The sequence below is a fragment of the Ruegeria sp. CH11 genome (assembly GCF_056537105.1).
Window position 1 is genome coordinate 109,713 of sequence record NZ_JBQFQX010000002.1, and the last position, 113,570, is coordinate 223,282.

The 113,570-nt window shown below is 57.0% G+C and carries 112 protein-coding genes, 3 tRNA genes and 3 pseudogenes (2 of these 118 cut by a window edge); 56 read left to right on the forward strand and 62 right to left on the reverse strand.

Annotated features, from left to right (window positions below; all coding sequences use genetic code 11):
* From ACR0LX_RS04435 to ACR0LX_RS04445, 3 genes are all read right to left on the reverse strand, one after another.
* Positions 1-669: the start of an MATE family efflux transporter gene (locus tag ACR0LX_RS04435; RefSeq protein WP_480782722.1), read on the reverse strand. Its footprint begins 684 nt before the window's first position; 669 of the gene's 1,353 nt are visible here — the first part of the coding sequence; it begins with the start codon at positions 667-669; the stop codon falls past the left edge of the window.
* Between the two features lie 142 nt (positions 670-811).
* Entirely contained in the window at positions 812-1,741 is a 930-nt protein-coding gene (gene ppk2, locus ACR0LX_RS04440) for a polyphosphate kinase 2 (protein ID WP_480782723.1), read from the reverse strand.
* A gap of 179 nt (positions 1,742-1,920) precedes the next feature.
* Complete coding sequence (locus ACR0LX_RS04445; protein WP_480782724.1) at positions 1,921-2,529, reverse strand: carboxymuconolactone decarboxylase family protein; 609 nt, start codon at positions 2,527-2,529, stop codon at positions 1,921-1,923.
* Between the two features lie 150 nt (positions 2,530-2,679).
* On the opposite strand from ACR0LX_RS04445, the gene ACR0LX_RS04450 reads away from it, so the two are divergent.
* Positions 2,680-3,234, forward strand: a complete 555-nt coding sequence (locus tag ACR0LX_RS04450; RefSeq protein WP_480782725.1) for an NYN domain-containing protein — start codon at positions 2,680-2,682, stop codon at positions 3,232-3,234.
* 96 nt (positions 3,235-3,330) lie between these two features.
* Positions 3,331-5,289 (forward strand): DNA topoisomerase IV subunit B, encoded by a 1,959-nt coding sequence (gene parE / locus ACR0LX_RS04455; RefSeq protein ID WP_480782726.1) that lies wholly within the window; start codon positions 3,331-3,333, stop codon positions 5,287-5,289.
* A gap of 1,121 nt (positions 5,290-6,410) precedes the next feature.
* Here parE and ACR0LX_RS04460 read toward each other — a convergent pair.
* Positions 6,411-7,181: an alpha/beta hydrolase gene (locus ACR0LX_RS04460; protein ID WP_480782727.1), complete on the reverse strand. Its 771-nt coding sequence runs from the start codon at positions 7,179-7,181 to the stop codon at positions 6,411-6,413.
* 163 nt (positions 7,182-7,344) lie between these two features.
* Between ACR0LX_RS04460 and ACR0LX_RS04465 the strand changes: the two are divergent.
* A pseudogene (locus ACR0LX_RS04465) lies at positions 7,345-8,100 on the forward strand (hypothetical protein); the annotation flags it as partial.
* A 7-nt stretch (positions 8,101-8,107) separates the two neighbouring features.
* On the opposite strand, the gene ACR0LX_RS04470 reads toward ACR0LX_RS04465, so the two are convergent.
* The gene (locus tag ACR0LX_RS04470) at positions 8,108-8,782 is read right to left on the reverse strand and encodes a TIGR04283 family arsenosugar biosynthesis glycosyltransferase (protein WP_480782728.1); all 675 of its coding nucleotides are present in this window, start codon (positions 8,780-8,782) and stop codon (positions 8,108-8,110) included.
* 73 nt (positions 8,783-8,855) lie between these two features.
* On the opposite strand from ACR0LX_RS04470, the gene ygfZ reads away from it, so the two are divergent.
* The gene (gene ygfZ, locus ACR0LX_RS04475) at positions 8,856-9,593 is read left to right on the forward strand and encodes a CAF17-like 4Fe-4S cluster assembly/insertion protein YgfZ (protein WP_480782729.1); all 738 of its coding nucleotides are present in this window, start codon (positions 8,856-8,858) and stop codon (positions 9,591-9,593) included.
* 97 nt (positions 9,594-9,690) lie between these two features.
* Positions 9,691-10,635 carry an ABC transporter transmembrane domain-containing protein gene (locus ACR0LX_RS04480; RefSeq protein ID WP_480570758.1) on the forward strand — a complete coding sequence of 315 codons (945 nt, stop codon included), beginning with the start codon at positions 9,691-9,693 and terminating at the stop codon, positions 10,633-10,635.
* Between the two features lie 44 nt (positions 10,636-10,679).
* Here the strand turns inward: ACR0LX_RS04480 and efp are convergent, their stop codons facing one another.
* Positions 10,680-11,243 carry an elongation factor P gene (efp, locus tag ACR0LX_RS04485; RefSeq protein ID WP_170391801.1) on the reverse strand — a complete coding sequence of 188 codons (564 nt, stop codon included), beginning with the start codon at positions 11,241-11,243 and terminating at the stop codon, positions 10,680-10,682.
* Positions 11,244-11,461: 218 nt separating this feature from the next.
* Here efp and ACR0LX_RS04490 point away from each other — a divergent pair, with 218 nt between their 5' ends.
* Complete coding sequence (locus ACR0LX_RS04490) at positions 11,462-11,782, forward strand: DUF6280 family protein (RefSeq protein ID WP_170715318.1); 321 nt, start codon at positions 11,462-11,464, stop codon at positions 11,780-11,782.
* A gap of 71 nt (positions 11,783-11,853) precedes the next feature.
* Here ACR0LX_RS04490 and ACR0LX_RS04495 read toward each other — a convergent pair whose 3' ends face one another.
* On the reverse strand, positions 11,854-12,423 hold the full coding sequence (locus tag ACR0LX_RS04495; protein ID WP_480782730.1) for a cobalamin biosynthesis protein CobQ: 570 nt from the start codon (positions 12,421-12,423) through the stop codon (positions 11,854-11,856).
* Positions 12,424-12,483: 60 nt separating this feature from the next.
* On the opposite strand from ACR0LX_RS04495, the gene ACR0LX_RS04500 reads away from it, so the two are divergent.
* Positions 12,484-13,941, forward strand: a complete 1,458-nt coding sequence (locus ACR0LX_RS04500) for a cobyric acid synthase (RefSeq protein ID WP_480782731.1) — start codon at positions 12,484-12,486, stop codon at positions 13,939-13,941.
* Between the two features lie 3 nt (positions 13,942-13,944).
* Here the strand turns inward: ACR0LX_RS04500 and ACR0LX_RS04505 are convergent, their stop codons facing one another.
* The 3 genes from ACR0LX_RS04505 to ACR0LX_RS04515 form a co-directional block, all read right to left on the reverse strand.
* On the reverse strand, positions 13,945-14,700 hold the full coding sequence (locus ACR0LX_RS04505; protein ID WP_480782732.1) for a hypothetical protein: 756 nt from the start codon (positions 14,698-14,700) through the stop codon (positions 13,945-13,947).
* 75 nt (positions 14,701-14,775) lie between these two features.
* Complete coding sequence (locus ACR0LX_RS04510; protein ID WP_480782733.1) at positions 14,776-16,194, reverse strand: TolC family outer membrane protein; 1,419 nt, start codon at positions 16,192-16,194, stop codon at positions 14,776-14,778.
* 95 nt (positions 16,195-16,289) lie between these two features.
* Positions 16,290-16,943, reverse strand: coding sequence for a protein-L-isoaspartate O-methyltransferase family protein (locus ACR0LX_RS04515; RefSeq protein ID WP_480570773.1), 654 nt, complete (start codon positions 16,941-16,943; stop codon positions 16,290-16,292).
* A 221-nt stretch (positions 16,944-17,164) separates the two neighbouring features.
* On the opposite strand from ACR0LX_RS04515, the gene ACR0LX_RS04520 reads away from it, so the two are divergent.
* Positions 17,165-17,238: transfer RNA gene (locus ACR0LX_RS04520), tRNA-Cys, on the forward strand.
* Positions 17,239-17,306: 68 nt separating this feature from the next.
* On the opposite strand, the gene ACR0LX_RS04525 is transcribed toward ACR0LX_RS04520, so the two are convergent.
* Genes ACR0LX_RS04525 through ACR0LX_RS04535 form a run of 3 tightly spaced genes read right to left on the reverse strand, consistent with a single transcriptional unit; the run spans position 17,307 to position 18,745 of the window.
* Positions 17,307-18,338 (reverse strand): tyrosine-type recombinase/integrase, encoded by a 1,032-nt coding sequence (locus tag ACR0LX_RS04525; RefSeq protein WP_170610073.1) that lies wholly within the window; start codon positions 18,336-18,338, stop codon positions 17,307-17,309.
* Positions 18,335-18,526, reverse strand: a complete 192-nt coding sequence (locus tag ACR0LX_RS04530) for a hypothetical protein (RefSeq protein ID WP_024096637.1) — start codon at positions 18,524-18,526, stop codon at positions 18,335-18,337. Before ACR0LX_RS04530 ends, ACR0LX_RS04525 begins: the two co-directional genes overlap by 4 nt.
* Before the next feature lie 24 nt (positions 18,527-18,550).
* On the reverse strand, positions 18,551-18,745 hold the full coding sequence (locus ACR0LX_RS04535; protein WP_170610071.1) for an Arc family DNA-binding protein: 195 nt from the start codon (positions 18,743-18,745) through the stop codon (positions 18,551-18,553).
* Positions 18,746-18,829: 84 nt separating this feature from the next.
* On the opposite strand from ACR0LX_RS04535, the gene ACR0LX_RS04540 reads away from it, so the two are divergent.
* Positions 18,830-19,144, forward strand: coding sequence for an Arc family DNA-binding protein (locus tag ACR0LX_RS04540; RefSeq protein ID WP_170610069.1), 315 nt, complete (start codon positions 18,830-18,832; stop codon positions 19,142-19,144).
* A gap of 2 nt (positions 19,145-19,146) precedes the next feature.
* On the opposite strand, the gene ACR0LX_RS04545 is transcribed toward ACR0LX_RS04540, so the two are convergent.
* Complete coding sequence (locus tag ACR0LX_RS04545; RefSeq protein WP_170610067.1) at positions 19,147-19,788, reverse strand: hypothetical protein; 642 nt, start codon at positions 19,786-19,788, stop codon at positions 19,147-19,149.
* A 158-nt stretch (positions 19,789-19,946) separates the two neighbouring features.
* Here ACR0LX_RS04545 and ACR0LX_RS04550 point away from each other — a divergent pair, with 158 nt between their 5' ends.
* Together ACR0LX_RS04550 and ACR0LX_RS04555 are read left to right on the forward strand one after the other, a co-directional pair.
* Entirely contained in the window at positions 19,947-20,159 is a 213-nt protein-coding gene (locus ACR0LX_RS04550; protein WP_170610065.1) for a helix-turn-helix domain-containing protein, read from the forward strand.
* Between the two features lie 2 nt (positions 20,160-20,161).
* A complete protein-coding gene (locus tag ACR0LX_RS04555) occupies positions 20,162-20,362 on the forward strand; it encodes a hypothetical protein (RefSeq protein ID WP_170610063.1) in 201 nt (66 codons plus the stop codon).
* A 355-nt stretch (positions 20,363-20,717) separates the two neighbouring features.
* Here ACR0LX_RS04555 and ACR0LX_RS04560 read toward each other — a convergent pair whose 3' ends face one another.
* The 9 genes and pseudogenes from ACR0LX_RS04560 to ACR0LX_RS04600 all read right to left on the reverse strand — a co-directional run bounded on the left by ACR0LX_RS04560 (position 20,718) and on the right by ACR0LX_RS04600 (position 30,394).
* Positions 20,718-21,926, reverse strand: coding sequence for an IS91 family transposase (locus ACR0LX_RS04560; protein ID WP_170610061.1), 1,209 nt, complete (start codon positions 21,924-21,926; stop codon positions 20,718-20,720).
* A 16-nt stretch (positions 21,927-21,942) separates the two neighbouring features.
* Positions 21,943-22,122 (reverse strand): annotated as a pseudogene (locus tag ACR0LX_RS04565) (PfkB family carbohydrate kinase); the annotation flags it as partial.
* Between the two features lie 11 nt (positions 22,123-22,133).
* Positions 22,134-23,012: an SMP-30/gluconolactonase/LRE family protein gene (locus ACR0LX_RS04570; protein WP_170610060.1), complete on the reverse strand. Its 879-nt coding sequence runs from the start codon at positions 23,010-23,012 to the stop codon at positions 22,134-22,136.
* An 11-nt stretch (positions 23,013-23,023) separates the two neighbouring features.
* A complete protein-coding gene (gene kce, locus ACR0LX_RS04575) occupies positions 23,024-23,947 on the reverse strand; it encodes a 3,5-dioxohexanoate:acetyl-CoA acetone transferase (RefSeq protein ID WP_170610058.1) in 924 nt (307 codons plus the stop codon).
* Entirely contained in the window at positions 23,940-24,902 is a 963-nt protein-coding gene (locus ACR0LX_RS04580; RefSeq protein ID WP_170610056.1) for a 3-hydroxyacyl-CoA dehydrogenase, read from the reverse strand. Before ACR0LX_RS04580 ends, kce begins: the two co-directional genes overlap by 8 nt.
* A complete protein-coding gene (locus tag ACR0LX_RS04585) occupies positions 24,902-25,672 on the reverse strand; it encodes an SDR family oxidoreductase (protein WP_480782734.1) in 771 nt (256 codons plus the stop codon). The genes ACR0LX_RS04580 and ACR0LX_RS04585 overlap by 1 nt, the downstream gene beginning before the upstream one ends.
* Before the next feature lie 2 nt (positions 25,673-25,674).
* Positions 25,675-27,717, reverse strand: a complete 2,043-nt coding sequence (locus ACR0LX_RS04590) for an ABC transporter permease (RefSeq protein WP_170610052.1) — start codon at positions 27,715-27,717, stop codon at positions 25,675-25,677.
* Positions 27,714-29,270: a sugar ABC transporter ATP-binding protein gene (locus ACR0LX_RS04595; protein WP_170610051.1), complete on the reverse strand. Its 1,557-nt coding sequence runs from the start codon at positions 29,268-29,270 to the stop codon at positions 27,714-27,716. Before ACR0LX_RS04595 ends, ACR0LX_RS04590 begins: the two co-directional genes overlap by 4 nt.
* A 107-nt stretch (positions 29,271-29,377) precedes the next feature.
* Positions 29,378-30,394 carry a sugar ABC transporter substrate-binding protein gene (locus ACR0LX_RS04600; protein ID WP_480782735.1) on the reverse strand — a complete coding sequence of 339 codons (1,017 nt, stop codon included), beginning with the start codon at positions 30,392-30,394 and terminating at the stop codon, positions 29,378-29,380.
* Positions 30,395-30,599: 205 nt separating this feature from the next.
* On the opposite strand from ACR0LX_RS04600, the gene ACR0LX_RS04605 reads away from it, so the two are divergent.
* The 16 genes from ACR0LX_RS04605 to ACR0LX_RS04680 all read left to right on the forward strand — a co-directional run bounded on the left by ACR0LX_RS04605 (position 30,600) and on the right by ACR0LX_RS04680 (position 45,950).
* Positions 30,600-31,298: a GntR family transcriptional regulator gene (locus ACR0LX_RS04605; RefSeq protein WP_170610049.1), complete on the forward strand. Its 699-nt coding sequence runs from the start codon at positions 30,600-30,602 to the stop codon at positions 31,296-31,298.
* 1,007 nt (positions 31,299-32,305) lie between these two features.
* A complete protein-coding gene (locus tag ACR0LX_RS04610) occupies positions 32,306-32,632 on the forward strand; it encodes a hypothetical protein (RefSeq protein WP_170610047.1) in 327 nt (108 codons plus the stop codon).
* A gap of 64 nt (positions 32,633-32,696) precedes the next feature.
* Positions 32,697-33,275 (forward strand): lytic transglycosylase domain-containing protein, encoded by a 579-nt coding sequence (locus ACR0LX_RS04615; RefSeq protein ID WP_170610916.1) that lies wholly within the window; start codon positions 32,697-32,699, stop codon positions 33,273-33,275.
* A complete protein-coding gene (locus tag ACR0LX_RS04620; protein WP_170610045.1) occupies positions 33,275-33,565 on the forward strand; it encodes a TrbC/VirB2 family protein in 291 nt (96 codons plus the stop codon). Before ACR0LX_RS04615 ends, ACR0LX_RS04620 begins: the two co-directional genes overlap by 1 nt.
* 7 nt (positions 33,566-33,572) lie before the next feature.
* A complete protein-coding gene (locus ACR0LX_RS04625; RefSeq protein WP_170610043.1) occupies positions 33,573-33,851 on the forward strand; it encodes a VirB3 family type IV secretion system protein in 279 nt (92 codons plus the stop codon).
* Positions 33,841-36,207 carry a VirB4 family type IV secretion/conjugal transfer ATPase gene (locus tag ACR0LX_RS04630; RefSeq protein ID WP_170610041.1) on the forward strand — a complete coding sequence of 789 codons (2,367 nt, stop codon included), beginning with the start codon at positions 33,841-33,843 and terminating at the stop codon, positions 36,205-36,207. Before ACR0LX_RS04625 ends, ACR0LX_RS04630 begins: the two co-directional genes overlap by 11 nt.
* Before the next feature lie 143 nt (positions 36,208-36,350).
* On the forward strand, positions 36,351-37,499 hold the full coding sequence (locus ACR0LX_RS04635) for a lytic transglycosylase domain-containing protein (RefSeq protein ID WP_170610039.1): 1,149 nt from the start codon (positions 36,351-36,353) through the stop codon (positions 37,497-37,499).
* Complete coding sequence (locus ACR0LX_RS04640) at positions 37,496-38,275, forward strand: type IV secretion system protein (protein ID WP_170610038.1); 780 nt, start codon at positions 37,496-37,498, stop codon at positions 38,273-38,275. Before ACR0LX_RS04635 ends, ACR0LX_RS04640 begins: the two co-directional genes overlap by 4 nt.
* Positions 38,276-38,279: 4 nt before the next feature.
* Complete coding sequence (locus ACR0LX_RS04645) at positions 38,280-38,930, forward strand: VirB8 family type IV secretion system protein (RefSeq protein WP_480782736.1); 651 nt, start codon at positions 38,280-38,282, stop codon at positions 38,928-38,930.
* A gap of 3 nt (positions 38,931-38,933) precedes the next feature.
* Complete coding sequence (locus ACR0LX_RS04650; protein WP_170610034.1) at positions 38,934-39,629, forward strand: TrbG/VirB9 family P-type conjugative transfer protein; 696 nt, start codon at positions 38,934-38,936, stop codon at positions 39,627-39,629.
* Positions 39,622-40,935: a TrbI/VirB10 family protein gene (locus ACR0LX_RS04655; protein WP_170610032.1), complete on the forward strand. Its 1,314-nt coding sequence runs from the start codon at positions 39,622-39,624 to the stop codon at positions 40,933-40,935. Before ACR0LX_RS04650 ends, ACR0LX_RS04655 begins: the two co-directional genes overlap by 8 nt.
* 2 nt (positions 40,936-40,937) lie before the next feature.
* Complete coding sequence (locus tag ACR0LX_RS04660; protein WP_170610030.1) at positions 40,938-41,933, forward strand: ATPase, T2SS/T4P/T4SS family; 996 nt, start codon at positions 40,938-40,940, stop codon at positions 41,931-41,933.
* On the forward strand, positions 41,926-42,102 hold the full coding sequence (locus tag ACR0LX_RS04665) for a DUF4177 domain-containing protein (RefSeq protein ID WP_170610028.1): 177 nt from the start codon (positions 41,926-41,928) through the stop codon (positions 42,100-42,102). Before ACR0LX_RS04660 ends, ACR0LX_RS04665 begins: the two co-directional genes overlap by 8 nt.
* A 20-nt stretch (positions 42,103-42,122) precedes the next feature.
* Positions 42,123-43,121: a TrbL/VirB6 family protein gene (locus tag ACR0LX_RS04670; protein ID WP_170610027.1), complete on the forward strand. Its 999-nt coding sequence runs from the start codon at positions 42,123-42,125 to the stop codon at positions 43,119-43,121.
* 1 nt (position 43,122) lies between these two features.
* Positions 43,123-43,491 carry a hypothetical protein gene (locus ACR0LX_RS04675; protein ID WP_170610025.1) on the forward strand — a complete coding sequence of 123 codons (369 nt, stop codon included), beginning with the start codon at positions 43,123-43,125 and terminating at the stop codon, positions 43,489-43,491.
* On the forward strand, positions 43,488-45,950 hold the full coding sequence (locus tag ACR0LX_RS04680; protein WP_170610023.1) for an AAA family ATPase: 2,463 nt from the start codon (positions 43,488-43,490) through the stop codon (positions 45,948-45,950). The genes ACR0LX_RS04675 and ACR0LX_RS04680 overlap by 4 nt, the downstream gene beginning before the upstream one ends.
* A 78-nt stretch (positions 45,951-46,028) precedes the next feature.
* On the opposite strand, the gene ACR0LX_RS04685 is transcribed toward ACR0LX_RS04680, so the two are convergent.
* The 7 genes from ACR0LX_RS04685 to ACR0LX_RS04715 form a co-directional block, all read right to left on the reverse strand.
* Positions 46,029-47,921, reverse strand: coding sequence for a type IV secretory system conjugative DNA transfer family protein (locus tag ACR0LX_RS04685; protein WP_480782902.1), 1,893 nt, complete (start codon positions 47,919-47,921; stop codon positions 46,029-46,031).
* Positions 47,914-49,722, reverse strand: a complete 1,809-nt coding sequence (locus ACR0LX_RS04690; RefSeq protein ID WP_170610021.1) for a relaxase/mobilization nuclease domain-containing protein — start codon at positions 49,720-49,722, stop codon at positions 47,914-47,916. The genes ACR0LX_RS04685 and ACR0LX_RS04690 overlap by 8 nt, the downstream gene beginning before the upstream one ends.
* Complete coding sequence (locus ACR0LX_RS04695) at positions 49,709-50,299, reverse strand: hypothetical protein (RefSeq protein ID WP_170610019.1); 591 nt, start codon at positions 50,297-50,299, stop codon at positions 49,709-49,711. The genes ACR0LX_RS04690 and ACR0LX_RS04695 overlap by 14 nt, the downstream gene beginning before the upstream one ends.
* Positions 50,300-50,473: 174 nt before the next feature.
* Positions 50,474-50,755, reverse strand: a complete 282-nt coding sequence (locus tag ACR0LX_RS04700) for a hypothetical protein (protein ID WP_170610017.1) — start codon at positions 50,753-50,755, stop codon at positions 50,474-50,476.
* Positions 50,742-50,966 (reverse strand): hypothetical protein, encoded by a 225-nt coding sequence (locus ACR0LX_RS04705; protein ID WP_170610016.1) that lies wholly within the window; start codon positions 50,964-50,966, stop codon positions 50,742-50,744. Before ACR0LX_RS04705 ends, ACR0LX_RS04700 begins: the two co-directional genes overlap by 14 nt.
* Entirely contained in the window at positions 50,963-51,166 is a 204-nt protein-coding gene (locus ACR0LX_RS04710) for a hypothetical protein (RefSeq protein ID WP_170610014.1), read from the reverse strand. Before ACR0LX_RS04710 ends, ACR0LX_RS04705 begins: the two co-directional genes overlap by 4 nt.
* On the reverse strand, positions 51,163-52,041 hold the full coding sequence (locus ACR0LX_RS04715; protein ID WP_170610012.1) for a zincin-like metallopeptidase domain-containing protein: 879 nt from the start codon (positions 52,039-52,041) through the stop codon (positions 51,163-51,165). Before ACR0LX_RS04715 ends, ACR0LX_RS04710 begins: the two co-directional genes overlap by 4 nt.
* Positions 52,042-52,519: 478 nt before the next feature.
* Here ACR0LX_RS04715 and ACR0LX_RS04720 point away from each other — a divergent pair, with 478 nt between their 5' ends.
* A complete protein-coding gene (locus ACR0LX_RS04720; protein ID WP_170610010.1) occupies positions 52,520-53,437 on the forward strand; it encodes a GIY-YIG nuclease family protein in 918 nt (305 codons plus the stop codon).
* Positions 53,438-53,455: 18 nt separating this feature from the next.
* Here ACR0LX_RS04720 and ACR0LX_RS04725 read toward each other — a convergent pair whose 3' ends face one another.
* The 7 genes from ACR0LX_RS04725 to ACR0LX_RS04755 form a co-directional block, all read right to left on the reverse strand.
* Positions 53,456-54,562 carry a type I restriction endonuclease subunit R, EcoR124 family gene (locus ACR0LX_RS04725; RefSeq protein ID WP_480782737.1) on the reverse strand — a complete coding sequence of 369 codons (1,107 nt, stop codon included), beginning with the start codon at positions 54,560-54,562 and terminating at the stop codon, positions 53,456-53,458.
* A gap of 59 nt (positions 54,563-54,621) precedes the next feature.
* Positions 54,622-55,626, reverse strand: coding sequence for an alcohol dehydrogenase catalytic domain-containing protein (locus ACR0LX_RS04730; protein WP_170610009.1), 1,005 nt, complete (start codon positions 55,624-55,626; stop codon positions 54,622-54,624).
* Positions 55,623-57,452: a PfkB family carbohydrate kinase gene (locus tag ACR0LX_RS04735; protein WP_170610007.1), complete on the reverse strand. Its 1,830-nt coding sequence runs from the start codon at positions 57,450-57,452 to the stop codon at positions 55,623-55,625. Before ACR0LX_RS04735 ends, ACR0LX_RS04730 begins: the two co-directional genes overlap by 4 nt.
* A gap of 22 nt (positions 57,453-57,474) precedes the next feature.
* The gene (locus tag ACR0LX_RS04740; protein WP_170610005.1) at positions 57,475-57,657 is read right to left on the reverse strand and encodes a hypothetical protein; all 183 of its coding nucleotides are present in this window, start codon (positions 57,655-57,657) and stop codon (positions 57,475-57,477) included.
* Positions 57,658-58,043: 386 nt separating this feature from the next.
* Entirely contained in the window at positions 58,044-59,627 is a 1,584-nt protein-coding gene (locus ACR0LX_RS04745; RefSeq protein WP_170610003.1) for a TRAP transporter large permease subunit, read from the reverse strand.
* A 32-nt stretch (positions 59,628-59,659) separates the two neighbouring features.
* Positions 59,660-60,331 carry a TRAP transporter small permease subunit gene (locus ACR0LX_RS04750; RefSeq protein WP_480782738.1) on the reverse strand — a complete coding sequence of 224 codons (672 nt, stop codon included), beginning with the start codon at positions 60,329-60,331 and terminating at the stop codon, positions 59,660-59,662.
* A gap of 110 nt (positions 60,332-60,441) precedes the next feature.
* The gene (locus ACR0LX_RS04755) at positions 60,442-61,461 is read right to left on the reverse strand and encodes a TRAP transporter substrate-binding protein (protein WP_170609999.1); all 1,020 of its coding nucleotides are present in this window, start codon (positions 61,459-61,461) and stop codon (positions 60,442-60,444) included.
* Positions 61,462-61,802: 341 nt separating this feature from the next.
* Between ACR0LX_RS04755 and ACR0LX_RS04760 the strand changes: the two genes are divergently transcribed.
* A complete protein-coding gene (locus tag ACR0LX_RS04760) occupies positions 61,803-62,480 on the forward strand; it encodes a GntR family transcriptional regulator (RefSeq protein ID WP_170609997.1) in 678 nt (225 codons plus the stop codon).
* Between the two features lie 373 nt (positions 62,481-62,853).
* Here the strand turns inward: ACR0LX_RS04760 and ACR0LX_RS04765 are convergent.
* The 4 genes and pseudogenes from ACR0LX_RS04765 to ACR0LX_RS04780 all read right to left on the reverse strand — a co-directional run.
* Positions 62,854-63,840: pseudogene (locus ACR0LX_RS04765) on the reverse strand (IS3 family transposase); the annotation flags it as partial.
* Positions 63,841-64,256: 416 nt separating this feature from the next.
* Positions 64,257-65,549: a type II toxin-antitoxin system HipA family toxin gene (locus ACR0LX_RS04770; protein WP_170609995.1), complete on the reverse strand. Its 1,293-nt coding sequence runs from the start codon at positions 65,547-65,549 to the stop codon at positions 64,257-64,259.
* On the reverse strand, positions 65,549-65,794 hold the full coding sequence (locus ACR0LX_RS04775) for a helix-turn-helix domain-containing protein (protein ID WP_170609993.1): 246 nt from the start codon (positions 65,792-65,794) through the stop codon (positions 65,549-65,551). Before ACR0LX_RS04775 ends, ACR0LX_RS04770 begins: the two co-directional genes overlap by 1 nt.
* A 97-nt stretch (positions 65,795-65,891) precedes the next feature.
* A complete protein-coding gene (locus ACR0LX_RS04780; protein WP_170609991.1) occupies positions 65,892-66,755 on the reverse strand; it encodes a hypothetical protein in 864 nt (287 codons plus the stop codon).
* A gap of 553 nt (positions 66,756-67,308) precedes the next feature.
* Here ACR0LX_RS04780 and ACR0LX_RS04785 point away from each other — a divergent pair.
* Positions 67,309-67,803, forward strand: a complete 495-nt coding sequence (locus ACR0LX_RS04785) for a hypothetical protein (protein WP_480782739.1) — start codon at positions 67,309-67,311, stop codon at positions 67,801-67,803.
* A gap of 182 nt (positions 67,804-67,985) precedes the next feature.
* Here the strand turns inward: ACR0LX_RS04785 and ACR0LX_RS04790 are convergent, their stop codons facing one another.
* The gene (locus ACR0LX_RS04790; protein WP_480570776.1) at positions 67,986-68,684 is read right to left on the reverse strand and encodes a Crp/Fnr family transcriptional regulator; all 699 of its coding nucleotides are present in this window, start codon (positions 68,682-68,684) and stop codon (positions 67,986-67,988) included.
* 181 nt (positions 68,685-68,865) lie between these two features.
* Here ACR0LX_RS04790 and hemA point away from each other — a divergent pair, with 181 nt between their 5' ends.
* Positions 68,866-70,089, forward strand: a complete 1,224-nt coding sequence (gene hemA / locus ACR0LX_RS04795; RefSeq protein ID WP_480782740.1) for a 5-aminolevulinate synthase — start codon at positions 68,866-68,868, stop codon at positions 70,087-70,089.
* Positions 70,090-70,250: 161 nt separating this feature from the next.
* Here hemA and ACR0LX_RS04800 read toward each other — a convergent pair whose 3' ends face one another.
* From ACR0LX_RS04800 to ACR0LX_RS04820, 5 genes are all read right to left on the reverse strand, one after another.
* Positions 70,251-72,173, reverse strand: coding sequence for a nitric oxide reductase activation protein NorD (locus tag ACR0LX_RS04800; protein WP_480782741.1), 1,923 nt, complete (start codon positions 72,171-72,173; stop codon positions 70,251-70,253).
* Between the two features lie 9 nt (positions 72,174-72,182).
* Positions 72,183-72,998, reverse strand: a complete 816-nt coding sequence (locus ACR0LX_RS04805) for an AAA family ATPase (protein WP_480782742.1) — start codon at positions 72,996-72,998, stop codon at positions 72,183-72,185.
* Positions 72,998-74,365: a cbb3-type cytochrome c oxidase subunit I gene (locus ACR0LX_RS04810; protein WP_480782743.1), complete on the reverse strand. Its 1,368-nt coding sequence runs from the start codon at positions 74,363-74,365 to the stop codon at positions 72,998-73,000. Before ACR0LX_RS04810 ends, ACR0LX_RS04805 begins: the two co-directional genes overlap by 1 nt.
* A 16-nt stretch (positions 74,366-74,381) precedes the next feature.
* Positions 74,382-74,831, reverse strand: coding sequence for a c-type cytochrome (locus tag ACR0LX_RS04815; RefSeq protein ID WP_480782744.1), 450 nt, complete (start codon positions 74,829-74,831; stop codon positions 74,382-74,384).
* Between the two features lie 98 nt (positions 74,832-74,929).
* Positions 74,930-76,111 (reverse strand): NnrS family protein, encoded by a 1,182-nt coding sequence (locus tag ACR0LX_RS04820; RefSeq protein ID WP_480782745.1) that lies wholly within the window; start codon positions 76,109-76,111, stop codon positions 74,930-74,932.
* Between the two features lie 236 nt (positions 76,112-76,347).
* On the opposite strand from ACR0LX_RS04820, the gene ACR0LX_RS04825 reads away from it, so the two are divergent.
* From ACR0LX_RS04825 to ACR0LX_RS04925, 21 genes are all read left to right on the forward strand, one after another.
* A complete protein-coding gene (locus tag ACR0LX_RS04825; RefSeq protein ID WP_480782746.1) occupies positions 76,348-78,024 on the forward strand; it encodes a cytochrome D1 domain-containing protein in 1,677 nt (558 codons plus the stop codon).
* Positions 78,025-78,147: 123 nt separating this feature from the next.
* The gene (locus ACR0LX_RS04830) at positions 78,148-79,929 is read left to right on the forward strand and encodes a NapC/NirT family cytochrome c (protein ID WP_480782747.1); all 1,782 of its coding nucleotides are present in this window, start codon (positions 78,148-78,150) and stop codon (positions 79,927-79,929) included.
* Positions 79,930-79,983: 54 nt separating this feature from the next.
* Positions 79,984-80,388: a cupredoxin domain-containing protein gene (locus ACR0LX_RS04835; protein WP_480782748.1), complete on the forward strand. Its 405-nt coding sequence runs from the start codon at positions 79,984-79,986 to the stop codon at positions 80,386-80,388.
* A gap of 188 nt (positions 80,389-80,576) precedes the next feature.
* Entirely contained in the window at positions 80,577-81,338 is a 762-nt protein-coding gene (cobA, locus tag ACR0LX_RS04840) for a uroporphyrinogen-III C-methyltransferase (RefSeq protein ID WP_480782749.1), read from the forward strand.
* Positions 81,331-81,705, forward strand: a complete 375-nt coding sequence (locus ACR0LX_RS04845; RefSeq protein ID WP_480782750.1) for a c-type cytochrome — start codon at positions 81,331-81,333, stop codon at positions 81,703-81,705. The genes cobA and ACR0LX_RS04845 overlap by 8 nt, the downstream gene beginning before the upstream one ends.
* Positions 81,702-82,847 carry a cytochrome D1 domain-containing protein gene (locus tag ACR0LX_RS04850; protein WP_480782751.1) on the forward strand — a complete coding sequence of 382 codons (1,146 nt, stop codon included), beginning with the start codon at positions 81,702-81,704 and terminating at the stop codon, positions 82,845-82,847. The genes ACR0LX_RS04845 and ACR0LX_RS04850 overlap by 4 nt, the downstream gene beginning before the upstream one ends.
* A 3-nt stretch (positions 82,848-82,850) precedes the next feature.
* Positions 82,851-83,840, forward strand: a complete 990-nt coding sequence (gene ahbB / locus ACR0LX_RS04855) for a siroheme decarboxylase subunit beta (RefSeq protein ID WP_480782752.1) — start codon at positions 82,851-82,853, stop codon at positions 83,838-83,840.
* Complete coding sequence (locus tag ACR0LX_RS04860) at positions 83,837-84,286, forward strand: Lrp/AsnC family transcriptional regulator (protein WP_480570816.1); 450 nt, start codon at positions 83,837-83,839, stop codon at positions 84,284-84,286. Before ahbB (ACR0LX_RS04855) ends, ACR0LX_RS04860 begins: the two co-directional genes overlap by 4 nt.
* A complete protein-coding gene (ahbB, locus tag ACR0LX_RS04865) occupies positions 84,283-84,765 on the forward strand; it encodes a siroheme decarboxylase subunit beta (RefSeq protein WP_480782753.1) in 483 nt (160 codons plus the stop codon). Before ACR0LX_RS04860 ends, ahbB (ACR0LX_RS04865) begins: the two co-directional genes overlap by 4 nt.
* Positions 84,766-84,768: 3 nt before the next feature.
* Positions 84,769-85,983: a heme d1 biosynthesis radical SAM protein NirJ gene (gene nirJ / locus ACR0LX_RS04870; RefSeq protein ID WP_480782754.1), complete on the forward strand. Its 1,215-nt coding sequence runs from the start codon at positions 84,769-84,771 to the stop codon at positions 85,981-85,983.
* Positions 85,984-86,059: 76 nt separating this feature from the next.
* Entirely contained in the window at positions 86,060-87,583 is a 1,524-nt protein-coding gene (locus tag ACR0LX_RS04875) for a cytochrome D1 domain-containing protein (RefSeq protein ID WP_480782903.1), read from the forward strand.
* Positions 87,540-87,803, forward strand: a complete 264-nt coding sequence (locus ACR0LX_RS04880; protein WP_480782755.1) for a hypothetical protein — start codon at positions 87,540-87,542, stop codon at positions 87,801-87,803. Before ACR0LX_RS04875 ends, ACR0LX_RS04880 begins: the two co-directional genes overlap by 44 nt.
* A gap of 104 nt (positions 87,804-87,907) precedes the next feature.
* Positions 87,908-88,372 carry a hypothetical protein gene (locus tag ACR0LX_RS04885; protein ID WP_480782756.1) on the forward strand — a complete coding sequence of 155 codons (465 nt, stop codon included), beginning with the start codon at positions 87,908-87,910 and terminating at the stop codon, positions 88,370-88,372.
* A gap of 44 nt (positions 88,373-88,416) precedes the next feature.
* Positions 88,417-90,540, forward strand: coding sequence for a 4Fe-4S binding protein (locus ACR0LX_RS04890; protein ID WP_480782904.1), 2,124 nt, complete (start codon positions 88,417-88,419; stop codon positions 90,538-90,540).
* A 15-nt stretch (positions 90,541-90,555) separates the two neighbouring features.
* Positions 90,556-92,463 carry a TAT-dependent nitrous-oxide reductase gene (nosZ, locus tag ACR0LX_RS04895; RefSeq protein WP_480782757.1) on the forward strand — a complete coding sequence of 636 codons (1,908 nt, stop codon included), beginning with the start codon at positions 90,556-90,558 and terminating at the stop codon, positions 92,461-92,463.
* A gap of 2 nt (positions 92,464-92,465) precedes the next feature.
* The gene (locus ACR0LX_RS04900) at positions 92,466-93,722 is read left to right on the forward strand and encodes a nitrous oxide reductase family maturation protein NosD (RefSeq protein ID WP_480782758.1); all 1,257 of its coding nucleotides are present in this window, start codon (positions 92,466-92,468) and stop codon (positions 93,720-93,722) included.
* Positions 93,712-94,605: an ABC transporter ATP-binding protein gene (locus ACR0LX_RS04905; protein WP_480782759.1), complete on the forward strand. Its 894-nt coding sequence runs from the start codon at positions 93,712-93,714 to the stop codon at positions 94,603-94,605. The genes ACR0LX_RS04900 and ACR0LX_RS04905 overlap by 11 nt, the downstream gene beginning before the upstream one ends.
* Complete coding sequence (locus ACR0LX_RS04910) at positions 94,602-95,423, forward strand: ABC transporter permease (protein WP_480782760.1); 822 nt, start codon at positions 94,602-94,604, stop codon at positions 95,421-95,423. The genes ACR0LX_RS04905 and ACR0LX_RS04910 overlap by 4 nt, the downstream gene beginning before the upstream one ends.
* A complete protein-coding gene (locus ACR0LX_RS04915) occupies positions 95,420-95,935 on the forward strand; it encodes a nitrous oxide reductase accessory protein NosL (protein ID WP_480782761.1) in 516 nt (171 codons plus the stop codon). Before ACR0LX_RS04910 ends, ACR0LX_RS04915 begins: the two co-directional genes overlap by 4 nt.
* A complete protein-coding gene (locus ACR0LX_RS04920) occupies positions 95,932-96,834 on the forward strand; it encodes an FAD:protein FMN transferase (RefSeq protein WP_480782762.1) in 903 nt (300 codons plus the stop codon). The genes ACR0LX_RS04915 and ACR0LX_RS04920 overlap by 4 nt, the downstream gene beginning before the upstream one ends.
* A gap of 585 nt (positions 96,835-97,419) precedes the next feature.
* Positions 97,420-98,202: an HNH endonuclease signature motif containing protein gene (locus ACR0LX_RS04925; protein WP_480782763.1), complete on the forward strand. Its 783-nt coding sequence runs from the start codon at positions 97,420-97,422 to the stop codon at positions 98,200-98,202.
* Between the two features lie 181 nt (positions 98,203-98,383).
* Here ACR0LX_RS04925 and ACR0LX_RS04930 read toward each other — a convergent pair whose 3' ends face one another.
* The 9 genes from ACR0LX_RS04930 to ACR0LX_RS04970 all read right to left on the reverse strand — a co-directional run bounded on the left by ACR0LX_RS04930 (position 98,384) and on the right by ACR0LX_RS04970 (position 107,941).
* Positions 98,384-101,935: a PIN domain-containing protein gene (locus tag ACR0LX_RS04930; RefSeq protein ID WP_480782764.1), complete on the reverse strand. Its 3,552-nt coding sequence runs from the start codon at positions 101,933-101,935 to the stop codon at positions 98,384-98,386.
* On the reverse strand, positions 101,935-102,117 hold the full coding sequence (locus ACR0LX_RS04935; RefSeq protein ID WP_480782765.1) for a hypothetical protein: 183 nt from the start codon (positions 102,115-102,117) through the stop codon (positions 101,935-101,937). The genes ACR0LX_RS04930 and ACR0LX_RS04935 overlap by 1 nt, the downstream gene beginning before the upstream one ends.
* Positions 102,118-102,699: 582 nt before the next feature.
* Positions 102,700-102,785, reverse strand: a tRNA-Ser gene (locus ACR0LX_RS04940).
* A 296-nt stretch (positions 102,786-103,081) separates the two neighbouring features.
* Positions 103,082-104,227, reverse strand: coding sequence for a tyrosine-type recombinase/integrase (locus ACR0LX_RS04945; RefSeq protein ID WP_039525297.1), 1,146 nt, complete (start codon positions 104,225-104,227; stop codon positions 103,082-103,084).
* Positions 104,228-104,517: 290 nt separating this feature from the next.
* Positions 104,518-105,672: a DGQHR domain-containing protein gene (locus tag ACR0LX_RS04950; protein WP_170403749.1), complete on the reverse strand. Its 1,155-nt coding sequence runs from the start codon at positions 105,670-105,672 to the stop codon at positions 104,518-104,520.
* Positions 105,672-106,262 carry a hypothetical protein gene (locus tag ACR0LX_RS04955; protein ID WP_170403752.1) on the reverse strand — a complete coding sequence of 197 codons (591 nt, stop codon included), beginning with the start codon at positions 106,260-106,262 and terminating at the stop codon, positions 105,672-105,674. The genes ACR0LX_RS04950 and ACR0LX_RS04955 overlap by 1 nt, the downstream gene beginning before the upstream one ends.
* Positions 106,263-106,297: 35 nt before the next feature.
* The gene (locus ACR0LX_RS04960) at positions 106,298-107,128 is read right to left on the reverse strand and encodes a DNA adenine methylase (protein ID WP_170403754.1); all 831 of its coding nucleotides are present in this window, start codon (positions 107,126-107,128) and stop codon (positions 106,298-106,300) included.
* 206 nt (positions 107,129-107,334) lie between these two features.
* Positions 107,335-107,411 (reverse strand) — tRNA-His (locus ACR0LX_RS04965).
* 47 nt (positions 107,412-107,458) lie between these two features.
* Entirely contained in the window at positions 107,459-107,941 is a 483-nt protein-coding gene (locus ACR0LX_RS04970) for an N-acetyltransferase family protein (RefSeq protein WP_480782766.1), read from the reverse strand.
* Between the two features lie 78 nt (positions 107,942-108,019).
* Between ACR0LX_RS04970 and ACR0LX_RS04975 the strand changes: the two genes are divergently transcribed.
* Positions 108,020-108,208, forward strand: coding sequence for a DUF6324 family protein (locus ACR0LX_RS04975; RefSeq protein WP_480570853.1), 189 nt, complete (start codon positions 108,020-108,022; stop codon positions 108,206-108,208).
* Between the two features lie 4 nt (positions 108,209-108,212).
* Here ACR0LX_RS04975 and ACR0LX_RS04980 read toward each other — a convergent pair whose 3' ends face one another.
* Positions 108,213-108,644, reverse strand: coding sequence for an MmcB family DNA repair protein (locus ACR0LX_RS04980; protein ID WP_480782767.1), 432 nt, complete (start codon positions 108,642-108,644; stop codon positions 108,213-108,215).
* Between the two features lie 113 nt (positions 108,645-108,757).
* Between ACR0LX_RS04980 and ACR0LX_RS04985 the strand changes: the two genes are divergently transcribed.
* Together ACR0LX_RS04985 and ACR0LX_RS04990 are read left to right on the forward strand one after the other, a co-directional pair.
* Positions 108,758-109,078, forward strand: coding sequence for an ArsR/SmtB family transcription factor (locus ACR0LX_RS04985; protein ID WP_480782768.1), 321 nt, complete (start codon positions 108,758-108,760; stop codon positions 109,076-109,078).
* A complete protein-coding gene (locus tag ACR0LX_RS04990; RefSeq protein WP_480782769.1) occupies positions 109,075-109,500 on the forward strand; it encodes an SRPBCC family protein in 426 nt (141 codons plus the stop codon). Before ACR0LX_RS04985 ends, ACR0LX_RS04990 begins: the two co-directional genes overlap by 4 nt.
* Before the next feature lie 227 nt (positions 109,501-109,727).
* On the opposite strand, the gene ACR0LX_RS04995 is transcribed toward ACR0LX_RS04990, so the two are convergent.
* The 5 genes from ACR0LX_RS04995 to ACR0LX_RS05015 all read right to left on the reverse strand — a co-directional run bounded on the left by ACR0LX_RS04995 (position 109,728) and on the right by ACR0LX_RS05015 (position 112,946).
* The gene (locus ACR0LX_RS04995) at positions 109,728-110,033 is read right to left on the reverse strand and encodes a hypothetical protein (protein ID WP_480782770.1); all 306 of its coding nucleotides are present in this window, start codon (positions 110,031-110,033) and stop codon (positions 109,728-109,730) included.
* A gap of 59 nt (positions 110,034-110,092) precedes the next feature.
* Entirely contained in the window at positions 110,093-110,575 is a 483-nt protein-coding gene (gene nusB / locus ACR0LX_RS05000; protein WP_480782771.1) for a transcription antitermination factor NusB, read from the reverse strand.
* Entirely contained in the window at positions 110,572-111,123 is a 552-nt protein-coding gene (locus tag ACR0LX_RS05005) for a 6,7-dimethyl-8-ribityllumazine synthase (protein WP_480782772.1), read from the reverse strand. Before ACR0LX_RS05005 ends, nusB begins: the two co-directional genes overlap by 4 nt.
* A gap of 2 nt (positions 111,124-111,125) precedes the next feature.
* Positions 111,126-112,247, reverse strand: coding sequence for a 3,4-dihydroxy-2-butanone-4-phosphate synthase (gene ribB / locus ACR0LX_RS05010; RefSeq protein ID WP_480570874.1), 1,122 nt, complete (start codon positions 112,245-112,247; stop codon positions 111,126-111,128).
* Between the two features lie 111 nt (positions 112,248-112,358).
* On the reverse strand, positions 112,359-112,946 hold the full coding sequence (locus ACR0LX_RS05015; RefSeq protein ID WP_480570877.1) for a riboflavin synthase: 588 nt from the start codon (positions 112,944-112,946) through the stop codon (positions 112,359-112,361).
* Positions 112,947-113,084: 138 nt separating this feature from the next.
* On the opposite strand from ACR0LX_RS05015, the gene ACR0LX_RS05020 reads away from it, so the two are divergent.
* Positions 113,085-113,570, forward strand: partial view of a capsule biosynthesis protein gene (locus ACR0LX_RS05020; RefSeq protein WP_480570880.1) — the beginning only. It continues 813 nt past the right edge of the window; 486 of the gene's 1,299 nt are visible here — the first part of the coding sequence; its start codon is at positions 113,085-113,087; the stop codon falls past the right edge of the window.

The window sequence follows — 113,570 nt, forward strand, 5'->3', positions numbered from 1 at the left end:
AAAGCGTTGAAACAAGCTGTGTTCGGGCAGCGCGCGTATCGCGTAGAACACGACGCAGATCAGCGAAACGAACTGCGTCGCCAGCGACGCTATGGCCGCGCCCATGACGCCCAGTTCCGGCGCGCCCCAGTTGCCGAAGATGAAGGCATAATTCGTCACGGCATTCACCAGCGCCGCCGCGACCGTGATCCACAGAACGATCTGCGTCCGCTCAAGTGCTGCGAGATAGGACTTCAGAACCATGACAAGCAACGCAGGAAAAAGCCCCCACCCTGCCACGCGCAGATACTGCGAGGCCGTTTGTGCGACGTCCGGCTCTTGCTGCAGCGCGATCAGAATAGGATGGGACCACCACAGCAACGGCATCATCACCGATGCGTAGATCAGCGACAGCCACAATCCCATACGGGTTGATCTGCGGATGCTGGTTTCGTTCTCTTCAGCGGCGGCAGTAGCGACCATCGGCATAACGGCCAAACCGAAACCCGCGCCAAACAGAAACAGCACAAAATAGTAGCTGGTGGCCAACGTCACAGCCGCCAACGCTTCGACACCGTACCAGCCCAGCATGACCGTATCGGTCAGGCCGATCGCGAACTGCGCCAGATGCCCACCGACCAACGGCAGGCCCAGCACGGCAATGGCGCGAAAATGGGCGGGATATGTCATCGTCTTGATCATCGCCCCAGCCTTATTCTCGGCAAGGGCGCGGGACAAGAGCGGATCAAGTGAATTTCAAAATGAGACTCACTTTTTTGTTGGCTGGCCGACGAGTTGGCCAGCAGCACGCGTTGCGTTGCGTGCTTTCATACTAATCCGAGCGCGCCTCGGGATGCAGAGCAGTTCCTAGAATGTGGTCCGATCGATGAATGACATGGTGCGCCTGACCTACGATCAGAGGATCGGGTTCACCAACGATTGCTTCGTCCTTGCCGGGATAATCGAGCGTCGACAGAAAATGGCGCATACAATTCAGGCGCGCGCGCTTTTTGTCATTCGATTTCACGATCGTCCAAGGTGCGTCTGCGGTGTCGGTATAAAAGAACATCGCTTCTTTCGCTTCGGTATAGTCCTCCCACTTGTCAAGACTGGCCTTGTCGATGGGTGAGAGCTTCCACTGCTTCAGCGGATCGGTTTCGCGGCTTGTGAACCTGCGCTGCTGCTCAGGCTGGGTGACGGAAAACCAATATTTGTAAAGCTGTATACCGGACCGCACGAGCATACGTTCAAGCTCGGGCGTCTGGCGCATGAATTCCAGATACTCATTCGGTGTACAGAACCCCATAACACGCTCGACACCCGCGCGGTTGTACCAAGACCGGTCGTAGAACACCATTTCCCCGACCGTTGGCAACTCTTGCACATAGCGCTGATAGTACCATTGCCCCTTTTCTTCCCAGGTAGGCTTGTTCAGTGCGACAACGCGTGCCTGGCGGGGGTTCAGATGCTCCATAAATCGCTTGATCGTGCCGCCTTTACCTGCCGCGTCGCGCCCTTCAAACAGCAACACGAACCGCTGGCCAGTCTCTTGCGCCCACAGCTGAACTTTCAGCAATTCCGCCTGCAGCTTGGCCTTCTGCGCCTCATAGTCCTTGCGCGCCAGCTTGCGATCATAGGGATATTTGCCACTCTCAAACGCCTGCCGGATTTTCTCGGGACTGGGCGATGGCACCTCGGCCGAGACCGGCGCTGCGGAATTGATCCGGGATGGGGTTTCTGTGGTGTTGGGCGCTGCATCCATGCGTTCATTCTCCTCGGGGTTGCCTTTGCGCCGAACTTTAACAGCCCCCTCGAATGCCCACCTTGATTGGTGTCAAATTGACTTATCTTTACACCCCCAAAATACCCCCAAAAACCCCATCCTTCATCTTTTCAAAAATACTCCGGGGTGCGCGAGGGGCTGGCCCCTCGCTTACTCCCTCACCGATGTCCCCAATCATCAGGATTATCCGAATTGTTGGGCGAAAGTCCCAACACATCCCCTTCGGTTGAACACCCCAATCCCAAAACGGTGCGGTTGGCATAGGAGAAATAGGCGCAAACCTGATTGATCTCCAAAACCTCGCCATCATCCCAACCTGCATCTCGCAGAGCAACGATATCCGCCTCTGTCAATTCCGCCGGAGCTTCGGTCAAAACTTGCGCATACCGCATCGCGGCAATCTGCGCGTTGTCCAGAGGCGCGTCTTCAAGGCGTCTGGCCTCGATCGCTGCGCGGATCGCGTCCCCTCGTTCTGCGTCGTTCAGCAAGCGCTGCAAGCCACTGAAATGATGTTCGACGCAATAGCCACAGCGGTTCAGCGAGCTGACCCAAACCCCAAGAACTTCGAGAAACCATTTCGGAATTTTGTTCGCCGAGTGGTGCAGCACAGCCTTGTACATCGCCATGTGCCCTTCCATCGAATGGGGCCGAAGGCTGTGCGCCATCATGATGTTGTCAACGTTGTTTCCGGGGCCTGTCACCCGCTCATAGAGTTTTTTCAGCTTCCCCGTCGCATGTTCGAATGGAATCGTAGCTATCCAGCTCATCTGCGCCTCTCCTATTGATCCGATGTTGCACGCTTTCGATTTCCGACTTTGCAAACCGAACCCAAACCGTTAGCCCTGTCCTGGCTTTAGCGATAATTTGTCAGATACCTGCGATACATCAACACTCAATTTTCGAAGCGGCCCGACCCTGTGCGCCTATTGTTTTTCGTCTTCATCTTCTCCGCGTGCGGCACGCTTGCTGCCATACTGAATCTGTTATCAGCTGATTGGCTGTTGCTGTCGGTGCCCTGTGCGCTGGCAAGTGCCCTGATCCTATTCCAAACATGGCTGCGCAATGTCAGGCAGCCAAAGAACTGGGCGATCATCGACGGATCGAACGTGATGCACTGGAACGGCGGCACCCCGAATATCGACACGGTTGCCGAAGTCATATCGACCTTGACCCAAGCTGGGCTTACGCCCGGCGTGGTGTTCGACGCCAACGCAGGGTACAAACTCTCGGGGCACTACATGAAGGACAGCGCTTTGGCTTCCCACCTCGGACTGCCAATAAGCCGGGTTCTGGTGGCACCCAATGCCACTCCGGCAGACCCGTTGGTATTGCAGGCCGCAAAGGACCTTGGCGCTGCCATCGTCACCAATGACCGGTTCCGCGATTGGGCTGAAGACTATTCTGATGTGCTGGCTACCAAGAAACCGATAGGCGGCGGGTATCGTAAAGGCGAGCTTTGGTTGTCGCTCTGACGCGGCTGACAAAAGCACACAACACCTCGCGCCCCTCTTCCCCCGGACCACATCACCTGCCATAATGGGGGAAACTCAAAAACAAGAGCAGCACCCATGCCCGACGATCTGTTGACGCCAGAAGCGACCAATACCTATGACGCCTCGTCCATCGAGGTGCTTGAAGGACTGGAGCCTGTCCGCAAACGCCCCGGCATGTATATCGGCGGCACGGATGAGCGCGCACTGCACCATATGGTGGCCGAAATCCTCGACAACTCGATGGACGAGGCCGTGGCAGGCCACGCCAACCGGATCGAGGTTGAGCTGCATGCCGACTACGCCCTGACCGTGCGCGACAACGGACGTGGCATCCCGATCGACCCACACCCGAAATTCCCCGACAAATCCGCGCTTGAGGTGATCCTGTGTACCCTGCACGCGGGCGGCAAATTCTCGGGCAAGGCCTACCAGACCTCGGGTGGTCTTCATGGCGTCGGCGCCTCGGTTGTCAACGCTCTGTCGGATTCGATGGTCGTGCAGGTCGCGCGCGACAAGCAGCTGTTCGAACAACGGTTTTCGCGCGGTGTCCCGCTTGGTCCTGTCGAAAAGGTCGGCGCGGCCCCCAACCGGCGCGGCACGACGGTGACATTCCACGCCGATGCGGACATCTTCGGCCATCACAAATTCAAACCCGCGCGGCTGTTCAAATCCATCCGCTCCAAGGCCTACCTGTTTTCGGGCGTGGAAATCCGCTGGAAATCCGCCATCGACGACGGCGAAACCCCGACCGAAGCCAGCTTCCACTTCCCCGGTGGCCTGTCCGATTACCTGAAGGAGACAATGAACGGCTCGTCCACCTATGCCGAGCAGCCCTTTGCTGGCACAGTGGATTTTCAGGAAAAGTTCAACACCCCCGGCAAGGTCGAATGGGCCATCAACTGGACGCCTTCACGCGACGGGTTCATCCAGTCCTACTGTAACACCGTCCCCACCCCCGAAGGCGGCACCCACGTGGCGGGCTTTTGGGCCGCGATCCTCAAAGGGATCAAGGCGTATGGCGAGCTGATCAACAACAAGAAAGCCGCGCAGATCACCCGCGATGACCTGATCACCGGCGGCTGCGCGCTGGTCTCATGCTTCATCCGAGAGCCGGAATTCGTCGGCCAGACCAAAGACCGACTCGCCACGGTCGAGGCGCAGCGGCTGGTTGAAAACTCGGTCCGCGACCATTTCGACAACTGGCTCGCCGCGGATACAAAATCCGCCGGGGCGATCCTCGACTTCCTCATTCTGAGGGCCGAAGAACGCCTGCGCCGACGGGCCGAGAAGGAAACACAACGCAAGTCCGCCACTAAGAAACTTCGTCTTCCCGGCAAGCTGGTGGACTGTAGTAGTTCAACACGGGACGGCACAGAATTATTCATTGTCGAGGGCGACTCGGCGGGCGGCTCGGCCAAGATGGGCCGCGACCGCAAAACCCAGGCCCTGCTGCCCCTGCGTGGCAAAATCCTGAACGTTCTGGGCGCGGCCAGTTCGAAATTGGGTACGAACGCCGAGATCAACGACCTGACCCAAGCGCTGGGTGTGGGCCTTGGCACCAAGTTCAACGTCGATGACCTGCGCTATGACAAGATCATCATCATGACCGACGCGGATGTGGACGGGGCGCATATCGCCTCGCTGCTGATGACGTTCTTCTTTACACAGATGCGGCCGATGATCGACGCAGGCCACCTGTATCTGGCCTGCCCGCCTTTGTATCGCCTGACCCAAGGCGCCAAACGCGTCTATTGCTTGGACGAGGCCGAGCGTGACGAATGGCTGGAAAAAGGTCTGGGCGGCAAAGGCAAAATCGACGTGTCCCGCTTCAAAGGTCTGGGCGAAATGGACGCCAAGGACCTGAAAGAAACCACGATGGACCCGGCATCCCGCAAACTGATCCGCGTCACGATTGACGAGGACGAACCCGGCGAGACCGGCGATCTGGTCGAGCGCCTGATGGGCAAAAAACCCGAACTGCGGTTCCAGTACATTCAGGAAAACGCGCGGTTTGTGGAGGAGTTGGATGTTTGAGAGTTGTGAAACGCATTGAGGCTTAGGCTTACATACGAGGGACCACTACCCGCGCTTCAACGCGATCCAGTTGGCAACCAAAAGCACCGAAAAGCAGGCGATATCCACACTATCCGAAAGGTATTTCATACCCAATTGAAGTACTTTTGGGAAACCAATGAGTTTTTAAGTAATAAGAAATCTTGGCGCTCTGACTTTGAGGCATCGAATAGGGCGCCTGATGGCGCAGCATATTGGGCGCCAGACGCAAGCGAACAAGAACCGTTAGTTGACATAGTAGCGGATCAGCACGTCGAGGGCGACTATAGGTTCGTGCCTCTAGCACGTTCCCAATGGAACCTAGAATGTAGCTTAGACATATTGTTCTTAAGACATGATCCACCTGGATCTATCTATCAAGCAGGTGATATCGATAATCGAATTAAAGCCCTGCTTGATGCATTGAGGAAGGCAAACAATCAAAACGAACTGCGGGGGCACGAAACTCCAAGTTCAGATGAGAACCCGTTTTTTGTTCTATTGGAGGACGATGATTTAGTGACCAATTTGAATGTGCGAACTGACCGTCTTCTTGTTCCTCCCAAGGACAAAGCAATGGATAGCAACTTTGTTAAGCTGGTGATTTCAGCCGAAATACATCCTAATTTCGTCACGATGTTTAACTTGTCGTTCCTATAGCCCGGGTTCAACGAACCTAGGGAGCGCCTAGGCTACTTCACCATAAACCTCGCGCACGACCCGAGGGTGGGTGCGGAACGCGCCCGCCCGTCGGGGCGGATCAGGCGCGTGCTTGATGCTTTGCATCAAGCAATGGGTGGAATATCTGCAAGCCGAAGTCAAAGGGCCATGACCACTTGCCCCAAGACCAAGAGCCCAAAGAGCACCGCAACGCACAGGTATAGACGTCGAAGTGTTTCAGCGACACTCATACGGCTCGTCCAAGCTTCTCCATACTTCATTTGGCGTTCCGCTAAGATTTTCTGAACTACGCCTAGCAAGGTCGGGTCCGCAAAGTAGAAACCTGACCCCTTCCATCGAAATCCCGAGATCAACAGAAAGGCTACCGATATTCCCGAGGTTGCCAGCAATATGGCTACCATCTGTTCGTCCCGCCGGGGCTCTCAACCCACCTTCTCATTCAACCACTCCGCAATCTGCCCCGCTGGCCCTTCCCACCCCGGCTCCATGAACAGAAAATGCGCGTGGTTTTCGACCGGCAAAAAAGTCGCGCGGTCTCCGTAAAGCTTTGCCAAAGCGCGGCAGGTGTTGGGGTTCACGGCCCTATCCTCGGTACCGGAAACGATCAAAACCGGGCAATCGACCTTGTCGATATCAACCTTCATCGCGTGGTGATCGTCGAACATCCAAAAGAACATCTCGAACATCACCCGCCCGCTTTCAGCACCTAGTTGATCGAACACCTCATGCTGTTGCACCTCGGGCATTTTGTTTAGCGCAAAGGGGGCCATCAGGTCGAAATCGACGCGCATGGGCTGTTTCCAGAACGCCCCACCCTCCATGAGCGCGCGCGGCACGGCGCGTTCGTCGTCGGTTTCGGGCAGCGTCCCCCAGGCCGCGTTCGGGTTGATCAGAACAATGGCGCTGGCCAATCCACGCGACGCCACCTGCTGTGCAACCACCCCCGCGATGGCATGGCCGAGCAGCACTGGCTTGCTGCCCAGCCCTTGCACGAAGGCGGCAATGTCGTCGGCGTAATCCATCACACTGGTATCGATCAGGCCCGGATCAGGCTCGGCCTTGGGGTCGCCGCCATGATAGCGCAGCGCGGGTGTGTGCACCGTCCAGCCCCGGTCGCGAAAGAAACTCGCGTAATCCTCCATGCACCACGGTCCGGCAAACGCGCCGTGGATCAGCACAATCTCTTTGGTCATGAAATGCTCTCTCCCCCTATCAGTTACCGCCAATATGAGAGACCAAGACGCCGGTCGGCAAGGGCTTAGCAGCGCGGTGACGGGTCCAGCGCGCGGGAACAGCTGACAACAACTGCCTGTGAGGAGTGTTGCCAGCGATGAAGCAGGACGTAAACTCGGCCCCATGACATTTATCGCGGAAAATCAACTGCCCCTGCTGATCCTGTTCTTTCTGGCCGGGCTGGTGGGCACTGCCTTTCTGTTTCGCAAACCCGCGGGGCACCGGGCGTGGAAGCTGGCCGATCTGGTCTGGGTCGTTCTGGGCGGGATCGGTGCGCTGGTTGCGGTTCTGGCCGGGCTTTATACCTCGGACAGTTCACGGCTGGACCGGCAGATTGACGTGGCTTATGCCGCAACGCTGGCCTTCGACCGCGACGCGGCGCGGTTCCGTCTGCGCTTTTGCGATCCGGCCTATGATCCGGACACTGCCGTACTGTGCGACAAGGTCGAGTTTCTGTCGGCGTCAACCGCCAGCAATGCTGATTTGCCGCTGTTCATCGCTGTCACAAACGAAGTCGCCCCTCTGCAGGGGCTTCAGTTCCTTTTCGGGCGCCAGTCCCGCGACGACAAGGAAGAGGCGCGCGGGATGGCGGCCAAGGCGGATGCTTTCGACATAGAGCAGTTTCTCGTTTTCACCTCGCTGGACGACGCGACCCAAGCCGCGATCGACAACATGCGGCGGAAAGTGCCCGCTATCGCTGGCGACTATCTGATTTTGGCACAAAGCTATGACGATCTGATCGAACAGGTCGGCAAGCTGAAGGACGAGTGGGAATACCTGCAGGCCAATGCGCATATTCTGGTGTTGCAGATCATCGCGCTGTGCCTCGTTAGCTTCGCCGCCCCTTTCCGTCTGGGCAAATCCGTGGTCGAACTGCGCTCGACGCTCAGCGCCGATACGCCTGCGCCAGCCGTTCAGGATCGACACCCAGATAGTACCGCGCCAGAGTCCACAGATTCCGCGCCCCCCGGCGCAACCAGCCCCGGCGCGCATAACGCTCCGCACTCGTGATCGCATCGACTGAAAGGACCGACGCACGCGGCAGAGCGCGGATCAGCGCGACATCCTCCATCAGCGGTTGATCCGGGTACCCGCCAGCTTCGGTATAGAGCTGCCGTCGGACCAGCAATCCCTGATCCCCGTAGGGCAAACCAAACAGGCGACTGCGCAGATTGGCCCATCCGGCCACCCAGGTCGGACCGAAACCAGTGGCGCGAAACCGCAGCCGAAAGACCGCCGGACGTCCAGTTGGCAGATGCTCCCGGACTTTCTCGGCCCAGCCTGGTTGTAGTTCGGTATCGGCATGCAGGATCAGCAGCCATTCCCCGTTGGCGGTCGCGCAACCACGTAGCAACTGGCCACCGCGTGAGGCCGGACTGGAAACGATCTTGGCGCCAGCTTCATCCGCAATCTCCAATGTCAGATCATCGGACCCGCCATCGCTGACAATCAGTTCGCGGATGAGACCGGCATGCAACCCCTCCATCAGCGCCGATAGCGTGCGGGGCAATTCTGCAGCGGCTTTCAAAGTGGGAATCACAATGCTGATCGGCGCGGACACGAACGAAACCCTCTGGTCATGGCGGTGCGAACCCCTATATCACGGGGCCAAGACAAATGATAAGGACCAACCCATGCCCAATCGCCGCATCTTGCGCCTGACCGGGGCGGATACCGAAAGCTTTTTGCAAGGGCTTGTGACCAATGATGTGGACCGGTTGAAGGACGGGCTGGTCTATGCCGCCCTGCTGACCCCGCAGGGCAAGTACCTGGCAGATTTCTTTCTGCTTCGCGATGGTGAAGCGATCCTGCTGGACGTCGCAGAGGACCTGGCCGATGGGCTGGTCAAACGCCTAAGCATGTACAAGCTGCGCGCCGATGTCGCGATCGAAGGCACAGATCTGAACCTTCAACGCGGCACCGGGCTTGCTCCGTCAGGTGCCCTGCCCGATCCGCGTCACCCGCAACTGGGTTGGCGGGCCTATTCCACCGATGCTGAACGTGATGACGGTACCGATTGGAACGCGCTCCGCGTGCTTCATTGCATCCCGGAAACCGGCATCGAACTGACGCCTGACAGCTATATCCTCGAGTCGGGTTTCGAGGAACTGAACGGTCTGGACTTCAAGAAAGGCTGTTATGTCGGGCAAGAGGTCACAGCTCGGATGAAGCATAAAACCGAGCTGCGCAAAGGACTTCGTCAAGTCGAAATCGAAGGCGACGCCCCGGTCGGATCCGAAATCACCGCCAACGGGAAACCTGCGGGCACCCTGTTCACCCGGGCCGGAGACCGCGCGATTGCGTACCTGAGGTTCGACCGTGCAACCGGAGACATGCAGGCTGGCGAAGCGGTTGTGCGTCTGCTGATCTGAACGTGGATGATCGCGCACGCGGCGCAACGGTTCCATCTTTGACCCGGCCGCAACGCGCGGTATCACTTAGGTCAGGTAACCGATTGGATTCTTACGCATGCTTCGCCTCTATACAGCGATATGGCGCGCCAGCGCCGGTCGTCAGATCATCCTTATCCTTCTGTCCATCGCAATCGCAGCACTGGCCGCCGTACCGCTGGAATTCCAGCGCGATATCATCAACCATCTGACCACAAAGGAAATCGAGGCCGAACGGTTGATGCTGTTGGGCGCTGGAATGATGGCGGTCATTCTGCTGAGCCTCGTCTTGAAGTGGGTCCTCGGCTTTCGCGCCGGAACGCTGGGAGAAGACCTGATCCGCATGATCCGCCAACGCTTGCTGGTCCGGGCAGTGGATGTAGGTGAAGACGGCGAGAACATTCGCAAAGGCACGATGACCACAGCCATCTCGGCCGAGGCTGAAGAGTTGGGTAAATTCGCCGGTGGCGCTTTTTCCGACCCGGTTGTCCAGATCGGAACCCTGGTCAGTGTGATCAGCTATATATCTTCGACCCAACCGGGGCTTGGGGCGATCGCCTTTTCCATGATCCTGCCGCAGATCATCATCGTGCTGATTTCGCAGCGAAAGGTAAACACCTTCGTCGCCGAGCGCGTTCGCATTCTGCGTAATGCCACCGATGAAATGACGCTTGAGGATGTCCAGCAAGTGTCCAAGGACATCGAGGCTCAGTTCGATGAGATTTTCGAGACCCGCCGCAAGATGTTTCTGTGGAAACTCTCTGCCAAGTTCTTGCTGAGCGTCATCAACGGTGCCGGAACCGTTGGCGTTCTCATGCTGGGTGGTTGGCTGGTTTTGCAGGGAAAAACCGACGTCGGCACCGTGGTCGCGGCCACTAGCGGCCTGAGCCGTATCCAGGGCCCAACGTCGTTCCTGATAGCCTTTTACCGACAGGTCAGCGCCAATCGGATCAAATACGACCTGATGCTGGAATTGTTCGGCCCCCACCCCGAGCGTTACCGGAAACTGAAGCGCCAGCCATAAAAAAGGGCCGCATTTGCGGCCCATTTTCCTGATTGATCACGCCGTCAGGCGCGCTCGGAATATTCCATGGTCTCGGTATTCACCACGATCATCTCGTCCTGACCGATGAACGGAGGCACCATGACCTTGACGCCATTGTCCAGAACCGCCGGTTTGAACGAGTTCGCCGCGGTCTGACCTTTGACGACCGGCTCGGTCTCGACGATCTTACAGGTCACCTTTTGCGGTAATGTCGCGTTCAGCGCCTCGGACTCGTAGAACTCAACCACGATGGTCATGCCGTCCTGCAGAAACGGGCGGCGTTCGCCCAGCAGTTCCGACGGCAGTTCGATCTGCTCATATGTTTCGGAATCCATGAAGACGAGCATGCCGTCGGATTCGTAAAGAAACTGCTGATCCTTCTGTTCAAGCCGTACGCGCTCGACCTTATCGGCAGATCGGAACCGCTCATTCAGCTTTGACCCGTTGCGCAGGTTGCGCAGTTCGACCTGTGCAAATGCGCCGCCTTTACCGGGCTTTACATGGTCCACCTTAACCGCCGCCCACAGCCCGTCGTTATGCTCAAGCACATTGCCGGGGCGAATTTCGTTCCCATTTATCTTGGGCATGACTTAAATCCTTCACAAACGGTTGATGCGTCAGTTCCCGTCCCTATATCTGGCGGGATCACACCTGGCAAGACAACGAGACCTAGTGCTGCACTTGCAGAAAGCCATGCAAATGACGCAACGCAACTATGCATTTTAGCTGTATCCGAATCACACCTAATAGGTCATAAGAACCGTCACGCCGAAAATGCAAGAGCAAGAAGAATAAGGAAGACGAGATGAGAGATTTCGTTGACGGCACTGCCTTTAACAATGAGCAAGGCAATCGTGCACGCAAACTTTTCGCGGCCGTTGTGCTGGCCGCACTTGATGACGCTATCGCCGATGACAAGAAATACGGCAATGGCCCCGAACAGATCGCCCGTTGGGCCCGCTCGCGCGATGGGCGTGAGGTGCTGTCCTGCGCCGGTATCGACCCGAATGAGCGGGTTGTGGACGGGCTGATGGAGTTCGTAGGCCGCGGTGTGCGGACCTCGGTTGCGCTGTCGCGTGAAGAGAGCGAACGCCGCAACGCTGCGCATCAGGCCGAAGCTGCCTGAACGCACCAGTTATCTGGTTGAAAAAGCGCGCTCTTCTTAACAGAGCGCGTTTTTCTTTTGCCTGCTGACATCTAGAAAAACAGCAACCATTGCCGCGCCACCCATAGTTCCGCCGCGAGCAGCATCGCAAAAAACAGCTTTGCCCCCGGCGTCAATCCGCGCTGCCACAACACGACATATGCCCCGGCGCAGACTGCAATCGAGATCGGCGCAACCCAATTCCCGTGATGCGCACTGTCCCAATAGCTGACCGGGCTGTGAAAAACCCAGTCACTGAACGGCCAGAACTGCGGTCGTCCATCACCTGCGTGCAGCAAAAAGTCCGTCGCCAGATGCAATAGACCTGCCGACGCCGCAACGGTCAGGACCCGCAGACCAAACCAGATGCCTGCCACCAACGCGACGCTCCAGAGCACAAAGGAGTTGTCGATGGCAAAGACCGTTTGCCACGCGGGCGAAAAGTAGAGCTCGTTGAAAACGACGTTTTCGGGGATACCCAGCAGAAAAACTGAAACTCCTACCATCACATATAGCGACAGGTCCGGCAGCAGCGACCCGATCAGGGCCGCCCAAAGCACTGAACCTCGGGCGGGGCGGGCAAACGCGGCTGCCCCGATCAAAAGATGGGCTGGGGTGTTCAAGTTTAGCTTTTCCTTTACCCGCAAATCAGGTCATCTGCCGGTCAACATAGGAGACAGGTCATGGTTCGGTCCATCATGATTCAGGGCACCGGCAGCAATGTCGGGAAATCGGTTCTTGTGGCCGGTCTGGCGCGCGCCTTCACCCGGCGCGGTTTAAGGGTGGCACCGTTCAAACCTCAGAACATGTCCAATAATGCCGCGGTCACCGAGAATGGTGGCGAGATCGGGCGCGCGCAGGCGCTTCAGGCTCGGGCTGCAAAGCGCCCCACCCACACCGACTTGAACCCGATCCTGTTGAAACCTGAAACCGATACCGGCGCGCAGGTCATCGTACATGGCCAAAGGGCGGGAACGATGCGGGCGGCAGATTATCGCAAGGACAAGTCCAAGCTTCTCAGCGCGGCACTGGAAAGCTTTGGCCGGCTTTGCGCAGACGCCGATCTTGTGCTGATCGAAGGGGCCGGCAGCCCGGCGGAAACCAATCTGCGCAAGGGCGATGTGGCAAATATGGGGTTCGCCTGTGCAGCAGGTGTTCCCGTCGTTCTTGTCGGTGACATCCATCGCGGAGGCGTCATTGCTCAGATCGTCGGCACGCAAGCTGTGTTGGATGACGGCGATCTGGCGATGATCAAGGGCTTTGCGGTGAACCGTTTCAAAGGCGATGTGACCCTGTTCGACGAGGGTCGCGACGAAATCGCCACCCGCACCGGCTGGCCCTGTCTGGGCGTGGTGCCATGGTTTGACGATGCGTGGAAGCTGCCCGCCGAAGACATGATGGACATTCGTTCTCATTCCGGTGGCACCTGCAAGGTTGTGGTACCGCAGTTGGAAAGGATGGCGAATTTCGACGATCTGGATCCGCTATCCGCCGAACCCGGTGTCTCGGTCGAGGTTGTGCCTGCCGGGCGCGCCCTGCCCGGCGATGCCGATCTTGTTCTGTTGCCCGGCAGCAAATCCACGATCGGCGATCTGGCCTATTTCCGGGCCCAGGGCTGGGACGTGGACCTTTACGCGCATGTGCGACGCGGTGGGCATGTTCTGGGCCTGTGTGGCGGCTACCAGATGCTGGGCAAAACGCTATCGGACCCTGATGGCGTTGATGGGCGGCCAGGCTCGGTGCCGGGGCTGGGGCTGATGGACGTAGACACGGTCATGGCCGGTCAAAAGCAGGTTACCCTGCGCGATGCCGTGGCTCTGCCCGGCGGCGAACCGGTCAGCGGCTACGAGATTCACATGGGGCGCACCGAAGGGCCTGACTGCGACCGCGCATGGCTTGAGATCGAGGGCCGCCCTGAAGGCGCAGCCAGCCCCAACGGGCGCATCCGCGGCAGCTATCTGCATGGTATTTTCTCGTCCGATGCGTTCCGGGCCAGCTTTCTGGCACAACTTGGCGCAACGTCAGAGATTGCCTACGAGGACGGGGTCGAAGAGGTTCTGGATGCCCTGGCAGATCACCTTGAGCGGCACATGGACCTGGATCTGCTGCTCTCGCTGGCGCAAGAACCCCGCAGGCCCTAGGCGCTATTTCGCGTTCTGTTCGGCCAGAGCTTTGTTGATCTCGCGCCGCACCATCTTGCGGATGTTGCGCGTGATCCCCTCGCCCAACGCACCCTGCAATTCCTTGCGGACAATCTGCGCCACCAGCTCACTCAGCGCGTCTTCGTTCAATGCAACGGGTCCGCTAACGGGCTGAGAGGCCGCGTCGGAGCTTCGGGTGAAGATGAAAGGTGTTTGGTCTTCGCCCTCTGGCTTTTGCGCTTCGGGTGCGTCTGGCCAATCCACAGCTTTGGTGGGCGTACCGGAATAGGCATCGTCACTCTCACCATCCGGTTCCCACTGATCTTCGGTCCGGGCAATCGCCGCTTCCAGCGCCTCGATCTTGGCGCTCAGACTGCCGGCGAGGTCGCGTTTTCCGTCTATGTCCGAGATTTCACCCTCGTTGGAGGTGGTTTTGCCGTCTTCGTTCTTGTCCGGACTGGGCGCAGGTTCCGCTGGCTTTACGATATTGCTGGGTTCAAGCCGCATTGGTTCAGACTTGTTCGCCGCTTTCTCAGTGGCGACCTCTTTCGCGCCAAGCTCGGGAACAAGCTTCAGCGGTTTCGAAGCCTCGGGTTCGGATACCCGCAGCGATTCGGTCAGAACCAGACGGCCCGGTTTGCGGCCGGGCGCGTTCGGGATGAAGATAAACTCAGAGTCTTCGCGCACTTCTTCGCTGACCAATCGCTTGACCGAGGACAATACGTCCCCAACACCGGATTTCACGACATTGTCTGACATTGCTCTCTACCGCTCTTGCCCTTTGGTCCGAGTGTACCCAATCGGACCAGAGCGAACAACCGGTTGAATTGCCTGTCAGTCGCGACGCAACGCCTTGAGCACCCGATCCAGATCCTTGCTTTGCTTGCTGACCTGAGCCGGCGCCTTTTTTACAAGGTTGTAGTACAGTGTTGGATCGTAGATCTGAACGGCAAGTCCCAGCCGTTCAGCAGTCAAAAGGCCCTGCGCCTGCAACAGTTGGTAAGCTGCCAAAGACCGTTCCGTGCGCGAAGCAACCTCGGCCAATTGCGCGTCCAGCAGGTCCTGCTGGGCTGCCAGCACGTCCAACGTGGTCCGCGCGCCCAGAGTTGCCTCTTCGCGGATACCGTCAAAGGCGACCTGCGAGGCGCGGACCCGTTCCGTCGAAGCTGTCAAACTGGCGGTCGCGGTCTGGAACCGGACATAAGCATCGGTCACGCCTTGCGTGATATTCTTCTGAACATTCAAAAGATTTGCCCGCGACGCATCCCGTGTCGCCATGGCCCGCCGCACCGATGCGGCCAACCGACCACCCGCATAAAGCGGCTGGGTCAGATCCAACGAAACCCGTCCAGAGTTGCGGTAGTCGTCGTTGTCATAGCTTTCAGTGATGCCCGCTTCGGCATTCAACCGAACATTGGGGCCCAGATTTGCCCGTTGCTGCTGCACGATCAAATCAAGCGCACGCACCTGATGTTGGGCAGACAGAACCGCCGGGTGATTACGCTGCGCCAGCGACTGCGCCTCGGTCTCGGAACGCGGAAGGTTGGGTAGGCTGGGCTGGCCAGCGGTGCGACCAGGCAACTTGCCGACCGCATTTACATATTCCGCCTGCGCCGTGCTCAGCGCACCACGTGCATCAGCCAGATCCGCGCGCGAGCTTGCAAGCTGGGCTTCGGAAAGCGCAACGTCTGTTCGCGTCACCTCGCCCACTTCGAACCTGTCTTGCGAGGCCCGAAGTTCTTCGGCCGAAAGATCGACGTTGTTCTGGCGGATACCCACGGTTTCTTCCTGCAACAGCACGCTCAGATAAGCGGTCGTGGCCCGAAACAGTATCTGCTGTTCGATATCGATCAGGGATTGACGTGTCGAAAGCACAGTCTCTTGTGCGGACTGTTTGCCCAGGATCGACGCGCCGCCATCATAGATCAACTGACTAAGCGTCAGACCCGTGAAAAACTCGGACGGTTCGTCCGAAGTGACGGTATCACCGATCCGCGCGCGCGAAAAATCCTGACTGACGCGCGCCGTCCAGTTGATGATCGGACGCAGCGCTGCAAGCGCAATTGCGACGTCCTCGTCTGCTGCACGCAACAGCGCCCGGTTCTGCTCAAGCAGGCCGCTGGTGTTGTATGCCCCAATAAACGCATCCGTCAGATTGTCAGCCCATGCAGGCCGCTCTGGCATCGCTCCCAAAGCAATGCTTGCGGTCAAAGCAAGCACTTTGACGAGCTGTCCCTTCGCCGTCCAACGCATATCGTAATCCTCTCAAACCAATTTTACGCTGCCTCAAGAACAGTTTGCGACAGTGTTTTCAAGTAATCAAGGCGGCAAAACAATTTGCCAAATGACTATAGCGAAAATGCATCCACTACAGAAAATGCGCTCAGAACAGGGGCTGATGCGTTGAATGCATGCCGCCAAGTGACCCGACCACCCGACTTGTGGCCGATTTTCACTGTACCCAATTCGCCGTCCATAAACAAACACGCGATGCGTCCGTGATCCTTGAGCTGATCCACAATCGCCTGGGGCACATGTTCCACACCACCCTGGATCATGATCACGTCATAAGGGCCATGTTCGGCGGCACCTTGTTCAAGCGGGCCAGTGTGGATAATGGCATTATCCACATCCTCTTCCATCAGAACGGTCTGCGCTTCGGCTGCCAGATCTTCGTCATCCTCGACCCCGACGACCAGTTCGGCCATCCGCGCAGCGATCGCGGTCGAGTACCCAAGCGCCGGCGCAATATCCAGAACCATCTCGTCATTCGAGATATTCAACGCGTCCAGTATCTTGGCAAAGGTGCGGGGTTCAAGAATGCAGCGTCCGCCACCCAGATCGATCAGGTCTTCGACATATGCCGCCTCGCGCTGCGCGTCCGGCATGAAATTCTCGCGCTTGACGGTCAGCATGGCGTCGATGATTGGAAACTTCGTCACATCCGATGGCCGTACTTGCGTATCGACCATCGTAAGGCGGCGGGCTGCGAAATCTGTCATGGCATCGCTCGTTCATTATCCGACATTCATCCGGCTTGTGCCACATCCTACCCAATGCGACAACGGGCCGTTCCGAAGATCAAGATGGCACAGTTGCCCGCGATCCAAAATGCAGCATTTAGCCGCCAAAGCGAGTTTTCGCGCCAAACCTCTGGACGTCCACCCGGAAAGCTGCTAGAACCGCCACCACACCACGGCAAGTGATTGATTTTACTTGAAAAGGCGAGTTGGCGGAGTGGTGACGCAGCGGATTGCAAATCCGTGTACACCGGTTCGATTCCGGTACTCGCCTCCAATAAAATCAATGACTTGCGTCATCCTTCCTCTCCTTCACTGCCATTTTTGAAACGACCGTTGAAACTTTCACGTTTCGGTCTTGCTTCGTTCCAACTGATTTCTTGCTTCTTGAGCGCGCTTGGCGAGCTCTCTTTGCCGGATCGGCCCGCCGTATTTTTTGAGCATCTCAACGCCTGAGTGACCGGTGACGGCTTTGACCATCTCGTCATCACATCCGGCCAGATACAGCTCGATCGTCGCATTTTTCCTGAGCCCGTGCGTTTTGTAGTAGCTCGCCTTCTCGTGCTTCATCTTCTTTTTGATGGTGCGCATTTCCTCCGCAACGATCCGGTAGCTCACTGGTCGACCCTTGGCGTCGGTCACAACGGTGCCGTCCGTTCGTGCGAGCCCGTCGAGATGGGTTTTCAGGCGGTCGGTGAGCGGGATCCAAAGAGGCTTATCAGTTTTGCCCTGCGTGAAATCGAATCCTTCATCCGAGAAGTGCTCCCACTTCATCTTCACGACATCGCCAATACGCTGGCCTGTTCCAACGCAAAGCTCGTAAACCAGCCGCGCCCTCTTTGAAGCCAGCGCTTCGAACTCGGCACGAACATCATCTGGCCAAGGCTCCCAGCCGTCGCTCTGCTGCTTGAAAAGCGGGATGCCCTTTGCCGGATTGCCGTGCTCTTTCTTGATGAAGCCGATCAACCGGGCGTGATTCATCAAGACGACCATAACCTGAACGAGATAGTTGGCTTGCCTCCAATGATCCGCATTGGCCCGGTGCAGTTCATAAATGTGGTGGGTTTCGATCCTCGCCGGGTCCTTGTCGGCCCAGATCTCTCGAATATGGCTGATGTATCGCCGATAGTCGGATCTCGTCCGGGGCTTCAGCTTCTTGTAGGCGTCACTCTCGTAGTAACTAAGAATCAACGCCTCAAAATTGCGTTTCACCGGCGCTGGCGCTGGCTTTCCCTTCAGCAGGCGATTGTAGTGATCCCAAAATTCTGGCGTGCCCGCTTCCTCGTGCATCATGACCGAGATACCGCGTGAACGCCGGATGAACCGGAGATACCCCCGGTCATTGTAGACGTATTTGGGCAAGCTTTTGCGAGTCATTCGCCCATTCTCAGGTCACTGTTGAGAAAGTCGTCTGCCGCCTCCGGCGCGACCATGTTGGCATCGACGATGACACTGCCATCAGGCTTGATCTCGAACTTCGCGCGCTGCCAACCTGCCTCCCGCGCCTCGCGGATGAAGGCGGAGGCTGCCTGTTTTGCTTTTGTCTGTGCACTTGCTTTGGTCATCTAATCGGCACCTCTCTAACGTCGTTAAAAACGCGCATTATCGCCCTGATCCATATTGATTTTTCCAACTGATCCGAACGTGGATCGCCTGTCTTTCGCTGCCCGAATGGCGCGGATCACTTCTGAATTCTGGGAGTTACCATTCCGATCTGACTCCGCCTTGATCCACTCTTTGAGCTCTTGCGGGAGCCGAAGCTGCATTGGTTTACGACTGTTCATGAAACACCTCCAGGTTGAAACCACACTCCGTTAGTGGCACTTAGCCACTATTGCGTCAATTACTTTTTATGGCACAGTGCCACCATGCCGGAACAAAGCTCTCAAAATCAGGATAAATTCATCGTGCGTCTGCCAGACGGCCTGCGCGATCGAATACGCCTTGCGGCTGAGGCTAACCATCGCAGCATGAATGCTGAGGTCGTTGCCCTCCTCGAAGAAAACTATCCGGCCCCTGTGCCGGAAAAACTGGAAGACCCTGCCGCGCGGCTGCTCTTCTGGCTTGCAAAACGCATCCGTCGAAGAGACCCAAAGCCTGGAACTCCAAGGGAAAAACAAGCTGCCCTGTATGAGCGGATTGCGGGCGATATCGCGGAACGTATGAAGGACATAGGCGACTAGCCCTAGTAGGCCACCCACTCGTATCCGTGGTTGCCCTCGTGATCTTCCCATTCGACACCGACTCCGCGCCGCCAACTTGATGAAGAACAGCGTCGCGTCGGAAGCACCCATTGCGGGGCGGCCGCTGGCGTCGTGCGTTGCCAGCCGAATTCGCCCTGCGTGCCGTAGGTGCCGAGGCGCATGTTGTAACTTTCAGAGCAATCATCATCGCGGCCACGTTCCCGATGGCTATAGTATCGAACATCCCAGACACGGATCGAGCGTACGAAATCGAATTCCAGACCACTGATGTCGATATCGGCTCCACCTTCGACCACCTGTGCCAGAATGACTTGGCCAAGTGTCTGCCTCGATTGGTTGCTTGCCTCCCAGATTTTAGGGGCCGTACTTTGCAACGGCTCGCGCTCGGAAACACCCATAGGACAACGCCAGATTTGCAAAGGCGGCTCAATCGGCCAGGGTGTGATCCGACGGATAAACACGGCGCGGGCATGGGCACATTCTGCTGACGCGGGCCACCCACCAGCCAGGCAAAGCAGAATGGCGCAGTCGACCTGATAGGCTTTCGCCGCCTGCGGAGACACGCTGCAGGAAAGAGCCACCACGCCTCCAGCAACCCAATTTCTGAAGAACCAACACCACATATCAATAGTTTCCTTTTGATTACATTACTGCATTATTGATACATTACTTCTTCCCTCCACCTCTACACCATATGCGAGCATATCCTTTGTGAGGCTCGCGCGCGTTTTGTGGAATATATTCCGTAGAGCAGTTCTTGTGATCTGGCCGTATAGAGGCCATGAAATTAAGGGAACGAGTAGGGTTAAATGTCCGGAATCTCAGAAGTTCCAGAGGATTAAGCCAAGAACAACTAGCGTTAGCTGCGGATGTGGATCGCAGCTATATCAGCGAGATCGAACTCGCCAAAAATTCAGCATCAATCGATGTTCTGGAGCGGATTGCGGATGCTCTCGGCGTCGATCCCAAGGAATTGTTTAACGAGAGGGGCTAGTTTTGCCCGAATTTGAGAGCGTTCGCACAACGGCCGAAGCCATCGGTCGTATTTCTTGCATCAAAACAGGTGAAGAAATCGGTCTTTTGTATCGCTGGGACAACGGCGAGACGCAGGCAGCGTTGTACGAAGACGCCATCCTCACAACACTAGACTGCTCAGCTCATTCTGGTGAACCGGACGTTGGCGCAAAACGCGGCTAACGGCCGCAAAGATGCAGGTTTCTCGGACGCCACGCGCGACGTTGGAGTGACGTGGGGCGTTGTCTGGCGTCGGAGAAGCGCTCAGGCGGGAAATCGCGGGGTTGGTCTTGGTGAGTGGGTTGCTATGGGGATTTGAGGGTTGAGCTTGGCCTTGGGCTGATCTGACAGACTCGTTTAACGGCTCCCGTCAGGCCAAGCGCGGTGTCGTCCTTGCCGGTATTTGGACGATACGCGTGGTGTTTTTCCTGTGCCATCGACTTTTACCTTGTCGATAACTTGATCAGTGCATGACGATGGGTTCGCAGGCGACATCGGCTACGGCTGAAGATGTCTGTTATCATGTTGGTCGTGCGTTTCATGCAGCGGCCCTCGCCGATGCCGGCGGTGCTCTGGGATGTTGCGAGGGCGCGAAAGTGCCGACAATGATCAACCGCCCGCCACAGCATGGACAGGGCAGTACGAGGACCCTGGGATGCTGATCGGTGTCGCCTCCATTTGCATCACCGGTGCCTTCCCGGCTCGGCGATTTGGCCCCGAGAAGATCCCTGATCCGGGCGATATTAGCTGCGCGGTTGCCATTTCCGTAGAAACCATAGTGGCGGATGCGGTGCTGGCCCTTGGGCAGGACGTGGATGAGGAGCCGACGGATGAATTCCTCGGTTGCGAGCGTCATGGTGGTATGCCGCCCGGCGTCATTGACGCGGTAATTCTTGACGCGGAAGGTGACGCTGGTCTGATCGAACCGGATCAGGCGACTGTTTGATATCGCGATGCGGTGGGTGTAGCGCGACAGGTAGGCCAGCACCGCTTTGGGCCCGGCGAAGGGTTCCTTGGCGTAGACGACCCAGTCGAGCTGGCGCCGCGGGCCCAGAAAGGCACCGAATGCTTTAGAGTTGGCAAGTTCCGTATGATCGCCGAAGAACTGCAGCTTCCCGGCTTCGTGCAACTTGGCCAATCCTTCCAGAATGAGCCGCCGGTAAAGGCGGGACAGCACCCGAACGGAGAGGAAGAAGTTCTTGCGGCAACCGATCCACTTTGTGCCGTCCGCAGACAGGCCGCCGCCCGGAACAATCATATGGACATGTGGATGGTGCGTCATCGCCGAGCCCCAGGTGTGAAGCACGGAGGTGACGCCGACCCGCGCGCCAAGGTGCTTGGGATCGGCAGCGATCTTGATGACTGTATCCGCGCTTGCCCGCATCAGCAGGTTGTAGATCGCGCGCTTGTTCTGGTGGGCGATGTCGGCAACTTGTTTGGGCAACGTGAAGACCAGATGGAAGTAGCGCACGGGCAAAAGCTCAGCTTCCCGCGCGGCCAACCATGCCTTTGCGGCACCGGACTGGCACTTGGGGCAATGGCGATTGCGGCAAGAGTTGTACGCAATGTGCTCGTGGGCGCAGTCTTCACAGCGCGTTACATGGCCACCGAGCACCGCCGTGCGGCAACGCTCGATAGCCGACATCACCTTCAACTGGCCGAGGCTGATATGGCCCACATTGGCAGCGCGATACGCCGTCCCATGGGCGCGCAAGATATCCGCGACCTCCAGATTTGCCCGCTCCAAGGCGGGCTATCGGGTCATTTCCCACGGCAGAAATCAGCCCAACGCGCGCTCCGGCGCGTGCCGCCGCAATTGCCATATTGCCGGATGACCCGCCGGGGTACCGGGCGAAACTGCGCGTTTCTTCCAAAGGGGTCGCAGTCTGCTGGCCGTAGAGATCGACTGCAATACGCCCAAGGAAAAGCAGGTCCGGCGACATTTCGGGTGAACTCACGCGCCGAAGCGCGGCTCGGGCACGCCGGCTACGCCAAGCCCTGTGATGGCAAAGACGCTGCCGCGCTGCACACCGTCCCCGGGGAAACGTGGCAGAGGTGGTTTGGCCATCGACGTGACATAGAGCGTATCAAGATTTGGCCCGCCGAACATCACGCTGGTGACCTTGCGCACGGGCATGTCGATCACCCGGTCAACCTCGCCGTCCGGCGTCCAGCGGTAAAGACGTCCGGCATAGACATTGGCGTTCCAAAGGCACCCTTCTGCGTCCACCGTCGATCCGTCCGCCGCGCCCTCATTCGATCTGTCGACGGAAACAAAATCCCTACGGTTTGACAGGGCGCCTGTTTCAACGTCGAAGTCGTAGGCCCAGATCACACCTGACCAGCTGTCCGCGAAGTAGAACGTCTTATCGTCCGGGCTGAAGCACGGCCCGTTCGAGACAATGATGTCAGTATCGACCTTGTGTACGCTGAAATCAGGATCCATTCGATAAAGTGCACCGTTGGGGCCTTCTTCCATCGTATCCATGGACCCAGCAAAGAAGCGCCCGCGCCTATCGACCTTGCCATCGTTGATCCGGTTTGCGGGCTTGTCGGGTTCGGGATCGTGGATCAGGTCACAGTCGCCGGATTGGAAGTCGAGTGCGTAAAAGCCGCTGTCGAGCGAAATGATCGCCCCATTTCCGTCCTTGCGCAACGCCATGGATCCAATCTTGCCCGGAACATCCCATGCCCGCAGTTCCGTACCCTTGTCGGTGCACCGAAAGACGCGGCCGTCCATCGAATCGATGAAATAGAAGCGCTGTTGGTCGACGTCCCAGAGCGGCCCCTCGCCAAGCGTTGTCTTGATGTCGAGCAGAATATCGATTTGCATCTGTCTTCCTTTCAGAAATTCACGCCGTCGCCGCCTTTGAGGTCGAGAATCTCGCGCGCTTCGCGTGGGCTAGCGACGCGCTTGCCCAGCCCTCCGATCAGTGCGGCGGCCTTTCTAACCTGCTCGGCGTTCGATGTCGCGAGCTGGCCTTTTCCGATCCAGAGCGAGTCTTCCAGGCCGACGCGGATGTTGCCCCCCATCGCTGCCGCATGCGCCACGATCCGAAACTGGGCCGCCCCCGCGCCCAGAACCGACCACCGAAGGTCCGACCCGAACAGACGGTCTGCCGTCCGCTTCATATGTGTGATGTCTTCGGGGTGATTGCCGATGCCGCCAAGAAGGCCGAACACCGATTGCACGAAGAAGGGCGGCTTCACGAGACCGCGCCTGACGAAATGGGCAAGGTTGTAGAGGTGCGAGATGTCGTAGCATTCGAACTCGAACCGCGTGCCGTTTTCCCCTGCTGCGGCCAGAACATACTCGATGTCCTGGAACGAGTTGCGGAACACCAGGTCGCGCGACCCTTCAAGATGCTCGCGCTCCCATCCCGCGATTTCCGGATAACGCGCCAGCATCGGGAAAAGCCCGAAATTCATCGAGCCCATGTTGAGCGAGGCAACCTCAGGCGCGAATTCTGTCGCGGGGCGCGCGCGTTCTTCGACGCTCATATAGGGGGAGCCACCGGTGGTCAGGTTCACAACCGCATTGGTCGCCTGTTTGACCCGCGGCAGAAAGCGGGAGAAACCTTCGGGGGTTTGATCGGGTTTGCCGGTGTCGGGGTCGCGTGCGTGCAGATGCAGGATCGCTGCGCCAGCTTCGGCGGCTCCGATGGCCGCTTCCGCAATCTCATCAGGCGTGACCGGCAAATGGGGCGACATATGCGGCGTGTGGATGGCACCGGTGACGGCACAGGTGATGATGACGGCGTCAGTCATGAGCGCGTTCCTTACCCTCCAGATTGTTTGCACGCTTGAAAGCTCTGAGCTCTAAAAGGCGCGTGTCCCGCCATTCCCGGCGCGCAGCCAGTCGCCCGATCGGCAATCGCGAACGGCGGTCCGTCAAAACGCGCCGCAAGACGTCGCCTTGCCAGCTCTGGCGCGGCCCGCCGCCCACATTCATCCGTGCGTACATCGGATCATACCGGTTGACGTAGTCTTCCAGCCCACCTGGCGCATTCAAATCTATGGTTTCGAAGGGGCCCATGAGGGCCCAGCGAAGGGCCAGACCATCACGAATGCATTTGTCGATGTCTTCGGCTTCTGCATAGCCTTCACCGACCAGTCGGAATGCTTCGTCCAACAACGCACCTTGAAGGCGGTTGACGATGAAACCGTTCAACTCGCGCAGAACCTGAACCGGATTTTGTCCCACATCGACCATCACCCGAGCGGTTCGTTCCATCGTATCCGTCGACGTGTCTGGCCCGGGCACAAGTTCCACAGCGGGGATATGCGAGGGTGGGTTGATCGGGTGGGCGACAAGGCATCGTTCCCGCCCTTCCAGTCCTTCAAAGATCAGCGATGGCAGGAGGGCAGAGCTTGAGGTCGCCAGAATGGCGTTCTCCGGCGCGGCCTTGAGAATGTCCCTAGCCAACGCTTGCTTGATCGACAGTTCTTCAGGTCCATTTTCCTGAATATGCACGACGCCATCCACTGCGGCGTCCAGCGTATCCAAAGCACTTATGCGTGCCAGAACGTCCGCCGCGCTTTCGCCGTTCAGCAGGTCGTGGCGTTCCAACTCTGCAGCGTCCCTCCCGCAGATGTCCTGCGCCTTCTTTGATGCCTCTGGATTTACATCCCAAAGCGCGACGTCAAAACCACCCCGGGCAAAGCTGATCGCCCATGCGCGTCCGATCAGTCCTGTTCCGATGATGGCAACTTTCTCTGTCATCAGAGCGTCTCCACATTGCCGTCGACGGCAATGTTCTGACCGGAGATATTCGCGCCCGCCGGCGACAAAAGGAATGCAACCGTGTTGGCGACGTCGTCTTCGGTAACCATCCGGCGCATCGACACCTTCGACAGGTAGCTTTCGCGCATCGTCTCGACCGGAACACCTTCCTGACGGGCCCGGTCGGTGATCACGCCCTCCATGCGCGGCCCTGAGACAAACCCCGGCTGGATCGCGTTGACCCTGATGTTCTCCGGGCCGAGTTCCTTGGCAAGGCTTTGACACAGCCCCACGACCCCGAATTTGGTGGCGCTATAGGGCGTCCGGTACGCATAGCCGTATTTGCCTGCGACCGAAGACATCCCGACGATGCTCCCGCCTCCGTTCTTGCGGATAAGAGGGACCGCGAAATGTGCGCAGTTGAATTGTCCGAGAAGGCCGATCCTGAGGCACGTCTCGAATTCGTCAGGTGTGATTTCGTCTACGCCTCCGGTTGGCCCCGCAATTCCGGCATTGTTGATGAGGGCGTCGAGGCCGCTCCACTCGGCTTCGATGAGCGCGAAGAAACGTCCAACATCCGATGTCTGACTGACGTCGCAGACCTTGGTCAGGGTGCCCGGCAGTTCAGATGCAACGCTCTCAAGCGCAGCGGCGTTGACATCGCAAATCGCAATCTGCGCGCCTTCCGCGTAGAGACGTCGCGCGATTGCAAGTCCGATCCCTGACCCGCCACCGGTGATCGCAACCTTCTGGCCCTGAACAAGTCCCATTGTCATCCCCCCTGCTTCTCACGCAAGCCAATGACCGCCAGAAGGATGACAAGGCCGAAAAAGACGGCTCGATAGGCATAAGGCAAAGTCGACCCGGCCAGCAGCGTCTGCATGGCCGTCAGCAGGACCGCTCCTCCAAGCATGCCCAGGTAGTGCCCGCGTCCTCCCGTGATCAGCGCGCCTCCGACGACGACGATCGCAATCGATGGCAGAAGATACTCGTCTCCCATCCCAAGGCTTGCCTGTCCACCAAAGCCCGTGAGCAGAATGCCAACGATGGCCGCGCAGACGGCGCATAACATGTACACGCCAATCAGAACGCGACCTGTACGCACCCCAGACAATTCTGCCGCTTCCATACTGTTCCCGACGGCGTAAATGCGACGCCCAAAAACCGTGCGTGTCAGCAAGAGAGTCGCACCAATGGTGAAAAGGACAAGCAGCGGAATAACCGGGGTAAGGCCAAGCACCTCGCCAGTCATGATCCATCGAAGCCCGGCCGGGGCAAAGCCGTCCGGCGTTCCGCCCGAATAGAGAAGGGTCGCGCCCTGCAACAGACCATTCATTGCCAGCGTCACAACGATCGGTGAAAGACCAAGTGCGACCACGCCTATCCCGTTCAAAAGCCCCACGACCATAGCAACGGCAATCACGATCGGAACAGCGTAAACCAGCGCGATGTCCGAGCCCTGCGCGATCCCCGTCAGCATCACACCGGCTAGGCTGATCATCCATGGCACCGAAAGGTCCAACCCGCCAGTGAGGATAACTGCGCCTTGACCCAGGGCCAGAATGGCCAGGAATGCAGACAGCACCAACAGCGAGTCCCAATATCCCCAACCCGTGAAAACATTGCCAAGCACGACCTGCGTCAAAATCAGTACGCCGATGAGGCAGATCCATGCTGGCAGTACGTGGCGCAGCGTGGCGGCGTTCCGGCGCAAGAACGGGGGAAGCTCGGGCGCGCTTGCTGGGTTGGCAAAGTGCAACCTTCTGTCAACGCGGTCGCGCTGTGAGGCCAAAGTGCCGACGGATCGCGCCGCCAGCCAACGGCGCGCCGCGGCAAGCTGCTCAGCCAGCGCCGAACCGCGCGAAAGCGACCCAGCTAGGACGGCCGCCAAAAGGACGACGCTTTCAGCGATAGTTGAATAGTAGGCCGACACATTGGCCGCCAGAAGAATGTTGACGACGATCAAAAGGACATAGGCGCCGAAGACGGACCCAAGCAGACCGCCCTGTCCGCCCCCAAGCCGCGTGCCCCCAATGACAACAGCAGCAAAGATCGGCAAAAGCAGCGCGTTGCCGACAAGCGGGTCGCCGGACCCGGTTTGTGCCGAAACGAACACCCCGGCGAGACCATAGAGCCCGCCGGCAATCACATAGGTAAAAAAGAGAACCCATCTGACAGGCAGTCCAGATGCCTCGGCGGCCTCCACGTCGGAACCGACCGCATACAACGCCAGACCGTAGCGGGTGCGCTTCAGTAACGCCCAAAGGATTAGAACGGCAGCTATCAGCGCCACAGGCATTGGGATTAGGCCGGAGACAAAGTCAGCGACATAAATTCCAAGGCTTGGCGAAATGAACCCACCGGGTTTGGCCATGATCAGAAGCGTCACGCCCTGAACGATGAACATGGTGGCAAGCGTGACCACGATCGGTTGAAGGCGCAGAAATGCAATAAAGAACCCATTGAAAGCGCCGACACTCATTCCCACAAGCACCCCAATGGTCGTCCAAAGCGGCACAGACGCTTCGAAATCCGTGGGGTCCATGTACGTCGCGAGCACGGCGTTCACCAAAGAGATGACTGCACCGGCAGACAGATCGAAGCCGCCCGAGAGGATCACAAGCGTCTGTCCCATCGCCGCGATCGCGGTCGTCGTGCCGCCACTGGCGATAAACGAGACATCGAAGTAGGAAAGCGGAAACGGGCTGAGCCAGTTTGAGAACCAGAACAGCCCCACAAACACCAAAGCGGCAACGATCATGCCCTGCGAACGTTTTGCCTGTGTGGCAATTCTGGGTGTCGCTTGCGTGTTCATTGGGCTACTGCCGTCCCGGGGACTTTGGCAATTTGCGTCGAACTTCCACCCAAAGCCACGTCCATGATGCCCGTTTCGGTGATGTCGGACCCTTCAAGCCAAGCGCGAATTTCGCCCTCGTAAATGACGCCGACCTGGTCGCTCAGGTGAACGATCTCAGGGATCTCGGTCGAGTAAAACAAGACCGCGCCACCCGCTTCCGCGAAGTCGCGAATGAGCTGATAAAGCTGGTGCTTGGTGCCGACATCAATGCCCCGCGTGGGGTCAAAAAGAAGAAGGATTCGGCTTTGGGTCACAAACCACTTGGCAATTGCAATCTTCTGCTGATTACCCCCTGAAAATGCCCCCGCCGCAAGGTAGTGCGCACGCTCGTCGACCTCGACAGCCGAGAATGCGGAAGCAGCGGCGCTGCCTTCGGCATCAGCATCAAGCAGTGCCCCGTTCCGAAAAAGCGGCAACACCGGAAGCGCCGCGTTTTCGGACCCTGAAAGCTTTAGAAACAGGCCTTGCGTCTTTCGCTCTTCAGGAACCAGACCGATCGCGACGGACTCGTCGATCGCATCGGCAGGCGAGTTGAGTGTGATCGGGACGCCGTCCACCCTGATCTCGCCCTCAACTAGCGGCTCCGCGCCAAAGAGCGTCATGAACAGATCTTTTTGGCCCATCCCCTGAAGGCCGGCGATGCCCAGGATCTGGCCGGGATGCAAATCAAACTCGACGTTCCGAAGCTTGGACCCCGCGCCCAGGTTATGGACCGAAAGCACCGGCGCCGGCCAATCGCGAGCGGATTCGTCGACGCGGGGCGGAAATGCCGTTTCCACCGAACGTCCGATAATCATCTCAACGACTTCTTCATCCGAGAAGTCCTGCACCTTGCCCGATCCGACAGTCTTGCCGTTGCGCAGAATTGTCATTTCGTCGCAAAACGCCCGCACTTCCGGCATTCGATGGGAAATGAACAAAACGGTCACCCCATCCGCCTTTGCCGCCGCAATGCGCTGACCCAGCCAGTCTACATCCTGCCCGGTCAATGACGAAGTCGGTTCGTCCAAAAGAAGGACGCGAGGCTGGCGCAAAAGTGCGCGTGCGATCTCGATTTTCTGCCGATCAGAGAGCGATAGTTCACTGGCCAGGGCATGGATGTCGATCTCTAATCCCAGTTCTTCCAGATGCGCTGATACGGTTCGCGCCATGTCACGGCGTTTGAGCGTACCAAAGGCTGTCACCGCGCCCCGCGGGATCAGCATATTCTCAAGAACCGTGAGGTCGGGTATCAGTGTAAGCTCTTGAAAAGCCGTTTTAATTCCGGCCTCATGTGCTTTTTTTGGCGTCGAGAGCCGGGTCAGTTCGCCTGAAACGCGCAGCTCCCCTTCGTCGGGCGCTACAAGCCCCGAGAGGATTTTCATCGTGGTCGATTTGCCCGCACCATTTTCCCCAAGAAGTGCGTGCACCGAACCCGGCGCTACAGAGAACGTAACATCGTCGTTTGCAACGGTTGCGCCGTAGCGCTTGGTGATGCCGGTCAATTCAATTATGGGCGCGCGCGGCGTCATGCGTCCGATCCCTTTTGGATTGGGTGTCAGTCTGGACGACCATACACAAAAAGTTGCGATGCGCGCTGACGGCTAGAAGCCATACATGCGCGCATCGCCAGGGAGGATCAGCCCTCGGGCTGGCCTACAAGGGCTGCGCCCAAACCGACCTGCGGGAGGTCTTCTGAGAAGATCGATGCGAACCAACCCGGATTGGAGACCAGCGACGGCAGGAACGCATTGCAACCGGCCTTCATCTCTTCCCAGGTGCCCGTTTCACAAAGCTGCACCGTTTCGCTCGTCACGATGGGAAGCGGAAGCTCTGTGAACTTGGGAACATCCTTGCCGTCCAGGACATCGACCGCGAGCTTGAACGCCAGCGCGCCGGAGTAAGGCGGTGAAGCGTAGCTGATGCGCGGGGCGCCAAGCGGGGCATAAGCGCCGGAAGCACCTTCAACCTCGGTGCCCGCAGGCAACATCTGGATGCGTCCGCCGTTGGAACCTTCGCCCGCGCAGGGCTTGAGATCTTCGGCGGCAATTCCCGCCTCAAGCTGCATCGCGTTTGCCGTGAAGCAACCGGCCTGCATCCAAAGGCCATCGATGTCATCCCAATCGCGCGTGGCCAGGATTTTGGAAAGTTCTGTCCGGGCGACCGCCTGGCTCCACATGCCTACGGCCTCGCCAACGATCTCGATGCCTTCGTGAGCGTTGAAGACTTCCATGGCGCCTTGGGTCCGCTCTGCATCAACCGATGTTCCGGGAACGCCAGTGATTGCAATGATATTGCCCTCGCCACCAAGCTGATCTACCAGCCACTGTGCCGGAACGCGGCCAGCTTCGATCTGGTTGATATGGGTATTGTAGGCGCAGGGTTCGGTGATCTCAGCGTCATAAGCAAAGACAACCACGCCCTTGTCGCAGGCATTCTTCACCACATTGTTGAGCGCAGTCGGTGAAATCGGGAATGCGATGATCGCGTCAGCGCCGGATTGAACCATGGCGTTGATCTGCTGGATCTGTCGCTGCGCGTTTGGCCCGGACACCTGCACCTGCAGATCAACCCTGTCGGCATAGTCCGGATGAGCGCCAATCGCCTTGACCATATTGGCTGCTTCGGCTTGCCAGTCATTGCCGATGTAGCTCATTGACAAGAAGATCTTGTACGGCTCGTCAGCAAACGCGGCGCCGCTCACTCCAGTCAAAGCTGTCGAGAGTGCGAGAATTCTCGCGGTGCATTTCAACATGATTTCCTCCCTGTTGTTGTCAGTACTACTAAGATAGATCTTTGATCAAAAGTCAACGATCAAAAATCAGATAGACAGAATGGGTGCGAATTGCGAATGTAGGCACATGGCAGACCTATCAAAAATGCAGCCCGTTCGCCGCGAAAACCTTCCAGAGATTGTGTTCGAGCGCATGTGCCAGCTTATCCTCGAAGGAGGTATTGAACCCGGTCAGGCCGTTACCGTCGCATCCTTGAGTGACGTCCTTGATGTAAGCCCTATGCCCATCCGCGAGGCGATGGCGCGTCTTGCGCATATTGGCGCACTAACACGACTGACAGGGCGCTCAATGGGTGTGCCAAACCCCAGCCTTGAAGAACTGATCCATCTTCGCGATACGCGGATCACGGTCGAAGAGGCTGCTGTGCGAATGGCGGTCGAAATTAGAGAAGCACAATTTGAAGCGCGGCTTCACGACCTGCTTTCGGAGATGATTGAAGCCGAGCGCAGCCACGACAACCTAAGGTTCATCAATCTGAACTACCGTTTTCACTTCTTGATTTATGAACAGTCGAAGAACCCGGTCCTAATCGAAATCATTCGAAACCTTTGGCTGCGGATTTCGCCCAACTTTCATATCTTGAACGTGCGAGGCCACCTCAAGGTGTCGAACGAACTCCACAGAATGATCATTCACGCGATCGCGGGCAACGATGCCGCGACGGCCTGCAAGTGCCTCCGGCTTAATATCGAAAGAGCCCACGACCAGTTGATCGCATGCCTTGGATTGGAAGCCACCAAAGGATTGGTTGACGCGGGCAAGTAGTGCTTCTGGCTCTCCGGAAGTTTTACAGTACTCGAGGCCAATCGACTTTCTCAAAAGATACTCTAAGGAACGGGCGTTTCCGACCTTTGGTTCAAGATCCGCACCCAAGCTTAAGAAACTTCGTGGTGGTTAGCTGAGCACGAAAGTCTGCAACGACATCGCAAACCTTCGAACCATCTATGTAAATTCAAATGATCTCTAGCTCAATGAAACAGGGGTTTCATAGTTCTGATCCGATGCCTTTTCGCCTTTGGCGGGTGGCGCTACTTCGTGGGACACCTTCATTTCAGCCAAGTGCTACCATTGATCCATGTATGACGGAACTCCACAACCAATCCGACACATGCATGCAGCGATGTTCCATGTGGCATCAAACAGGCTGCGAAGAGAGCGTAACCCGGATGAGCGACTACGATCACAAACAGCAAAGATTCCGAGTTCGACTCAAACGCCCAATTATTGAAGCAGACATTAGCCTATTGGCGGCTTTGTCCCGCTTGGGAGACCTTCGCCGCAGCTTTGTTGAACGACAGCTTTCTCTATGTGAGGACAGGTATCATTTCCTCATATCATACAGGAACTCCAGAACGCGCGCATAGTCTCCACTGACCTCGCGCGCTTGTTCGAAGACCTCCCGTCGCTCCTGATCTAGGCAACGGAAGTACCGCTCAACATCGGCAAAATACGTCTTCGCATCACGCCTCAACAGGTCAGCATATGACCTGACATCATCGGGATCGGTGGGCATCCAGGGCGGCGCTGGCGGCAGGCAACTGCCCGCAATCGCGGCAGATCCCCAGCTCAGAACGACCATAACCATCCATGTTTGTTTCAAAAGCCCCATATTATCTTGGCTCAGCCACTCCGTTGCAGTAAATTTGTTTCAACGCATGAAGGGCGCAATAAAGCAAATTGCACCTATTGATTGCATGATTATAATATTGTATCGGTTCGGGAGTCCATGAGGGACTGCCGGGCTAGTGCACAATTCTGCAAGGCTCGATCCTATGAATTTGATGCAAGACGCCCCCAATGTTGTCAGTGAAGACGGGCTGCGCACGCTGCTTGCCGAGGGTCATTCGGCGGATGTTGTGTGCCGGGTTACGCCCAAACGTACAGGTGCTCAGTGGTCCGGAGTTTGGACCGTGCATTGCGTCTCGCCCGATGGCGAGACGCGCCGCCTGCTCGTCACCGCACGCAACAACATGGCTGCCCGAGAGTTCAAGACAATCAACGGCTTATCCAGCTTCCTTGCAGGCCTTGGTGTTTCGATCGCCTCAATCCCGATGCTCGAAGGCAAGGTTGCCTCTCACAACCTGTACGACGAAGGCTAAACTACTTGCCGTCCTCGCAGCATTCCTTGCTGCCCCCGCCTATTCTGAAGGCTTCGTGCTTTCCATGCGGGCCGATGGCCAGCTGGAGACCAAAGCGCCCCAATCAGGTTTTGCGCAGAGATATGTCGACGGGATTGGTGCAAACCCACCAGAGTTGATCGTTTTAGCAGCTCCTGAGCCTGTAGAACCGCCTCCTGAACCCGCCCGCGCAGTTCCCCGCCCCGAAATTCTCGCAGCACTTGAAAGCACCGCGCATCGTTATGGCGGGCACCCCGCGCTGCGCCGGGCTGGGCTGTCGGTGACGGAATGGCAGGCGCTCTTCCAAGCCAATATCGAGATCGAAAGCGCCTATCGCCCGAATGCGCGTAGCTCCGAAGGCGCGATTGGACTTGGACAATTGATGCCTGCGACGGCCGCGCAGCTCGGCGTTGATCCGCATGATTGGCAGGCCAACCTCGATGGGTCTGCCCGCTACCTCCTAATGATGTTGGCGCAGTTCGGCACGCCCGAACGGGCGCTCGCTGCCTATAACGCCGGACCAGACGCGGTCGCGCGCTATGGCGGCATCCCTCCTTACCAAGAAACCCAAAATCACGTGCATCGCGTCATGGCCGTGCGTGACCGACTGACTGGAGCCTCCTGATGCAAACACAATTCCGCACGATCCTGTCGCTGGCTATGGCCAGCTTGATGATTGCCAACCCGGCTTTTGCGCAGAGCATTGACCTCTCGCCGGTGCAGAACCTTTTGCAGGGCATCGTCGACACGATCACCGGCCCCTTGGGCATAGTCATCGGCACCTTGGCCTTGATCGGAGTTTTCCTTTCCTGGCTCTTCGGCATCCTCGATTTCCGCCAAGCACTTTGGGTGCTGGTCGCCATCGCAGGCATCGCGGCTGCGCCGACCATCGTGACCGCGATCTGGGGCGCGTAAATTCGGCATGGCGACACAAACCCGCCTCTTCCTGGGACTTATCCGGCCACCAAAGCTCATCGGGCTGCCGATCATGTATGCGATGGTCTGGCTGTTCGGGTTTGTGCTGCTGTTTCTCTGGGTCCAGAATTGGCCGGTGATCATCATTGCCGCTCTGGCCTATCCTGCGCTGTGGAAAGCCGCTGACTGGGACCCGGCCTTTCTTGAGGTGATGGTGACATCACTGCAGGAAACGCCACCCACCCCGAACCGCAAGATCCATTCGGGGGACAGCTATGCTCCATGACCCTTCGGATAATCTTGCCGGACTGCCGGACTGGGCGCACAAAGAGCGGCCTATGGCCAGCATGCTGCCCTATGTAAGCCTGGTAAATGATGTGACGATCCGCACGCGCGGCAATGCTTTGTTCCAGTGCATCCGCCTTGGTGGCGTCAACAGCATGACAAGCGATGACCCGCATTTGGAGAAGGTCCGCGCGCTCTTCGCGGCGATCATCGCGCAGATAGGGCCGGAGTACAGTTTCTACGTTCACAAGGTTTCAAAAGAGATCGAGACCGCCTTGCCACCGGTGCCCGAGGAAGGGTTTGCACAAGCGCTGGACATCCGCTGGCAAACGGCCATGGCGCGGGCAGGCCTGCGGGACAAGACGCTCACGCTCACCGTGCTGAAACGCCCTCCCCTCGGCGCGCGGCTGCGTCTGAAACGCGCAGACTCAATCGCACAGTTGAAAGGCCAGACGGCTAAGCAGCTGCGCAAACTCGAGGAAGTCGTCGGTTTTCTGCTGTCGTCATTTGCCGAAATGAACCCGCGCCTTCTTGGGGCCGAAAGCGGCGAACTGCTGGGTTTCCTCGGGGCGCTCAACATCGGTCAAGAGCGACCGCTTTTCGCAAAATCCCGCTTTGGCATCATTGCCGAGGATGTGGCTAACACGCGTGTCACGTTTCAGGGGCTAGGCTTTGCGCTGGATGATGGGACGGCGGGCAAGCGGTTCGGAACCAGCTTTGCGATCAAGACTTACCCAGCCAAAACCAGCTGCACTATGTTCGATGAGCTGAACCTGCCAGTCGACATGGTCGTCACCCATTCCTTCACGCCGATCAACAGCAACATCATGGCCAGCCGGATCAAACGCCAACAGCGTCTGATGAAGGCCAGTGATGATGGCGCGTTTTCTCTCGCAGAAGAACTGGTCGACGCGCTCGACGATCTGGAATCCAAGCGGCTCAGCTTTGGTGATCATCACATGACGGGCACGGTCTTCGCCGAGACCGAGGAAAAGCTGGAAGCAATCGCCGCCGAGGTGCGCAATATAGCTGCCAGTGAAGGCGTCAATCTGGTGAACGAGAGCTTTGCGGCGCGCACCCATTATTTCGCGCAGCATCCTGGCAATGGGCAAATGCGCAGCCGCAAGGCCGCCATCACGAACACGAACTTTGCCGACCTCGCAGCACTGCATCGCGGTCAACTGGGCAAACCTGGCCACAAAGTGCCTTGGGGCAAGCCTATCACTCTCTTCCCGACGCCTGAACGCTCAGGTTTCCTGTTCAACTATCATGAGACGGGTCAGCCGGACAAAGAACCGACCGGCGGGCATACCCTGATCCTCGGCCGTCCTGGCTCAGGCAAGTCAGTGCTGTCGGCCTTCCTGATGACCCAAGCCCGTCGCTGCGACGCGCGCGTGTTCGTGTTCGACTATCGCGCGGGAATGGAAATGGCCGTGCGGGCCAATGGCGGGCGCTACAGCGCCATCAAAGCGGGTGAAGCAACCGGTCTCAACCCGCTGCGCACCGAAATCGATGGGCGCGGGCAAGCCTGGCTTTCTGATTGGCTAGCCAAGCTACTGCATCGTGCCGACAAGCCCCTGAGCCCTGTTCAGATCAATCGCATCCAAGAAGTGGTGCGCCAGAACGCCGGGGCGAGCGATGCCGCCCTACGCAACTGGCAGGATTTGGCCTCGCTCTTTGTGGCGGGGGCAGATGAAGGAGATCTGTTCGAACGGATTCAGGAATGGACTGCTGATGGCCGCCACGGTTGGATTTTCGGTCAAGGCGCTGAGGATACCTTCTCGCTCGATGGTGATGTTGTTGGGTTCGACCTGACCGGCATTCTCGACAGCGAAAGCGAGAAGGAACGCATGGCGGTCCTGTCCTACCTGTTTCGTCGGGTGGAGCGGGTGATTGAGGATCGCCAACCGACGTTGATCATCATCGATGAGGCCTGGAAGGCGCTGGATAACCCGTATTTCGCCGATCGGCTGAGCAATTGGCTCGTGACCGCGCGCAAACAGAACGCCGTGGTCGTGATGATGACCCAATACGCAAGCCAGCTTGAAAAGACCCGCACAGGCAAAACGATTGTCGAGGCTGTGCCGACGCAGCTCTTGCTTCCCAACATCCGCGCCTCGGCCAGCGATTACACCATGCTAGGCCTTTCTGAGAAAGAGCTCAGCGTATTGCTCAGCACAGGCAGCAATTCCCGTCTGGCGCTGGTGCGCGATGATCAAGGCTCGGTGGTGATCGACGCTGATCTCAGCGCCCTTGGGCCCTACCTCACGATCCTTGGCGGAATGGAAAAAGGCGAGGCGCTGGTCGGCGCGGATTATCGCCAAAACCCGGAATTTTGGAGACAGATTGATGCGTAGACTTTGCGTGCTGACCCTCACCCTTTTGACCCTGACAGCCTGTGCAGAATACCGGCCGTCTGAAGCCGAATGTTTCAACTCGTTTGCCGAGGTCAGCCGCAGCAACTGTAACTTCGAGCTACTCGGGCCGATTGGTGGTCTCAGTGAGTAAGCACCGCCTGCATATCTTTGCGGGTTTGGTCTGTTTTGCCGCACCAGCGGCCTTTGCCCAAGGCGTGCCCACATTTGATGCGGGCATGTTCCTGCAGCGTGAACGCGTGTTGCAGCAGGGCGAGCAAGATCTGGCGCTGCAACGAGATCGGTTGACCAAAGAAGACGAGCTTGAAGAGCTCCAGCAAGAACAACTCCAAGCGCTGGAAGGCATTCTCGATGCCACGACGTTGGCCAGCGGGAACTCAGGCGCACTGGTCGCAAGCCTGGAAGCAGGCTCATCGCCTGAGAGTGCCGCAGGACAGCTATACGGCCCGGTCGACCCAAACCCTGGCGCAGCCCAAATGTTCGGCGATGCCTCGGGCTCAATCGAAGAGCTGATCATTCGCGCCGCTCAAGAAACGCACCACATGTCCGGCGTGCGCGCGGCGGGCCTGTCGCCCAAGCAATGGCGCTACCTGTTGCAGGCGCTGATCTGGCAAGAAAGCCGTTTTACCATTGGTGCGCGCTCGCCTGTAGGCGCGTTCGGCCTGACCCAGATCATGCCCGGCACGGCGCAGGATCTCGGGATTTATCCGGCCTATTACGAAAAACCCTATATCCAGGTCATAGGCGGCGCGCGCTATCTGGCGCAGATGCTGGCCATGTTTGACGGCAACATCATTCACGGGCTGGCCGCCTACAACGCCGGTCCCGGCAATGTGCAGCGCTACGGTGGCGTGCCACCCATTTCCGAAACCCAGCACTACGTTCAAGTGATCCCCGAACGCTACAATCTCTACATTGCACGCGTCGGCGGCCTCGATGCGCTTGGCACGATTGATCCTGTCTTGCTTGCCAACTCCACGATGAGCCTGACCTCGTTCGGCGCAGGGGTCTATGGCGACTACTCCTTGGTCTCGGTGCAAGCGGCCGCGCTTCGGGTGCAGGACATCATCAGGCGCATTGGCGAAACTGACGACATTCATGCGGCCATGTCGCTCAACACCTACGCGCGGGCCGAACTCGCCCGTTTGATCGCCATCCGCACCCGCCTCAAATCCGCCCACACCCGCCCGCTTAGCACCGCTGAGCTGGCTATGGCGGCCGCGCAGGCGCGCGAACAAGACTTCATGCAATTCGATCTGGAGGTACTCCGATGATCCGCTTTCTTTCAAGCATTTCCATTTGCGCATTGTTGCTTGCGTCTCCTGCATCTGCCCAAGGTGTGCCGACGGTCGACACACGCAACATCGCGCAGGAAATTCGTCAGCTGCAGCAGATGCTGGAGGATTTCGGGATCCAGACCGACCAGCTCGACACGCTTCTCGAACAGCTCGACCTGGTGCAACAACAACTCGACACGCTTAACGAGACCTACGCGGCCCTGACCGGCGCAACTGACATCATCGAGATGGCCATGGGCGGTGATCTTGATGGGCTTCTCGATCAGGAATTCGGCGATCTCCTTGGCACCATCCGGCAAATCCAAAGTGGCGATTTCAGCGGCCTTATCGGCAACGCCGCCCCTCAAATGGAAGGCCGCATGACGCAAGCGCTTGAAGAGGCAGGGTTCGACCAAGATACCCTCTCCAACATGGCGAGCAGCGGAAATCCAGGGGCTGAGCGCATTGCCAGCCAGGCAGGCACTGGGGCAGTGATGTCGGCTGCGGCTGAGAACAGTTATGACGAGGCCGCGCAATCCCTCAAGCGGGTCGAACAGCTGGTTTCCCTGATCCCCGACATGGAAACGCTCAAGGAAGCCGTCGATCACAACACCCGCGTCACGGCTGAGCTGGCCATCGCCATGACGCGCATGTGGGAGCTCGAAGCCATTCAGACTGTCGGCGCGGGCCAGTCCGGCGTGGTGGATGCCGCGACGCTAGCCGAAGAACGCCGCTACATGGACTTTACCCTTCCAGACCTGCGCGCGGACTGATCCCATGAACAGCGATGCAGAAATCATCGAAGAAGAGCTCGTCTATGGCGCACGACGACGCGAGCTCATGTGGCAGAAACTGGGGCTGACAGGCATGGCGTTTGGCATGACAGGCTGCCTCGCCGCTGCCCTTGTTGCCCTGTTCGACGTGGACCCGCCGCCTATGATCGTGCCCTTTGATAGCGAAACCGGCATGGCCCTACCCAATGCCATGGTTGAAGCGGTCTCACTCACGGAACGCCCCGCTATCATCGAGGCACAGGTCTACCGCTATGTCATTGATCGAGAGACCTATAATCAGCTCGACAATGACATGCGCGCGCGGCGGGCCCTGGACCAATCGGACGGCGCGGCCGCCGCGGGACTGCGCGCGCTTTGGACCAGCGGCCATGAGGCCTACCCGCCGGACAGCTACGGCACAGATGCCCGGCTTGATGTCGAAGTTTTGTCGATCACGCACATCAGCGCCAATCGCGCCCAAGTGCGCCTGCGCAAGCGGCTCAATTCGCCGCGCGGCAGTCAAAACGGGCTCTTCACCGCAACCCTGATGTTTGAGTTTCTACCCGAGAACAGCCGGTCGATCGACGATGTCTGGCAGAACCCCTTCGGCTTCACTGTCACCGAATACGCGATCCGCTCGGATCGTTTGGAGTAACCAATGCGCCGCCTGTTCCTGATCCTCGCCCTCATTGTTCCGATTGCAGGCACCGCCTATGCGGAGACTCAGCCGCGACAAGGCCCCTATGATGCCCGTGTGCGGCTCGCCACCTATCAGGATGGGCAGGTCTACCGCATTCGCACCAGCCTGACCCATGTGACCAGCATTGAATTCGGCCAAGGCGAGACCATCCGCTCAATCATTGCAGGCGATACCGAAGGGTTCCTTTTGGACGGCGTGCCCGGTGGCCAGGCCTTTGCAATCAAGCCCGTCACGCCCGGCGCGCATACCAACATCACCGTCTATACCAACCGGCGCAGTTACTATTTCAACGTCACTGAGGCGAGCTCTCCGACGTTCTATGTCATCCGCTTCACCTATCCCGAGGCGTCCCCTCGGCAATCGCGTGTGGCAGCGAACGCGCCAGCAAACCACGCCTATGGCGTCAGCGCGCGGTCCGAAATCACTCCGCGCGAGATTTGGGACGACGGCACCTTCACTTACTTCCGCTTTACCGCAAACGCGCCGCTGCCTGCGATCTTTCGCTGGTCAAACGGCAATGAGCGCAGCGTGAATGCGCTCGCGCGGCCAGACGGCGTGATCCGTGTGTCAGGTGTCAGCGATCGATGGGTTCTCAGGCTCGGCGAGGACGAGATCTGCGTACAAGAGATGAGCGAGGCAAACCACGATGAGTGAAACAGCTGAGCTTAAGAAGCGCCTCGAAGCGCTTGAAGGTAAATCACAAAACTCAAAGGCACGACCGTCATTTGTCGCTGTTGGGTTGGGCATCTCGGCAATCGCCGCTCTTGGCGGCCTCTTGCTGTTGTTCTCTGGCGGTTCTGAACCCGACAGCCTGGAAACCGCCTCCCCGGATGAATTCCAAGCAGCGGGACCGGGCTTTGGTGCGCTCGAGCCCACGCCTGCACCGATTGACACAACTCCGCCGCCGGAGCCGGAACCAGATAGCGAAACGGAAGAGCTGCGCGCGCAAATAGACGCAATGCGCACCGAGCTCGAAGCCCTGCTCAACACACCTGCACCTGAAGCCCCAACCGTGGACACAGAAGCATTGGATACCTTGGGCGCAGAGATCGATGCCCTACGCAGTGAGGCCGCTGCGACGCAAACCGCCCTGCGCGAGGAGCTGGAGGAACGCGCACGGCAAATCCAGCGACTACAGAACGATCTAGAGCTTGCACGCCTGGAGACCCCGCGCACGCCAGCCCCAACCGGCCCCACGGCCGAAGAACTGCGTCTTCAAGAGCTCGAGCGGCGACGGCAGGCCGAACTTGAGGAACTGCAAGCCCGTATTGCTAGCCCAATTATCGCCTTTGGCGGTTCGGGCACCGGCAATGCAGAGACCGCCGTGCAGCAACGGCGACTTGATGGCGACACAGACTTTGTCCGCAACGGCGCTGAACCTGCTGAGGTGACGCAAGCCCAGTTGATCGTGAACCCGTCAATCACGGTTGTTCAGGGCACGATGATCCAGGCGGTGCTTGAGACCGCAATCGACAGCTCGCTCGCCGGTCAGGTCCGCGCGATTGTATCGGAAGATGTCCACGCCTATGACGGCTCGCGGATCCTGATCCCACGCGGCGCACGTCTGATCGGGCGGTATCAATCCGGGCTCGACATAGCACAACGACGCGTGACCATCGCCTGGGACCGGATCATTCTGCCCAGCAACCAGACCGTCGAAATCAGCGCCTTCGGAGGTGATGAACTGGGGCGGTCCGGCACAACCGGTTTCGTCGATAGCCGTTTTGGCACCCGGTTTGGGTCAGCCGCCCTGATATCGCTGATCGGAGCCTTGCCTGCCGTCGCCGCGCAGAACACCGAAGATGAGATCACCTCAGATGTGCTAGAGGGTATTGGCGAAGACCTGCAAGACAGCGCTCAAAGCGTGATTGGCGAATACCTCTCCGTCTCGCCCGTGATCTATGTGGATCAGGGTGCCCGCGTCACCGTGATGGTCGACCGCGATCTGGAGATTTTCTGATTATGGCGGCCAGCTATCTGCAAAGCTCGATGGACAAGATCCCCGAGGCGCGTGATCCAAAGCTGATCGAGCTTTGTATCAACCCCGACGGCACGCCCTGGGCGGAGTTTCAGGGGGATCACTTTATGCGGCGCGTCAATCGACGGCTCTCGCAGAACGAGATCAAAGACTTAGGCAATCAGATTGCTTCCGCCGCGAACACGACGCTCAGCCGGACCAAACCGATTGTGTCAGTCAGCATCACCTACCGTGACCGCCCAATCCGCGCGCAAGTCATACAGCCTCCGGCCGTTGATGGCGGTTACGCGATTTCGCTGCGGTTCTTTGCGGACCTGCCATTGGACCAGATCAAGCTGTCCTACCTCTTCGGCAAAGAACGCAGCAACGAGGGGGCAAGGCGCAAGCGCAACGCCGAGCTGCGCGATTTCGTGGCCACCGGCGACATCGACGCCGCGATCAAGTTCTGTGTGACGCACAAGCTCAACATGATCGTCTCCGGCGGGACCTCGACCGGCAAGACCGTCACGGCGCGTAAGATCCTCTCCTTTGTGCCCGCCGACGAGCGCATCATCACCATCGAAGAAGCCGCCGAACTACGTCCAACGCAGCCTAATGTCGTCACGCTGATGTCTGACCGCGACGAGGTCACACGCAGCGCTGATGTCCTGCTGACCTCTACCCTGCGCATGCGGCCGGACCGTATCGTCCTGGGTGAAGTACGCGGCAAAGAGGCCATGACCTTCCTCGAGGCGATCAACACTGGGCATGGTGGCTCTCTCACCACGCTGCACGCTGAAACGCCGCAGCTGGCAATCCAGCGTCTCGCCATCGCCGCCCTGAAAATGGACGTGCCCATGACCTACCAGGACATGAACGACTACATCACCCGCTCGATCGATGTGATCATTCAGGCCGGTCGCCATGAAGGCGCGCGCGGCATCACCGAATTCTACCTGCCGATAGATCCGGCCCATTCAAAGGAAATAGCCCATGCTTGAATACAAGATTGAACAGATCAACACGGCCAAAACAAAGCCGCCAAAGATCGAAGCGCAGCTGACCGCCCTTGGACAAGATGGCTGGGAGCTAGTCTCGGTCGTGCCAGATTTTGACGGCGAGCACATCCTGAAGGCCTTCCTGAAACGTCGCACCGGCGCGAGCGCCTAAACCTAACTGAGGGGGATCCTATGGGCGTCGTCACATGGATGGTTGAGACAACCGACAACTTTCTGGAAGACGCGGCCCAAACCACTTTTGGCAACGTCGCCGGGCAGCTTGGCGGCGTCATTGCGGTGGCCTCGACGCTCGCGGTGATCGGCGTCTTCCTCAACATGGTGTTTCAGTACAAATCCACGGATGGGCGGACTGCCTTCTGGTTCGCCCTCAAGCTCATGCTCATCTCCCTGTTTGCGATGAATTGGGTCCAATTCAACGCGGTGGCCAGCGCCCTCATCAACGGGCTTGACCAGCTCGCGGGCGGCATGGTGGCCGGGCTTGGCGGCGGCGGTGCAGGTGCATCCTACTTTGCCGGGGCCTTTGACGACCTCATCGAAGAATTTGGTGACTACCTGAATGCGGCAGGAGACAACATGCATTGGATGGCCGGAGCCCTGATCGGCGCGATCGGCGCGTTCCTATTGGGCGTCATCGGTGCGCTCTGCGGCCTGGTCCTGATCTTCGCGAAGATTATGCTGGCCTTCATAATCGGCATCGCCCCCATCATGATCGCGCTTTCGCTTTTTGATGTCAGCAAGGACTATTTCCATCGCTGGCTGTCCAGCACGGTATCCTATGCGCTCTACCCCCTCGTGATCGCGGGGGTTTTTTCCACCGTCGTCGGAATGTCGCGCTCACTAATGACCGAGCTCGGCGATCCCTCTGGCGCGAGCAACATCGGCGCGCTGGTGCCTTTCTTCATGATGATGTTTCTCGCAGGCGGCATGATCATCGCCACCCCGCTGATCGTCCGCTCAATCTCAGGCAACTTCATGATGGCTGGGCCCCCGAGCATTCCCGGTCCGGGTGGGTTCGCAAAGGGCTTGATTGGCACCAAAGGGTCACTGGCGCGGGCAAGATTTGGAGCGAGGTCAAACGCGGAAGTTGCGGGGGCTGGGATACGGCAAGCTAGCACTGCGTCTGTTTCGATGGTTCAGCGGGTAGCAGAACGAGCGAAGCGGCTGGAGTGAATTGGTCCTTTTCAAGCTGCTTCAAGTTAGAAAGGTATTGCTAGAAAGCCTGCCAAGACAGCGTCTTGCAATAAGCGCCATGCCAGTCAAAGCTTTCGGATGGTGTCAGATTTCAAACTTTTCCAAACAAGACCCCTTACGAGAAACTGGCACTCAACCTATAGTAAATCAGGTTAAACAAGCTTGGTGTAAAATGGCGTCGCTTCAGGATTCAGTTGCAAACAAATTTCTCGAAACACTTTCAAATGATGAAAATTTCGACTCATCCAAAACAACGAAGCTTGAAGCGCTCCTGAAAGAAGGTCGAAAAATTAAGGCTGACGATCTGGCCGCGATTTTCACTCTTCCAGACGGAGGGGAAGTTCTGTGATCAAGATCGTTTCAGCACACATCGAAGAATTTCGTGGAATTCGTAAGTTGGACATCAACTTGGCTGAGAAGACCTTCGCGATATCCGGCCCGAACGGCTCGGGAAAAAGTGGGGTCATTGACGCCATCGAATTTGCGCTAACTGGTCAGATTGGCAGATTGACCGGAACCGGAACCAAAGGGCTGTCACTAGCAGATCATGGTCCTCATGTAGACCATATCAAATTCCCAGATGCTGCATTTGTAGAGCTGGAGGTATCCTTCCCGACACTTGGCAAAAAAGCCAAGCTCACTCGCAAGGTTTCTGCCCCCAAGAAGCCAAGTATCGAACCGAACGATCCGGACATCGTGGAAATTTTGGACGAAGTTTCTCAGCATCCCGAAATCACTTTGGCGAGAAGAGAAATTCTGAAATTCATCTTGGTTGAACCAACGAAGCGATCGGCACAGATTCAAGAGATTCTAAAGATCGATGAGTTGGGTCAGACCCGTTCGGCACTGAACACAGCATACGGCAAGCTCAACCGGGCAGCGATTGCAGCGGAAACGGATACGCAGGACAAAAGAGATACGCTGTTGCAGCACCTAGGCATCACGTCTTTGTCTGCAGCTGAAATGCTGGAAGCGGTCAATGCAAAGCGCAAGCTGCTAGGACTGGAAATCCACGATGCAATGACGGCTGATACAATCATCGACCAGGGCTTGGCGGAACCTACCGGTGAACAATCGCTCAATAAATCCGCAGCACTGATCGAACTGGACAAGCTTAACAAGAAGATCGTCGAGCTTGGGCAATCTCCGTCTCCGGATGCTGAAGCTCTTATCGATCAGATCGAGCAACTCGAAAAAGACGCACGGCTCCTCGTTTCGTTGCAACAACGGGAGTTGGTGAAGAGCGGCTTGAAGTTGGTGGACGGACCGTCATGTCCAATGTGCGATCATGAATGGCCCGATGAAGCACATCTTCTTTCGCACCTACATGCCAAGCAACAGAAATCGCAAGCGGCAGGAGAGCTGAAGCAAAAGCTCATTGAGCATGCATCATCACTTTCGACGGAAGTGGGAAACTTGAAAGCGCTGCTGCTCGAAACTCACCGTATTGCCAAGATTGAGAGCGCAGTTGAAATGCTGTCCAGCGTCGTCGCATGGGGCAAAGACTTGGCGTTTTTTCAGGAACAACTAAAGTCTTTCGCAACAATCTTGGAGTTGAAGGATCGCTTGGCCAGTGGATGGCCAGCCATTCCGGAAGGCTTTGGGGCCAAACTGGCGGACTTTATGAGCGCTATTCGCGCGAAGCCTGATCAATCTGCTTCGTTGGCCGCACAGAGTTTTCTGATCAATGCTGAACAGCGGTTCAAGGACTACAAAGCAGCACGTTTCACCGAGACAGCTTCCAAAAAGGCACGAGACGCCAGCAAAGTCGCATATGACGCTTGGTGCGCAGCGATGGAGTCGGAACTCGACGAGCTATACGAGGCCGTCGAAGATGATTTCAGCAAGTTTTATCGCCTCTTAAATGACGGCGATGAGCAAAAATTTGTCGCACGTTTTAAAGCAACTGAAGGGCGTCTCGATTTTGATGTGAATTTCTACGAGCGGGGACTTTTCCCACCAGGTGCTTTTCATAGCGAAGGTCACCAAGATGGCATGGGTGTATGCCTATACCTTGCATTGATGAAGCGGCTCTTGGGTGACCGTTTTACCGTCGCGCTGCTCGATGATGTTGTGATGTCTGTCGATGCAGACCATCGTTACCAATTTTGCAAACTTTTGATGGCAGAATTCCCAAACACGCAATTCGTGATTGCCACCCATGACAAAGTTTGGGCAGAGCAGATGCGTTCGGCAAAGCTGGTGACCCGAAAAACATCTATGGCCTTTGATAGTTGGTCTGTGGACACCGGTCCGTTGGTGGAATCGAACCCAGAAATTTGGGTGGAAATCGATACAGCTTTGGCTAAGGGTAAGGTCGAAGTTGCCGCTCCGATTTTGCGGCGTCACATGGAGTTTGTCGCCCGACTCCTTGCGGATCAACTGGGGGCGCAAACGGTCTTCAGAGCAGACAACAGCTACGATCTAGGGGGGCTATTACCGAGCGCTTTTTCTAGACTGTCAGATCTCCTAGGAAAAGCCGTCGACTCGGCGCAATCCTGGGGCAACGAGGACCAAAAGTCCAAAGCGCAGGCTCGCAAGCAACGTCTCAAGGCAGCCAACACCCACAAGGGCGAGGAAGACTGGACCGTCAATAAGGCCGTACATTTCAACGAGTGGGCCAACTTTAGTCCCAACGACTTTATACCTATTGTTAAGGCGTTCAAGGATCTGCTGGCATGCGCACAATGCGATGACTGCGGATCATGGCTGTATATTACTCCCAAAGGCACTGCACCAGAAGGGCTTCGGTGTTCATGCAACTCTGTTAACCTGAACCTTAAGAAAAAGCCTAAGATGCCGCTTTAGGGCCTGCGCGATGTGCATCTATTACGGCGAATTCTGATTGGAATATGCACCAAGAGAGGATGCTTCTGCCGCCTACACTCATCGGTCAGCCGCCCCCGCAATGAACCTCTCCACCCGATCTGTTCCCGCCTGATATTCGCCCCGACTAGGCTTGTTGCCTGACGTCACCTCCCGCTCTTCTCTGGCCAAATCATCGATCTCTTCACGTCGCTTCCCGCTACTTTCAGATCCCTCAGCAGGCATCACCTTCGGCACCTCAAGCGCCCCAATCTTCTCCTCCAGCGCTTTAATTTGCCCTTGCAGACCACGCATTTGGTCCCCGGCGGACGGGTACGGCAGATCGCCGGTTTGCTTGTCGAAGATCTGCTTAAAGAACCGGTCGTCATAGTATTTGATCCGTTTGGCGCGCACGGGCATTTGCGCGTCGACCACCAGAACGATGTCATCAAGATCCATGCGCCGCGCTTCATCCTCGGGCAGCAACGCGGTCTCTTCGGTCCGTTCAGACATACTGCGACCGGAGAAGGGGTTGCGACCGACTGAGCGCGAGTGGGTCACAACGCGCTTGGTGGTTTTGCCGACAGCTTTGCTGAGCTCTTCGATGGTCTTTTCATCTGAGGGAGTCAGATAGAGCTTGATGCCCGCGTTGCCCTGCAAGGCACGCCGGGCATTTTCGCCGTAGATTTCATCTAGCGCCGGGATGGTCTGTGTGACGATCGCGAGGTTGGCCCGGTAAGACCGCAGTGTCTCAATGCTGTCCAGAACGATCGGCATTTTGCCCAGACGGTTGAACTCGTCGAGCATGATCATCACCGGCCAAGGTTCGTCCTTGCCAGGTTCATGGTCCTGAAGCGATGCTAACAAATCTGAGAAGAACAAGCGGATCAGCGGCGCGAGCGGTTTCACCATCAGTGGTTCGACCACGAGATAAACCGAAAACGGCGCTTTTCGGATATCCCGAAAATCGAAGTCAGAAGTTGCCGTTGCACGGTCGATGGCGGGGTTTGACCATTGTTTGAGGCCCGAGGTCATCAGAAGCGACAGGTAGGACGTCAGCGTGTCGTTGTTGGTCGAAGCCATGCGCATGAAGATCAGCTTGGCGGCTGGGTTGACCACCTCGTCGGCGCGGCGGCGATATTCCTTCTGCTTGTCGCCACCTGATGCGGTGATGCGGTAAATCTCACCGAGGGTCGGTCGCTTGCGCTCGAAAGCTAAAAGCCCTGCCGCCACGAACAGATCGATACCGCCATCGAGGAGCCCTTGGACGCGGTCGTTATCAGCTTGCAAGAACAGCGAGGCCAGAAGTTGCAGCTCCATCTGCTGGCGGTCGACGTTTTCCAGCGCCGATATTCGCAGCAAGGGATTGTAGCGGTGCGAGCGGCTGTCCTTCCAATCAGTGGGCGCAAACCGGAACACCTTGTCGCCCTGCGCAGCTCTTTGGCGCGCTGTTGCCTCGAAGTTTTCACCTTTTACGTCCAGCACCACGGCACTGCCTTGGTAGGTCAGAAGGTTCGGGATGACGAAACCCGTCGTCTTACCGCGCCCGGTCGGGGCGACGATCAGGGCATGGGGGAACACCTTGGACATCACGAAGGGTTTGCGACTATTGGGCTTGCCCATTTTGCCGACGACATAGCCGTAGCCGGGCTTTCCGAAAAAGCCGTTCCGCTTCATCTCGGACATGTGCTGCCAGTGGGTTTCCCCAAATTTGGTCAGAGCGTCGTTCATCAAGACCGCACTGAGCAAAACACCGGCTGCTGTACTTCCCCCCACGATCAGGTGAACAATCTGCATATCGGCCGGATGGGTCATTCGGAGAACCCCATAGCTGCGCGCCAACATCAGGAAATCGATATCCGCCCCGCCCCCGAACCAGCGGAATGTCAGAAAGGCCGACGCCAGGACATACCCAAGAACCGCGCCCAGAACAGCAAAACTCATGACGCCAAGAGCGATCCGCGCTTTACCCATGCGCCACACCCTTTTCGCCATCGCTATCGACATGCCGCGCGCGTTGAACATCAATTTCTTCATTGGCGATTTCGTCGAGGACGTACTCCATCGCCACACTGTTCGCCAGAGCGGCATCGCTCTGCAGGTAGGCCTTGGCCGCATAGAGCCGGTCCAGGCGGTCTTCGATTTGTTCCTCCAGCGCGGTCTCATCGCCAATCGCTAAGTCAGGGGTATTTTCTTCACCGACCAGCTCCTCCAGCTCAGCACGCAAAGTCTCGCGTTCCAGGTCGCTGCGGAAGGGATCTTCGGTCGGATCACCTCTCAAACGGCTCAGGATATCAGCCGTGGTCGGCGGCAACCTGTCGACCAAGGCTGCTTGCCCGTCCGCTTCCACCGCCTCACTGTCTTTGAGAACCTCAGCATCGGCCAAGACACGGCCCAGATCGCTATGAACCCGGTCGAGATGGTCGATCGCTTTCTCGAGCTCATCGGCGCGAGACAGGTCATAGCCGTCCTTCTCGGCAATCGCCTTCAAATCCTGACCAAGCCATTGCCGCTCCAGCGCGGCATTGCCCGCGCCGACTTCGACTCGACGTGTCACCTCCTGCGCGTCAATGCCGGTGCCTTTCAAAGCCTGTTCGAGGCGTTCGGCCAGCGCCGGATCCTGCAAAGCGCCTTGGGCCTCGGCCCGTATATTCGCGGCCGAATAGATCCCACTCTTGGACGCATCTTCGAGCAAGGTGTGGGACTGCGTTCCCATTGGGCTGAGATGTGACAGTGAACGATAGATGTCGTTCAGCTCATGCTCCAGCGCCGCGCGCCGATCGACCGGTGCCTCAGCAACAATGCGTTCGGCTTGGTTGATCTTGTCGTGAAAGGCATCCACGACCTCATCAAACGAATGCTGTTCTTCGGCCATGCCATATACCTTTCCATCTGCTTCAATCGGTTTGCCCTGCGCCAAAAGCGTCGCGGCCTTGTCCAAGGCTGCTGCAATCTCATGCTGGTTCTCGCGCGAGGCCTCGGCAGCCAGGCCGCGATAAAGCCGCGCGTTCTGCGCCACCTCAGCCAAGGCACGGTCAAGCTCCGGCCCCACGCGCTCACGCTCGGTCGGCTTCTGCCCCGTAGCTTCTGCACGACGTTGGTCCACGTCGCTGGGCCTCTTCGTCGTGATGCCACGCTCGAGCTGTCGCGTCGCCTCAAGCCGCAGCCCGTAGCGGTCCGACACCTCGACCATCGCCTCGCGAAAACTGTCGTAATTGAAGTGGTGCCCTTCCTTCATAAAGAAGAATTCACCGTCCTTGCTGCGCCTGTTCAGAACGATGTGGGCGTGCGGGTGCTCCCGGTCCTCATGCACGGCGGCGATGTAGTCAAAATGGCTGCCTTCGCCCTGAAAGAACCGCTCGCAAATCTCGCGCGTGATCTCGGCTACATCCTCGCCGCGCGTGCCAATTGGGAAGGCCATCAAGAGATGTGAGGTATGTCCCAGCTTTGGATGGAACCCTTCATTCCACTGCGCGGAAAACCGGCGCGTGACCTGCTCGATCTCTTTGGCTGACAGAACGCTTTGCCCGTCATAGGTGCCACGGCTGTCGATGATAAAGCTCGACTTGGTGGTCAGGTATTCCAGCTGGTTGCGCAGCTGTGATTTGTTGTGTGTTCCGCCGTCTCGAATGGCTTTGAAGATCGCAGGGGAATGCCCCATCGCCGCCCGGGCCATGTGCTTCGCGCGGGCGCGCGGGACGCTGCCGCGAATGCGGCTCCAGTCACGGTCGAAGAAGGCCTCCTGCGCGGCCGCAATGGCGCTATTCCGGGTCATCGGCAAAGCCTCCCAGAACGCGGGCAACCTCGCCAGACAGCGCGCTTCGGCGGCGCTGCGCCATGTCCTGAACCTGGTCGGCGATGTCGAAGATCAGCCCGGCCAAGGCGCGGACTTGGCCATGGGCAGAATTGCCATAGGGCGGCGTCTTGCCCTGGCGTTTTGCCTCGTTCAGGCGCTGTGCAATCTGGTTGATGTTGTTGCCTGTGCGATTGAGCGAGGCCGACAGCCCCTGCATCTGGTTCGCCAGTTCATCGTCGGGAACAAACAGATCGTTCGACGCATAGATCAGCCGCCGCAGCCCCTCCGCCCGGCTGTTGATATCATGCCGCGTCAGCACGGCATCAAAGCGCGCAAGCTCCTTTGGCGTAAGCCGAACATTCACCAATTCGGAGCGCACGCGCGCATCAAGCTTGCGGCTTTGATTGGCCTTCAACGTGTAGAAGATGCTGCGGGTCGTGACGCCGAATTCACGGGCCAGATCCTCGATCGGGACGCCCTCTGCACGCTTGCGCACGATCGCAAAACGCTGGTTTTGCGTCAGTCGTTTGTGCCGTGGTGCGCGCGGTCGGCTCATGTGAAGTAATCACCCCTATTTCTTGCCAGCATCATACAGGCAGCTCTGTTATGGCATTTAGCCATATTTGATTCAATATTATAATATTGCATCAACTGCCTGTATTCCGTTTGGAGCAGCCATAGGCTGCGACCGCCGGGCAAAGCCCAGCCTCATGCGCAAGGCATGGCACCACTAGTCGTGGTTCCACGCCTCAGCATCGCCAAGCAATTGCAGCGCTATTGCGCGGGCCGCGCCTTCGGCGCTGGCATAGGTTTGATGATCGGGCAGCTCGTGCAGATCAAAGTGTTGTTGCGGGTCGTCCGGGGTCTCAACTCGGACATAGATCGCCCAGCCATCAATCAGTTCTGGATCATCACAATACTCCTGCCCGCCATCGGGCAGATTGCAGAACCCATGAAGATGCACGCTGGCGCGGCCCTCTCGGGCCGCCTGCCTGATGTCAGAGTACTTCATGGCAATCCTCGGCGCTTTCCTCGATGAAAAATTCGTCAGGCTCGCCGTTCAGGAGGGTGCCATCCCGACCGGTCAAGCCGATAGCCGACCCGTTCCGCATGAATGTGATGAAGTATCGCCCGAGGTCATCACGCGTCACCACATACCCGCTGTTGACCCAGTGAACGCGGTTGCCCGCGTCCACTGCTGTTTTGATCTCTTCCAAGGTCATCGCAACGCCTCCTCAAGGATTGCGAGTGCCCCGAGACAATCGTCGATATAGGGCTGCTCTTCGCCGTCCAGATCGTTCAGTTCCAGTCGGTTCAACACCGCGTAAAGCGTGGCGTGCGCCTCACGGGCGGCGCTTCGCAAGCTGACGGTATCTTCCAGACGCGCCGTCGCAAAATCATCGCTGTGATAGTCGGGAGTCATGCTGCCACCTCCTTGCTTTGACCTGCTGCTTGCAATGCAAAGTCTGCGGCTTTCTGCGCTTCAGATGCCGCACGAAAAATCGCCCGTTTGTCCTCTTTGAACGCTTTCAACCAACCTTCAACGTAGGCGGCGCTTTGGTCGAATTCCGGCGCGACGCCAATCTGAGCACCAAGAAAACAAGCGCCAATTTCTGCGACCAGTTCTTCAAAGGCATAGGCTTCTCGATTTGCAAACTTCTTGATCCGCTCCAGCCGCTTTTCGCTGCCGGTCCAATGGATCACCTCATGGGCCAACGTCCCATAGTAGCCTACTGCATCGTGAAACGTGGCAATCGGCGGCATGTGGATGTGATCTTTGGCTGGGCTGTAATAGGCGCGCGGATCATCACTGGTGAGGATCTCTGCCCCTGTCCGGCTGAAAAACGCCTCAAGCTCAGGATCTTCGGCTGTGCCAAGATCGCGCGGGGCCTCGGGCCGGATGTAGTAGTCCTCCGGCAAACCCTCGATCTGAGCGGCATTGAACACGCGATAGGCGCGCGCATAGGGCAGTTCTTCCTCAATGCCCTGCTCGTTCTCTCGGGTGAACGTCCCGTATTTGACCACAGTCGAAGACGTCTCGCCTTTGCGGACTTGGCCGCCCAGCTCTTGCGCCTGCTTGTAGGTCATCCAGCGGCTGGACACATAGCCATGCTTTGCTGCCATGACCCAGAGCATCAAGATGTTAATCCCGCGATACTCCTCGCCATTGTGTCGGGTTGGCAGGGCAATGCCCGACGCGCTCCCAGTCCACGGCTTGCGCCATGGCGGCGTGCCTGCCTCAATCTCTGCAATAATGGTGAGGGTGACGTGGGCATATACATCAAACTTCGGTGCCATTTGTGGCCTCCTCGATCAAAGTGACGCGGGAGAGGCTTCACGCCCCTTTCCGCCGATGGGCTGCGCCTCGGCCACCTGATCTGACCGAATACGCATGTATTCGGCGGAACAGAGTGGGAGAGGGCAAAGCCCGACCCACGGCCCTGAACGGGGCTGTCAATCGGCCACATTTGCGAAGAAAATGTCTGCGCCAAAATCAGACACCAATTTGCCCCGCGAGGAATGGCTCGCCAGCGAGACAGGGGAAATTGGTGGCTGATTTTGGGGATGGACTAAGGTTGACCGCCACGGTCAGGGATGTTGGGCGGACCCAACAAAAGGAATGATGCCTGGATCGGGGGGAGCGGGCCAACGGCCCGTTGAGCCTCGGTGCGGTCCGTATGGGAAAGCCGTCCTCACGGGACGACAATCATGTAATTTCGTGGTTAGAGTGAGCTGTGCAAGAAATTATTAGAATCATGTTTTCAAGGAACAAATCGTGCAAACAGAGGGCTCATTCGGTCGAACAATCCAGCTTTTCCTCGTAGACGGGAAGCCAACCGGGCTGCGAAAAGCGACAATCCATGGTTGGACAGGTTTGCTTTTTGTAAGCGGCGCTTCAGCTTTCGGCGACCTGACCGCTCGTGATGAAGTTGATCGGACCGGCATCTATATCCTCTCGGGCCCCGATCCCGAAAAAACCGGTGCCACCCGCACCTATATTGGCTCCGGAAATTCGGTGGCCGAGAGGATCAAGCAAAGCGCGATCAAAAGAGATTTCTGGGAAACTGCCATCACCATCACCACAAGTGACGATGACCTTTCCAAAGGACACGAGGAGTATCTGGAGGCGCGACTCATAGAGCAAGCCGCCCAGGCAGGCCGCGTCATGTTGGATAACGGCACGCAGCCGGACACAAGCAGGCGGCGACTGCCCGAGGCCGACGTAGCCAACATGGAGCAGTTTCTCTCAAACCTACGCATCATCCTGCCCGTAATCGGTCTGGATATGCTCAAGCCAAAACCACGCGCGGTAACACAGACAGCGAAGCCTGTTGACGAGCGGACCGAGGGCGAAGTGCAATTCGAGATCCGCCACAAGAGCGGCGTCAAAGCGACGGCTGTCGAAGAGGACGGCGAATTTGTTGTACTGGAAGGGTCCGAAGCGCTGACCGAAACTGGCTATGTCCAACTAAGCTACGGCAGCTTGAAGGAAAAGCTCATATCCGACGGCACTCTGGTCGCCGACGGCAATCAAAAACTCCGCTTCACGAAACCCTGGTCGTTCAATAGCCCTTCAGCCGCCGCTGCTGTCGTCCTGGACCGAAACAGCAACGGACGCCTGGAGTGGAAGGTCAAGGGATCAAAACAGACGTATCACGACTGGCAACAAGCAGAAGCAAAACAGCAATCGTAGGGCACCTCAACGTTTTGGCTAGACCTGCCCGCCAACACCTTTGAATTTTTCGACAAAAGCTGCAATCTTCTCGAAGACGGTCTTCTTTTTGGTCCGAAACTGCGGATTTAGTGGGCTCATCTCGGGGAGTATGGCATTGAGGTCAGCACTGTTTTCACTTGCATATTCGCGTTTTATGGAAGCAGAAATATAGCGCCTTGCCGCATCGGAATTTAGATCTTCCGACCTAATAAGCTCGTCTACCTCTTTGCGTTGCTGCTCCTGAGCAAAAGAGAAAAATGCATCGATCACGCCTGCCTTATCATCTATCTGATCAAGATCAGTCTGGTTGATAAAGTCCACAATCAGGCTCTCTTTGGCTCGGTTCCCAAGACTACCGCGAATGACGCGGCGAGCATCTTCAATCCGATCCCCTTTGCTCCTCACTTTTTTGTTTTTCTCAAAGATGAGCTCGAGGATGTAGTCGAGGTTGATTTCCTGCGACTTCAGAAGATCCACTTCGAAAACGACATCGTCCCACTCAATATTACTTTGTTCTTGCTCAGCCGAAGACTTTTCCCGGCGCAGCCAATCGCGAATGTCGTTGTATGTTGATCTGTAGTCTTGAACTGCTCGGTCTGAAGGCAGGTCTATCGCCGCTAGGTCGCGGAGGTCCTCGTCGCTCAAATAGTGCTTTTGCTTGAACTCCTCAACGGCAGCTGGATCTGTTAAATCCAGCCCCTGATAGGCTTTCAATGCTGAAAATTCGTCGTAGTTCCTGAGCACATTCTCAACTCTCAGATACTCACCAAAGAGCTTCGCGAACTCCTTTTTATCTACTTCTTTGACAATCTCGTCTGGCTTTGGGAAGCGCTCGGTCAACTCCTTCACGACATCAATGAACCCGCGTCGCGCCGCGCCGGTTTCCTGATCAACGAAACCATTCATGTACTCGTCGTAGCTCTTCTCAAGCACGACGTTCTTTGTGTTCTTGTCACCGAACAGCGTGATCGCATCAACGGTCGCTTGCTCAAGGTCCCTGAACGCCACGATATTGCCGAACGTCTTGGTCGCATCGTAAATCCGGTTGGTTCTGGAAAACGCCTGCATCAAGCCATGGAAGCGAAAGTTTTTGTCGACGGACACCTCCTCAAACTGGTTTCCTAAGGCAGTGCCACGCAGGTACTTCGGAATAGTAATTGAGTTTACAAGTTAGCGAGAACGAACTTCACGCCATCTGCGGCGAAAGATCGGTCAAAGCCGCTTCGCCAGTCGGACAATGGAAATACATCCGTGACAAGGCTCTCAAGGTCGATAGCGCCGGAGTTCATCAGCGCCATGGCCCTGTGCCACGAACGCGGCGTTGAGGCGAAACCAGAGGTGATCGTGAGCTCTTTGTAGCAAATAAGATCCGACGGCAGGTCCGAGGATTTCCCCGACAATCCCATTTGCACAATATGCCCGGTACGCGCCGCAAACCTGATCGCATCGGCGTATCCAAGAGCATTGCCGGAGCATTCGATCACCGTCTCAAAGCGGTTATGCGGCAAGCCATCGCCAACTTTCGAAACGTTGAAGCCAAGTTTCTGGGCCAGATCAAGGCGAAGTGCGTCGCGATCTGTCCCGCGAACGGTGACATCCGCTCCTTGCGCGGCGGCCACCTGTGCTGCAATCAGTCCGATAGACCCGGGTCCAATCACCAAGGTGGGCTGCGACGGTTCGACATATCCGTGTGTACCAAACATCGAGTTTGTGACGCAGGCCACCGGCTCGGCGAGGCTGGCAGCGGCATCTGACATCGCCGCCGGCACGCAGTGCAAACTGCCAACCGGGACTTCAACTAATGGCGCCATTGCACCGTTAACGTGGCTTCCGATGGAGCGACGATCGAGACAAAGATTGGGCCTCCCGCTCCGGCAATAGCGACAGGTTTCGCAAGTTGAAAAGAAGGTTTCGGCAACAAAGCGCTGCCCGATCAGAGCCTTGTCAACTCCTTCTCCAGTTTGGACGACTCTGCCACAGACCTCATGGCCCATCACAACAGGCGGTTTCACATTGTATTCGTTGCGGTAGATATGAAGGTCCGTGCCGCAGATACCTGCGGCGGCCACGTCAAGAACCACATGATCGGGTCGTGCGACCGGCTCGGGCCACTCCACGAGGTCGACATCCCCGGCTTTTTCGCTGCGCTTGGTGACACCTTGCATCATTTCATACTCCTCCCGTCCAGAAAAAATTCAATCAGTCGTTTGTAAGTGACAGCCATGCGGTCCACCGCTTCCGCGTCGTCGATGTCGCCGGAAAACCACGATTCTGCGGGACCACCGAAAATTGTCCGGCCAATCGCAAAACCTTGACAGCAGGCACTCTTACCGGCGAGGCGCAATGCAGCCTCAAGCAAATCAGCGGGTTCGTTCAGCCCCAACACAATCACTCCTCGACAGGTGTCGTCGTGTTCGCGGATCGTCTCGTCCAACTGCGTCCAACCGTCCGAAGTGGTCAGCGCGGGCAATTTCCACCAATCGGGCCGCAATCCGGTTTCGTAGCACTGAGACACGCCCCGGATGAGGGTTTCGCCATCGCGCGGCATGTTGAGCGGTGGCACGAGTTCCAGCATCCATTCAGCGCCTGCGGCGCGACAGGACGCCTGGAGATACTTCAGCGTGTCGATCTGCTGAGCGCGCAGCTCGTCGGGATCGTCAGGAGAATACCAGACCAGAACTTTGGCAACCTGTCCCGGACGCCAGCTCGCAACGTCTTGTGCCAGCGCGTGCCCCGCTTCGCAGATCAAGGGGCGCGATCCGGTCACCTCGATGGGACGCCCGGTCCAGATACCGTCGTCCGCAAGCCGGTCGAGCACGGTTTGCCCATATTTCGGGTCCATGAGCATACCGGACTGCATCCCCGTTACGCCCTTTGCTCCCAAGCGCATTGCCTTGAAGACCAGGTTTTTAAAACGTTGGGCGTGTTCGTGCGGCCGATTGTGTTTTCTTACGAGCTCATCGAAGGGCTTTCGATGGTCACATGCCAGAGCCAGCACAGGTAGCTCCAGCGGCGGCCTACTGTGCGCTCGGTGCAGTTGACTCAGCTCCGGATCATCCTGGGCAACTCCATCCAGGAAGAGGTCGAGTTCGTCGGGATAAGGCATTTCCGTTGCACAGCCATGCCTCGTGGCCACCAGCGCTCCGGCGGCGTTACCTCTGGCCAACGCCACCTGTGGCGACGCGCCGACAAGCAACGCGGCAGTAAGATTGCCTAAGAACGCATCCCCTGCTCCTACCGGATTGACGACATCGATTTTGTGCCCTGCAACCTGAAATTCGGCATCGGCTCCCGACCAGCGCGCCCCGTTCGGCCCGAGCTTTCTGACCACCGTGACATCGGCGGGAAGTGTTATGTCACCGGAAAGGATCAGCGCTATCTCCTCTTCGTTGCCAACGACTATGGAAACCCGAGGCAGCAGGTCGCGCACGCGCGCCACTGACCCTTCCAGCCCGAGTTGGAATTCCGACCATAATGAGCGGCGTAAATCGATATCCAACACCAGGGGCACCTCTGCCGCCTCAGCAGCATCCACAATCGGCGAGGCCGCTCGCCAAGCCTCCGCGTCGGCCACATGAGTCCCGGTTAGCGCTAGGAACTGGGCGTTCACAAAGTAATCCGTCGGGATCTTGTCAAACTCGATACACGCGTCCGCAGAATTGGCCCGGTAGAAGTCCAGCTGGTCGGCCTCGCCGTTGAGCATGCCAAGAAAAGCTAGGGCCGTTCTCCGGTCCCCATTCACGGTCATGGCACGTGTATCAATGCCTTCTCGACGCAATGAACGCATCAGGTAGCGGCCCATTGGATCGTTCCCGACCGCCGAAATCAGCCCGACCGTTGCGCCAGCTCGCGCCGCTGCTATTGCCATGTTGCCACTGGAGCCACCCGGGTAACGTGCAAAACTTCGGGTTTCCTCCAAAGGACTGTGAAATTGCTCGCCATAGAGATCGACGGCGATCCGACCAAGAAAGACGGCATTAGGGGCTTGCACCATGTTTTAAACTCCGAGGTTCGGCTCAAGCGGCACAATCGGGCCGCGAGGTTAAGGCCGTCACCATACTTGGTGCCTCGGCCCGCCGGTGGTTTCCGATAAAGCGTTTCAAGAAAAGGATTTTTTGTGACTCCACCTCTACCGCTGCGCCTTCGATGCTGGTCAACGTTGTGGTGAGCGCGGTTTTCTTCGCGAGTGTCTGCAACAAAGCCTACTCCTTTGGATCTGCCGGGCATGTGTTGAATTTATCTCTTTGATATTTGATCAAAGATCATTCTAATTGTCAATGGCCGAAGAAAGCCCTCCACCTCAAAACTTTCTATCCGCTGAAGAACCTGCACATGCTCGTGCAGGCCTCTTGAGAAGACGGCTTCCATCAACCGTTGCAGGGCAAAAAAGCCTTTAGGAGACCCCTGTTTTCAAGCGGCGGCGTCTGTTCGATTGAACCGGTCTTCCGTACGCCCAAATGCAGGAAACTGATTGAACGAAGGCGTACCGATGCGTTTGCGAACTGGTTCGTTTTTCTCCATCTCTCCCCCCACACCAGAGATTCTCGGGCCCCCGTCTGGGAGGAAACGGAGGCCCGACTTGCCTCTAGTGAAGAAACAGGGTCGTGATTTGCGGAACCAGGAGGATGAGCATCAGCACCATGATCTGAATGCCTATGAAGGGCAGAAAGCTCTTGAAAATATCCGGCAGCGTGATGTGCGGAGGAGCAACGGACTTAAGATAGAAGGCCGCGCCGCCGAACGGTGGTGACAGAAAGCTGACCTGCATGTTCACGCAAAACAGCACGCCAAACCAGACTTGAACCGCCAACTGCGAGTCAAGCCCACCGGTCAACCCCAGTTCCTCCCAAGGAAGCTTGAGGACGATCGGAAGGAAAACGGGCATGACCAGCAGCACGATTCCGGTCCAGTCCATAAAGGCGCCCATAAACAGGAACACCAGCATCATGATCAGTAGCACGCCAAGCGTCGGCATCTCCAGCCCAACGATCAGGTTGGCTACATAGGTCGGGCCGCCGGCGATCGTATAGGCACCGGCGAGCGCAGTCGCGCCGATTGTCACCCATATGATTGTCCCGGTGGATTTGAACGTTCGCATCGACGCTTCGCGTAGCAGAACCCAAGAGAATTCACCGCGGAAAATGATCAGCAACAGCACTGCAACCGAACCGATTCCGGCGGCCTCGGTGATCCCGGTTATTCCGCCATAGATGGAGCCTAGGACCACGAAAACGATCAGGAGAGGCGCAACCATGCCCTTGCCGTATTCCCAAGCTGTCTTGGCTCTTTCAAGACCAACAACGAACATGAGGTAGGCAAAAAGCGCGGCCGAAAGAATGGCGGACTTGATCATGAAGCCAAGGGATACATAGCTCGTGTCAATCTCAATCGTCCCGAGCGTGTTGAAGAAGACCGCACGCAGGGACAAGATCAAGGACCCTGTGCCGACGATCATGGCAATCAGGGCGAGGCCGTACAAACGCTTTTCTTCACCTGACAAGTCATTCTCGGAAGTCTCTGGTAAAGGCGCCAGATCAGGTTGGATTCGGGTTCGGATCAAAATGTACGCAATGTAGCAGAACGCGAGTATGAATCCCGGGACAAAGGCTGCCTGGAACAGCGCATGGATGGACGTGTCGGTAACCAGGCCGTAGAAAATCAGAACGATTGACGGCGGAATCATTGTCCCCAGAGAGCCGGAGGCACAGATGGTTCCGATTGCAAGGTTCTGATTGTAGCCAAGCCGTAACATTTGTGGCAGCGCGATCAGTCCCAGAAGCACCACCTCGCCACCGATGATGCCGGACATTGCCGCCATGACAATCGCCATGAGCGCGGTGACGACGGCAACTCCACCGCGGGTGCGATTAAGCCAAACGTCGAGGGTCGAGTACATGTCCCGCGCGATGCCTGAACGTTCGAGCAAGTTCGCCATGAATATGAACAGCGGCACTGAGACCAGGACATAACTTGTCGTAATCCCGTAAATTCGCTGAAGCAGAATATTCAGCGGACCGGTGCCAAATTGACCGAAGAGGAGGTCGGGGCCAAACTTCATGACCATGACGACAACGGCCAGAAAACCTGAGGCAAATCCCAGCGGCATACCAATCGCAAGTAGGAGGAGCATTCCTACCAGCAAGACGAGCGAAATCGTTCCAATGTCCATAATTGCGTCTTTCCTTTCCGCGCTTCTCGGGGTTATTCTTTTTTGCTGTCGGAAGGGGAGAAGTCGTCGCTATCCTGGACTTCTCCTTCTGATGCGCCGTCAATCCAGTCTTCATGGTCCGCCGCTATTCCCGCCGGGCGTGCATCCAGATGATCTTCAGCGAGGTCTTCGAGCAGCTCTTCGAAGTCCTCTTCGCCGTAGTGTTTCTCTCCCTGTTCGGTGTTCCAATCGTAAATCAGGTTAGAAATCGCCTGGAGCGCCAAGAGCGCCATTGTGATTAGGATGAGTGGTTTGATGGTGGCCGGTATCGGTGGATTGAACTTCGTGCCGTACCGCTCCCAACTCAGGAGTTTTTCAACGGCCTCATTGTATCCGCCCCAAATCAGCGCCGCCGCGAAAATGCACACGCAGAAGGTTGAGAGGATATCGAAAATCCGCCGCAGCCAGAGCGGTGCCAAATCATAGAGAATGAATATCCGGATGTGACTACGCTGCTGCATAGAGTAGAGACCGGCCATCAGATACACAGCGCCCGCGACCCAAAGCGAGGTCTCATTGACCCATAGCGTTGGCCGCAAGAATAGGTAGCGTAAAACGACTTCCAGAAAGATGATCGAGACGATGAATGCCGGGAGCCACATTGCAACTCGGCTGATGCCCCATGTGATCGGATCCAGCGGACCTGTCTTTTCATGTTCGGTCATTTTCTTGGCCTCCCAGCGTAAACGCGTATTCACCAGCGTTTGGGTTCGGTTTTTATAAGTGCCACCGGCGGGAACCGCCGGTGGTTTTCAATTTTTTCACCTCTGCGAAGTCACTCCAGCAGGCCGATGCGCTGAAGGAATTCGACGTGGCTTTGAACCAGCTTGCCAGCTTCGGGGGATTTAGCACCCCAATCCTTCCACGCGGCCAACGCAGCGTTTCGGAAAGTCGCACGGTCTTCTTCCGACCAGTTGTATGTGGTCACACCCATCTCGGGCAATTTCTGCAGCGCCTCACCATTTTGGATCAGCGTCGACATCATCACTTCCATCGCCAGCGCCTTTTCAGCCACTTCGATGATTGTCTTGTGCTGGTCCGACAGTGCGTTCCAGACATCGGAGCGGCATGCCAGGTGGTCTGCCGACATCGAGTGGAAGCCCGGGTAGGTGGTGTGCTTGGCAACATCGTAAATGCCGATGTTCAGGTTGGTCGCAAGCGTCGACGCGTCGGCGCCATCGATGATGCCCGACTCAAGCGCCGTGACGATCTCGGTGAAATCCATGACGACAGGCTTGGCGCCGAGGCTGGAGAAGATGTCTGATTCCATACCCGGAGGCGAACGGAACTTGAAGTTTTCCAGATCAGAGATACCGTTCAGCGGACGAGAGGAGTTCAGCGATTCATGACCGCCAACATGGCCCCCAATGTAGGTCATGTTATGAGTCGCATAAAGTTCGTTGATCGCTTCTCTGCCACCGCCCTGATAGATCCAAGACATGAGTTGCAGCGGCGTATCGTAGCCGCCCATCGTATCTGCGACAAACTGGAATGCCGCATTCTTACCTACTTGGTAGCCGCCGTTGGTCATGTCACAATCGATGATTCCGTTTTTTGCGGCGTCAAAAGTTTCCGTGGTCGGAACCACCGCCGACGAATAGAACATCTCGATCTGAAGCGTGCCGTCCGACATGGTGGCTACGTCTTCGACAAACTTCTGGATTGCGACGCCGTAAGGTGACGATTGCCCCAGGTGGTTCTGGATACGCAGCGTCGTTTGTGCGGCGGCCGTCGTGGCACCCGCAGCGGTAACGGCGAGACCTACCAGAAGGGTTTTGGTTAAATCTTTGATCATGAGTTCCTCTCCTTTTTACTTTTTTTGCAGGCCAAATAACTAGGCCGGGTGTTTCAGCCGCCATGTCGACAGCAGCGGTATCTGCGACAGATTTGCACCTCCTCACGGGAGCATCCTGCCCAACGTCACCTCCCCGGAAGGAACGCAACGTCCGGGCCGTATCTCCTATCGGCGGCGCAAACAGGCGGCGCCGCCTAAGGCAAACAATCTGGCAACGTGCAGCAAACAGCCCTCCTTTGGATTTGCCGCGCGTCTTGATAATTCATGTTTGATATTTGATCAAAGGTCAATGATAAAATTTAGGATGGACAAAAGCGGTATGCGAGGCATATAAAAAATACATGCATGACCTTTCAAAAATGCAGCCGCTCAAGCGCGAAAACCTGCAGGATATCGTGTTTAGTAAACTGTGCGAGCTTATCCTCGAAGGCGGGCTAGAACCTGGTCAGCCCGTAACGGTCGCAACGTTGAGTGAGGCGCTTAGTGTGAGCCCTATGCCAATTCGCGAAGCGATGGCGCGACTAGCCCATAGTGGGGCACTGACACACCTGTCAGGTCGGTCCATGGGAGTCCCTAAACTCGAACGACAGGACTTGAGATATCTTCGAGATGTGCGCTGCGAAATTGAACCAGCAGCACTGTCTCGGGCGATCGACAATCAGACGCCAGAATTCATTCGGTCACTGGAAGATCATCTCACGGAAATGGTCCAAGCCGAACAAGCGTCTGACAATCATGGTTTCATACATTCTAACTACTTGTTCCACTTTACGATTTACGAGCAATCGGGAAATCCTGTCGCGCTCGAGATCATTCGCAACCTGTGGCTACGCGTATCCCCCTATTTTCATCTTCTGAATATCCGAGGTCACCTGCAGATTTCGAACGAAATCCACTTACAGTTGCTGTCAGCGATCAAAGAAGGCAATAAGTCGGAAGCGCGTTCTTGCCTTTCAAGCGATATCAATCGCGCTTACGAGCAAATGGTAACCTGTTTGTTTCCTGACACTCGTCAGTAAATGGCGTTCCGCCCTAACGTTCTGCGCCTTGATCGCGAGGGATTCGCATCGGCTGCTGATCTTAAACCCGCAGTCACCGTTCTTACGGAGGCGGATGTGGTCCGATCGATAGATGGCGACGCCGGCTACCCAAAGCATGAGAAGCGGTCAGTTCATGATCGCGCAAAGCTTGTTGAACATGCAGCCGTTGGGTCCGGGCACCCCGTGCTGGTTCTGCCATAGGCCTTTGAAGGTCAGGTTTCTCCTGAAAAGGTGGCCGTATGCTGGGATGGCAGCCGGGAAGCCATGAGGGTATCACCTGTCCGTCGTCAGGGGTTTTGGGCCTGAGAGGGGCTTGATCTAAGAGAGGATCTGGCTCATCTGGTTGGTGTGATTATGCGGCGGATTTGCGGTGAAGCAAGCGTCGCGTTTCGATGGTCTTTCGTTTGATCCTTTCTCGTTGTTTTAGGATGGTTTGCCCGCGCCCGAAGTAGACATCTGCGGGCGTGAGGTTTTGTAGGCTCCCGTGATAGCGCCTGTGATTGTAGTGATCGACGAAGGTGCCGATCTGACGTTCCAGGTCGCCGGGCAAGAAATAGTTTTCCAGCAGAACCCGGTTCTTCATGGTCTGATGCCAGCGTTCGATCTTGCCCGGGGTTTGCGGGTGATACGGTGCGCCCCGGACGTGTTCCATCTGCTGATCTTCAAGCCATTCGGCCAGTTCACCCGAGATGTAGCTGGACCCGTTATCGCTTAGCAGTCTTGGCTTGTGCAGGACCGTTGCCTGATCACAGCCGGAAGCTTGCAGGGCCAGATCCAACGTGTCGGTGACGTCGGCCGCCTTCATCGTGGTGCAGAGTTTCCAGGCGATGATGTAGCGGCTGTAGTCGTCCAGGATCGTACTGAGATAGAATCAACCCCAACCAATCACCTTCAGGTAAGTGAAGTCGGTTTGCCAAAGCTGGTTTGGGGCTGTCGTCTTGTCTTTGAACTCGTCTGCAGCTGCCAAAACCACATGAGCTGGGCTGGTGATCAGATCCTGCTCTTTGAGAACACGATACACCGTAGACTCTGAGACAAAGTATTTTGCCGTGTCGGTGAAGCGCACGGCCAGCTCCCGAGGCGATAGCTCGCTTTCCGCCAGAGCCAGATCCACGATCCTCTGACGAACCGGGTCGGGAACCCGATTCCAGACCCGTGAAGGTCTGGGACTGCGATCCTCCAGGGCCTCCGGACCGCCCGCCAGATACCGATCATACCAGCGATAGAATGTGGATTTGGGAATGCCGAGCTTATCCAGGGTTCGTTTGGTTGGCAGATGTGACTGCTCAACCAAACGGATGATCTCCAGCTTTTCAGATGCGGGATGTTGCCGCTGTCGTCGGTGTTGACGAAGAGGACACCGCAGCGGTCCCAGAAGTTCTTGCCGTCTTTTTCGCCGGATTTGACGTTCAGTTTCAGAGTTTGCGTAGCCAATTTTCAATCCTCACTTTGAGTGTTTCGATGAACATGGCCAAAGCGGGCACCAAGGGGATGTCAGCGGGATAATTGCCTCGCGAGGAATGCGCTGGCGCAGGGGAATTTTCTTGTTGGAGCGGTGCTTGCTCCGCGTCTGACACGGTTGCCCGCTTATGTTCAGCAATCAGAAACGCGGCGTAGAGGATCTGAGCTTGGCTATCCGTCTCTGAGCTAGCCGATCAAAACTGGCATAGGAAGTTTCAAGATCTGCATCGGGACTGCAGATTGCTCGAAGCCAATATGATCTACCGATCATAAAGCGGAAATATGATCTGCGGATCATACGGCATGAAAGGCAGCCGCCCGACGTCGTACTCCAGCAACAATAACTTCCACCAATGGCTGTGGAAACCCATCCGGCAAGTCTGCGAGTGTCTTGTCCAAGGCGGGTTCAAGCTCCGCCGCGATGCCCGACAAGACTTCTTCCGCCAGCGCCACACCGTAGCCAGCCGCCTTTGCAGCCTGAAGGAAATGGCGCGGCACCACCTCGTTGATCCGGTAGTGACCGTCGACCGCCATCGCGAGGCGCATCCGGTTCTGGCGAATTTGACCGTCATCCACCGCTTTTTGGGCACTCAACACATCATAAAGCGGGGTCATACGGAACCCGCCAGGACGCAATGCAATGCTGAAGTTCTTGGCGTGCCCGTCGGTTGCTCCCAAAAGCCAAAACAGCACCTGCGCGCGGAAAAACACGCGCTGATCCGCCTCAGGGTCATCACTGCCAGTCAGCAACCCGATCCCTTCGGTGATCCCCGGCCCGCCATCCATTTGATATTTCTGACTGGGTGGAACTGTGAGCGCCTGGCAAAAGTCTTCCTGCGGGAGGCGGATCAAGCGGCCATCTTTGGTCCAGCGCCGATCAAACCGCGTCACGACAAGGCTCCGCACGTCTTCAAAGTCGGCAATCTCGACCTCCGCGACATCCATGCCCATGGCACGGCAAAAGCTCATGCAGAAATACTCGTTCTCGACGCTGTCGGACAAATCGATCCCTGCAGGCAGGACACCAAGCTGGGTCTTGAGGATATGGGTTGTGGGGGTAAGTCCCGATGGACGGATCCACGTGCCTTCATGGCGCAACAGCGCTGTTTTCTCCTGTGCCCCTGCGATAGAAATGCGAAAGTCGTCTTCCTCATCCAGGCCGAGCGGAGCGCTCGCGAGGTTGCGCAACATATCCGCAATCTGTGCCTCGGATACGGGCTCCCCCTCGAGTGAACCAACCTCGGGAACCTCACCCGAAACGAACTGTAAGGCTCCCACGCAATCGCGTCCGATCTTCTCCAGCATGTGCCATGCGTCCGTGCCGCCAGCACGCACACGAGCGGCAACGCGTTCACGTATCGCCTGATTGTCCGGCAGCAGGTTTTCCAGGTAGGCAATGACAGGGCCGCCTTGGTGCGCCTCTTCGCGCAAAGGCAGGGACAGCGAGATGGGCATGGCATGTTCCCACGCCAACCAATCCGGATCATAAGTGAAGCTGATTGCGCCCGAACCCGCGAGACGCAAAGCCCCAACCAGCCTTCCATTCAGAAGCACCTGCATCGTACCGCTACGCCCGCGTTTGGCCATCAGAAGATATCCTCAATTTCAAGCGAACCGCAGCGCTCCACCAATCGGAACTCAAGCCCAAGTGCCGCCATGACAGCGAGCACCGTTGCGAGCTTGGTTCCCGCGTCACCGTTTTCCAGCGACGAAATCGTCGCGACGCGCAAATTCGTACGCGCGCTGATGTCGCTTTGGGTCCAGCCGCGCGCTTTGCGCGTCCGGCGAAGTGCCTCGCCGATCTGCTCGGCCGTTCGTGCTGTGAGGTCCATGGTGTGGCTCCTTTTACGGCACAGCGTAAATTAAAACAAATTACGCTGCAACGTAAATATCTACTTTTTGCGCCATGGCGTAACAATCGAGCCGCACTTATGCCTGCAGCCCTGCAGCTCGAACTTGCTCAGGCGTCACCAACTTTGACGCAATCAAATCCTCAATCTGCCGGTTTGTGATGTGGCGGCACAGGGGATGGCGCTCGTGGATCCATTCGGCAAGGCTGGCGCGCCCTTTGGCTTCGGCCTCTCGCGCCTTCTCGCGATCGGCCTGTATCTGGGCGAGCCCCTTCTCCCATCGGCGCATCTTGAACCAATTGTCCGAGAAACAGACCTTGCTGCGCGTGTAGCCCTCGCTTTCCTTGGCATAGGCTTTGACCGCCTGAAGCAGGTCATCGGGCTTCACCCCGGCCTTCACAGCTGCCGCGATCAAAAGCAGACTGGTCCGCCGGTCTCGGATCCTGTCTTCTGGATAGGCCGCCAAGATCTTCTCAGCTTCAAGATCTTCAACCTCCTCCTCCGCCTCGCGCCTGCGCGTAGGTGGTTTATGGATGGTTTTAGGATGGTTTGGGGTCCACCGTGAACCCCGTACCCCGTTCACCGTGGACCCCGTACCGGGTTCAGGCTGGACGGGGTTCACAGTGACCCCCGTCTCAATGTCGGGCTCAGCCGTGGGCTCAAGCGCGGCCACGCGTTCCAGAACGATGCGGTAAATAACGGTGTAGCCGTTCTTACACTGCCGCCGCCCAGTCTCGATCAGAATGCCTTCCCGCAGGAAGTCGATGATAGTGCGCTTGACCGTGCTCTCGCTGAGCTCTGTGTGGCGCTGGATCGTCCCCTTGGAACACCAGATGCCCGAACCGTCATCGCTCGCCTTGTCTGCGAGAAACATGATGATCTGTTTGCGCGCGGCACTGCCAAAGCGACGCTCTGCGCATTCGTTTGCGATGCGCCAGCTCATTGGGCCACCTCTCCGGTCAGAGGTCGCGAAAAAGCCGACTGAGCGTTTGCGAAGCGGTAGTGGATCATGCTAACGTACTTCGAAAGCTGACAGGCTTTTTCTATTTGGCCCCGGTTCACAGTTGCCGCTGTGACGGGGCCTTTTTCGTTTTGAACCGGCGAATTTGGCTTTGAAACTTTCGCTTTTTGTTCACTCTTTGTCAGGGGGTGTTTTGCACCCTTAAACCTTTGTTTTCGCGTCCGTTCTTTCTGGATTGCAAATCCGTGTACACCGGTTCGATTCCGGTACTCGCCTCCAAATAAAGTCAACAACTTAGAAAAGTCCCCACCCAAATACTGCTTCCGTCGACCTTATTGACTAATACAGGGACGACTCCGCTGTCGCTTCATTCCAAACCTCAAGCCTCGGCCCATGGCGCCATCCTCTGTGCCTGTTCTCGATCATGGGAAATGATCAATCGGGTTCCGGGTGGTCAAATAGCTGCGCTCAAATTGGGGAAATTCCCTCAGTGTGTTACTCTAAGTGTCAGTTTGGTAATCAGGTGGTGGTGATTGTGTCTCGTACGAGAGTGTTGTCGATTTGCTCTGTTCTGCTTGTGCTTGCCATCGGCGCATGGGTTCTCATTCCTCAAAAGCAAGAGCCGGAGTCTTTCGACCTTCTGACCCCTTCCGAACTGGCGAAACTCGAAATCCAACCCAATGTTGTCGAACCACCAAACCGTGGACTGACGATCACTCAATCAGATGGTCCCGTAGTTCAATTCAATTCGCCGAAGAGGGACGTCGTGCGCTCACCCGTCGACATTGATGTGAACATTAGTCCCAGGGGGGATGCCGCAGTTGATTTGTCTTCCATACGGATCGACTATCGAGTGGGCCCAGCCTGGATTAATGTTACCGAACGGATAATGAAGCACGCTTCGGTCAACGGGTCACGCCTTGTCGCGCGTTCGGCCGAGTTACCTGTTGGTCGGCACAAGATGCGCTTGTCCGTTCAGGATACAAAAAGAAAGCGCACGAGAGTGACGGTTTCGTTTGCCGTGCAGTGATCCAACAAGATCGGCAATTGGCCAAATTTCGACCAATCGGCAGATAAGCTCTGCGCCGCGACCAGAGCTGGTTCCATCGGAGCCGAACGGACAAAGAGCACCTAGAGCGTGTTGTCGCGACTAAGCTTTCTGGGTGCGTTTTTGCTTACGTTTGAGCTTGGTCAAACAGCGACAAATCGGGTCTAGTGCCACTTTTCCGACGGGTCGCTTTCGGCATAATCGCGCAAGGTTTCGATGTCGGAGATCTCTGCAAGGTTCCGGCTGATCTTGACGCCAACAGGCTTCAACCGCGAGAAAGCCCGGCTCAGGCTTTCGGGTTTCATGCCCAAGCGGCCGGCTATCAGCATTTTATCGTAAGGCAGCTCGACATCACATGCGCCCGCTTTGGTTTCGCAAAGGTTCAGCAGGAATTCCGCGACCCGCTGCGCACCGGTTTGCGCCTTGAGCTGTTCTAACTGAGCAACCAGCGCGTGCAGATGGGTAAAAGTGGCTGCTAGGATCGAAACACCTATTTCAGGGTCTTCCTTCATCAGCGACAATAGTATTGGGCTGGGAATGTGCATGACATCGCAGGACGACACCGCTTCGGCTGAGACCGGGTATGGAACGTTGCGCAGAGCGACGGCTTCGCCAAAACTCTCGCCACGGGTGAAAACGCTGACGACGGCTTCGGCGCCGGTTGGCGACATGCGAAACAGTTTGACCCAACCCGCAAGCACGACGTGCACGGCCTTGGCCTCTTCTTCCTGAAGAAAGATCGTCTCGCCCCGGTCGTAGGTGCGCCAGATTGCGTGGCTCAGCAATGTGTCGACATGCTGTTCCGGCAAGCTTCGCAGCAACAAGGATTGTCGCGCGACCGCCTTCTGAGTTTCATGTGCCACGCAGGGGGCCCCTTTCCTTTTCCGGTATTTCTGACCGGTCCGTTCCACTTGGCAACGCTATGACAGGCAGAGCCAAAACGCACCAGTCTTTTCCGAAAGTGCGGCTTGACTATTGTCATGTATCACCTCCGATCCACCCCATAGTCTGAGATCAAAGCCAGGTGTCCAGGGAGCATCTCAGATGGATTTCGAGCGATTTTTCAGCAAAAGCCTCGACGCATTGCGAGACGAAGGAAACTATCGCGTCTTTATTGACCTTCAACGGCGTCGCGGCGCGTTCCCCAATGCGCGCCAAACCGATGGGGCGGTACAACGAGACGTGCGGATCTGGTGTTCGAACGACTATCTGGGCATGGGCCAGCACCCTGCGGTGCTTGGCGCGATGCATGATGCACTGGATCGCTGCGGCGCGGGTGCAGGTGGGACGCGTAACATTTCAGGCACCACCCATGACCACGTGCTGCTTGAGACTGAACTGGCCGATCTGCACAGCAAGGAAGCTGCCCTGCTCTTTACATCCGGTTACGTATCGAACTGGGCGGCGCTGGGAACGCTGGCGGCAAAAATCCCCGGTCTGATCGTGTTTTCGGACGCCCTGAACCATGCGTCCATGATCGAGGGCATTCGCCATTCGCGGGCGCAGAAGGTGATCTGGAAGCACAATGATCTGGATGATCTTGAGGCGAAACTGGCCGCAGCCGATCCCGAATTGCCCAAGATGATCGCCTTTGAATCGGTCTATTCGATGGACGGCGATATCGCTCCGATCAAAGAGATTTGCGATCTGGCCGACAAATACGGCGCGATGACCTATTTGGATGAGGTGCACGCCGTTGGGCTTTATGGCCCGCGTGGTGGTGGCATCGCTGAACGCGAAAACCTGATGGACCGATTGACGGTCATTGAAGGCACGCTGGGTAAAGCCTTTGGTGTTGTTGGCGGCTATATCGCCGCTTCTGCCGCGCTGTGTGATTTTGTGCGCAGCTTCGCGAGCGGGTTCATCTTTACGACCGCCCTGCCCCCGTCGGTTGCGGCAGGCGCGGCGGCCTCGATCCGGCATCTGAAACAATCAAACGCCGAACGCGATCTGCAAAAGGCCCGCGTGGCGCAGGTACGCGACAGATTGGATGCCGAAGGCATTCCACATCTGCCGAACCCAAGTCACATCATCCCGGTGATGGTCGGCGATCCGGTGAAATGCAAATTCATCTCGGACACGCTGCTTGAGGAATTCGGCATCTATATCCAGCCGATCAACTATCCGACCGTTCCGAAAGGAACTGAACGCCTGCGGATCACGCCGTCTCCGGTCCATACGGATGAGGATATCGACCATCTGGTTGGCGCATTGTCGGCGTTGTGGCAGCGCTGTCAGATTGCGCGGATGCCGATGGCTGCTCAGTAATCAAAGCACCCCTTTGCTTTGCAGACTGCCGCCCCACTTTGGGGCGGCTTTTTTACAGATCAGGCAGGCGTTTGCCCATCCTGGTGATCAGACCCGCACAAAAGACCGATAGCTCCGCAATCGTCAGCACTCCGCTCAGCAACCTCAGCTAAGTTCGTCGCTCATGCGCCGACCAATTGCCGGTAGATCTGGGGCAGCGCCATAGTCAAACGGTGCGGGTCGGGGATAACAGCAAAGCCGCCCTGCCCGAACATGCGCGGGAACCAGCTTTTGCCCGCTTTGTCGATGGTAATGCCAAAGACCGATTGCCCGGCGCGGCGCGCTTCGCGCACGGCTTGCCGCGTATCCTCGATGCCGTGGCGGCCTTCGTAGTGGTCCAGATCGTTGGGCTTGCCATCGGTGATGACCAGAAGCAAACGGCGCTTTCGGGACTGTTCGGCCAAATCAGCCGAGCAATGGCGGATCGCGGCCCCAAGGCGGGTATAGTGACCCGGCCGCAACGAGGCGATGCGTTGTTCAACCTTAGCCCCCATCGGCTCATCAAACCGCTTGCAGCGCTGCACATAGACGCGCTGGCGTTTCAGCGAACTGAAGGCGTGGATGGCGAAATCGTCTCCGCAGGCGTTCAGGCCCCACGCCAAAGCGGCCAGAGCCTCGCGCTCGATGTCGATCACTGCACGGCCTGTGACAGCGCTTTCGGTGGACCGGCTGATATCCAGCAGGATCGACACGGCCAGATCGCGGGCTTCAGGACGGGATTGCAACCAGATGCGTTCGGTGCCTTCCCCATTGGCAGAGCGGTCTACCTGCGCCCGGACAGCAGCTTCAATGTCCAATTGGTCGCCATCCAGATGGCCACGCGTCATCACCCGACCTGGGCGCAGCGCCTCGAACTGGCGTTTGACGGCACGGATGCGGCGGGCGGTGGCCGGGTCTTTGCCGAACTCAGCCGAGTCTTCGCGGATATCGGCATCCGACAGCAAGACGTTGACGTGATCCGGCAAGTACTGCCCCGTACGCACATCCCATTCGGGATAGAGGATGCGGCCCGAAAGACGCTCGCGATTCACATCCTCGGGCGCAAGGTCCAGATGCAGTTTCAGCTTGGTGGGCGGCGCTTTCGAGATTTGGCCCAGCCCGATCTCTTCCTGATCGTCGGCCGCCTTTTTGGCATTGTCGGGATCGTCATCATCAATGCGGCGGTTGATGTTGAGAAACTCGGCCCAGCTGAGGATCGCCTCGAATTTATGCAGGATGAAACTGTCGCTGCGGTTCGCCTGATCCGATTTACGGCGGCGAGCGCGGTGGGTTTTCTCTCCGGATTCTTCGGGTGGACCTTCGGTATCAGGGTTTTCGACCTCGTTATGTTCCGAGAACCCGACGGCGCGCAATTCGGGCCACAGGGGGACCGGGCGCATCCGTTGATAGCCACGGGGCGCGATAAGGTCGTCGTCCAGCGTCAACATCTGTTCAGCTCGGCCCGACAGCGGTGCAGGGTCTCCCAGCATGTGACGAACAAGTTCTTCAACCGCAGCCTCAAACGGCGGTAGTCCCGGGATGTCGCGGTGATGCAGTACGCCTTTGCAAAGCTCGGTGTAAAGCGGACGCAGACCGGGTGCGTCGTCCAACGTCGCCTCGACCATGCTCTGCGCCGCGATCAGCGCGCGCAGGTCGGCACGCATTGGGTCATCTTCGTCAACTCGTGCACCGGCATGGGCGGCGGCGGCTGCCAGCCAGACATACAGCGCACCGTTGGCTTCGCGCGCGGGGAACACGGCCAGCCGTTCCGGCAGGCGCAGGACCTCACCATCGAAAGAGGCGCGCGGCATCAGCTCCGCCTCGGTCCCCAGACGGCGGCGCCAACCCAATCGGTGGCGTGAAATCTCGGGTGAGACCGGGCGCAATTCAACGCCCGGGCTACCCCCAAGTCCTCGGAAGAGGACGGCCAGCCGCCCCGCGACCTGCGAGAGGTCGACCGCGGCTCCATCATGCACCTGGGGTGCATCAAGGCGGCTGGCAAGGGTGTGCCACAGTTTCCCGATCGTTTCTTCGGGCTCCCATGGCTCAAAATCGATCCTGACCATCGGCCGGCCTCACCCAAAGACAGCCGTGACAAGATCGAGGAGCCCGCGTTTTGTGTCCTCATCATCCGTCAGAGGTTCAATCATGGCGGCAAGGATGGCGCGGTCGGTGGACATGCCCTGTGCAATTAGCGTCGCGGCATAGACGACCAGACGAGTGGAGACGCCTTCCTCAAGATCCTGACCCTTGAGCCCGCGTAGCTTGTTCGCCAGCCGGATCAGCGGCTTGCAGCGTTCCAGCGGCAGACCGCTTTCCTGCGCGACGACTTCGGCCTCCATCTCGGGCGATGGGAAGTCGAATTCCAGCGAGATAAAACGCTGCCGGGTCGAGGGTTTCAGGGTTTTCAGGATGTTCTGGTAGCCGGGGTTGTAGGATGCCACCAGCATGAAGCCGGGTGCGGCCTCAAGCTCTTCACCGGTGCGGTCGATCGGCAGGATGCGTCTGTCGTCGGTCAGCGGGTGCAGCACGACGGTGACGTCCTTGCGGGCCTCGACCACCTCATCAAGGTAGCAGATCGCGCCTTCGCGCACAGCACGGGTCAGAGGGCCATCGACCCAGACGGTTTCCCCGCCCTTCAGCAGATAGCGCCCGATCAGATCGGCGGCGGCCAAATCGTCGTGGCAGGCCACGGTGTAAAGCGGGCGACCAAGCTGCGCGGCCATATGGGCCACAAAGCGGGTCTTGCCGCAGCCTGTCGGGCCTTTCAGCAGAACCGGCAGGTCATTTGTGCAGGCGGCGCAGAACACATCGCATTCATCGCCCTGGGCGAGGTAAAAGGGGGCATTTGCCGCCCCCTCAGTCATTTTCATTGAGCCGTCCATATTCATCACTCCGCAGGGGTTTCGGCAACGCCAGACTCGATGACTTCTTTCCGAGGCACCCAGATCGAGTAGATGAACAAGAGCGCGCCAAGGACCACAACGACACCAGAGCCGAGACGCATCCAGTAGAAGATTGCAATCTGGTCCTGCACGTCCATGAAGTAGTCGCCTACGACACGCTGCATATGCGTCTGCACGGTCCCACCGAAGGTCAGGACGAAGGTCATGAAGACCATGCCGCTGCTCATCAGCCAGAACGAACCCATGTTCAGCACCTGATTATATGGATCACGGTTTTTCAGGATCGGCATCGCATAGCTGAAGATCGCCAGGTTGAGGCAGACATAGGCACCGTAAAAGGCCAGGTGGCCGTGGGCAGCAGTGATCTGCGTGCCGTGGGTATAGTAATTCACCCCGTGCAGCGTGTGCAGAAAGCCCCAGACACCGGCACCGAAGAAGGCCAGCGTGGCACAACCCAGCGACCACAGCAGCGCGGCTTTGTTCGGGTGGTCACGACGGCCTTTCCAGACCATGACGAAGGCAAACGCCATCATCGCGAAGAACGGGATCACTTCGAGGCTCGAGAAGATTGAACCGATCCACTGCCAGTAGGCAGGCGTGCCGATCCAGTAATAGTGGTGCCCTGTACCAAGAATGCCTGAGAACAGCGCAGCGGCGACGATGACATAGAGCCATTTCTCGACCACCTCGCGGTCAACACCGGTCAGCTTGAGCATCAGATAGGCCAGGATCGAGGCCATGATCAGCTCCCACACGCCTTCTACCCACAGGTGGACAACGTACCACCAGTATTGCTTGTCCAAGGACAGGTTGCCCGGGTTGTAGAACGCAAACAGGAACAACAGCGCCAGACCCCAAAGGCCCAACAGAAGGATGTTGGTGATCGCGGTCTTCTTGCCCTTCAGAACGGTCATCGACACGTTGTAAAGAAAGATCAGTGCGGCCACGACGATGCCCGCCTTGACCCATTTGGGTTGCTCAAGGAACTCGCGCCCCTCTTTGCCCAGCAGCCAGTTGCCTTCGAACAGGTTGAACACATAGGTCACAACCACACCCAGCGTGCCGACCACAAGGATGATCAGCTGCAAATAGGCCAGTTTGGGCGAATGAATTTCGCGCTCGGCCTCTTCCGGGATCAGGAAATAGGCCGCCCCAAAGAAACCAAGGATCAACCAGACGATCAAAGAGTTGGTGTGCAGCATCCGCACGATGTTGAACGGCAGAAGCTCGCTCAGGAAATTGGGCGATACATAGATCAGACCGGCCAGCAGGCCACCGATCACCTGTATCGCGAACAGGGCCATGGCCACCGCAAAGTAAGCGTAGGCAATTTTTTGGGATTCGTATTTCATTGCTCCGTTCCCCTTCTCAGCCTGCCTCGTTGGGCGGCCAGTCCTGAGCGTCGATATTGTCCGTCCAGATCAGGAAGTTGGTCAGATCACGAATTTCTTCGTCACTGAGGTTGAAATTGGGCATCTGTCGGCGACCGGGAACGCCGGTCGGTTGTGCCTCCATCCAGCCTTTGAGCGCTTCAAAAGCTGAATCCGGGTCGTCCAGCACGCCCCACCGGGTCATCACATTGCCAACTTCGGGGGCGAAGTAAGCACCTTCACCAAGGATGGTATGACAGTTGATACAGGCGTGTTTCTCCCAGACGTGCTTGCCCCGCACAACACTCTCATCAAGCTTTGCGGCGTTTTCCGAATTTATGATGTACAGGTGCGAATGGGCCGACAGGGCCAGAAAGATGAGAATGAAGAACAGGGACCCGCCATAGAAAATGTTGCGAGCCATGCTCTTTGTCATGACTTCTCGCATCGCGCTCTCCTTTGCGCAGATTAGCTAGTCTGGACAGAATGGCGGCTGGACCGGCATCTCTCCTTAACGAAAGTCAAGACTATGGGCATGAAGCCGGATCAGCCTGCTTTGGCGACCTTCGGCCCGGCCAGGGCGGGCCACATGGAAATGAGGTAAAGCGCAAACGCTGCGACCCAAAGCGCGACCGACATCAGCATCGCGGGCAGGTATCCCGTGCTCAGCCCCGCGCCGATCCATCGTGTCATGGCCGCCGCCGCCATCAAACCATATGCCAGCGCCATCGGCCCCGGTGCAACCAACGCGCGGCCGCTATGGCCCAGTGCTGCTCGACTCATGACCGCCAGGGTCATGCCTCCGACGCAACCGATGCCCAGCACATGCAGCGCGGCGATCTCATTGCCGATACCCAGCAGCGACAGGCCCCAAAGGATCAGGCCAATGGCCAGCATCAGAAGCCCTATGTGCAAGGCAATGAGTATCGGCTGACGCCACGCCCATCCCAAACGCCACCGCGCCATGCGCAGGATCTGCGCAATACCAAGGATCAGGGCAAACGCTCCGGTCACTGGATTGATGCCGAAAAGCAGCGCGCTGAGTGGCAGGATCAGGGCAATGACCATCCCTGCCCTGTCAAGCGTTACGACGGAGACCGGCCAGGCCTCTTCCGGCGCGCCTGCGCGCTTCATCGCATTGCGGGTAAAGGCTGGTGTGATACGCCCGCCGAGTATCGCAATCATTGAACACAAGGTCAGCAACCCAACGCGCAGACCGGTGTCGAGCGTTTCACCGGAAAGCCCGATCCACTCCAGATGCGTCAGAAGATTGGCGATCCAGATCAAGCTGAGCAGCAGCAGAAATACCAGATTCTGCGGTTTGGGACGACGGATCAACTGGGTCGCGATTTTCGCCGCCAGAATCGGCACAAACGCCAGATCAAGCACAGCGACCAGAACCGGAGGCAGTACCCCGGAGAACCACATTGCCATTCGCCCCAGCAACCAAATGCCCGCGACTAGCGCTATGAACCGCGCACGCGCATCCGGCGTGCCGGTCCAGTTGGGAACTGCGGTCAGAAAGAACCCGCCAAGCGCAGCCGAAGCATAGCCAAAGATCATCTCGTGCGCGTGCCACATTGGCGGCGTCATACCGTAATCCGGGATCAGATAGGGCACCGTCAGCCACAAGCCCCAAACCAGCCCGACAAACAAGCCATACACGCCTGCTAACAGAAAGAAGACTCGGAACCCCTCACCTAATACGCGGGCGATCAATGCGGGCATGACTGCTCTCCTTGGGTGTTTTCCCAGTCCTAGCTACGCCCTCACCGGTGCGACTTAACCAAAATCAAACGGGTCAAAAAATATGCGTCAAAAACACAGGTTTTCTTGACCCTCCAATCGGCTGGTTTTTCCGTCTTTGCTGACGATTTGAACCCCCAGCGTTGACTTTCGTCAAGGAGCGGACCTGCGCGCTGTCTCACCCTTGGACCTGCCTCACCAGCAAACGGAGAGTGATCATGTCACTTGGAATCAGCTACAATAAAACTGGCCGCGCCTTCGGGGTCGGTTTGGCGATGCTGCTGGGCAGCGTTGCCGCGCCAACATTTGCAGAAGGGCCGACACTTAGCGAAGAAGCCTTTGAGTCTTCAAAACAACTGTATTTCGAACGCTGCGCCGGTTGCCACGGCGTACTGCGCAAGGGTGCGACGGGTAAAAGCCTGGAACCGTTGGTGAAAACCAAGAATGCCGACGGCACCGTTACCGAGTCCGGGACCCTGAAACTGGGTCAGGATCGACTTGAGAAAATCATCGCCTGGGGCACCGAAGGCGGGATGAACAACTTCTCGGATGTGATGTCCGAGGACCAGATCCGCGATATGGCGACCTATATCCAGATGGAACCGCCCACACCGCCCGAGATGTCGCTTGAGCAGATGATGGCGACCCGCAAGGTCTATGTTGAGCCCGAGGATTACCCGACCGAGCCTCTGCATGGCCGAAACTGGGAAAATTTCTTTGTGGTGATCGAACGTGACGTGGGCAAGGTGGCCGTAATCGACGGTGACACCAAGGAAGTGCTGGCGCATATCCCGACCGGTTATGCAGTGCACGTTCTGAAAGCCTCGGAACACCACAAGCTGGAAGAGCCGGAAAACCCGGGCCGCTTCTGGTACACCATGGGTCGCGACGGCAAGATGACCAAGATCGACCTGTGGCAGAACCCCGAGAACATGCTGGTGGCCGAGGTTACTATTGGTTACGACGCCCGCGATGTGGCCGTATCGGGTGATGGCAAATACGTGATCGGTGGGGCCTATTGGCCGCCGCATTTCGCCATCGTTGATGCCGCAACAATGGAACCGAAAAAGGTTGTCTCGACCCGTGGTTACAACGTGGACGGGGACTATGTGGAAGAAGCCCGCGTGGCCGCAATTTATACCACTCCGAACGAACCCACTTGGATTGTCGCCGTCAAAGAGCTCGGCCAGCTGTGGCAGGTGGATTACTCCGACCTGGACAATCTGCGGATCGACAAGATCGACAGCGCCAAGTTCCTGCATGACGGGTTCTTCGACCCAACCGGTCGTTACTTCCAGATCGCGGCGAACGCATCGAACAAGATGGTCGTGGTCGATACCGAGACCCACAAGCTGGAGGCCATGATCGACACCGCGCCGCTGCCGCACCCCGGCCCGGGTGCGAACTGGGACGACCCCAATTGCGGACCGGTGGCGGGTACAACCCACCTGGGCGAAGGCACGGTCACCGTATGGGGCAACGACCCCGAAGGTCATCCGGATCAGGCATGGCAGACCTGCTACGAGGTCGAAACCGATGGTCCCGGTCTGTTCATCCGAACACACCCGGAATCGGACTACATCTGGGCCGACCAGACCAAGCACCCCGAGCCTGAGGTCCAGCAATCGGTGCAGGTCATCGACAAGGCCACCGGTGAGATCGCGAAAACGATCCAGATCACCGAAGAGGAAGGCAATGTCGCTGTCCACTTCGAGTTCAACCAGGACGGATCCGAGGTCTGGGTTTCCAAGTGGAACCGCTCGACTTCGAAAGAGCCCAATGGTGAGATCGTGATCTTCGACGCCAAGACGCTGGAAGAAATCGGTCGCGTGAAAGGTTTGTTCGCGCCGACCGGCAAGTTCAACGTCTACAACCGTTCGAACCACGTCACCTGACGGGTTCGCAGCCGAAACCGGAAAGGGCGGGCCCCTCGCCCGCCCTTTCTTGGTTTCCCCCTCAGCCAATCGCACCGGCCTCACACGCCGGGCCAGTCAAGACAGCCAAAACGGAGCCCGGATATGACCTCGGAACCGGAAAAGAAAAAACCGATCTGGCGCCGGTATTTCCTGTGGGGAATGCCCGTGGCCGGTATCGCTGCGGCCTTTGCCGCTGGCATCATCTTCTGGGGCGGGTTCAACACCGCTATGGAAGCGACCAATACCAAGGAATTCTGCGTCTCGTGCCACGAAATGCGCGATTTCGTTTATGAGGAATACACCGGCACGATCCATGACGTGAACCGGTCGGGCGTGGGTGCGGTCTGTTCGGATTGCCACGTACCCAAGGACTGGACCCACAAGATCATCCGCAAGGTCAAGGCGTCGAAAGAGCTGTATGGCAAGATGGTCGGCTCGATCAACACGCGCGAGAAATTCGAGGCCAAACGCGTACATCTGGCCATGAACGAATGGGAACGGATGAAAGCCACCGACTCGCGCGAATGCCGAAACTGTCACGATTTTGAATCGATGATGCCCGAATTCCAGAAACCCCGCGCACGTCAGCAGCACCTGAACGCAATGACGGTCGGCCAGACCTGCATAGACTGCCACAAAGGTATAGCGCACTCGGATGCACGGGACCGGGCCGACGAAGAGTATCTGGAAGAACTTGAAGCGCCGAACCCCGCCTTTATCCGTGAGATCCCGGCCGAGTATCTGGCGAGCCTGGAACGTGTCGAGGCCAAAGAGGCCGCCGAGGCCGAGGCAGAGAAAGACGCGAAACAGGCGCAGCTGGACTCCGTTCAGGCTCAGATCGCGGCAGCCGTTGATGCAGCAGTCGCAGAAGAGCGCGCCAAAGCGGCAGGTGACGATACCGCAGCAGCCGCAGGCGGCGGCGATGTTGGTACGGGCATTGACTGGGCGGCGGTTCCCGGTGCTGATCTAAAGCTGTTCTACCCCGGTCAGGCCTCGTTCGAGTGGGTGCAGAATGGCAAATTCCACGGTGGCGCACGCCCCCTGACCAAAGGCGGTGACCAATGCACAACTTGTCACGCCAAAGAACTGGACACGATCGGAAACAAGATCGTTGCTGGTGGTGAGCTTGAACCCACACCAATCCCCGGCAAGCGCGGGGTGATCGATGCAACGGTTCAGGCGGCACATGATGATGAAAACCTGTATGTGCGCCTGCAATGGCCGGATACCGGTCACAGCCCTGCGCCCTTTGTCGATGGCGGCAAAATGGACCCGGACAACCAGATCAAGGTGGCGATGATGATCACCGGTTCCGGTATCGAACTGGGTGATCAGGTCGGCTGCTGGGCGTCGTGTCATGCGGATAACAGCTTTATGCCCTTTGATCCGGGCGCGGATGCGATTGCCGCCAATGGTGATGTTTCAGACCGCCTGATCGCCCCGGACACGGTGACCAAATACATCAGTGAAAGCCGCACAGACGTTGAGGTCAAAGGCCGGCGCGGCAAGCCGCTGGGCGGATGGGATAAGTTGCAGTCTGCTGATCAGATCCAGCAATACCTGACCGATGGCACCTATCTGGACCTGATGCGGGTCTACGCAGATGGCAGCGCCACCAATGGGTATCTGTTAGAGCAGCGTGTGGTCAATGACGGAGAGATCGCCGCCTCGGCCGAACTGGCAGGTGGTGTGTGGACCGTTACCTTCGCCCGTCCGCTGAATTCGGGCGCACCTGGCGATGTACCACTTGAGCCGGGCCAGACCTACACCGTGGGTTTTGCCATCCACGACGATTTTGCCGCCGCCAGATTCCATCACGTGACGCTGGATACCAGCCTCGCGCTGGATGATGAAACGGCATTCATCAACGTTGTGAAACAGTAACGATTGGGGCCGGGCGATCTGGCCCCTCTTCCAATTCGAACGGAGAAACGGATCATGACCTTTCTACGCCTTCTTCCTGCAGCTTTGCTGGCGCTGTCTGGTCCGGCACTGGCGGACGAGACGGCCGCGCTCTGCGCCGAGGCAGAAGAGAGATATGTGGACATGTTCGGACACCCGACGTCGACAGTTGAGGACGCAAAGATCGTCCTGATGTACAAATACAACTTCTGCCCCACCGAATTGACTGTGAAATCTGGAACGACCGTCCGCTGGGCAAATGTCGACAAGCGCACCAGCCATAGCGTCTTGCTCAAGGACGGCAGCAGGCCCGAATCCGACCGGATTTTCCCGGAAGAGACTGTCGAGATCACATTCATGACCCCAGGTGCGCAGGACTATCTGTGCGGCCCGCATTGGGAGACGCAGAACATGATCGGCATGATCACCGTCGAACCCTGAAGCGAGGCAAAAACAGGCAAGCAGACAGCAGCGCGGGGTAAAACCCGCGCTGCTTAACTTTAGTCAAGGAAACCGCGCGCGCAATGCGCAACCCTTGATGTACGACACGCCCGGATTGCCCAGCAACGTCGCAGCATCATGCAGGAAAACCCGGGTTCCGAAGACATTCAGACCAAGCGAGTTTGCACATGAGCGGTAAGGTTTTTCTGATTGGCGCCGGACCCGGCGATCCCGAATTGATGACCCTGCGCGCCGTGCGCCTGCTGCAAACGGCTGACGTGGTGGTCTATGACCGCCTCGTTTCGCCCGAAATCCTCGCAATGCATGCCGAAGGTGCCCGGCTGATACCTGTGGGCAAGGCCCCCAAGTGCCACACTGTGCCTCAGGACCGGATCAACGCAATCTTGCTGGAAGAGGCACGTGCAGGCCACACCGTCGCACGCCTGAAGGGCGGCGACCCGATGATCTTTGGCCGCGGCTCCGAAGAGGCCGCTTATCTATACGCCCATGGCATCCCCATAGAATACGCGCCGGGCATCACGGCGGCGCAAGGGGCGTCCCTTTCCACCGGCATACCCCTGACCCATCGCGGGCTGGCAACTTCGGTCCAATACGTCACGGGCCACAGGCAAGCCGACAAGGTGCTGGACTTGGACTGGAAACGTTTGGCCGACCCGGAGTCGACTCTCGTCGTCTATATGGGCGTCGCCAATATCGGCCAGATCGCCATGGGGCTTATGACCGAGAACCTGCCCGGCTCGACCCCGGTACTGGCGGTCGCCAGAGCGACCACGCCGAACGAGCGCCGATTGCTGTCCCGGCTGGACCAACTCGCCACGGATGTGCGCGAGGCGGGGTTGGAGGCACCCACACTGTTCATCATCGGCAAGGTGGTCACGCTTTATGCGGATCGGCCAGCGTCCGAATTGCTGGAGCAAGCACATGGCTAAGTTTAGTCGCAGATCCGACGCGTCAGAGGTCGCCGCCCTACCCGCACGCGGTTGGTCGCTGCACTCAGTGCTTCTTACATCGGCCGTACTTGTTGCCACGACAGCCATTGCCGCCGATACGCTCGACCCAAACGCCCTGAAACGCCTTGTTCATCAGGATTGCGGATCGTGCCATGGGCTGTCGCTCAAAGGCGGGCTTGGCCCCGATCTGCGCGCCAAGACCCTGGAACACTACGACGCAGAGGTTCTGACCGGCGTAATCCTTGACGGCATCCCGGACACCGCGATGCCCCCCTGGCGGCCCCTTGTCAGCGAAGAAGAGGCCGAATGGATCGCCCGTTACCTGCTGGCACAGGAGGCACAATGAAACAGCTCATCCTTTCTCTAGCTGCCACTTTGTTGATCACTTCCGCAAACGCTGAACCCACGGCGACCGGCGACCTCGGTCTTGTGATCGAGCGCGCAAGCGGCTCGGTTCTTCTTGTGGACCAATCCGACCGCGCCTCCCTGGCACGGATCGAGGGCTTGGGCGATCTGTCCCACGCCTCGCTGGTCTATTCACCAGATGAACGCTTTGCCTATGTCTTCGGACGTGACGGAGGGCTGACCAAGGTCGATATCGTCTCCCGTCAGATCGTGAACCGTGTCGTGCAGGCGGGTAACGCCATCGGCGGTGCGATCTCGGACGACGGGAAACTGGTCGCCGTGTCGAATTATGAGCCCGGTGGCGTTCGGGTATTCAACTCCGAGACGCTTGAGATGGTCGCCGACATCCCCACCGGCAGCAAAACCATCGGTTTGGTCGATGCGCCCGGTCGTCGGTTTGTCTTTACCATGTGGGATACCGGCGAAACCTGGATTGCCGATTTCGCAAACGGTCGCGCTGAGATCACCAAGATCCCCGGCATGGGCAAGAACCCCTATGACGCGCTGATCACCGCCAATGGCCGGACCTACATCACCGGCCTGTTTGGCGAGGACGGCTTGACCGCGCTGGACCTGTGGGCGGATAACCCCGAACCGATCCGCGTTCTGCTCGACTACGGTCGTGGTCAGGAAGAGATGCCGGTCTACAAGATGCCCCACCTTGAGGGTTGGGCTTTGACGGGGCGCGAGTTTGTCTTGCCTGCCGTCGGCCATCACGAGATTCTCTGGATTGATGCTGACACGCTGGCCGAAACCGGGCGCACCAAAACCCACGGCCAGCCGGTCTTTGCCATGGCGCGGCCTGACGGGCGGCAGGTTTGGGTAAACTTCGCCCATCCGCTTAACGACACCATTCAGGTGATTGATTCACTGACCAAAGAGATCGTCCACGAATTCAAACCCGGCCCAGCAGTGCTGCACATGGAGTTCACCCCGCGCGGACATGAGGTGTGGATCAGCGTACGCGACGCAAACAAGGTCATGGTCTACGACACGCATAGCTTTGAAAAGCTGCGTGAGATCGAGGCCGACAGCCCCTCGGGCATCTTCTTTACCGCTCGTGCGCATAGAACGGGGCTGTAACCGATGGATCAGATCACAGACCCGACCGACCGCCGCCTGCTGGACGAGTTTCAGCGCGACTTCCCCATCACCGACCGCCCGTTTCAGGTTCTTGCCGGCGCGCTGAGTCTGGACGAGGCCGAAGTGCTGGATCGTTTGTCACGGATGCGGGCCGCCGGGCGAATAACCCGTGTTGGTGCAACGATCGCCCCCGGCGTCGTTTCCGCCAGCACGCTGGCCGCTGTCGCCGTACCTGAGGAACGGTTGGAAGAGGTCGCCGCCCTGATCGACGCAGAGGTGGGCGTGAACCACAATTATCAACGTGAAGACGACTGGAACCTCTGGTTCGTTGCCACCGGACCGGACCGGGCGCATGTAAACGATACCCTGGCGCGTATCTCGCGCCGCACCGGGTTGCGTGTTCTGGACCTGCGCCTGGTGCGACCTTTCAACGTTGATCTGGGGTTTCGCATGAACGGGGGCACCGGCAGCGTTCCCGGCCCAAGGCAGGTCGATTGCAGGGTAAAACGGAAGGGCGACCGCAAGATATTGCAAGCGCTCAGCTCGGGCCTGGATCTCGTTTCGGAACCGTATGCGGCGCTGGCGCGATCCCTGGCGCGTGACACAGGCGACGTTATGGACCGAATCGAGAGTTTGCACCGGGCCGGCATCATCTCGCGCCTTGGTGTCATCGTGCGTCACCGCGCGTTGGGCTGGTCGGCCAATGCGATGGTGGTCTGGGACATACCTGCCGAACAGATCGACACCGCAGGACCCGCACTGGCCGCGCATTCCGGCGTAACGCTCTGCTATGAGCGGACCCCCGTCGAAGATGTCTGGCCCTATCGGCTGTATTCCATGATCCACGCGCGGTCGCGCTCCGAAGCGGCAGAGGTTCTGGCCGGTGCCGTCGCCTTGCAGGAGTTATCAGGCGCGCGGCACAAGGTGCTGTTTTCCACCCGCTGCTTCAAGCAGACCGGAGCTTTGATCCAACCGAAAGAGGCCGCCGCATGACTCTGGACGATACCGACCGCGCGATACTGAACCGGATGCAGGATGATCTGCCGCTGACAGCGCACCCATATGCGGCTATTGCCGAGGAACTGGGCGTTCCCGAATGTGACCTCTTGGCGCGGCTTTCGCGGATGAAGGACGCGCGTATCATCACCCGATTTGGCCCTTTCTTCGACGCAGCTGCCATGGGCGGCGCATTCTGCCTGTGCGCGATGGCGGTTCCAGCAGAGAAATTCGAAACGGTCGTGACCAAAGTCAATGCGCACGCTGAGGTCGCCCATAATTATGAACGCACGCATCGGCTGAACATGTGGTTCGTTCTGGCCACCGAAACGCCCGAGGGGATCGGGGCCACTGCCGATGCCATCGAACGCGAGACGGGGATCGAGGTTTTGCGATTTCCCAAATTGCAAGAATTCTTTATCGGCTTTCGGGTGGCAGCATGATCGACGCAAAAGACAGAGAGATCGTTGGGGCATTGCAAGACGGCCTGCCTTTGCTACCTGCACCCTTTGCGCAGGTGGCAGATAGGCTTGGTATCGACGAGGACGCCTTGCTGTACCGTCTTGCCGAACTGAAATCGCGCGGTGTGATCCGCCGCATCGCTGCCGCGCCCAATCACTACAAGCTGGGCATGACCTCGAACGGGATGACCGTGTGGGACGTCGATGACATTCGCATTTCCGAACTTGGGGCACAGATTGGCTCGCTGCCTTTTGTCACCCACTGCTACGAACGGCCCCGCGCCCTGCCTGACTGGCCCTACAATCTGTTCGCCATGGTTCATGGCACCGATCAGAAAGAAGTCGAGGATAAGCGCGCGCAGATCGCGGCCATTCTGGGCGATGCCTGCCGGGCCGACGATATCCTCTATTCCACGCGCATTCTGAAAAAGACAGGGTTGCGCCTGAAAGCGAAAGGCTGAGACATGTTCCGCCTGACCGAATACATGCATCAACTGGTTAAGCCGACCCCGGCACACAAACGCCGCCCCGGGCTGGTGAAGCCGGTGGTGATCTGGAACCTGACGCGACGCTGTAATCTGAAATGCCGCCATTGCTACACTGTCTCGGCTGACGTGGCCTTTCCCGGTGAACTCAGCCATGAACAAGCGATGGTAACCCTTGAGGATCTGGGCCAGTTTCGCATCCCGGCCCTGATCCTATCGGGTGGGGAACCGCTGGATCGGTTCGATTTCTTCGACATCGCGCGGCGCGCGCGGGAACTGGTGCCGATGCTGGCGCTGTCGACCAACGGCACTCGGATCTACGACGAAACCGCCGACATGATTGCCGATGTGGGCTTCAATTATGTCGGCATTTCACTGGATGGGATCGGAGCCACCAATGATTGGTTCCGAGGCGTCGAGGGCGCCTTTGCCGACGCCCTGCGCGGTGTCCGCGAATGCAAGAAGCGCGGCATCAAGGTCGGTCTGCGTTTCTGTCTGACCGAGGGCACGCAGCATCACCTGCCTGACCTGTTACAACTGTGCGATGACGAAGGCGTCGATAAGTTCTATTTGTCGCACCTGGTCTATGCCGGGCGTGGCGACAAGAACCGAGGCGAGGATGCCGAGCACTTGCGAACGCGCAAAAGTCTGGACTTGTTGCTGGAACGCGCGTGGGAGTCGGCTGCGGGCGGACGAGCGTTGGACATCGTGACCGGGAACAATGACGCGGACGCAGGTTATTTCCTCAATTGGGTTCGCACGCATTTCAGTGATGCCAAAGCCTCCCATATTCGGACGCATCTTTCGGCATGGGGCGGGAACTCCAGCGGGCTTGGCGTGGCCAATATCGACAATCTCGGCCGCGTGCATCCCGACACCTACTGGTCCGATTATACAGTCGGCAACGTGAAGACCAAACCATTCTCAGAGCTTTGGACCAGCGATGACCCGATGCTTGCCATGTTGCGCACCCGCCCGCGACCGCTGAAAGGGCGCTGCGGGGCCTGTCAGCTGAAGGACGTCTGCGGCGGCAACACGCGTATCCGCGCGCTGCAACTGACCGGTGATCCCTGGGCCGAAGACCCGGCCTGCTATCTGTCCGACCAAGAAATCGGCGTTGCAGATGCAGGCCAACGACTGCAAGTCACACCGTTCCGGGGGAAAAGCCATGATCCGGCGCATCAGTTCTTTTGAGTCCATTGGTCCAATTGGCGCAGCCAATGCGTGTACGGAGCCGTTGGGAGCCTCCGGCGAGAGTATTTTGGAAAAGATGAAGATTGGGGCCTTGTGCTCGATCCTGAGCGCGGGTGCCGCATGGGCCGATGCGCCGTCGAATTACGCTGAGCGTTGCGCCTCTTGTCATGGCGAGAACCGGTTGGGTGGGATCGGTCCGGCGCTGATCCCCGAAACGCTGAAACGGATGCGCGGTCCCCGTGTGGCCGCTGTGATCGCCGAAGGGCGCACAGCCACGCAGATGCCTGCGTTTTCACATGTACTGAACGCATTGCAGATCGAGGAACTGGCGGGGTGGCTGAAATCTCCGTTAGAGACCAATCCCGAATGGGGTGAGGCCGATATCGCGGCCAGCCGTACTCTGGACAAAGACTATGTGCCGGTGGATGCCCCAATATGGGACAGCGATCCGATGAACATCACGCTGGTTGTCGAGACAGGGGATCATCATGTCAGTGTGCTGGACGGAGATACGTTCGACGTTCTGGACCGGTTCGAAACACCCTTTGCCGTGCATGGTGGGCCGAAGTTCAGCCCGGACGGGCGTTATGTGTTCATCATGTCCCGCGATGGCTGGGTCCAGAAATACGACATATGGGCACTGAAACAGGTTGGCCGCGTGCGCGCGGGTCTCAACAGCCGTAACATTGCCATGTCGGGGGATGGTAAATGGGTGGCGGTGGCGAACTACCTGCCAAACAGCCTGACACTGCTGTCGACAGAGGACCTTTCGGTCGCCAGGGTCATCGAGATCAAAAGCAAGACGGGCAAATCCAGCCGCGTTTCAGCCGTATACCAGGCCCCGCCGCGCGAAAGTTTTGTGCTGGCCCTGAAGGACGTGCCCGAGATTTGGGAGGTCTTTTACGGCGCCAACCCGCCGCAGTTCGGGTTGGGTCACGATTTCCGCATCGAAGGTCAGTTCAAGAACCCTGATCCGTTCCCCGTGCGCAAGATTACCACGCCCGACTATCTGGACGATTTCTTTTTCGACCAGAGTTATGAATACGTCATGGGAGCGTCCCGCGACGGCAAGGGTGGACAGGTCATCGATCTGGTGATCGGACATAAAGTCGCCGATCTGAACCTGCCGGGGATGCCGCATCTGGGCTCAGGCATTACCTGGAAGCATGGCGATACAACCGTGATGGCGACGCCACATCTGACCGATGGCACGGTGTCGGTGATCAACATGGAGACTTGGAAAACGGCCAAGCGGATCAAGACCGAAGGGCCCGGTTTCTTCATGCGCAGCCATGAGAATTCGCCCTACGTCTGGGCCGATGTGTTCTTTGGCCCCAACAAGGACGCCATGCACGTAATCGACAAGCAAAGCCTTGAGATCGTAAAGACTCTGCGCCCTGCCCCTGGCAAGACAGTTGCCCATGTCGAATTCACCAAGGGCGGCCGCCATGCGCTTGTGTCGGTCTGGGAAGATGATGGCGCGGTCATCGTTTACGACGCGCAGACACTGGAAGAAGTCCGCCGCCTGCCGATGCGCAAACCGTCTGGGAAGTACAATGTATGGAACAAAATCACCTTCTCGGAAGGCACCAGCCACTGAAGGCAAATGGCCGGTTTGGAAACTGGCCATACTGCTATACCCCGCCACGGCGCTGACCGTGGCCATCAACCTGTTTCTGGCAGGTTTGATTGCACATGGCATGGGGTTTGAAGCGAGACCGCCTGTTACCGCGATGCTTTGGTCGGTCCCGCTGGGTCTGCCTGCATCCTGGCTGGCCGGGCGTTGGCTGCGCGGCTTGATGGATGAGGCAGATGGCTAGCAACCGTGCCGAATTCACTAAACTTGCGAACACCTGACCTAAGTCAAGTATCAGGCTGACGCGACGCTCTAGAACTCGGGAAAAGACGCCGAGTTGGATTCTCCATGCCCGCCCTCAACCCTCTGCACATCTCCGCAACTCGCGCTTTCCGCGCGATATGGGCCTATGCGGGCATCTTCCTTTTGCTGTTGCAACTGCTCGGTCCGGCGCTGGCGAGTCCCGGGCAAAGCATGTGGGTGGAGATCTGCTCGGAGGTAGGGGCGGTCTGGGTTCAGGTGGACCTTGAGGAGGAGGCCGGAGACCCGACCGCGCCCTGCCCGAAATGTGCCGATTGCGCGTTATGTGCAGTCACCTCGGCAGCGCCCGTCCCAGAGTTTCCGGTACTGACAAGTAGCGATTTCGGTCACGCCGAATGCCGCGGGTACGATGATCTGGCTGTTACCTACAAGGCAAAGCATTTGTGGCCCGAATACCGGGGTCCCCCACGCGTATCACATAATCCAACCGTACGCGCCCAGCGCGCGTCCATGGCGTCCACCAAAACTATCGGAGGTGCGCCGTGGTCGTAAGTCGCGCAATCCATTTCCTGCTGGCTGTTACCCTGTCCTGCCTGATGGCGATCAGCGCCCATGCCGACAGCCTAGCCAGCTTCCTGCCCGAGATTGAACCCGCCGATCTGGCCCCCGGCGCCGATGCCTTTGGCCCGGTGCGAGATGACGTCAAGGTCGCCCCTGTTCTGAAGGGGGGCGAGACCGTGGCTTGGGCCTTCCTGACCTCTGACTTCGTGGGCACCACCGGATATTCGGGCAAGCCGATCCATGTGATTGCAGCCATCGATGACGATGCAGTGCTGACCGGTGTGCAGCTGGTCAAACACTCGGAACCCATCGTGCTGATCGGCATCCCCAATTCCCGCATGGTTGAACTGACCGAAGGCTATGCCGGGCTGGACCTGAAGATTGAGGCTGAAACCGGCGGTGAAGGGCATGACCTTGACATTATTTCGGGCGCGACAGTCACGATCATGGTGATCGATGACAGCCTTGTGCGCGGCGGTATCAAAGTGGCCCGCGCGCTGGGGCTGGGTGGGTTGGCACCGGCGCAGGCTGTTGGACCGAAACGCGAGGTCGATCTGGCGCATGACTCCGTCTACGACTGGTCAACGCTGTCGGGTGACGGCTCGGTCCGGCGGCTGACCCTGGATATCGGTCAGGTCAACGCGGCGTTCGAGGCGACCGGCGATCAGCGCGCCATCAAACGGCCCGAACCCGGTGAACCCGACGACACCTTCATCGACATGCATATGGCGTTGGTCTCGGTGCCCTCAATCGGCAAGTCACTGCTGGGCGAGGCCGAGTACCAGAACCTTGTGGATTGGCTGGATGAAGGCGAACAGGCCATTCTGGTGCTGGGACGCGGTGCTTACAGCTTCAAAGGGTCGGGCTATGTCCGTGGCGGTATCTTTGACCGAATACAGCTGATCCAGGGCGACAGCTCGGTCCGGTTCTTCGACAAACAACAACGGCGATTGGGCACGGTTGCCGCGCCGGATGCGCCCAGTTTCACCGAGCTGGATATTTTCAAAATCCCCGCCAACACAGAATTCGACCCAGCCGAGCCGTTCCGCCTGCAACTGCTGGTCCAACGCGCCGTGGGTGCGGTTGAGAAAACCTTCCTGACCTTCGATCTCGGCTACAAACTGCCCGAACAATATCTGTTACCCGTCGCCGCCCCTACCGTGGTTGACGACGCGACCGATGAGGCCGCCGCCAAGGCCGCCCTATGGCGGCGCATCTGGAAAGACCGTGTCGTCGAGATCGTGGTTCTGGGCTTTATGCTGCTGGTGCTGACGGCCACTTTTTTCTTCCAGTTCCATGCCACGATGAATGCGCGCGTCTTCTACTGGTTCCGCATCGGGTTCCTGACGATGACGCTGTTCTTCATCGGTTGGTACGCCAACGCGCAGCTCAGCGTTGTTAACCTCATGGCGCTGGCGGGCAGCCTTCGGACGGGTTTCTCATGGGATGCCTTCCTGCTGGACCCGCTGGTCTTTATCCAATGGTTCGCCGTCGCTGCCGCGCTGCTGTTCTGGGGACGCGGGGCCTATTGCGGCTGGCTGTGCCCGTTTGGCGCGCTGCAGGAACTGACCAATAAGATCGCGCGAGCGTTGCGCGTCCCGCAATGGACCCTGCCCTGGGGTCTGAATGAACGCCTCTGGCCCGCGAAATACATGATCTTCCTCGTGCTGTTCGGGATCAGCTTTGTCTCGATCCCGCTGGCCGAGAAATATGCCGAGGTCGAGCCGTTCAAGACCGCGATCATTCTGAAATTCATGCGCGACTGGCCGTTTGTGGTCTTTGCGCTGTCCTTGCTGGGGATCGGGCTGTTCATTGAACGGTTTTACTGCCGCTACCTCTGCCCACTGGGCGGAGCGCTGGCGATCCCCGCCCGTATTCGCATGTTCGACTGGCTGCGCCGCTACAAGGATTGCGGCACGCCATGCCAGACATGCGCCAATGAATGCCCCGTTCAGGCGATCCACCCCACAGGTGAGATCAATCCGAACGAGTGCGTCACCTGCCTGCATTGTCAGGTGCTCTATCAGTCCGAGGACAAATGTCCGGTCGTTATCCGCCAGTTGAAACGGCGGGCCAAGACAGGGTCGGTCCAAATGAAGACCCCACTCGGACAACCACCGGCGAACCATCCAAACGCCAAACCGCAAACCGTTTCCTAAAAAGGAGGGACGATCATGTCGGAACATGACAAGAAACTGAACATCACACGCCGTGGGATGCTGGGGGCAACCGCCACCGGCGCGGTGATCGCTGGGACGGGTCTGGGCTCGACCCTTATGTCCGCCAAAGAGGCAAGCGCCGCCGCAAACGCGCATTTGGAGCCGGGCGAACTGGACGAATATTACGGCTTCTGGTCCTCGGGTCAGACCGGTGAGCTGCGCATTCTGGGCGTGCCCTCGATGCGCGAACTGATGCGGGTGCCGGTGTTCAACCGCTGCTCGGCCACCGGCTGGGGTCAGACCAATGAATCGCTGAAGATCCTGACCGAAGGCCTGCTGCCCGAAACCAAAGAGTTTCTGGCCGCAAACGGCAAGGTCACCTATGATAATGGCGACCTGCACCACCCGCATATGTCCTTCACCGACGGCACCTATGACGGTCGCTTTCTGTTCATGAACGACAAGGCCAACACCCGTGTCGCCCGCGTGCGCTGCGACGTGATGAAATGCGACAAGATCATCGAGATCCCGAACGCGCATGACATCCACGGTCTGCGCCCGCAGAAATACCCGCGCACCGGCTATGTCTTTGCCAATGGCGAGCATGAGGCACCACTGGTCAATGACGGTCAGATCCTCGACGATCCATCGCAATACGTGAACATCTTCACCGCTATCGACGGTGACACGATGGAGATCGCATGGCAGGTGATGGTTTCGGGCAACCTCGACAACACCGACTGCGACTATCAGGGCAAATATGCGTTCTCGACCTCGTACAACTCGGAAATGGGTATGAACCTGGCCGAGATGACCGAGAATGAGCTGGACCATGTGGTCGTGTTCAACCTCAAAGGCATCGAGGACGCGATTGCCGCCGGCAACTATCAGGAGCTGAACGGCGTCAAGGTCGTGGACGGGCGCAAAGAGGCAGGTGGCAACCTGACCCGTTACATTCCGATCCCGAACTCGCCGCATGGTGTGAACGCCGCGCCTGACAAGAAACACATCATGATCAACGGCAAGCTGTCTCCGACCGTGTCCGTGATCGATGTCGAGAAGGTCGACGCGCTGTTTGCCGACAACGCTGATCCGCGTTCTGCCATCGTGGCCGAACCGCAGTTGGGTCTTGGCCCGCTTCACACCGCGTTCGACGGCAAGGGCAACGCCTACACCACCCTGTTCCTGGACAGCCAGGTGGTGAAATGGGACATCGCCAAAGCGATCGAGGCCTATGGCGGAGCTGATGTTGACCCGATCCTCGACAAGGTGGATGTGCAGTATCAGCCGGGCCACAACTCGACCTCGATGGGTGAGACCGCCGAGGCCGATGGCAAGTGGCTGATTTCGATGAACAAGTTCTCGAAAGACCGCTTTCTGAATGTGGGCCCTCTGAAGCCTGAGAATGAGCAACTGATCGACATCTCGGGCGACAAGATGAAGGTGGTGCATGACGGCCCGACCTTTGCGGAACCGCATGACTCGATCCTTGTGCATCGGTCCAACGTGAACCCGGTCAACGTCTGGGATCGCAACGACCCGATGTGGGAAGATGCGCGCAAACAGGCCGAGGCTGATGGTGTCGATCTGGACTATGGCGCGGATGAGCCGATCCGGGATGGCAACAAGGTGCGGGTCTACATGACCTCAGTCGCGCCGGTGTTCAGCATGGAGAAGTTCACCGTCAAACAGGGCGACGAAGTCACTGTCTATGTCACCAACCTTGATGATGTGGACGATGTGACCCACGGCTTCTGTCTGTCGAACTTCGGCGTCGCAATGGAGGTTGCGCCGCAGGCCACCGCCTCGGTCACCTTCATTGCCGACCGTCCGGGCGTGCACTGGTTCTACTGCCAGTGGTTCTGCCACGCGCTGCACATGGAGATGCGCGGCCGGATGTTCGTTGAGCCGCGGAGCGCGTAGACATGCGTTGGTCCCTGCTCATACCGCTCCTGCTCGGCTCGCCCCTTTGGGCGGCGGACTGGGATGTGCCCAACCGGGCGGGGGCCATCAACGAGATACTGGCGCAGGCGGCGGATGGAGACACCCTCCGCCTGAGCCCCGGTGTTTACACAGAAACACTGGTTCTGGACCGGCCCGTCACGATTGACGGGCTGGGACAGGCCACCATTGATGGACAAGGTGATGGCAGCGTCATCACCGTGACCGGGCCGGGTGTGACGGTGCGTGGGTTGACGGTGATTGGCTCGGGCTCGGATCATGACGGGATCGACAGCGGCATCCAACTGACCAAGACGGCCCACGCGTCGGTGGTCGAAGACAATATGCTGCTGGGCAACCTTTATGGCATCGACATCCACGGGGCCAAGGACAGCATCGTACGCCGCAACCGGATCGAGGGGCGGCAGGACCGCCACATGAACGCGCGCGGCAATGGGGTTTATGTCTGGAACGCACCCGGAGCCGTAGTCGCCGACAATGACATTCAGTTTGGCCGCGATGGGATTTTCGTGAATTCTTCGAAGAAGAATTTGTTCACCGGCAACCTGTTCCGCGATCTGCGCTTTGCAGTGCATTACATGTATGCCGACAATTCCGAGGTCAGCAACAATGTCTCGATTGGCAACGATCTGGGCTATGCGGTGATGTTCACTTCCAACGTCAAAGTCACCGATAACGTATCGATTGACGATCGCGAACATGGCGTGATGCTGAACTATGCCAACAAGAGCGTCATCACCGGCAATGTGGTCAAAGGTGCGAAAGAGAAGTGCACCTTCCTTTATAATTCGAACAAGAACGAATTCACCGATAACTGGTTTGAAGGCTGCGGCATCGGCATCCACTTTACCGCCGGCAGTGAGCGCAACCGGATCGTTGGCAACTCATTCATCGGAAACCGGACGCAGGTGAAATACGTCTCGACCAAGTGGGTCGAGTGGTCCGAAGACGGGCGCGGGAACTATTGGTCCGATTTCGCTGCCTATGATGTGGATGGCAACGGCGTGGCCGATGCCCCGTATCGCCCCAACGATTCAATGGACCATGTGCTGTGGACCCAACCCGCAGCCAAATTGCTGCTCGGCTCGCCTGCCGTGCAGCTGGTGCGCTGGTCACAATCGGCCTTTCCGGCACTGCTGCCGGGCGGCGTGATGGACAGCAACCCATTGATGCAAGCCCCTGAACCCCCAGCTATGAAAAAGGTGCCTCATGACGGATAAGGCCCTGACGATTGACCAAGTCTGCAAGGACCGTGGCAAGACCCGCGTTCTTGACGATATCACCCTGTCTCTTGCTCCCGGTCAGCGCGTGGCGCTGCTGGGCCATAACGGCGCGGGCAAGTCGACGCTGATCAAATCCATTCTCGGCCTGACGCCGATCCACGGCGGAGCCATTCGGATCGGAGACGCCACCCCCGGCAGCGCGCAGGCGCGGCGTGAGACGGCCTATCTGCCCGAGGCGGTGTCATTCCACCCAGCGCTGACGGGACGCGAGCAACTAACGCTGTTCGTGCAGCTTTCAGGCGCGAAAGCCGATGTGCCCGGCCTGTTGAAGCGGGTTGGCCTGAGCGATGCGCTCGACCGCCGGATTGGGGCCTATTCCAAGGGGATGCGGCAACGTCTGGGTCTGGCACAGGTGCTGCTGGGTCAGCCGAAGGTGGCGCTTCTGGACGAGCCGACGAGCGGGCTGGACCCGATCTCGCGGCAGGATTTGTACGCCATCATCGATGAGCTGGCCGCGCAGGGTACCGCCGTTCTGATCGCCAGCCACGCGTTGACCGAGGTCGAGGCCCGCACCGACCGCATCGCCATCATGCGCAAGGGTCGGATGGTGGCGGATGACACGCTGAACAACCTGTCGTCGCTGGCCGGTCTGCCGATCCGCTTGAAAGTACGCGCCAGTGCCAACGCCGCTGCGTTGGCCGCCGAACTGGGCGGCAACCGGATCAACGGGGCCTCGGTCGAACTGCTGTGTTCGCCTGATGACAAGATGGAGGCCCTGCGCCGCATCGCTGGCATGGGTGACGCGGTGGCGGATGTGGAAATGACCCCGCCCAAGCTGGAAGACCTTTATCGTCACTACGCACAGGAGGATTTGCTATGACCCGCTTCCTCGCCATCACCCGCACCGAAATGCTGATCCTGCGTCGCAACCGCTGGCTGCTCGTCGCAACGCTGATCATGGTTCTGTTCGCCTTGGCTCTGACCTTCGCAGGTAGCGCACCAACTGGCACGCTTGGGGTCGACATGTTGACCGTCTCGGTCGCATCGATGACCACGCTGTCGGTCTATCTTGCGCCCCTACTGGCGCTGATGATTGCATTTGATGCCATTGCTGGTGATTTGGATCGCGGCAGCCTGTCACTGCTGCTGTCCTACCCGGCTGGGCGCGGAGAGATCCTGTTGGGCAAGTTCACCGCCCATCTGGCAGCACTGGCCTTTGCCATGACCATCGGTTTCGGCACCGCAGGCGCAGTGGCCGCCTTCTTTGGCGGCGCGGGGCCAGAGAGCCTGATGGCTCTGGTCCGCCTCATCCTCACATCCATCCTTCTGGGCGCCGTATTTCTGGCGCTGGGATACCTGCTGTCTGCCTTGGCAAAGGGGGCCACGGCGGCGGCGGGTCTGTCGGCCGGGCTTTGGCTGGTTTTTGTCGTCCTCTATGATCTGGGCCTGTTGGGGGCCGTCGTCATGGACAAGGGCGGCACCTTTACCCAATCCGTCTTCCCATGGGTGATGGTGGCCAACCCGGCCGACGCATTCCGTCTGTGGAACATCGCCGCGGCCGAGGGCGTGGCCATGGCATCCGGCATGACCGGAGCTGCCCACGCCCTGCCCGTCTGGGCAGCGCCTGCGTCGCTGCTGATTTGGCCGGTGATCAGCTTCGCCCTTGCCCGCGCTGCATTTCGGAGGGTAGAGCCATGAAACGCCTTGCCCTGATCGCTCTGGTCGCTCTGACCGCTTGCAAGGAGGAGGTGGCCGAGGCCCGCGACCCGGTCGATCTGACCCCAGATGCCTTGAGCTATTTTTGCCAGATGAACATCGCGGAACATGGCGGCCCCAAGGGGCAAATCCACCTGCAAGGCTACCCTGCACCGCTGTTCTTTGCACAGGTGCGCGACATGGTGGCCTATCTCAAAAGTCCCGAGCGTGATGCCGATGTCATCGCCATCTATGTCAGCGATATGGGTGTGGCGCAAAGTTGGCAAAATCCGGGTCGGTCGAACTGGATCATCGCTGACGGTGCCACGTTTGTTGTCGGTGCGAATGTCGCGGGGGGAATGGGCGCGCCCGAGGTCGTTCCGTTTGCTGATCCTGTCGCCGCCGATGCGTTCATCGACGATTATGGCGGGTCCGCTCTGCCGCTGTCTGACATCCCCGAGATCGAAGTCCTTGGCCCCGTCGATCTGGACCTGAAACTGGAGACCCCCTCATGACCGCATTGCCACGTCGCCGGTTTCTGACCATTTCTGCCGCCTGCGCCGCGCTGCCATCCGTCGCCTTGTCTGCGCCCTCCGCGCATTGGCGCGGTGTGGCGTTGGGCGCTGCGGCCAGTCTGCGACTGGTGGGCCTGACCGACGCGCAAGCTGCACCCATGATCGCGGCGGTGGAAACCGAGCTGGAGCGCCTGGAAAACATCTTCAGTCTGTATCGAACCCAATCGCAACTCAGCCAGCTGAACCGCCAAGGTGTCCTGACCGCGCCCGCACCCGAATTGCTCAGCGTTATGAGTTTGTGTTCGGCTCTGCACGCGGCCTCGGACGGGGCATTTGATCCGACCATCCAACCTGTCTGGCGGGCTCTGGCAACGCAGGCCGAAGCGGGTGAGCTTTCCGCAGCTCGAAAAACCATCGGCTGGCATAGGGTACACTTTAGCGCGGACAAGGTGGAACTGCCGATGCCAGGTCTTTCGGCGGTAACGCTGAACGGTATCGCACAAGGGGCGATCACGGATCACGTCGCGGCCTTACTGCGGTCATTTGGACTGAAAGATGTGCTTGTAAACATGGGGGAAATCGCAGCATTTGGACAGCGCGGTGATGGTCAGGACTGGCAAGTTGGCCTGTCAGATCCGCAAGGTGTCGTGCAGCAGAGAATCGCGTTGCGGGATCGTGCCGTTGCGACATCATCAACCACCGGTACGCGGGTCGCCAATAGTCAGGGGCATATCCTGAATCCAACCGGTCACGTCGTGGACACCAGAACCGTATCTGTATCTGCACCCAACGCTGCTTTGGCCGATGGTTTGTCCACAGCCCTGTGCGCCGCGCCTGTCGAACAGATCGAGCGTATAATGCGCAGCTTCCCCTCAGCAAATGTGGAATTGCACGGCTAACAACCTGTGAGCCATCAGAAAATGGCCGCGCAATCCGGGGTTTGACTTCGAACGAATGATTTTGGGAATGGTACCGCCTCCCTGGCTCGATCAGGGGACCTCTGGATCCACAAGCGGCAGACTTCAAGAATTTATCTGTTTATTTTCAATCACTTAAAGACCTAGGATTTTCGGTTTATTCAAGATTTATACACTAAAAAATCTACATTTAGTGTCATTGTCAGGATAAATGGCATATATGTAGATTTAAGGCTAGGAATTTCTAAAAAAATTCTTTGTGACCTCTGGATTGAAAGAATATCTTACATAAGAAGTCACTATCTCTGACCGGCAAGCGAAATTGTCACTTTTTGCAGAAATATGTCTATCCAAATTGCGTCACCGAACATTCAGAAATTAGAGTTTCTCTCTCCGAGGATCGCCGACGCATTCACTTACCTAGCGCACACAGACACCGGCCTAACATCCGACCGTCTAGCATTACGCTTACACTGTTTGGATAATCGCCAAGAGTGCCTAGGTAGGTTGTGAGACCATTCGTGGGATGGCCTCACATGGCGGTCGGTAGTTTGGAATGGTTTGACAGTGAGCAATAGTGATTACATTGAAAGATACGAATACGAAAGGTCTTTGCCGCCTCTTGAGGAAGTATTGGAACAACTTGAGGCCGGTCTATTGGAATACTTCCTTGGTCCAGAGAACCGCGATGGCAAAAGGTATAGGATAGTCCAGCTTAGGGGTCCGGATGGTGAGACACTTACAGGACTGCACAGGATTATTGCGGCCAGCGCGTTGGGTCACTGGGTGGATCGAAGAGCCGAAGTCGATCATATCAACCATGACCCAAGCGACAATCGGGCGGAAAATCTTGAGATTGTGACACCTTCTGTAAACCGGGAAAGACGTCGTCAGCGGCTGGATGCCTCGAAAGCTGCAAATCCAGACAAAGTACGAAAGCGGGTCAATCGAAGAAAAGCTAAGTTGGAGAACCAGCAGGCTAAGACGCAGGCGGCAATAGATATCTATTTGTCCACGAAAAATAGGCAATTCGAAGTTTCGAATCGGTCCTTCGACCCTCAAAGGAAGAAGCGAGTGGAAACAGCGTTCAACCCTCGCTCCACATCGACTTCGGCTAGTCGAGTGGTGCCGGTACCTCGTCCCAGATCGAAAACAGTTAGTCGAGAGGCGCTGCCTAGCGGCAACGATCTTGAGGCAAAATTGCGAACCGTAACCAGTCTTGAGGAATTGAACGGCATACTCAATCGCAGAGACATTGCCCCACACCTTCCCGAATGGACAGAGGACGAAATCGAATTGATTGAAAGCCGCAGGCGCTTTCTCGAAAAGAAGCGCTATCGTCCTTATTGAAGCGATACTCGCACCACCCGACGGCCATGGTGCGGACAGTAGTAGTAGATAGGACTAGTGTTTCTAGCGCTCTATGCAATCGCAATCAGGGAGCCTCACTTACTCCACTGCTTGATATGCCCATCGTGGTAGTCACGCACAGCCTCTAACATCGGAACAAGGTATGTGGAATAACTACCGTCTATGCGAAAAAATGCCCAACTCGCCATCCAGCAATGTATCGTTGTATGGGGCTGAAGCGCACCTGAGTTTGAACTGTATCAAGCACAACTCGCGCGCTGTCACCCTGAAAACGAGTCAGGTTTCGCAACAAAATGCTAGTAGCTCGTTGTCTGATCCCGATCATCGAACTGATACTCCAAAATCCCCTGATTGACGAAACCGCGACGGCGATGTGCGACTGCATGTCGGCACCTGTTTGTCCCAGTAGCGAACAATAGGCAGTAAACTCTTCCTCGGTTAGTTCCCCCGAAGAAAACATCTCAGCGGCAACAAGCAGCCTTTCAGAACTTGTACTCAGGGCTTCTTCCCCCAATTGCAGGAGGCTAATTGTGCTTTTAACAACCTCGCGAGAAGTCAGTCTACCGCAGGCTTCCAAGTGAAACAAAAGGGATTGAACCCAAGCGCTTCTAACTTGGAATAACCCCTCCGACCATTGCCTGAGATTTATGTCCTCTGAGATTAGAACACGGCCTGTCCCATCCGCAGCAAATATGTCGTCGAAGAACCTCCCACCTTCCTCCGCTCGAAATCGTAAGATCGCATCGTTGGGATCAGTTTTTGGAACAGCGGGCAACAATTCGCAGTCTGATTTCAACCAGTCGAGGTCAGCGCCAAGCATCTCATTTCTTGAGTCGACCTCCTCTTCGGTCAATTCGTTGTATACGATTTGACCGTCACGGAATGCGACGCTACTTGATTTCTTTCTTCCAGTTTCAGCGTCAACAAAGCTCGAGTTTGACGCTTCTAGAAAACGTTGAGTGAAAACATCTATCGTTTCCTGCGTGACGCCAATTGAGCCAAATTCCTGAGCCACAGCGCCATCCACGCCCAAGCGACGAAAAAGATAGCATGCTCCCGCATCCGCAATAATTCCGGACTTCTTCGCCGCACTCAGAGAGGCCTCCGCTTTGTCTTGATCGACGTGCGAGCAGGACGAAACTTTGAGAGGAAATCCACACTCTGACTTTAGACCGAGCATCGCGTCTATTGGATCAATGCCAAGGTGATATCCAAGGATATAGATTGGATACGAACCCTCGTGATACTCTTTGGCTTTGCTTTGAGAATAACTAGCACGCTGCCTGAGCATAGCCCTCATCTCGTCTAGGCCATCCTCATTCTCGACATTCATGGAAATGGACTTAAATCCGTTTGCTTCCGGAAATCGCTCCTCAAATCGAGTCGCAATCATTTGGAAAGCAGCCACCGCCTTGTGCCTGACATTCACCACAGTTGCTTGACCTCCTTCTCGGAAAGGCCACTCAAACGACTCTCCTTGCTTCAAACCGTTGGCGGCTTGGGCCACTGGATGATTTGGGCGAATACCGCCATCCCGAAGAGAGAGCAGGTGTTCATCAGTTTCTATTGTGAAAGTCTGTTCAATTCCATTTGGAGTGAGCACCACGAATGAGCAATTTTCTTGAACGGACGCAAAGTCCAATTCATCGCTAGAATTTGGAGGGCTCCCGAACTCCAGAACACTTGCACTCAACGCCATCCATGCGTGGTGATCGTTCTGGTTTTCGCAAAATAGCTTGTAGGCATAGTTGCGTGCCCTTTCAGCCTCACCGCAAAAATTCAGAAGATTTACATATCCTCGGCGTTCTTGCACCGAACCAAACAGCTTGTCGTCATCTAAGTCTCGAACGACTCGCTGTATTCTTTTTCGGTCATTTGTACGTAACAATGATTGTACGTACCATTCCAAAGAATTGATTGAGCTTGGGTTCTGTTCGTAGAGTTTTCTGGTAAGTGGAACAGCTTTAGTGATGTCTCCGGTCAAGTAGGCCACGTTTGTACCAAACTTCCAACCGAATGCAGAATTCTTCACCTCTGTCGACAAACCGTCATTCAGCTCGGTAGCTAGAGCTGCGAGATGGCCTCGCAAACATGCATCGCATAACGTCTGAAGTGCGGGGCTTTCTTTCAACAAGCTGACGCGATCTCTAAGTAAGTCCGTGCACTCCCTGAAATAGCCGCGTACAAGGAGTTCCTCTGACGCTTGTAGCAGCGTGAGAAAATCCCAATTCTCCGCTTCCTTGAGGGAGGCTAACAGCTTTCGTTCTTCGAAAGTTTTTTCGGCTTTTTTAATTGGAATACGCTCAACTGCGTCTTTTTCAGCCCGAATAACAAAGGCTCTATCGTAAGACGATTTCAGAAGAAGCACTTCTTGAGACTTGGGCGCAATCACGACCAATTCGTCGAGCGCGTCGTCGGTAGACTTCTGATCAAGCTGATTGATACAAATTCTGGCTTTGACAAACAGTGCCTTGGTCTTCAAATCTTCTGGCAATTCTGAGTTAAGGACGTCATTTATCCTTTGAAGCGCCTTGTCTTCATACCCTGATTTGGCTTCAATTTCGGCAGCCATAATCTGTAACTCAGCAACATCCTTCAGTGGGCCAAGCACAGCAAGAGCCTCGCCGTCTCGCTCCTCTTGAAGGAGCAAGACAGCTCGAATTTGCGCAAGATCGCCAGCAAGCTCCGGAAACTTTTCGAGGACCGTCTGAATAAGTTGCGAAGCTGCCGTTACATTCCCCGAGAGCCGCAGCGCAACCGCTGCATTGTTGGCTTGAGACGGAAGGAGCAATTTGTTGGGCGGTCTTTGCTTCAAAGACTTTTCCAAGGCTTTCTTAAGTATTTCAGCGCTCTCTAAAACTCTCTGTTCAAACCCATCCTGCATTTTAGCGCCAAGTAGAAACGCTTGGTTTTGTTTTATGTCGTCGAGTACGGACAGAGCCCACAAAGAAGCAACTTCTTCATGATCAGGATTAGAATTGTACGCCTGATTCAGAGCTTCAGGATATTCTAAAGGATAAACGACACGAAGATATTCAAGATATGCAGATATCACCTCCGGCCGCGTTTGCTCTTCATCCTCCAATCCCAATCTATCTATGGTTGTTCCGGTTTGTTTAGCTGCTTGAAGGACAACACTTATCGCCAGGCCCTGATGATCGCCTTCGGACCTCACCAGCTTTGATGCATGTTCAATGGCCAAAGCAGGCTTGCCATCTATCAGTTCTGCCAAAGCCAATCCGGTTTGTGCTTTGGCATCACTAGGGAAATTTGAGTACGCGGTTCGGAGCGACACACTCGCATTTTCAAAATCGCCAGTGTTTAGAAGAACTATGCCAATATTGAAGTGAAGGCGAAACGCGAGGTACCCAGAGCCATAACGTTTGTCGCTCTCAAGCTTTCGTAGGAGGCTCAGGGCTGTTTGACTATCTCCATCTTTCGCGAGTTGCCTGTACTCGACTATTCGCTTTACTTCCTCACTATCCTCGGCCTCACCGCCTGCTGCTTCAAGCAGTTGGAAAGCCATCGCAGAAGAGGTCGCCTCCGGATTCGCAAGTAGCTCTCGCTTTAGTTCACCGTCAGGATCACCCACAAAGACATTTGTGATATTCTGATTTAACGTGTTTCCTTCACCGGTGATTTTTGCTGATTGTTCACTCTTGTTGCTGACTGATTTAAAAAATGTCTTAAGAGAAGGAAACATGAGCTTCATTAGTCGTCTTTTCGCTCACCGTCTTTGATTTCAGATGTCTGGTTTACTCTGTTGTGTTGACCAGAAACATTGGCGTTTTGTTGGTTGCTGACTGATTTCTTGGCTCTTTCCTTAACAAAAAGCCCGATCACAGCCGCCAACGCTACAACAATTCCCGCGATCCAATACCATTGCTCAAGCATAGCTAGACCTTTCCCGATTTATGGTTGGCTCAATACATAACATATACGATGGCCGGTTTTCTTACCGGCACGGTCAGTTTGCATCACACCCGCAAACTGTTCAATTTATTGGCTAACTGCAAGTAGCAATTCTACTTGCGATTACAAAAAAGCCATATTGGGCGTCGAGAGTACCTCTGGAATCGCGCGAGTTAAAAATCCAGAGGTCCCTTCACTGGCCGCCCGCTTCTATTTCGTTTAGGTCGGTTTCTTTGTCAGAAATTCTTTCGTAGTGCACTTATCATTGCGGTGCTATCCTTGGGTCTCAACCGACTTTCAAGTCATTGATATTAATATACAAATTCTGGAAAGGTCCGAAATGCTAGAAATTGTGACTTCAGCTTCAAGAGGTACTTGGCAACAGAAACTGTATAAATCGATCTTCGTGAGAGTGAATAAATCAGCGTTACTTGTGAATAAATTGGAGTTTTATACACTGGTTAGGCCGGTAGGCGCAATTATTCCTCGCATCGGGCAAGTTTCACTAACGTGCTCGGATTCAATGCAAATCGTTGAAAAAAAACGTTTTTTTGGAGAATCTAATGGTACCGCCTTCTGGGTTCGAACCAGAGACCTCTGGATCCACAATCCAACCCTTGCCCCTTTTTTATTATTTATTTTCAAATGGTTAGTAAAATTCAAAATTGAGTTTATGCACTGTTTACGCAGTACCTGCGCAAGATTTTGTGTCATTGCAAGAAAAACTTACAATATGTTGCCCAACGACTATCTCAGTACGCCAAAATTGTAATGAGACCTCTGGACTGCAATTTTCTCTTACTCCAAATGTCACTTAGCATAGCCAAGGCAATCACTTCTTCCTCATGATGCAACTTATTCTGTCGAGTGCCTCCAGCCTTGGCCAACAGATTTGTATTGATCAAAGTAAATCGCCGTGCGCTTTGGCCGGGGGAATAAGCTACACCTAGAACGGGCTTGAAACGTCATTTGCTAACTCGCGCAAGCGCGTGCCGCCGTCATCAATCAGATGACCGTACATGTCGAGCGTGAACGCTGCTGAGTGATGTCCCAAGTTGCGTTGAGCCTCCTTTACGAAACCAGCCCTAATGAGTTCAGAAGCGTAATAATGGCGCAAACTGTGAATCCCTAAGTGTCGCACCTGAGCACTTGAAACTAACCGGTTCCACATTCGTTGCCTGACGGTATCGTAGTCCCGGAATGAACCCCCTCCGTTAGGAAAAACCCAAACTGATGAATGAGCCTGCAACAGATCTTCCAAAAAGGGAGTAATACTATTTGGCACGGGAACTGTACGCTCAGAGCTGCCAGACTTGACGTCCACCACCCTTAGAGGTTTGGGGCGCCCACCATGGTTCTTCTCGATGGATCTACAGATCGACAAGTCCTTGAGGTTCTCAGAAAAATCCCGCCTTTGGATTCCTAGGCACTCAGATATTCTTATTCCTGTCCCCATCAATAAGAGTAGCATTGGGTAATATGTGAACCACGCTTCTCGGGTACGCTTATTGCTCGATGTATATAGGTCGAACGCAGCGGACTTTATTCTGCTCATCTCGTTTTCGGAGTGAATTTTTATCCGTTTAGGTTGACCCCGTCGTCGCGTTTGGATCCGCATTTTCTCGAACGGTGAATTTGGGACAAGTCCAAGCTCTGTTGTAGCCCACATGAAGCAGGTCTTGAGGAAATTAAAAGCTCGTGAAGCTGCATCACGAGATGTGGCACGAAAGATAATGGCTCGTTGAATTTCCCTAGCGAGGTTCCTGTCAATTTGGTCGATACGCAAGGTTCCCACTACAGGTTCGATGGTTTTCGAGAAATGATGCTGGTAGCTAACCAAGGTTGCTTGAGCCAAGGGAAGCGCTCCATCACGGCCAGCCCTAGATTCAATAAGGTATTTTTTGCAAAGTTCAGAAACCAAGACAGGCTTTGTTGGTCGGAGGCTGTTCCCTAGAGATTCAATCGATCCTGCAAAAAGCATTGCCTCTGCACGACTTGAGAATTTTCTCTCCAGTTCTCCATGCTCAGGATCGAGCCAAACGACAGCAAATGCCGTTTGACCTCCACAACCTAGCTTGACCAACTCTACCATGTGTACCCGTCCTTGCATCCACTGAAACTCAATTGAGCAACAGTTCAAGCAAGGTCAGCGGCGTTGAGTCAATCAAATTAAATCTTTGTTATTATTAAACTAATTTGCGCAATATTAGCTTGCAATTCTTTTTGCTTGAGGCGGGATTCTTAGAAAACTGTCACGGACAATAGCAAAGCAAACAAGATAATCTTGCAAAATATAGTGCAGGTTAGAGCTACCCTCGGAGGTTCTCGAATCAACAGCACAAATATCAACGCACTACCGCGTCGTAAAACGAAGCACTCGGCCTACTGAACGTCGATCAGTACATTATGCAGCGTCGATTCTCCGCTTGTGCCGGGTTTGAAGTTCTCAATGTTAAAATCTTTGTCCTCCAACGGCACTCTTTTCATAAACTCGTCCATGAATGCCTTTGGAACTACTCCAGTTGGCGTCCCGTGCAGCTCATGAACGTGCCGATAGGCTCGCATAAAGGCACGAAAACCGTTAGTTCTGTTCAGCATGTTTCCGCGATCCGTACTAGCCCAAGCAATTGGCCATCGTTCTTTAATCGCAGAATAGTAGTTGAAAACCACCTCAACGATTTTCACGTCTTTCTCTTCTACAAACAGATTTCTGAAGGGAAGCTTCCAAATTAGATCCGGATCTGCTTTTTCAAGCCGTTCCCCCTTCAACAACTTGTCTCTATCGACCTTTGGCTCAGAAGATACAAATCTCATGAGCGCCTCAACAAATGTCGCTTGGGAGATCGGCTCAAAGTCACGACCATCCGTAGCTACACCAAGGCGCTTAATTCTTCGATATAGAGGGCTGTTCTTATCTTGATCCAGTACAACTGCAACATTGTGACAAGTCTTTTGGGGGCTTCGCGATTTTGACAATGAGTAAAGATCGTAAGCTAGGCTTTTGTTGACTTTCTGTTGTTCCAAATTCACCGTTGCGAAAATATGCGCCTGATCTGCAATGTCCGCACCAACGAAAATGGTAACCGGCAAGTCAAACCTGTCGCCTGTGAAACCACGCAATCCAGCTATTCTATGTTGCCCGTCCAACACTCGTGCAATGTTCCTGATCGGGATTTCTGGCCTGTCACCATCCCTAGGCACGTTTGAAAGAGAAATAGTCTTCTTTTCTGCATCGTACTCAGCAAACTTCTCGTCGACTGCAATGATTATTGCGGTAGGAAAAGAAGCGTCAAAGAAGTTTACATACTTTTGCAAGCCATCAACGCGAGAGTTGATCAGCGGCCTCTGGATGCCGAGGTAGCGTTCAACATCTCGGTCCTCTTGAAGAACCCTACGAACATCAAAGTGCGTGATTTTTACAAGTTCATCATGAGGAACGCTTGCAATGTAAACGTCCCCAATTGGCTGTGTAGCCCTTAGGCACTCTAGCTCGATCACTACAGGATCAGGGTCAACTAAATTTAGTTGGTCAGACATCATCTGGTCTCCCATTCATCCATAAGATCGCGAGTGTCCGCCCCGAATTCCTGTGGCGTACTATCAAGTTGGAGGCGGTAAACGGAGACGCAAAAAAAGCACGACAGGGTAAAGCAATACATGATCCCAGAAACGAACAGTAAGTTCTCTGCGTTCGGTGTCCTTGCACTGTTTTCCAAACCCGCTTCGCGCAAAATACCGAAGAAATAAGCTGCAAACCCAAGAACTAAAGCAGATACCAACACAAACCAGATTCCGTATGGGAACTGAATTGTGTACATCCTAGGGAAAGTAGAGTGTTCCGTATCCCCGTCTGATGATACCGGCGACATTTCACCGTATTTTCTGGTAATTGAAAAAATCAACGGCCCGACCAAGGCCGCCGAATAGAGAAATAGTTCTCCTCCCCCAATGAAAGACTTAACCGTCGCCCAAAAGTCAGTGCCGTAAGCGAACTTCGAGATTATCGGGTAAAACCAAAGCGGCAAAAGTGAAAAAAGAGTCGCTGTAATTAGGTCTGTCGTCGCTTCCTTTACCGAACTCGACGACGAGTTAATCAGTTGCCCATAGATTGGGACCTTTGTGAACATCCAGCGTAGATTTCTCCTACTGATCCACCTCATAATTAGCACCCGACACAGAAGAGTAATTCGGAGGTTGGAACTCGTCGTCCCGACGGCCCTGCAATCACTGAATGCCTAGGCATTTCGTGCTTAGTGCCGAAGTCAGCATACAGTTCATCGATTGATGTGTGATTGGCGTTGCTCACGATGATTGCAGCGCCTCTCTCGGCAGCGCGATCCAAAGAGTCCCTCAGTCTAACCTGATCCTCCCAAGAGAAGATATTGTCATTGTACTTTACAAACCCGTTGAAGTTGTGCGCCACCGTGTACGGAGGGTCCACGTACAACAAATCTCCTTTGCGCGCACGGTCGATAGTGGATTCAAAATCTGCCACTGAAAGTTCCGCTTGAGACAAAGACGACGACAAGTCGTGAAAAGACTCAGTTTCAAATAGAACTTTGGTCTTTGTTCCAATCGGGACATTAAACTCACCCCGCCGATTTACGCGGTAAAGCCCGTTAAAACACGTCCGATTGAGGTAAAGAAATCGAGCAGCGCGATCAATTCTACATTCCGGAACCTCAGCTCGAACCTCGTAGTAGTATTCCTTGCTGTGTCGAAGTTGGTGTTTCGACAGCTTGTCCTGCACCTCTGAAGGCATATCTCGCACGACTTGGTACAGCTCTATAAGATCTCCATTCAGATCTGTGAGTACGGCCGACTTTGGCTGCAAACCAAAGAACACTGCCCCGCCGCCGAGAAAGGGCTCTAGGTACGTTTCGTATTTTTTAGGCAGTAAGTCCTGTAGATGTGGCAACAGCCAACGCTTACCACCTGCCCATTTTAAGAAAGGTTTGAGAGCTTTTTGCTCACCTGCTCCGTCCGCCTCCAAGGCATATACTCGCTTGTTATTGTTTGCAGAAATGCTGCTTTTGGTTGAACTACTTGATAACTCACTTCATCTGACAGGGATTTGCAAGGGATTTATACCGATTTGATACGAAAGGGACCTCTGGATTCCGGCCCCAACAGTACACCGCTAAAAACGCTAAAAGTAAGCCTTTATAAGTGACTGTTTTTATTGGGAGAAATTTTTTTTGGTACCGCCTCCCTGGCTTGAACAGGGGACCTCTGGATCCACAATCCAGCGCTCTAACCAACTGAGCTAAGGCGGCACTTGTGGAGGGCGATTTACCGAACGCGCACGGGGATTGCAAGGGTCTTAAAGCTGAATTCTCCAGCTTTGTTCGACCAGATCGACGCCGAATGAGCGTACCGGTTTGCTGTCAGTCAATTGCCACCCAAAGGCGCGGTACATGCCACAAGCAGCGCGGTGGCTTTCGTGGGTCCAAAGCACCATTTCGCTGTACCCAACGCCGCGTGCGTACTCCATGCAGGTGGTCAAAAGCCGTTTTCCCACACCTTGCCCGCGCGCTTGCGGCACCAGCAGGAACAATCGCAGCTTGGCCGCCTGATCGCTGTGTGCGACGCAAAAGATGCTGCCCAGGCGCGTACCGTTCTGCTCCGCGATCCAGCCGCATTCGCGGGTCGGATCGTGATCCGCAACAAATGCGTCCAGAATACGCGCCACCAACGCGCCAAAGCTGTCGTCGAACCCTTCGTCACGGGCGTAATGCGTGCCGTGTTGCTCGACCAGCCAAGGCGCGTCCTCGGCGCGGAAGGGTCTGAGAATAATGTCGTTCATGGTGCCTATGTTGACACAGGCCGCTTGATTCTCAACCCTTTGCGCGCTAGCACACAGGCTCATTCCCCGGAGGCGCAAATGGGTATCAACACCGAACGCGATATCGAAGCAAACCTGCAGATCGGGCCGACCGATCAGGGCATGGTGCGCCTGTTCATCGAAGGTGCCGGTATCGAGATTCCGATGGATTTCGACCCGGAAGAAGCTGAAGAGATTGCCGAGGAAATCCGCGCCGCAGCACAAGCCGCGCGCGCCGTCAAAGACTGACGCCCTAGACCCTGGGATCGCGCAGCATCTGCAACCGGCGGGCCGCATCGGTTGCAAACTTCTGGATCATCCTCTTCCGTCGAGCCGGAGCGAGTTTGGTTTCGGGGCCCATGCGGATGATTTCTGCGTCATAGGCATCGGCGATGATCAACCCGGTCTCGGGCGGTAGCAAGTCTACCGGGAACTCGGTATCGACAGCCCAGAAAAATCGGTCGCACCACTCCAGATAGCCCTGCCATTTCGAATCCGACTGATAGTCGGCGCGGCCGGATTTGCACTCGATCACCCACAGCTCACCCTTTGGGCCAAGCCCCATAACGTCCACGCGCAAACCGCGCGCGGGGACGAATTCTTCAACTGAAACATAGCCATGCGTAGAAAGGTGTCGCGAAACACCACGGGCCAGTTTCTGTCCGGGTTGCAGATCAAGGGTCATTTTCAGAATGTGAACAATTCATGAACAAAAATCAAGCGCCCGCTAGAGCTTGACATGATACCATATGGTATTGCATTAATATGATACCAAATGGTATCTCAATGAGGTGATCCATGGAAATACAGACCCAAAACGCGTTCCGCGCCCTAGCCGATCCGACCCGTCGGGACATCGTGCAGATGCTTGCATCCGAAGACATGACAATAGGTCAGTTGACGGACCGGTTTGACATGACCCGCGCCGCCGTCAAAAAACACCTGACCGTGTTGTCGGATGGCGGGTTGATTACCGTCGAGGCCCGGGGCCGCGAACGCATCAACAAACTTGAACCCATGGGAATGGCCCCGGTTCTGGACTGGCTCAGCTACTTTGACCGGTTCTGGGATGATCGTCTTGCCCAACTGAAAAAAGCTATTGAAGGACCCAAGAAATGACCCAAGCAGTTTTGCAGAAAACCATCTATCTCCGCGCTGATCCAGAAACGGTTTGGGATTACCTGACCGAGCCGGATCGGCTAGCCGAATGGTTTCACAAGCCAGAACGTCGGCTGGCACAAGGTCAGAAACTGGAGATGTTCGGGACAACCAGCGGCGATCTTCTGATCTGGGGAGAGGTACGCGAGGCGCGTCGACCCGAATATCTGGAATACACGTTTACGGTAAAACCGATGGGTGATGCGGTCAGCGTGGTCAAATGGACACTGGAACCGGTCGCCGGTGGAACGCAGCTTGGCTTGATGCACGAAGGGCTACCGCAAGGTGCCGAGGCATTTGGCCTGATCCTTGCGCTGGACAATGGATGGGACGACCATTTCGGCAAGATGCGCACTGCATTGCATGAGCCGGTCGACGCCTGACTCTGACACGAAACCCCTTGTACGAACCCGCCAGACGCCCTACTTAGGCCCGTGGCGGGTTCTGCCCTTCTCGTGACAGGCAGCATTCCGGTGGCCTTAAGCAATTCCGAGGGAGCTGGCTCTGTTCAGGTCCTGGCCTGATTACCTGGCGCCCACCTGTATACACAGGTCCTCGGGAATCAAAGCCCCACGGTTGACTGGTGGTCCCGCCACATTTTTCCAGATTTTCAACGCGATGCGCGCGCCTCTTGCTTGATCAGAGCAGGTTTCAGCGCATGCGCGACCGGCGTGCCACCCCGCGGGCCCTTGGGCTTTTCCGCCATGCTCATGATCGCATAGGCGAATTGGACCCCGGCAAAGACGATCCCGTTCATGAACCAGATCATGAACAGAGCAATCATTCCGATTTCGGACCCGGTGATCAGACTGCGCAGATTGGCAACGTTCAACGCAAGCAGCACACCGACGAATACGGCCGAGATCACAAAGCCAAGCGCGACTTGGGTGATGTAAAGGCGGATGAGTTTGGGCATATCGAACCTCCTTGCGCGTCGACATTCAGTCTAGCGCATGTCTGGTCCGGATAAACGTGTCAGAACGCCTCGGGCTTGGCCTCGCGGGCCATGTGATCCAGAACGGCGTTGACAAATTTCGGCTCTTTCCCATCCGGGAAGAAAGCGCGCGCGACGTCCACGAACTCGGTGATGACGACTTTCGGAGGCGTGTCGCTTTGGGTCAGTTCGGCCCCGGCGGCACGGAACACCGCGCGCAAGGTCGGATCGATACGCGCGATCGGCCATTTGGCCACCAACGCGCGGTCGGTCATCTGGTCGATGGGAGCCTGATAGTTCACCGCATCATCCACCAATTTGCGAAAGACGCTGATGTCGCCATCCAGCATCTCTTCGCCTTCATAGACAGCACCGAACCTGTGATCCAGAAACTCGTTCACGACTGCTTCGGTCGTCTGACCCGACTGTTCCATCTGGAACAGCGCCTGCACGGCATAAAGCCGGGCGGCGGATTTCATCAGGCGTTTCTGTTTGGCCGGTTTCGGCGCGTCTGTCTGGGTCATGCTGTCGTGGGTCCGTTGTTGTCGCCCGCCACAAGGATGGACTCGGACGGCGGCTTGAAGCCCACGCCCTTTTGGGAAGAGCCCCACTTACGGCTGAGCGCGATCAGATGCAAGGCCGCAGCCGCCGCGCCGCCACCCTTATTCATCTTTTCGGGATTGGCGCGCACCTCGGCCTGGTCGTCATTCTCGACTGTCAGGATACCATTGCCAATCAAAAGACCTTGCAGGCCCATCAACTGAATGGCACGGCTGGAGTCATTGCAGACAGTTTCGTAGTGCGTGGTCTCACCGCGAATAACGCAGCCCAGCGCAACATAGCCGTCGAAATTGCATTGCCTGTCGGCCATCGCTATTGCGGTCGGTATCTCCAGTGCGCCTGGCACCTCGACCACCTCGCAGGTGCCACCAGCGGCTTCAATCTCGGCCCTCGCCCCCGCAATCAGGTCGTCGGCGATGGCGCGATAGAAAGGGGCAGCCACAATCAGCAGCTTGACCGGCTTGTCGAAGCTTGGCGTCGGCAGGATGCCATGTTTGTCTTGTTCAGCCATGATCAGTCTTCCTTGAGGATCGAACGGGTGCCGACGATGGACAGGCCAAATGCGTCGAGGCCCAGATATTTGGTTTCCGGCGAATCCGTCAGCAGCACGAGTTCCTGAACGCCCATTTTGGACAGGATCTGCGCGCCAAGACCGGTTTGCTTGATGGTGCGCGGGCCTTCGTCCTCGGCCGCATAAAGCGAATTGCGCGGCTGGCGGAACAGGCAGACCACGCCGCGGCCTTCTGCGGCGATCTTTTCCATCGCGCGCGGCAGTTCCTTGGACGATTTCGGACCAAGACCCAGAATATCGGGGGCTTCGTGCAGCGCGTGGGTCCGGGTCAGGACGGGTTCAGCCGTGGTGATGTCGCCCTTGATCATCACCACATGTTCAATGCCATGGGTCTGGTCGGTAAAAATCCGCATCTCCCATTCGCCACCGAATTCCGACGTGACGATTTCGCGCGAGGTCTCGACCACAAGGTTGTCATTGCGCGAACGGTAGGTGATCAGATCGCTGATCGTGCCGATCTTCATGTCATGCGTCTTGGCGAACTCTACCAGATCCGGCAACCGCGCCATGGTTCCGTCAGCCTTCATGATCTCGCAGATGACCCCTGCGGGTTTTAGACCTGCGAGCCGAGAGATATCGACGGCGGCCTCGGTATGGCCTGCCCGCACCAACACACCGCCCCGCTTTGCGCGCAAAGGAAAGACATGGCCCGGTGTCGCGATATGCGCCATCGTGTTCTGTTCGTTGATCGCAGTGGCCACGGTCAGCGCCCGATCCGCCGCCGAGATACCGGTGCTGACGCCTTCGCGCGCTTCGATCGAAACGGTAAACGCGGTTTCATGGCGCGACGAATTGTTCACCGCCATCATCGGCAATCCCAGCGCGTCCACCCGTTCGGCCGTCATCGGCAGGCAGATCAAGCCGCGCCCGTGGGTTGCCATGAAGTTGATCGCCTCGGCATCCGCGAATTCGGCCGCGATCACCAGATCACCTTCATTTTCGCGATCTTCGTGATCGACCAGAATGTACATCCGGCCTTTGCGCGCCTCTTCGATGATGTCTTCGATCGGGCTGATCGCGTCACGCAGCTGGGCCTCGACCGGTCCGGGGGTTTCAAAGCTCATGGAGCAGCCTTTCACATGGCATGTTTGCACGGCGGGATAGACCAGTCGGACGCCAAAAGCCAGAGCACAATCGGCCAGCGCCTCGCAAGCAGGGGCAGTGTAGACGTAACCTTACGACATTTCGGCAAGTCGCGCGACGTAACGGGCCAGAGTGTCAATTTCCAGGTTGACCCGATCGCCGAGGGCGACATCGCCCCAGGTCGTCACTTCTTTGGTGTGTGGGATGAAGTTTATGCCAAAGTCGCATCCCTCGACGTCATTGACCGTCAGCGAGGTTCCGTTCAGCGCGACAGACCCTTTCGGCGCGATGAACCGGGCCAGGTCCTTGGGCGCGCGCAGGGTGACACGCGTGCTGTCGCCTTCATCCGCGATTGCAACCACCTCAGCCACGCCATCCACGTGGCCCGATACGATGTGCCCGCCCAATTCGTCACCCACTTTCAAGGCGCGCTCCAGATTGACCCGCTTACCAGGCGTCCAAGCGTCCAGATTGGTTTTCGAAACGGTCTCGGCGCTGATCTGGACGTCGTACCAATCGTTACCCAGCGCGATGACCGTCAGACAAACGCCGTCGCTGGCTATCGAAGCACCGATATCAATGCCAGCTGTATCGTAGCCGGTTTTGATCCGCGCACGCAGATCGCCCTGCTGGTCCAATTCGGTGATTGTTCCGATATCCGTGACGATCCCTGTGAACATTTCGTTAACCCTCTGAGCCTAGCTTCGAATGCCGAGGTAAAGGCCTGAACCCCGACCGGCAAGACCCGGCTTGTCGGGAATGTGACAAACAGGCATAATTTTCGCAATAAACACATGAGCAGTCGCCAATCAGGCCATATGACACAGCGAACCGATCATCCCAGGCAACGCGTGTTCCTGTTCCTTCAGGGTCCGCACGGGCCGTTCTTCAACGCACTGGGGAAAGTGTTGCGCGCAGCGGGGGCGCAGGTTTGGCGCATCGGGTTCAACGCCGGTGATCAGGCGTTCTGGAGGGATACGGACAGCTATATCGCCTTTCGTGCACCGGTCGCGGATTGGCCATCCTTCCTTGCGGACGTGATCCGGGATCGAGGCGTGACCGATATCGTGCTTTATGGCGACACCCGCCCGATCCATGCGCGTGCGGTCGAGGTCGCCCGCCGACTCGGCCTGACCGTGCATGTCTATGAAGAAGGCTATCTGCGCCCCTGGTGGGTCACGTATGAGCGTGAAGGGTCCAACGGCAATTCTCGCCTGATGGCGTTGGAGGTCGAGCAAATGCAATCCGCGCTGGCGCAGTCGGATGCACAGACGCCTCCGCCCCCATCACATTGGGGCGATATG

Coding starts and splice junctions, on each gene's coding strand:
- ACR0LX_RS04700 (WP_170610017.1), bottom strand. CDS start 50,755: ATGAAGTACTCTGACATCAGGCAGGCGGCCCGAGAGGGCCGCGCCAGC.
- ACR0LX_RS04460 (WP_480782727.1), bottom strand. CDS start 7,181: ATGACCAAAGAGATTGTGCTGATCCACGGCGCGTTTGCCGGACCGTGG.
- ACR0LX_RS04595 (WP_170610051.1), bottom strand. CDS start 29,270: ATGACGCCGCGCGCGCCCATAATTGAATTGACCGGCATCACCAAGCGC.
- ACR0LX_RS04535 (WP_170610071.1), bottom strand. CDS start 18,745: ATGAACAGTCGTAAACCAATGCAGCTTCGGCTCCCGCAAGAGCTCAAA.
- ACR0LX_RS04910 (WP_480782760.1), top strand. CDS start 94,602: ATGACCCGCTTCCTCGCCATCACCCGCACCGAAATGCTGATCCTGCGT.
- ACR0LX_RS04950 (WP_170403749.1), bottom strand. CDS start 105,672: ATGTCTGACCAACTAAATTTAGTTGACCCTGATCCTGTAGTGATCGAG.
- ACR0LX_RS04850 (WP_480782751.1), top strand. CDS start 81,702: ATGAAACAGCTCATCCTTTCTCTAGCTGCCACTTTGTTGATCACTTCC.
- ACR0LX_RS04585 (WP_480782734.1), bottom strand. CDS start 25,672: ATGGGACTTGTTCAGGGCCAGAAGGTTGCGATCACCGGTGGCGGGTCA.
- hemA (WP_480782740.1), top strand. CDS start 68,866: ATGGATTTCGAGCGATTTTTCAGCAAAAGCCTCGACGCATTGCGAGAC.
- ACR0LX_RS04615 (WP_170610916.1), top strand. CDS start 32,697: ATGCGGGCCGATGGCCAGCTGGAGACCAAAGCGCCCCAATCAGGTTTT.
- ACR0LX_RS04900 (WP_480782758.1), top strand. CDS start 92,466: ATGCGTTGGTCCCTGCTCATACCGCTCCTGCTCGGCTCGCCCCTTTGG.
- ribB (WP_480570874.1), bottom strand. CDS start 112,247: ATGAGCTTTGAAACCCCCGGACCGGTCGAGGCCCAGCTGCGTGACGCG.
- ACR0LX_RS04540 (WP_170610069.1), top strand. CDS start 18,830: ATGCCGGAACAAAGCTCTCAAAATCAGGATAAATTCATCGTGCGTCTG.
- ACR0LX_RS04490 (WP_170715318.1), top strand. CDS start 11,462: ATGAGAGATTTCGTTGACGGCACTGCCTTTAACAATGAGCAAGGCAAT.
- ACR0LX_RS04645 (WP_480782736.1), top strand. CDS start 38,280: ATGAACAGCGATGCAGAAATCATCGAAGAAGAGCTCGTCTATGGCGCA.
- ACR0LX_RS04985 (WP_480782768.1), top strand. CDS start 108,758: ATGGAAATACAGACCCAAAACGCGTTCCGCGCCCTAGCCGATCCGACC.
- ACR0LX_RS04880 (WP_480782755.1), top strand. CDS start 87,540: ATGTATGGAACAAAATCACCTTCTCGGAAGGCACCAGCCACTGAAGGC.
- ACR0LX_RS04625 (WP_170610043.1), top strand. CDS start 33,573: ATGGCGACACAAACCCGCCTCTTCCTGGGACTTATCCGGCCACCAAAG.
- ACR0LX_RS04920 (WP_480782762.1), top strand. CDS start 95,932: ATGACCGCATTGCCACGTCGCCGGTTTCTGACCATTTCTGCCGCCTGC.
- ACR0LX_RS04605 (WP_170610049.1), top strand. CDS start 30,600: ATGGCAGACCTATCAAAAATGCAGCCCGTTCGCCGCGAAAACCTTCCA.
- cobA (WP_480782749.1), top strand. CDS start 80,577: ATGAGCGGTAAGGTTTTTCTGATTGGCGCCGGACCCGGCGATCCCGAA.
- ACR0LX_RS04735 (WP_170610007.1), bottom strand. CDS start 57,452: ATGGTGCAAGCCCCTAATGCCGTCTTTCTTGGTCGGATCGCCGTCGAT.
- ACR0LX_RS04515 (WP_480570773.1), bottom strand. CDS start 16,943: ATGACAGATTTCGCAGCCCGCCGCCTTACGATGGTCGATACGCAAGTA.
- ACR0LX_RS04860 (WP_480570816.1), top strand. CDS start 83,837: ATGACTCTGGACGATACCGACCGCGCGATACTGAACCGGATGCAGGAT.
- ACR0LX_RS05005 (WP_480782772.1), bottom strand. CDS start 111,123: ATGGCTGAACAAGACAAACATGGCATCCTGCCGACGCCAAGCTTCGAC.
- ACR0LX_RS04885 (WP_480782756.1), top strand. CDS start 87,908: ATGCCCGCCCTCAACCCTCTGCACATCTCCGCAACTCGCGCTTTCCGC.
- ACR0LX_RS04525 (WP_170610073.1), bottom strand. CDS start 18,338: ATGACTCGCAAAAGCTTGCCCAAATACGTCTACAATGACCGGGGGTAT.
- ACR0LX_RS04695 (WP_170610019.1), bottom strand. CDS start 50,299: ATGAGCCGACCGCGCGCACCACGGCACAAACGACTGACGCAAAACCAG.
- ACR0LX_RS04980 (WP_480782767.1), bottom strand. CDS start 108,644: ATGACCCTTGATCTGCAACCCGGACAGAAACTGGCCCGTGGTGTTTCG.
- kce (WP_170610058.1), bottom strand. CDS start 23,947: ATGACTGACGCCGTCATCATCACCTGTGCCGTCACCGGTGCCATCCAC.
- ACR0LX_RS04970 (WP_480782766.1), bottom strand. CDS start 107,941: ATGAACGACATTATTCTCAGACCCTTCCGCGCCGAGGACGCGCCTTGG.
- ACR0LX_RS04875 (WP_480782903.1), top strand. CDS start 86,060: ATGAAGATTGGGGCCTTGTGCTCGATCCTGAGCGCGGGTGCCGCATGG.
- ACR0LX_RS04570 (WP_170610060.1), bottom strand. CDS start 23,012: ATGCAAATCGATATTCTGCTCGACATCAAGACAACGCTTGGCGAGGGG.
- ACR0LX_RS04670 (WP_170610027.1), top strand. CDS start 42,123: ATGGGCGTCGTCACATGGATGGTTGAGACAACCGACAACTTTCTGGAA.
- ACR0LX_RS04655 (WP_170610032.1), top strand. CDS start 39,622: ATGAGTGAAACAGCTGAGCTTAAGAAGCGCCTCGAAGCGCTTGAAGGT.
- ACR0LX_RS04705 (WP_170610016.1), bottom strand. CDS start 50,966: ATGACCTTGGAAGAGATCAAAACAGCAGTGGACGCGGGCAACCGCGTT.
- ACR0LX_RS04830 (WP_480782747.1), top strand. CDS start 78,148: ATGACCTCGGAACCGGAAAAGAAAAAACCGATCTGGCGCCGGTATTTC.
- ACR0LX_RS04800 (WP_480782741.1), bottom strand. CDS start 72,173: ATGGTCAGGATCGATTTTGAGCCATGGGAGCCCGAAGAAACGATCGGG.
- ACR0LX_RS04665 (WP_170610028.1), top strand. CDS start 41,926: ATGCTTGAATACAAGATTGAACAGATCAACACGGCCAAAACAAAGCCG.
- ACR0LX_RS04905 (WP_480782759.1), top strand. CDS start 93,712: ATGACGGATAAGGCCCTGACGATTGACCAAGTCTGCAAGGACCGTGGC.
- ACR0LX_RS04770 (WP_170609995.1), bottom strand. CDS start 65,549: ATGGCCAAACGCGGGCGTAGCGGTACGATGCAGGTGCTTCTGAATGGA.
- ahbB (WP_480782753.1), top strand. CDS start 84,283: ATGATCGACGCAAAAGACAGAGAGATCGTTGGGGCATTGCAAGACGGC.
- ACR0LX_RS04590 (WP_170610052.1), bottom strand. CDS start 27,717: ATGAACACGCAAGCGACACCCAGAATTGCCACACAGGCAAAACGTTCG.
- ACR0LX_RS04500 (WP_480782731.1), top strand. CDS start 12,484: ATGGTTCGGTCCATCATGATTCAGGGCACCGGCAGCAATGTCGGGAAA.
- ACR0LX_RS04710 (WP_170610014.1), bottom strand. CDS start 51,166: ATGACTCCCGACTATCACAGCGATGATTTTGCGACGGCGCGTCTGGAA.
- ACR0LX_RS04835 (WP_480782748.1), top strand. CDS start 79,984: ATGACCTTTCTACGCCTTCTTCCTGCAGCTTTGCTGGCGCTGTCTGGT.
- ACR0LX_RS04550 (WP_170610065.1), top strand. CDS start 19,947: ATGAAATTAAGGGAACGAGTAGGGTTAAATGTCCGGAATCTCAGAAGT.
- ACR0LX_RS04530 (WP_024096637.1), bottom strand. CDS start 18,526: ATGACCAAAGCAAGTGCACAGACAAAAGCAAAACAGGCAGCCTCCGCC.
- ACR0LX_RS04805 (WP_480782742.1), bottom strand. CDS start 72,998: ATGAATATGGACGGCTCAATGAAAATGACTGAGGGGGCGGCAAATGCC.
- ygfZ (WP_480782729.1), top strand. CDS start 8,856: ATGCCCAATCGCCGCATCTTGCGCCTGACCGGGGCGGATACCGAAAGC.
- ACR0LX_RS04810 (WP_480782743.1), bottom strand. CDS start 74,365: ATGAAATACGAATCCCAAAAAATTGCCTACGCTTACTTTGCGGTGGCC.
- efp (WP_170391801.1), bottom strand. CDS start 11,243: ATGCCCAAGATAAATGGGAACGAAATTCGCCCCGGCAATGTGCTTGAG.
- ACR0LX_RS04945 (WP_039525297.1), bottom strand. CDS start 104,227: ATGGTAGAGTTGGTCAAGCTAGGTTGTGGAGGTCAAACGGCATTTGCT.
- ACR0LX_RS04750 (WP_480782738.1), bottom strand. CDS start 60,331: ATGACCGAACATGAAAAGACAGGTCCGCTGGATCCGATCACATGGGGC.
- ACR0LX_RS05015 (WP_480570877.1), bottom strand. CDS start 112,946: ATGTTCACAGGGATCGTCACGGATATCGGAACAATCACCGAATTGGAC.
- ACR0LX_RS04775 (WP_170609993.1), bottom strand. CDS start 65,794: ATGGACCTCACAGCACGAACGGCCGAGCAGATCGGCGAGGCACTTCGC.
- ACR0LX_RS04545 (WP_170610067.1), bottom strand. CDS start 19,788: ATGTGGTGTTGGTTCTTCAGAAATTGGGTTGCTGGAGGCGTGGTGGCT.
- nosZ (WP_480782757.1), top strand. CDS start 90,556: ATGTCGGAACATGACAAGAAACTGAACATCACACGCCGTGGGATGCTG.
- ACR0LX_RS04650 (WP_170610034.1), top strand. CDS start 38,934: ATGCGCCGCCTGTTCCTGATCCTCGCCCTCATTGTTCCGATTGCAGGC.
- ACR0LX_RS04930 (WP_480782764.1), bottom strand. CDS start 101,935: ATGAAGCTCATGTTTCCTTCTCTTAAGACATTTTTTAAATCAGTCAGC.
- ACR0LX_RS04715 (WP_170610012.1), bottom strand. CDS start 52,041: ATGGCACCGAAGTTTGATGTATATGCCCACGTCACCCTCACCATTATT.
- ACR0LX_RS04825 (WP_480782746.1), top strand. CDS start 76,348: ATGTCACTTGGAATCAGCTACAATAAAACTGGCCGCGCCTTCGGGGTC.
- ACR0LX_RS04995 (WP_480782770.1), bottom strand. CDS start 110,033: ATGCCCAAACTCATCCGCCTTTACATCACCCAAGTCGCGCTTGGCTTT.
- ahbB (WP_480782752.1), top strand. CDS start 82,851: ATGGATCAGATCACAGACCCGACCGACCGCCGCCTGCTGGACGAGTTT.
- ACR0LX_RS04480 (WP_480570758.1), top strand. CDS start 9,691: ATGCTTCGCCTCTATACAGCGATATGGCGCGCCAGCGCCGGTCGTCAG.
- ACR0LX_RS04600 (WP_480782735.1), bottom strand. CDS start 30,394: ATGAGCTACATCGGCAATGACTGGCAAGCCGAAGCAGCCAATATGGTC.
- ACR0LX_RS04755 (WP_170609999.1), bottom strand. CDS start 61,461: ATGATCAAAGATTTAACCAAAACCCTTCTGGTAGGTCTCGCCGTTACC.
- ACR0LX_RS04745 (WP_170610003.1), bottom strand. CDS start 59,627: ATGGACATTGGAACGATTTCGCTCGTCTTGCTGGTAGGAATGCTCCTC.
- ACR0LX_RS04990 (WP_480782769.1), top strand. CDS start 109,075: ATGACCCAAGCAGTTTTGCAGAAAACCATCTATCTCCGCGCTGATCCA.
- ACR0LX_RS04510 (WP_480782733.1), bottom strand. CDS start 16,194: ATGCGTTGGACGGCGAAGGGACAGCTCGTCAAAGTGCTTGCTTTGACC.
- ACR0LX_RS04505 (WP_480782732.1), bottom strand. CDS start 14,700: ATGTCAGACAATGTCGTGAAATCCGGTGTTGGGGACGTATTGTCCTCG.
- ACR0LX_RS04640 (WP_170610038.1), top strand. CDS start 37,496: ATGATCCGCTTTCTTTCAAGCATTTCCATTTGCGCATTGTTGCTTGCG.
- ACR0LX_RS04975 (WP_480570853.1), top strand. CDS start 108,020: ATGGGTATCAACACCGAACGCGATATCGAAGCAAACCTGCAGATCGGG.
- ppk2 (WP_480782723.1), bottom strand. CDS start 1,741: ATGGATGCAGCGCCCAACACCACAGAAACCCCATCCCGGATCAATTCC.
- ACR0LX_RS04620 (WP_170610045.1), top strand. CDS start 33,275: ATGCAAACACAATTCCGCACGATCCTGTCGCTGGCTATGGCCAGCTTG.
- ACR0LX_RS04630 (WP_170610041.1), top strand. CDS start 33,841: ATGCTCCATGACCCTTCGGATAATCTTGCCGGACTGCCGGACTGGGCG.
- ACR0LX_RS04890 (WP_480782904.1), top strand. CDS start 88,417: ATGGCGATCAGCGCCCATGCCGACAGCCTAGCCAGCTTCCTGCCCGAG.
- ACR0LX_RS04915 (WP_480782761.1), top strand. CDS start 95,420: ATGAAACGCCTTGCCCTGATCGCTCTGGTCGCTCTGACCGCTTGCAAG.
- ACR0LX_RS04780 (WP_170609991.1), bottom strand. CDS start 66,755: ATGAGCTGGCGCATCGCAAACGAATGCGCAGAGCGTCGCTTTGGCAGT.
- parE (WP_480782726.1), top strand. CDS start 3,331: ATGCCCGACGATCTGTTGACGCCAGAAGCGACCAATACCTATGACGCC.
- ACR0LX_RS04580 (WP_170610056.1), bottom strand. CDS start 24,902: ATGACAGAGAAAGTTGCCATCATCGGAACAGGACTGATCGGACGCGCA.
- ACR0LX_RS04815 (WP_480782744.1), bottom strand. CDS start 74,831: ATGCGAGAAGTCATGACAAAGAGCATGGCTCGCAACATTTTCTATGGC.
- ACR0LX_RS04760 (WP_170609997.1), top strand. CDS start 61,803: ATGCATGACCTTTCAAAAATGCAGCCGCTCAAGCGCGAAAACCTGCAG.
- nirJ (WP_480782754.1), top strand. CDS start 84,769: ATGTTCCGCCTGACCGAATACATGCATCAACTGGTTAAGCCGACCCCG.
- ACR0LX_RS04610 (WP_170610047.1), top strand. CDS start 32,306: ATGAATTTGATGCAAGACGCCCCCAATGTTGTCAGTGAAGACGGGCTG.
- ACR0LX_RS04730 (WP_170610009.1), bottom strand. CDS start 55,626: ATGATGCAAGGTGTCACCAAGCGCAGCGAAAAAGCCGGGGATGTCGAC.
- ACR0LX_RS04690 (WP_170610021.1), bottom strand. CDS start 49,722: ATGACCCGGAATAGCGCCATTGCGGCCGCGCAGGAGGCCTTCTTCGAC.
- ACR0LX_RS04935 (WP_480782765.1), bottom strand. CDS start 102,117: ATGCTTGAGCAATGGTATTGGATCGCGGGAATTGTTGTAGCGTTGGCG.
- ACR0LX_RS04685 (WP_480782902.1), bottom strand. CDS start 47,921: ATGGGTAAAGCGCGGATCGCTCTTGGCGTCATGAGTTTTGCTGTTCTG.
- ACR0LX_RS04955 (WP_170403752.1), bottom strand. CDS start 106,262: ATGTTCACAAAGGTCCCAATCTATGGGCAACTGATTAACTCGTCGTCG.
- nusB (WP_480782771.1), bottom strand. CDS start 110,575: ATGACCCAGACAGACGCGCCGAAACCGGCCAAACAGAAACGCCTGATG.
- ACR0LX_RS04660 (WP_170610030.1), top strand. CDS start 40,938: ATGGCGGCCAGCTATCTGCAAAGCTCGATGGACAAGATCCCCGAGGCG.
- ACR0LX_RS04820 (WP_480782745.1), bottom strand. CDS start 76,111: ATGCCCGCATTGATCGCCCGCGTATTAGGTGAGGGGTTCCGAGTCTTC.
- ACR0LX_RS04445 (WP_480782724.1), bottom strand. CDS start 2,529: ATGAGCTGGATAGCTACGATTCCATTCGAACATGCGACGGGGAAGCTG.
- ACR0LX_RS04845 (WP_480782750.1), top strand. CDS start 81,331: ATGGCTAAGTTTAGTCGCAGATCCGACGCGTCAGAGGTCGCCGCCCTA.